At 69.6% G+C, this 115,343-nt stretch carries 102 protein-coding genes and 1 tRNA gene (1 of these 103 running past the window's edge); 83 read left to right on the forward strand and 20 right to left on the reverse strand.

What is annotated here, in order from left to right:
• Nucleotides 1–177: 177 nt before the first annotated feature.
• Together CLV54_RS03805 and CLV54_RS03810 are read right to left on the reverse strand one after the other, a co-directional pair.
• Entirely contained in the window at nucleotides 178–1,416 is a 1,239-nt protein-coding gene (locus CLV54_RS03805; protein ID WP_100343660.1) for a DUF349 domain-containing protein, read from the reverse strand.
• Between the two features lie 82 nt (nucleotides 1,417–1,498).
• Entirely contained in the window at nucleotides 1,499–2,275 is a 777-nt protein-coding gene (locus CLV54_RS03810) for a peptidylprolyl isomerase (RefSeq protein ID WP_100343661.1), read from the reverse strand.
• A gap of 176 nt (nucleotides 2,276–2,451) precedes the next feature.
• On the opposite strand from CLV54_RS03810, the gene CLV54_RS03815 reads away from it, so the two are divergent.
• The 7 genes from CLV54_RS03815 to CLV54_RS03845 all read left to right on the forward strand — a co-directional run bounded on the left by CLV54_RS03815 (nucleotide 2,452) and on the right by CLV54_RS03845 (nucleotide 12,221).
• A complete protein-coding gene (locus tag CLV54_RS03815) occupies nucleotides 2,452–3,930 on the forward strand; it encodes a replication-associated recombination protein A (protein WP_100343662.1) in 1,479 nt (492 codons plus the stop codon).
• 279 nt (nucleotides 3,931–4,209) lie between these two features.
• Nucleotides 4,210–4,839 (forward strand): 30S ribosomal protein S4, encoded by a 630-nt coding sequence (gene rpsD, locus CLV54_RS03820; RefSeq protein ID WP_100343663.1) that lies wholly within the window; start codon nucleotides 4,210–4,212, stop codon nucleotides 4,837–4,839.
• A gap of 359 nt (nucleotides 4,840–5,198) precedes the next feature.
• A complete protein-coding gene (locus CLV54_RS03825) occupies nucleotides 5,199–6,242 on the forward strand; it encodes an ATP-binding cassette domain-containing protein (RefSeq protein WP_100343664.1) in 1,044 nt (347 codons plus the stop codon).
• Nucleotides 6,239–7,102 (forward strand): ABC transporter permease, encoded by an 864-nt coding sequence (locus CLV54_RS03830; protein ID WP_100343665.1) that lies wholly within the window; start codon nucleotides 6,239–6,241, stop codon nucleotides 7,100–7,102. The genes CLV54_RS03825 and CLV54_RS03830 overlap by 4 nt, the downstream gene beginning before the upstream one ends.
• 101 nt (nucleotides 7,103–7,203) lie before the next feature.
• Nucleotides 7,204–10,683, forward strand: a complete 3,480-nt coding sequence (locus CLV54_RS03835; RefSeq protein WP_100344348.1) for a TM0106 family RecB-like putative nuclease — start codon at nucleotides 7,204–7,206, stop codon at nucleotides 10,681–10,683.
• A 237-nt stretch (nucleotides 10,684–10,920) separates the two neighbouring features.
• A complete protein-coding gene (locus CLV54_RS03840; protein WP_100343666.1) occupies nucleotides 10,921–11,688 on the forward strand; it encodes a DarT ssDNA thymidine ADP-ribosyltransferase family protein in 768 nt (255 codons plus the stop codon).
• Between the two features lie 50 nt (nucleotides 11,689–11,738).
• Nucleotides 11,739–12,221 carry a nitroreductase family deazaflavin-dependent oxidoreductase gene (locus CLV54_RS03845; protein WP_100343667.1) on the forward strand — a complete coding sequence of 161 codons (483 nt, stop codon included), beginning with the start codon at nucleotides 11,739–11,741 and terminating at the stop codon, nucleotides 12,219–12,221.
• Between the two features lie 49 nt (nucleotides 12,222–12,270).
• Here CLV54_RS03845 and CLV54_RS03850 read toward each other — a convergent pair whose 3' ends face one another.
• Complete coding sequence (locus CLV54_RS03850; RefSeq protein WP_100343668.1) at nucleotides 12,271–14,409, reverse strand: RecQ family ATP-dependent DNA helicase; 2,139 nt, start codon at nucleotides 14,407–14,409, stop codon at nucleotides 12,271–12,273.
• A 171-nt stretch (nucleotides 14,410–14,580) separates the two neighbouring features.
• On the opposite strand from CLV54_RS03850, the gene CLV54_RS03855 reads away from it, so the two are divergent.
• The 45 genes from CLV54_RS03855 to CLV54_RS04075 all read left to right on the forward strand — a co-directional run bounded on the left by CLV54_RS03855 (nucleotide 14,581) and on the right by CLV54_RS04075 (nucleotide 64,237).
• Complete coding sequence (locus CLV54_RS03855) at nucleotides 14,581–15,009, forward strand: DUF948 domain-containing protein (protein WP_100344349.1); 429 nt, start codon at nucleotides 14,581–14,583, stop codon at nucleotides 15,007–15,009.
• A gap of 68 nt (nucleotides 15,010–15,077) precedes the next feature.
• A complete protein-coding gene (locus CLV54_RS03860) occupies nucleotides 15,078–15,272 on the forward strand; it encodes a hypothetical protein (RefSeq protein WP_100343669.1) in 195 nt (64 codons plus the stop codon).
• Nucleotides 15,273–15,368: 96 nt separating this feature from the next.
• On the forward strand, nucleotides 15,369–18,026 hold the full coding sequence (gene alaS / locus CLV54_RS03865; protein ID WP_100343670.1) for an alanine--tRNA ligase: 2,658 nt from the start codon (nucleotides 15,369–15,371) through the stop codon (nucleotides 18,024–18,026).
• Between the two features lie 2 nt (nucleotides 18,027–18,028).
• Complete coding sequence (gene ruvX, locus CLV54_RS03870; RefSeq protein ID WP_100343671.1) at nucleotides 18,029–18,499, forward strand: Holliday junction resolvase RuvX; 471 nt, start codon at nucleotides 18,029–18,031, stop codon at nucleotides 18,497–18,499.
• Nucleotides 18,500–18,501: 2 nt separating this feature from the next.
• A complete protein-coding gene (mltG, locus tag CLV54_RS03875; RefSeq protein WP_245861325.1) occupies nucleotides 18,502–19,980 on the forward strand; it encodes an endolytic transglycosylase MltG in 1,479 nt (492 codons plus the stop codon).
• Nucleotides 19,973–20,860, forward strand: coding sequence for a shikimate dehydrogenase (locus tag CLV54_RS03880; RefSeq protein ID WP_100343672.1), 888 nt, complete (start codon nucleotides 19,973–19,975; stop codon nucleotides 20,858–20,860). Before mltG ends, CLV54_RS03880 begins: the two co-directional genes overlap by 8 nt.
• 48 nt (nucleotides 20,861–20,908) lie before the next feature.
• Nucleotides 20,909–22,099, forward strand: coding sequence for a chorismate synthase (gene aroC / locus CLV54_RS03885; RefSeq protein WP_100343673.1), 1,191 nt, complete (start codon nucleotides 20,909–20,911; stop codon nucleotides 22,097–22,099).
• Nucleotides 22,096–22,584, forward strand: a complete 489-nt coding sequence (locus CLV54_RS03890) for a shikimate kinase (protein WP_100344351.1) — start codon at nucleotides 22,096–22,098, stop codon at nucleotides 22,582–22,584. Before aroC ends, CLV54_RS03890 begins: the two co-directional genes overlap by 4 nt.
• Nucleotides 22,581–23,663: a 3-dehydroquinate synthase gene (gene aroB, locus CLV54_RS03895; RefSeq protein WP_100343674.1), complete on the forward strand. Its 1,083-nt coding sequence runs from the start codon at nucleotides 22,581–22,583 to the stop codon at nucleotides 23,661–23,663. Before CLV54_RS03890 ends, aroB begins: the two co-directional genes overlap by 4 nt.
• A gap of 31 nt (nucleotides 23,664–23,694) precedes the next feature.
• On the forward strand, nucleotides 23,695–24,132 hold the full coding sequence (locus tag CLV54_RS03900) for a type II 3-dehydroquinate dehydratase (RefSeq protein ID WP_100343675.1): 438 nt from the start codon (nucleotides 23,695–23,697) through the stop codon (nucleotides 24,130–24,132).
• 113 nt (nucleotides 24,133–24,245) lie between these two features.
• Nucleotides 24,246–24,812: an elongation factor P gene (gene efp / locus CLV54_RS03905; protein ID WP_100343676.1), complete on the forward strand. Its 567-nt coding sequence runs from the start codon at nucleotides 24,246–24,248 to the stop codon at nucleotides 24,810–24,812.
• A 6-nt stretch (nucleotides 24,813–24,818) separates the two neighbouring features.
• Nucleotides 24,819–25,235 carry a transcription antitermination factor NusB gene (gene nusB, locus CLV54_RS03910; RefSeq protein ID WP_100343677.1) on the forward strand — a complete coding sequence of 139 codons (417 nt, stop codon included), beginning with the start codon at nucleotides 24,819–24,821 and terminating at the stop codon, nucleotides 25,233–25,235.
• A gap of 168 nt (nucleotides 25,236–25,403) precedes the next feature.
• Complete coding sequence (gene pyrR, locus CLV54_RS03915; RefSeq protein WP_100343678.1) at nucleotides 25,404–25,967, forward strand: bifunctional pyr operon transcriptional regulator/uracil phosphoribosyltransferase PyrR; 564 nt, start codon at nucleotides 25,404–25,406, stop codon at nucleotides 25,965–25,967.
• Nucleotides 25,964–26,920 (forward strand): aspartate carbamoyltransferase catalytic subunit, encoded by a 957-nt coding sequence (locus tag CLV54_RS03920; protein WP_100343679.1) that lies wholly within the window; start codon nucleotides 25,964–25,966, stop codon nucleotides 26,918–26,920. Before pyrR ends, CLV54_RS03920 begins: the two co-directional genes overlap by 4 nt.
• Complete coding sequence (locus tag CLV54_RS03925) at nucleotides 26,917–28,263, forward strand: dihydroorotase (protein ID WP_100343680.1); 1,347 nt, start codon at nucleotides 26,917–26,919, stop codon at nucleotides 28,261–28,263. The genes CLV54_RS03920 and CLV54_RS03925 overlap by 4 nt, the downstream gene beginning before the upstream one ends.
• Nucleotides 28,256–28,786, forward strand: coding sequence for a PH-like domain-containing protein (locus tag CLV54_RS03930; RefSeq protein WP_100343681.1), 531 nt, complete (start codon nucleotides 28,256–28,258; stop codon nucleotides 28,784–28,786). The genes CLV54_RS03925 and CLV54_RS03930 overlap by 8 nt, the downstream gene beginning before the upstream one ends.
• Nucleotides 28,783–29,985 (forward strand): glutamine-hydrolyzing carbamoyl-phosphate synthase small subunit, encoded by a 1,203-nt coding sequence (carA, locus tag CLV54_RS03935; protein WP_245861326.1) that lies wholly within the window; start codon nucleotides 28,783–28,785, stop codon nucleotides 29,983–29,985. The genes CLV54_RS03930 and carA overlap by 4 nt, the downstream gene beginning before the upstream one ends.
• Nucleotides 29,985–33,275 (forward strand): carbamoyl-phosphate synthase large subunit, encoded by a 3,291-nt coding sequence (carB, locus tag CLV54_RS03940; RefSeq protein ID WP_100343682.1) that lies wholly within the window; start codon nucleotides 29,985–29,987, stop codon nucleotides 33,273–33,275. Before carA ends, carB begins: the two co-directional genes overlap by 1 nt.
• 23 nt (nucleotides 33,276–33,298) lie before the next feature.
• Nucleotides 33,299–34,156, forward strand: coding sequence for an orotidine-5'-phosphate decarboxylase (pyrF, locus tag CLV54_RS03945; protein ID WP_100344353.1), 858 nt, complete (start codon nucleotides 33,299–33,301; stop codon nucleotides 34,154–34,156).
• A complete protein-coding gene (gmk, locus tag CLV54_RS03950; RefSeq protein ID WP_100343683.1) occupies nucleotides 34,149–35,075 on the forward strand; it encodes a guanylate kinase in 927 nt (308 codons plus the stop codon). The genes pyrF and gmk overlap by 8 nt, the downstream gene beginning before the upstream one ends.
• Before the next feature lie 121 nt (nucleotides 35,076–35,196).
• Entirely contained in the window at nucleotides 35,197–35,454 is a 258-nt protein-coding gene (gene rpoZ, locus CLV54_RS03955; protein ID WP_100343684.1) for a DNA-directed RNA polymerase subunit omega, read from the forward strand.
• 21 nt (nucleotides 35,455–35,475) lie between these two features.
• On the forward strand, nucleotides 35,476–36,753 hold the full coding sequence (locus tag CLV54_RS03960; RefSeq protein ID WP_100343685.1) for a bifunctional phosphopantothenoylcysteine decarboxylase/phosphopantothenate synthase: 1,278 nt from the start codon (nucleotides 35,476–35,478) through the stop codon (nucleotides 36,751–36,753).
• Nucleotides 36,754–36,851: 98 nt separating this feature from the next.
• Entirely contained in the window at nucleotides 36,852–38,045 is a 1,194-nt protein-coding gene (metK, locus tag CLV54_RS03965) for a methionine adenosyltransferase (RefSeq protein WP_100343686.1), read from the forward strand.
• 5 nt (nucleotides 38,046–38,050) lie between these two features.
• Nucleotides 38,051–40,024, forward strand: a complete 1,974-nt coding sequence (locus tag CLV54_RS03970) for a primosomal protein N' family DNA-binding protein (protein ID WP_100343687.1) — start codon at nucleotides 38,051–38,053, stop codon at nucleotides 40,022–40,024.
• A gap of 43 nt (nucleotides 40,025–40,067) precedes the next feature.
• Nucleotides 40,068–40,988, forward strand: a complete 921-nt coding sequence (fmt, locus tag CLV54_RS03975; RefSeq protein ID WP_100343688.1) for a methionyl-tRNA formyltransferase — start codon at nucleotides 40,068–40,070, stop codon at nucleotides 40,986–40,988.
• Nucleotides 40,985–42,424 carry an RsmB/NOP family class I SAM-dependent RNA methyltransferase gene (locus CLV54_RS03980; protein WP_100344354.1) on the forward strand — a complete coding sequence of 480 codons (1,440 nt, stop codon included), beginning with the start codon at nucleotides 40,985–40,987 and terminating at the stop codon, nucleotides 42,422–42,424. The genes fmt and CLV54_RS03980 overlap by 4 nt, the downstream gene beginning before the upstream one ends.
• 35 nt (nucleotides 42,425–42,459) lie before the next feature.
• The gene (gene rpe, locus CLV54_RS03985; RefSeq protein ID WP_100343689.1) at nucleotides 42,460–43,128 is read left to right on the forward strand and encodes a ribulose-phosphate 3-epimerase; all 669 of its coding nucleotides are present in this window, start codon (nucleotides 42,460–42,462) and stop codon (nucleotides 43,126–43,128) included.
• A 15-nt stretch (nucleotides 43,129–43,143) separates the two neighbouring features.
• The gene (locus CLV54_RS03990) at nucleotides 43,144–43,407 is read left to right on the forward strand and encodes a phosphoribosyl-ATP diphosphatase (RefSeq protein ID WP_100343690.1); all 264 of its coding nucleotides are present in this window, start codon (nucleotides 43,144–43,146) and stop codon (nucleotides 43,405–43,407) included.
• 80 nt (nucleotides 43,408–43,487) lie between these two features.
• Nucleotides 43,488–44,327 carry an ATP phosphoribosyltransferase gene (hisG, locus tag CLV54_RS03995; protein WP_100343691.1) on the forward strand — a complete coding sequence of 280 codons (840 nt, stop codon included), beginning with the start codon at nucleotides 43,488–43,490 and terminating at the stop codon, nucleotides 44,325–44,327.
• A gap of 8 nt (nucleotides 44,328–44,335) precedes the next feature.
• Complete coding sequence (gene hisF, locus CLV54_RS04000) at nucleotides 44,336–45,100, forward strand: imidazole glycerol phosphate synthase subunit HisF (RefSeq protein WP_100343692.1); 765 nt, start codon at nucleotides 44,336–44,338, stop codon at nucleotides 45,098–45,100.
• Complete coding sequence (hisI, locus tag CLV54_RS04005) at nucleotides 45,097–45,456, forward strand: phosphoribosyl-AMP cyclohydrolase (RefSeq protein WP_100343693.1); 360 nt, start codon at nucleotides 45,097–45,099, stop codon at nucleotides 45,454–45,456. Before hisF ends, hisI begins: the two co-directional genes overlap by 4 nt.
• A gap of 28 nt (nucleotides 45,457–45,484) precedes the next feature.
• Nucleotides 45,485–47,029 carry an anthranilate synthase component I gene (locus CLV54_RS04010; RefSeq protein ID WP_100343694.1) on the forward strand — a complete coding sequence of 515 codons (1,545 nt, stop codon included), beginning with the start codon at nucleotides 45,485–45,487 and terminating at the stop codon, nucleotides 47,027–47,029.
• Between the two features lie 2 nt (nucleotides 47,030–47,031).
• Nucleotides 47,032–47,667: a Trp biosynthesis-associated membrane protein gene (locus tag CLV54_RS04015; protein ID WP_100343695.1), complete on the forward strand. Its 636-nt coding sequence runs from the start codon at nucleotides 47,032–47,034 to the stop codon at nucleotides 47,665–47,667.
• 143 nt (nucleotides 47,668–47,810) lie between these two features.
• Complete coding sequence (locus CLV54_RS04020) at nucleotides 47,811–48,041, forward strand: DUF6704 family protein (RefSeq protein WP_100343696.1); 231 nt, start codon at nucleotides 47,811–47,813, stop codon at nucleotides 48,039–48,041.
• A gap of 4 nt (nucleotides 48,042–48,045) precedes the next feature.
• Nucleotides 48,046–48,816 (forward strand): indole-3-glycerol phosphate synthase TrpC, encoded by a 771-nt coding sequence (gene trpC, locus CLV54_RS04025; protein ID WP_100343697.1) that lies wholly within the window; start codon nucleotides 48,046–48,048, stop codon nucleotides 48,814–48,816.
• The gene (gene trpB, locus CLV54_RS04030) at nucleotides 48,816–50,024 is read left to right on the forward strand and encodes a tryptophan synthase subunit beta (protein ID WP_100343698.1); all 1,209 of its coding nucleotides are present in this window, start codon (nucleotides 48,816–48,818) and stop codon (nucleotides 50,022–50,024) included. Before trpC ends, trpB begins: the two co-directional genes overlap by 1 nt.
• Complete coding sequence (gene trpA / locus CLV54_RS04035; protein ID WP_100343699.1) at nucleotides 50,021–50,821, forward strand: tryptophan synthase subunit alpha; 801 nt, start codon at nucleotides 50,021–50,023, stop codon at nucleotides 50,819–50,821. The genes trpB and trpA overlap by 4 nt, the downstream gene beginning before the upstream one ends.
• Before the next feature lie 73 nt (nucleotides 50,822–50,894).
• Nucleotides 50,895–51,905 carry a prolipoprotein diacylglyceryl transferase gene (gene lgt, locus CLV54_RS04040; protein WP_425430266.1) on the forward strand — a complete coding sequence of 337 codons (1,011 nt, stop codon included), beginning with the start codon at nucleotides 50,895–50,897 and terminating at the stop codon, nucleotides 51,903–51,905.
• A gap of 149 nt (nucleotides 51,906–52,054) precedes the next feature.
• On the forward strand, nucleotides 52,055–56,629 hold the full coding sequence (gene gltB / locus CLV54_RS04045; protein WP_100343700.1) for a glutamate synthase large subunit: 4,575 nt from the start codon (nucleotides 52,055–52,057) through the stop codon (nucleotides 56,627–56,629).
• Nucleotides 56,622–58,079, forward strand: a complete 1,458-nt coding sequence (locus tag CLV54_RS04050; protein ID WP_100343701.1) for a glutamate synthase subunit beta — start codon at nucleotides 56,622–56,624, stop codon at nucleotides 58,077–58,079. The genes gltB and CLV54_RS04050 overlap by 8 nt, the downstream gene beginning before the upstream one ends.
• A gap of 89 nt (nucleotides 58,080–58,168) precedes the next feature.
• On the forward strand, nucleotides 58,169–59,611 hold the full coding sequence (gene pyk / locus CLV54_RS04055) for a pyruvate kinase (protein ID WP_100343702.1): 1,443 nt from the start codon (nucleotides 58,169–58,171) through the stop codon (nucleotides 59,609–59,611).
• A 49-nt stretch (nucleotides 59,612–59,660) separates the two neighbouring features.
• Nucleotides 59,661–60,155: an FBP domain-containing protein gene (locus CLV54_RS04060; RefSeq protein ID WP_157802797.1), complete on the forward strand. Its 495-nt coding sequence runs from the start codon at nucleotides 59,661–59,663 to the stop codon at nucleotides 60,153–60,155.
• 203 nt (nucleotides 60,156–60,358) lie between these two features.
• Entirely contained in the window at nucleotides 60,359–61,186 is an 828-nt protein-coding gene (locus tag CLV54_RS04065) for a hypothetical protein (RefSeq protein ID WP_157802798.1), read from the forward strand.
• Nucleotides 61,176–62,054 (forward strand): substrate-binding periplasmic protein, encoded by an 879-nt coding sequence (locus CLV54_RS04070; RefSeq protein ID WP_100343705.1) that lies wholly within the window; start codon nucleotides 61,176–61,178, stop codon nucleotides 62,052–62,054. The genes CLV54_RS04065 and CLV54_RS04070 overlap by 11 nt, the downstream gene beginning before the upstream one ends.
• Complete coding sequence (locus CLV54_RS04075) at nucleotides 62,051–64,237, forward strand: YpsA SLOG family protein (RefSeq protein ID WP_170061951.1); 2,187 nt, start codon at nucleotides 62,051–62,053, stop codon at nucleotides 64,235–64,237. The genes CLV54_RS04070 and CLV54_RS04075 overlap by 4 nt, the downstream gene beginning before the upstream one ends.
• A 32-nt stretch (nucleotides 64,238–64,269) precedes the next feature.
• Here CLV54_RS04075 and CLV54_RS04080 read toward each other — a convergent pair.
• Nucleotides 64,270–64,355 (reverse strand) — tRNA-Leu (locus CLV54_RS04080).
• 38 nt (nucleotides 64,356–64,393) lie between these two features.
• Here CLV54_RS04080 and CLV54_RS04085 point away from each other — a divergent pair.
• A complete protein-coding gene (locus CLV54_RS04085; protein ID WP_100343707.1) occupies nucleotides 64,394–64,999 on the forward strand; it encodes an ANTAR domain-containing response regulator in 606 nt (201 codons plus the stop codon).
• Nucleotides 65,000–65,014: 15 nt separating this feature from the next.
• Here the strand turns inward: CLV54_RS04085 and CLV54_RS04090 are convergent, their stop codons facing one another.
• Nucleotides 65,015–65,371 carry a hotdog fold thioesterase gene (locus CLV54_RS04090; RefSeq protein ID WP_245861483.1) on the reverse strand — a complete coding sequence of 119 codons (357 nt, stop codon included), beginning with the start codon at nucleotides 65,369–65,371 and terminating at the stop codon, nucleotides 65,015–65,017.
• A gap of 174 nt (nucleotides 65,372–65,545) precedes the next feature.
• On the opposite strand from CLV54_RS04090, the gene polA reads away from it, so the two are divergent.
• The 7 genes from polA (at nucleotide 65,546) to CLV54_RS04125 (ending at nucleotide 74,735) form a co-directional block, all read left to right on the forward strand.
• Nucleotides 65,546–68,212 carry a DNA polymerase I gene (polA, locus tag CLV54_RS04095; protein ID WP_100343709.1) on the forward strand — a complete coding sequence of 889 codons (2,667 nt, stop codon included), beginning with the start codon at nucleotides 65,546–65,548 and terminating at the stop codon, nucleotides 68,210–68,212.
• A gap of 37 nt (nucleotides 68,213–68,249) precedes the next feature.
• On the forward strand, nucleotides 68,250–69,944 hold the full coding sequence (locus CLV54_RS04100; RefSeq protein WP_100343710.1) for a DUF885 domain-containing protein: 1,695 nt from the start codon (nucleotides 68,250–68,252) through the stop codon (nucleotides 69,942–69,944).
• A gap of 303 nt (nucleotides 69,945–70,247) precedes the next feature.
• Complete coding sequence (gene rpsA / locus CLV54_RS04105) at nucleotides 70,248–71,702, forward strand: 30S ribosomal protein S1 (RefSeq protein ID WP_100343711.1); 1,455 nt, start codon at nucleotides 70,248–70,250, stop codon at nucleotides 71,700–71,702.
• 111 nt (nucleotides 71,703–71,813) lie between these two features.
• A complete protein-coding gene (coaE, locus tag CLV54_RS04110; RefSeq protein ID WP_100343712.1) occupies nucleotides 71,814–72,428 on the forward strand; it encodes a dephospho-CoA kinase in 615 nt (204 codons plus the stop codon).
• 5 nt (nucleotides 72,429–72,433) lie between these two features.
• Nucleotides 72,434–73,210, forward strand: coding sequence for a LamB/YcsF family protein (locus CLV54_RS04115; RefSeq protein ID WP_100343713.1), 777 nt, complete (start codon nucleotides 72,434–72,436; stop codon nucleotides 73,208–73,210).
• Nucleotides 73,207–73,842 (forward strand): 5-oxoprolinase subunit B family protein, encoded by a 636-nt coding sequence (locus CLV54_RS04120; RefSeq protein ID WP_100343714.1) that lies wholly within the window; start codon nucleotides 73,207–73,209, stop codon nucleotides 73,840–73,842. The genes CLV54_RS04115 and CLV54_RS04120 overlap by 4 nt, the downstream gene beginning before the upstream one ends.
• Nucleotides 73,839–74,735, forward strand: a complete 897-nt coding sequence (locus tag CLV54_RS04125) for a 5-oxoprolinase subunit C family protein (protein WP_100343715.1) — start codon at nucleotides 73,839–73,841, stop codon at nucleotides 74,733–74,735. The genes CLV54_RS04120 and CLV54_RS04125 overlap by 4 nt, the downstream gene beginning before the upstream one ends.
• A 229-nt stretch (nucleotides 74,736–74,964) precedes the next feature.
• Here the strand turns inward: CLV54_RS04125 and CLV54_RS04130 are convergent, their stop codons facing one another.
• Nucleotides 74,965–75,990 carry a 6-phosphofructokinase gene (locus tag CLV54_RS04130; RefSeq protein ID WP_100343716.1) on the reverse strand — a complete coding sequence of 342 codons (1,026 nt, stop codon included), beginning with the start codon at nucleotides 75,988–75,990 and terminating at the stop codon, nucleotides 74,965–74,967.
• A 73-nt stretch (nucleotides 75,991–76,063) separates the two neighbouring features.
• Here CLV54_RS04130 and uvrB point away from each other — a divergent pair, with 73 nt between their 5' ends.
• The 11 genes from uvrB to CLV54_RS04185 all read left to right on the forward strand — a co-directional run bounded on the left by uvrB (nucleotide 76,064) and on the right by CLV54_RS04185 (nucleotide 89,724).
• Nucleotides 76,064–78,136, forward strand: coding sequence for an excinuclease ABC subunit UvrB (uvrB, locus tag CLV54_RS04135; protein WP_100343717.1), 2,073 nt, complete (start codon nucleotides 76,064–76,066; stop codon nucleotides 78,134–78,136).
• A 143-nt stretch (nucleotides 78,137–78,279) separates the two neighbouring features.
• Complete coding sequence (uvrA, locus tag CLV54_RS04140) at nucleotides 78,280–81,147, forward strand: excinuclease ABC subunit UvrA (RefSeq protein ID WP_100343718.1); 2,868 nt, start codon at nucleotides 78,280–78,282, stop codon at nucleotides 81,145–81,147.
• A 14-nt stretch (nucleotides 81,148–81,161) separates the two neighbouring features.
• Nucleotides 81,162–83,087, forward strand: a complete 1,926-nt coding sequence (gene uvrC, locus CLV54_RS04145; RefSeq protein WP_100343719.1) for an excinuclease ABC subunit UvrC — start codon at nucleotides 81,162–81,164, stop codon at nucleotides 83,085–83,087.
• Between the two features lie 72 nt (nucleotides 83,088–83,159).
• On the forward strand, nucleotides 83,160–84,035 hold the full coding sequence (gene rapZ / locus CLV54_RS04150; protein WP_100343720.1) for an RNase adapter RapZ: 876 nt from the start codon (nucleotides 83,160–83,162) through the stop codon (nucleotides 84,033–84,035).
• A gap of 57 nt (nucleotides 84,036–84,092) precedes the next feature.
• Complete coding sequence (gene whiA / locus CLV54_RS04155) at nucleotides 84,093–85,073, forward strand: DNA-binding protein WhiA (RefSeq protein WP_100343721.1); 981 nt, start codon at nucleotides 84,093–84,095, stop codon at nucleotides 85,071–85,073.
• Between the two features lie 149 nt (nucleotides 85,074–85,222).
• On the forward strand, nucleotides 85,223–85,849 hold the full coding sequence (locus tag CLV54_RS04160) for a superoxide dismutase (RefSeq protein ID WP_100343722.1): 627 nt from the start codon (nucleotides 85,223–85,225) through the stop codon (nucleotides 85,847–85,849).
• Nucleotides 85,850–85,938: 89 nt separating this feature from the next.
• The gene (gene gap / locus CLV54_RS04165) at nucleotides 85,939–86,946 is read left to right on the forward strand and encodes a type I glyceraldehyde-3-phosphate dehydrogenase (RefSeq protein ID WP_100343723.1); all 1,008 of its coding nucleotides are present in this window, start codon (nucleotides 85,939–85,941) and stop codon (nucleotides 86,944–86,946) included.
• A 15-nt stretch (nucleotides 86,947–86,961) separates the two neighbouring features.
• Nucleotides 86,962–88,176 (forward strand): phosphoglycerate kinase, encoded by a 1,215-nt coding sequence (locus CLV54_RS04170; RefSeq protein ID WP_100343724.1) that lies wholly within the window; start codon nucleotides 86,962–86,964, stop codon nucleotides 88,174–88,176.
• Nucleotides 88,167–88,955 (forward strand): triose-phosphate isomerase, encoded by a 789-nt coding sequence (gene tpiA, locus CLV54_RS04175; protein ID WP_100343725.1) that lies wholly within the window; start codon nucleotides 88,167–88,169, stop codon nucleotides 88,953–88,955. Before CLV54_RS04170 ends, tpiA begins: the two co-directional genes overlap by 10 nt.
• 69 nt (nucleotides 88,956–89,024) lie before the next feature.
• Nucleotides 89,025–89,276, forward strand: coding sequence for a preprotein translocase subunit SecG (gene secG / locus CLV54_RS04180; protein WP_100343726.1), 252 nt, complete (start codon nucleotides 89,025–89,027; stop codon nucleotides 89,274–89,276).
• A 79-nt stretch (nucleotides 89,277–89,355) separates the two neighbouring features.
• Nucleotides 89,356–89,724 (forward strand): RNA polymerase-binding protein RbpA, encoded by a 369-nt coding sequence (locus tag CLV54_RS04185; protein ID WP_100343727.1) that lies wholly within the window; start codon nucleotides 89,356–89,358, stop codon nucleotides 89,722–89,724.
• Between the two features lie 104 nt (nucleotides 89,725–89,828).
• Here CLV54_RS04185 and pgl read toward each other — a convergent pair whose 3' ends face one another.
• The 6 genes from pgl to tkt are packed head-to-tail and all read right to left on the reverse strand — an operon-like array spanning nucleotide 89,829 to nucleotide 97,969.
• Entirely contained in the window at nucleotides 89,829–90,599 is a 771-nt protein-coding gene (gene pgl, locus CLV54_RS04190; protein WP_100343728.1) for a 6-phosphogluconolactonase, read from the reverse strand.
• 14 nt (nucleotides 90,600–90,613) lie between these two features.
• Nucleotides 90,614–91,561 carry a glucose-6-phosphate dehydrogenase assembly protein OpcA gene (locus CLV54_RS04195; RefSeq protein WP_100343729.1) on the reverse strand — a complete coding sequence of 316 codons (948 nt, stop codon included), beginning with the start codon at nucleotides 91,559–91,561 and terminating at the stop codon, nucleotides 90,614–90,616.
• Nucleotides 91,558–93,099, reverse strand: coding sequence for a glucose-6-phosphate dehydrogenase (gene zwf, locus CLV54_RS04200; RefSeq protein ID WP_100343730.1), 1,542 nt, complete (start codon nucleotides 93,097–93,099; stop codon nucleotides 91,558–91,560). The genes CLV54_RS04195 and zwf overlap by 4 nt, the downstream gene beginning before the upstream one ends.
• 28 nt (nucleotides 93,100–93,127) lie before the next feature.
• Nucleotides 93,128–94,738 (reverse strand): hypothetical protein, encoded by a 1,611-nt coding sequence (locus CLV54_RS04205; RefSeq protein WP_100343731.1) that lies wholly within the window; start codon nucleotides 94,736–94,738, stop codon nucleotides 93,128–93,130.
• A complete protein-coding gene (gene tal, locus CLV54_RS04210; protein WP_100343732.1) occupies nucleotides 94,735–95,850 on the reverse strand; it encodes a transaldolase in 1,116 nt (371 codons plus the stop codon). Before tal ends, CLV54_RS04205 begins: the two co-directional genes overlap by 4 nt.
• Nucleotides 95,851–95,875: 25 nt before the next feature.
• The gene (gene tkt / locus CLV54_RS04215) at nucleotides 95,876–97,969 is read right to left on the reverse strand and encodes a transketolase (RefSeq protein ID WP_100343733.1); all 2,094 of its coding nucleotides are present in this window, start codon (nucleotides 97,967–97,969) and stop codon (nucleotides 95,876–95,878) included.
• Nucleotides 97,970–98,256: 287 nt separating this feature from the next.
• Here tkt and CLV54_RS04220 point away from each other — a divergent pair, with 287 nt between their 5' ends.
• The 8 genes from CLV54_RS04220 (at nucleotide 98,257) to CLV54_RS04255 (ending at nucleotide 106,461) form a co-directional block, all read left to right on the forward strand.
• Nucleotides 98,257–99,177 (forward strand): heme o synthase, encoded by a 921-nt coding sequence (locus tag CLV54_RS04220; protein WP_100343734.1) that lies wholly within the window; start codon nucleotides 98,257–98,259, stop codon nucleotides 99,175–99,177.
• Between the two features lie 40 nt (nucleotides 99,178–99,217).
• Complete coding sequence (locus tag CLV54_RS04225) at nucleotides 99,218–100,177, forward strand: COX15/CtaA family protein (RefSeq protein WP_211294445.1); 960 nt, start codon at nucleotides 99,218–99,220, stop codon at nucleotides 100,175–100,177.
• Between the two features lie 251 nt (nucleotides 100,178–100,428).
• Entirely contained in the window at nucleotides 100,429–101,847 is a 1,419-nt protein-coding gene (gene sufB, locus CLV54_RS04230; protein WP_100343736.1) for a Fe-S cluster assembly protein SufB, read from the forward strand.
• Between the two features lie 52 nt (nucleotides 101,848–101,899).
• On the forward strand, nucleotides 101,900–103,129 hold the full coding sequence (sufD, locus tag CLV54_RS04235; RefSeq protein WP_100343737.1) for a Fe-S cluster assembly protein SufD: 1,230 nt from the start codon (nucleotides 101,900–101,902) through the stop codon (nucleotides 103,127–103,129).
• Nucleotides 103,126–103,461: a non-heme iron oxygenase ferredoxin subunit gene (locus CLV54_RS04240; protein ID WP_425430258.1), complete on the forward strand. Its 336-nt coding sequence runs from the start codon at nucleotides 103,126–103,128 to the stop codon at nucleotides 103,459–103,461. Before sufD ends, CLV54_RS04240 begins: the two co-directional genes overlap by 4 nt.
• Nucleotides 103,462–103,528: 67 nt before the next feature.
• Nucleotides 103,529–104,293: a Fe-S cluster assembly ATPase SufC gene (gene sufC, locus CLV54_RS04245; protein ID WP_100343738.1), complete on the forward strand. Its 765-nt coding sequence runs from the start codon at nucleotides 103,529–103,531 to the stop codon at nucleotides 104,291–104,293.
• Nucleotides 104,294–104,297: 4 nt separating this feature from the next.
• Entirely contained in the window at nucleotides 104,298–104,627 is a 330-nt protein-coding gene (locus CLV54_RS04250) for a metal-sulfur cluster assembly factor (RefSeq protein ID WP_100343739.1), read from the forward strand.
• 235 nt (nucleotides 104,628–104,862) lie between these two features.
• Nucleotides 104,863–106,461: an ABC-F family ATP-binding cassette domain-containing protein gene (locus CLV54_RS04255; RefSeq protein WP_100343740.1), complete on the forward strand. Its 1,599-nt coding sequence runs from the start codon at nucleotides 104,863–104,865 to the stop codon at nucleotides 106,459–106,461.
• A gap of 30 nt (nucleotides 106,462–106,491) precedes the next feature.
• Here CLV54_RS04255 and CLV54_RS04260 read toward each other — a convergent pair whose 3' ends face one another.
• Genes CLV54_RS04260 through CLV54_RS04270 form a run of 3 tightly spaced genes read right to left on the reverse strand, consistent with a single transcriptional unit; the run spans nucleotide 106,492 to nucleotide 107,980 of the window.
• Nucleotides 106,492–107,337 carry an SURF1 family cytochrome oxidase biogenesis protein gene (locus tag CLV54_RS04260; protein WP_100343741.1) on the reverse strand — a complete coding sequence of 282 codons (846 nt, stop codon included), beginning with the start codon at nucleotides 107,335–107,337 and terminating at the stop codon, nucleotides 106,492–106,494.
• Nucleotides 107,334–107,600, reverse strand: a complete 267-nt coding sequence (locus CLV54_RS04265; RefSeq protein WP_100343742.1) for a hypothetical protein — start codon at nucleotides 107,598–107,600, stop codon at nucleotides 107,334–107,336. Before CLV54_RS04265 ends, CLV54_RS04260 begins: the two co-directional genes overlap by 4 nt.
• Nucleotides 107,597–107,980 (reverse strand): DUF3099 domain-containing protein, encoded by a 384-nt coding sequence (locus CLV54_RS04270; RefSeq protein WP_100343743.1) that lies wholly within the window; start codon nucleotides 107,978–107,980, stop codon nucleotides 107,597–107,599. Before CLV54_RS04270 ends, CLV54_RS04265 begins: the two co-directional genes overlap by 4 nt.
• A 132-nt stretch (nucleotides 107,981–108,112) precedes the next feature.
• On the opposite strand from CLV54_RS04270, the gene CLV54_RS04275 reads away from it, so the two are divergent.
• Entirely contained in the window at nucleotides 108,113–108,859 is a 747-nt protein-coding gene (locus tag CLV54_RS04275; protein ID WP_100343744.1) for a beta-ketoacyl-ACP reductase, read from the forward strand.
• Nucleotides 108,860–108,906: 47 nt separating this feature from the next.
• Here CLV54_RS04275 and CLV54_RS04280 read toward each other — a convergent pair whose 3' ends face one another.
• From CLV54_RS04280 to glgC, 3 genes are all read right to left on the reverse strand, one after another.
• Nucleotides 108,907–109,458, reverse strand: a complete 552-nt coding sequence (locus CLV54_RS04280) for an AAA family ATPase (protein ID WP_100343745.1) — start codon at nucleotides 109,456–109,458, stop codon at nucleotides 108,907–108,909.
• A gap of 112 nt (nucleotides 109,459–109,570) precedes the next feature.
• Nucleotides 109,571–110,236: a phosphoserine phosphatase SerB gene (gene serB / locus CLV54_RS04285; protein WP_100343746.1), complete on the reverse strand. Its 666-nt coding sequence runs from the start codon at nucleotides 110,234–110,236 to the stop codon at nucleotides 109,571–109,573.
• Nucleotides 110,233–111,474 (reverse strand): glucose-1-phosphate adenylyltransferase, encoded by a 1,242-nt coding sequence (gene glgC, locus CLV54_RS04290; protein WP_100343747.1) that lies wholly within the window; start codon nucleotides 111,472–111,474, stop codon nucleotides 110,233–110,235. The genes serB and glgC overlap by 4 nt, the downstream gene beginning before the upstream one ends.
• A 162-nt stretch (nucleotides 111,475–111,636) precedes the next feature.
• Between glgC and glgA the strand changes: the two genes are divergently transcribed.
• The 3 genes from glgA to CLV54_RS04305 all read left to right on the forward strand — a co-directional run bounded on the left by glgA (nucleotide 111,637) and on the right by CLV54_RS04305 (nucleotide 113,965).
• The gene (glgA, locus tag CLV54_RS04295) at nucleotides 111,637–112,821 is read left to right on the forward strand and encodes a glycogen synthase (RefSeq protein WP_100343748.1); all 1,185 of its coding nucleotides are present in this window, start codon (nucleotides 111,637–111,639) and stop codon (nucleotides 112,819–112,821) included.
• 9 nt (nucleotides 112,822–112,830) lie between these two features.
• Nucleotides 112,831–113,613 carry an ABC transporter ATP-binding protein gene (locus CLV54_RS04300; protein WP_100343749.1) on the forward strand — a complete coding sequence of 261 codons (783 nt, stop codon included), beginning with the start codon at nucleotides 112,831–112,833 and terminating at the stop codon, nucleotides 113,611–113,613.
• Nucleotides 113,614–113,713: 100 nt separating this feature from the next.
• Nucleotides 113,714–113,965 carry a type B 50S ribosomal protein L31 gene (locus CLV54_RS04305; protein ID WP_100343750.1) on the forward strand — a complete coding sequence of 84 codons (252 nt, stop codon included), beginning with the start codon at nucleotides 113,714–113,716 and terminating at the stop codon, nucleotides 113,963–113,965.
• 95 nt (nucleotides 113,966–114,060) lie between these two features.
• Here CLV54_RS04305 and CLV54_RS04310 read toward each other — a convergent pair whose 3' ends face one another.
• A complete protein-coding gene (locus CLV54_RS04310) occupies nucleotides 114,061–114,939 on the reverse strand; it encodes a 3'-5' exonuclease (protein WP_100343751.1) in 879 nt (292 codons plus the stop codon).
• Between the two features lie 102 nt (nucleotides 114,940–115,041).
• Nucleotides 115,042–115,343 carry the 3' end of a maltose alpha-D-glucosyltransferase gene (gene treS / locus CLV54_RS04315; protein ID WP_100343752.1) on the reverse strand. 1,408 nt of this gene lie beyond the right edge of the window, so 302 of the gene's 1,710 nt are visible here — the last part of the coding sequence; its start codon lies beyond the right edge, outside the window; the stop codon is at nucleotides 115,042–115,044.

The raw sequence follows: 115,343 nt of genomic DNA on the forward strand, positions 1-115,343 counted from the left end.
ACGTGAGCGACCGCTCGCCCCGACCCGATGCGTTGGACCATGATCAACCTGCCGGCCGGAGCCAGCCGGGCATTAGCGTGAGACACGAGAGACCTCCGTGGGATCGAGGGAACCTAGACAGCTCCAACTCGACCTCGGAGGTCTCTCCTACGTCAACAACGATCCGGGTCAGTACACCTAGCGGCCGAGTGCCTGCAACCAGATGCGACGGGCGTCCAGGGCCTCCTGGGCTGCCGCGATCTTCGCGGTGTCGCCGCTCGCCGTCGCCTCGGCCAACTCGGACTCGAGCTTCGCGATCGCGTCTTCGAGCTGACCCGCCAGACCCTCGGAGCGGGCCTTCTTCTCCGGGTTGTTGGTCTTCCAGTGGTCGTCTTCGAGCTTGCGGACGGCCGTCTCGACCTTGCGGAGGCGGTCTTCGATGACGCGCACCTGCTCGCGGGGGACCTTGCCGATCTCGTCCCAGCGACGCTGGATCGCCTGCAGCGCCGTGCGGGCCTTCGCGAAGTCGGTCTCGGCCAGAAGCGGCTCGGCCTCGTCGAGGAGCTCGAGCTTGAGCGTCAGGTTGCCCTGGAACTCCTCGTTCTCCTTGGCGTCGACCTCGCTCTTCGCGGCGTAGAGCTCGTCGCCCGCCGCCTTGAACCGGGCCCAGAGGGCGTCGTCCTGCTTCTTGCCGGCCCGGCCCGCACGTTTCCACTCATCGAGCAGATCGCGGTAGACGGGGATGCCGGCCATGCCCTGGGGGATGAGCGACTCGGCCTGGTCGATGAGGGCCTGCTTGCGCGTGCGCGCGTCACGGTGCACGCTGTCGAGCTCGGCGAAGAACGCCTTGCGGTTCTGCTCGATCGTCGTACGCGCGGCCCTGAAGCGCTTCCAGAGCTCGTTGGCATCGTTCTTCGGCAGGCGCGGACCGTCTTGCTGGTGGGCCTGCCAGCGCGCGTAGAGAGCATCCAGCGAGGCGGTGGTCTGCTTCCACTGCGTCTTCGCGGGGTCTTCGGCGGCGAGCGCCTCCGCTGCGACGACGATCTCGGTGCGCTCGGCGATCGCGGCGGCGATCGCGGCCTTCGCCTCGGCGCTCTGCTGCTCGGTGAGCTCCTCGACGGCGCCGCCCAGCTTCTCGAGCCGGGTGGAGAGCGACTCGAGGTCGCCCACGGCGTTCGCCGTGGCGACCGACTCGCGGAGGGTGGAGACGGCGCGCGCGATGTCGGATGCCGGAGCACCGCGCTTCGCCCGCTGCTCGAGCAGGGTCACCTGGCCCTCGAGATCGGTGAACTTGCGCTGGAAGTACGCGAGAGCCTCCTCGGGCGTGCCATCCGGGTACTGACCTACAGCGCGTTCACCCGTGGAAAGACGGACGAAGACGGTACCGGTGTCGTCGACACGACCCCAGGCCTGTTGTTCACTAGACAAGAGCCTCACCTTGCTGGAATTGGATGCTGCCAGCCCACGAGGGGCATTGCCGTCAAGCCTATTGCACTCCCTGCGGGGGAGTGTCGCCCCGTTATTGCAGGGTGAAGCTCGTGATCGTCGTCGCGACGGCGGGCGCGCCGTCCGAGCCGCCGCCAGTGATGCCCTTGTCGGTGATCTCGGACTTGAGCTGGTCGAGCCCGCTCGTTACGTGACCGATGACCGAATAGCCGCCCGCCGCGTCCGAGGGGATCGTCGTGTCCTCGTAGACGACGAAGAACTGGCTGCCCATGCTCTCGGCGTTGCCGCCCTGGCGGGCCATCGCGATGGTTCCCGCCGGGTAGAGGTCGTCGGCCGGGGCGTTCTCGATCGGGCCGTAGCTGTAGCCGGGCCCGCCGCTGCCGTCGCCTGCGGGGTCGCCGCACTGCAGCACGAAGAAGCCTCCGTTGGTGAGGCGGTGGCACGAGACGCCGTCGTAGAACCCGCTGTCGGCCAGGCTGATGGTCGACGAAACCGCCTGCGGGGCGAGCGCGCCGTCGAGCTCGACGCCGAGGGGCACGTCGTTGAGCGTGAGGGTGCCCGTCCAGCTGCGGTTCTCGGCGAGACCCGGGCTGGGCACGCCGTCCGCGGCTGCGGAGGCCGACGGCGACGGGCTCGCGGTGGGCTCCGGCGCGCCGGGGCCGCCGGTGAAGTAGACGACCTGTGCGCCGACGGCGATGACGAGCACCACGAGGAGGGCCGCTCCCGCGATCACGTTGTCGCGCACACGCCGCTTGATGCGGTGCTCGTGCACGCTCTGCCGGGCCTGATAGGCACGCAGCCGCTCTCGCGCTTGGCGTCCTTCACGGTCGTTCTGCTTGCTGGGTGCCACGGCATTCCTCTTACCTGGGCGCCGACGATGGCGCGAAGACAACGGGTCGGGATCGGGCGCCAGAGGGACGGGCGCCGAGAACCCCAGATGAACTTTACGCACCTCGTGGTGATGCGACCAAATGACGCGGGCCGACCGGCGCGGCGCGTGTCGGAGGCAGCAACTACCCTGGGGTGATGGCACAGGCTCAAACGGGGTTGCTGAGCGGGGCGACCCCGCTCGCGGTGCGGATGCGACCCACGAGCCTCGACGAGGTCGCCGGTCAGCGGCACCTGCTCACGCCCGGCTCTCCCCTCGTCAACCTCGCGAGCGACGTGACGGGGGAGCAGGGCTCGGTCTCCGTCATCCTCTGGGGCCCTCCCGGTACGGGCAAGACGACTCTCGCGCAGGCGATCGCGCACTCCTCCGGCCGGCGTTTCGTCGAGCTCTCGGCCGTGACGGCCGGCGTGCGCGACGTGCGCCGGGTCATGGAGGAGGCGATGACGACCCGCGACCTCTACGGGCAGTCGACGGTGCTCTTCCTCGACGAGATCCACCGTTTCACCAAGGCGCAGCAAGACGCCCTGCTGCCCGGCGTCGAGAACGGCTGGGTGATCCTCGTCGCGGCGACGACCGAGAACCCCTCGTTCTCGGTCGTGTCGCCCCTGCTCTCCCGTTCGCTGCTGCTCACGCTGCAGCCGCTGAGCGACGACGACCTCGGCGTCGTGGTCGACCGCGCCGTCGCCGACCCGCGCGGGCTGGGCGGGCGATTCGAGCTCGAGGCCGAGGCCCGTGCGACCCTCATCCGTCTCGCATCGGGCGACGCCCGACGGGCACTGACCGCGCTCGAGGCCGCCGCGGTGACCGCCGCGTCGATGAGCGCGGCAGCCGCGGAGACGGGTGAAGCGGAGACGGACGAAGCGGGCGACGAGGGTGCCGGTGACGAGAGCGCGGGCGACGAGAGCGCGGGCGACGAGGGCGCCGAGACGGGCGATGAGGATGCCGCCGAGCCGACCGCCCCGCCCGAGCCCGACAAGCCCGTCATCACGGCCGAGCACGTCGCCCTCGCCGTCGATCGTGCGCTCCTGCGCTACGACCGCAACGGCGACGAGCACTACGACGTCATCAGCGCCTTCATCAAGTCGGTGAGGGGCTCCGACGTCGACGCATCGCTGCACTATCTCGCACGGATGATCGAGGCCGGCGAAGACCCGCGGTTCATCGCCCGCCGCATCATCGTGCTCGCCTCGGAGGACATCGGCATGGCCGACCCGCAGGCGCTCCTCGTGGCCGTGGCCGCAGCAGACGCCGTGCAGTACATCGGCATGCCCGAGGGCCGCATCTCGCTCGCCCAGGCCGTTGTGCACCTCGCCACGGCGCCCAAGTCGAACGCCGCGTACATGGCCCTGGACGCCGCGATCGCCGACGTGCGCGCCGGCCGCATCGGCCGCATCCCCAAGCACCTCCGCGACGCCCACTATCCCGGTGCCAAACGCCTCGGCCACGGCAAGGGCTACCAGTACCCGCACGACGACGCGCTCGGGGTCCTGCGCCAGCAGTACGCGCCCGACGAGCTCGCGGGGGCCGTCTACTACCGGCCCACCGAGCACGGCAACGAGCGCGACGTCTCGGCGCGGCTCGCGAAGCTGCGCCGGATCGTGCGGGGAGTCGAGTGAGCCGGGATCGAGTGAGCCCGCGAGCAGGGTCGGGCGGGACGTCCTGTCGTCTGCTATGATTTCTGTTGCCTACAGCGGGTTTTGTCGTGCGGCTGCGTACGAAACTCTGCTGGATGGGGAACGCCTTGTAGCCGGGCATCCCGTGGCAACATCCCTCTTCATACTTTCGCAGTCCGTCTGCGCCTGTGCTCGTGCGCTGTTCTCAGCAGTTCAGTGCCCACCGGTACGCCCAGCGGCTGCGGTCCCGAAGACCGATGTCGTAATTATTGAAAGGAAACCGTGTCTACCAAGTCACGTACCCGTAGCAAGACCCGCCTCTCCCGGTCGCTGGGCATCGCCCTGACCCCGAAGGCAGCCAAGTACCTCGAGAAGCGTCCCTACGCTCCGGGCGAGCACGGGCGCACCAAGCGCAAGGCCGACTCGGACTACGCCGTTCGTCTGCGCGAGAAGCAGCGTCTGCGTGCCCAGTACGGCATCCGCGAGGCGCAGCTCAAGATCGCCTTCCAGGAGGCCCGTCGTGGCACCGGCCTGACCGGTGAGAACCTCGTCGAGCTGCTCGAGATGCGTCTCGACGCGCTCGTGCTGCGCGCGGGCTTCGCCCGTACGACGGCTCAGGCCCGCCAGATGGTCGTGCACCGCCACATCCTCGTCGACGGCCAGCTCGTGGACCGCCCCTCCTTCCGCGTGAAGCCGGGCCAGCTCATCCACGTGAAGCCGAAGAGCGAGGGCATGGAGCCCTTCCAGGTCGCAGCGGCCGGCGGTCACGTCGACGTGCTCCCGAAGGTCCCGGCCTACCTCGAGGTCGAGCTCGACAAGCTGCAGGCGCGCCTCGTGCGTCGCCCGAAGCGTGCCGAGGTGCCCGTCACCTGTGAAGTACAGCTCGTCGTCGAGTACTACGCCGCGCGCTAGTCTCACGCACCACCTCGAAGGAGGGGTCACGGCTTCGGCCGTGGCCCCTCCTTTCGTCTGCGCGAGTCGGCTGCGCGAGGCGACTGCCCGGGTCGTCTGCGAGGCGACTGCTCGGGCGATCGAGGGGCCGACGAGACCACTCGAGATCGAGGAAGGTGTGACCGGCGTGCCGAGGGGGCGGTGACGCCGATCACACCTCCACCCAAGAGACGCGCCGGGGCCGAGATCATGACGCGGGTCTTCGGCGATTCGAGGGAGCTGCGGGGGATTTCGGGGGAGGCGGACGTCGGCCTCGGTGTGTACAGTGTCCACATGATTGATTTCCCGTGACCGTCGACCACGCGAACCGGAGATGACCTGTGGACTTCATCGAAGCGATCGGCCTCGCCAAGAGCTACACGCCCAAGCGCGCCGAGCCCGTGCACGCCCTCGACGGGCTCGAGCTGCTCGTTCCGCAGGGCACCGTCACAGCCCTGCTCGGGCCGAACGGCGCGGGCAAGACCACAACCGTCAAAGTGCTGACGACCCTCATCCGGCCGGACGCCGGCACGGCCACGATCGACGGGATCGACGTGCTCGCGCACCCCGAGCGCATCCGCCCGATCATCGGGGTCTCGGGGCAGTACGCGGCCGTCGACGAGAACCTGACGGGCCTCGAGAACCTCGACATGGTCGGGCGGCTCTACCATCTCGGCGCGCGGCAGTCGCGGGCGCGGGCGAAGGAGCTCATCGAGCTCTTCGACCTGAGCGACGCGCAGAACCGGGTGGTCAGAGGCTTCTCCGGCGGCATGCGGCGGCGGATCGACCTCGCCGGCGCGCTCGTGACCCGCCCGAAGGTGCTGTTCCTCGATGAGCCGACCACGGGCCTCGACCCGCGCAGCCGCCTCGGCATGTGGGACATCATCACGAGCCTCGTGGGCGAGGGCACGACGGTGCTGCTCACCACCCAGTATCTGGAGGAGGCCGATCAGCTCGCCGACAGCATCTCGGTGATCGACGACGGGAAGGTCATCGCGAAGGGCACCTCCGACGAGCTCAAGGCCTCGATCGGCGGCCAGCGGGTCGAGATCAACCTCGTCTCGGCCGACGATCGCGGCGCGGCCGTCGAGATCCTGCGCCGCTTCGGCACCTCCGAGCCGAGCGTCTCGCCCGAGGGCCGAGAGCTGACCGTCAGCTCGGACGACGCGCCCGTGGCCCTCCAGCACATCCTCGCCGCCTTCGGCGAGCAGGGGGTGCGGCTGTACGACGCCGGCATGCGGCGCCCGACCCTCGACGACGTGTTCCTGCGGCTGACCGGGCACATGGCCTCCGATGAGGGGGAGGGCGAGGCATCCGGCCCCGAGGCCTCGGGTGAGAAGAGGGGCGGGAAGAAGAACGACGCGAGCGAGAGGAGGGCGTCATGAGCGCCACGACACGGGCGGCCCACCTCGACACGCCGGGCCCCGGCACTCCGCGCACGCCATCGCCCATCGCCGACTGGCTCAACGACGGCTGGATCACCACGCGCCGCAACCTCATCAAGATCAAGCGCGTTCCCGACATCCTCGTCTTCACGCTGCTGCAGCCGATCATGTTCGTGCTGCTGTTCACCTACGTCTACGAGGGCGTCATCGACATACCGGGCAGCAGCTACACCGAGTTCATCATGGCGGGCATCTTCGCGCAGACCGTCGTCTTCGGCTCGACCTACTCGGGCTCGGCCATGGCGCAGGATCTCAAAGACGGCATCATCGACAGGTTCCGCACGCTGCCGATGAGCCCCTCGGCCGTGCTCGTCGGCCGCACGAACGGCGACCTCTTCATCAACACGGTCTCGATGGCGGTCATGATGACGACCGGCTTCATCGTGGGCTGGCGCATCCGCTCGAGCTTTCTCGAGGCCGTCGCCGCGGTCGCCCTGCTGCTGCTCTTCGCGTACGGGCTCTCGTGGGTCATGGCCTTTCTCGGTATGAGCGTGCGCAGCCCCGAGATCATCAACAACGTCTCCTTCCTCGTGCTCTTCCCGCTCACCTTCATCTCGAACGCCTTCGTTCCGGCCGACACGCTGCCGCCGCCGTTGCGGGTCTTCGCCGAGCTCAACCCCGTGTCGGCACTCGTGCAGTCGGCCCGCATCCTGTTCGGCAACGTGCCGCCGGGCGCTCCCGAGCCGGATGTCTGGACGCAGCAGTACCCCATCCCGACCGTGCTCATCGGCGTGGCCGTGATGCTGCTCGTGTTCGTCCCGCTCGCGATCCGCAAGTACGCGCAGGTCAGCACCCGCTGACATCCCGCCCCACGAGGTCGGTCGTGGCCTGTACCGTCGAGGCAGACGGATGCCGCCCACGCGATCCGTCGTGACCAGGCCGACACCACCAGGGGGTGACGATGATTCTGCTCGGCACAGACACCGGCCCTGCTGTCGTCTACTCGGCGAGCGATCTGGTCGCGGCCTCGAGGTGCGAGTGGGCGGTCGTACGCAGGCTCGACGCACGGCTGGGCCGGATCGAGCAGCCGCCCACCGCCGAGGACGACATGCTCGCGCGAACGGGCGCGCTCGGCGACGCCCACGAGCGGCGGATGCTCGAGCGGCTACGCGAGACGTGCGACGTCGTCGAGATCGAGCGCCCGCAGCTCGACGAGATCACGACGGCGACGGAGGCGACCACGGCCGCCCTCGCCGAGGGAGCGGGCGTCGTCTTCCAGGGGGCCTTCTTCGACGGCCGCTTCCTCGGCTACGCCGACTTCCTCATCCGCGGCGGCGACGGCCGCTACGAGGTCTACGACACCAAGCTCGCACGCTCGGCCAAGATCACGGCGCTCCTGCAGCTCGCCGCCTACGCGGAGCAGCTGCAGGCGCTCGGCGTGCCCACCGGGGAGCAGGTGCACCTCGTGCTCGGCGACGGGCGCACGAGCACGCACCGCCTGCGCGACATCCTGCCGGTGTACCGCCGGCGCCGGGCGCGTCTCGAGCGGATCCTCGACGAACGGCTCGCCGACGACGCGGCGAGCGAATGGGGCGACCCCCGGTACACGGCGTGCGGGCGCTGCGAGGTGTGCGAGGAGCAGGTGCAGCTGCACCGCGACGTGCTGCTCGTCGCCGGTCTCAGCCTCGTGCAGAGGGCGAAGCTGCGGGCGGCCGGCATCATGACGATCGAGCAGCTGGCGGGCGCGGCGCCCCGCGCGCCATCCGACGCGGCATCATCCCTCACGCCCGTCGCGGTGCCCGGCATGGCGGCGGCGACGTTCGCGGCGCTGAGCGAGCAGGCCCGCTTGCAGATCGCGCCCGTCGACGCGCGGCATCCGCTGGCCTGGGCCGTCGTGAGCCCGCGTGCGCTCTCGGCGCTGCCGGCGCCCGACGAGGGGGACATCTTCTTCGATTTCGAGGGCGACCCGCTGTACCAGCAGGGCGAGTCCTGGGGCCTCGACTACCTGTTCGGGCTCGTCGACGCCCGCGGCCGGTTCCGCGCCTTCTGGGCCCACGACCTCGCCGAGGAGCGCCAGGCGCTCATCGACTTCCTCGCCTATCTGGCCGAGCGGCGCGCGCGGTTCCCGGCCATGCACGTCTACCACTACGCGAGCTACGAGCGCACCCATCTGCTCACCCTCGCCGCCCGGCACGGCGTGGGCGAGGAGGCGGTCGACGATCTGCTGCGCAACCACGTGCTCGTCGACCTCTACCCGATCGTGCGGCAGGGCCTGCGCATCGGCAGCCGCAGCTACTCGCTCAAGAAGCTCGAGCCCCTCTACATGGGCTCGCAGCTGCGCTCGGGGGTCGCCAACGCCGCCGACTCGATCACCGAGTACGTGCGGTCGCGTGAGCTGCTCGCCCAGGGCGACGCGGATGCCGCGGCATCCGTTCTCGCGCAGATCGCCGACTACAACGCCTACGACTGCCTCTCGACCCTGCGCCTGCGCGACTGGCTGTTCGAGCGCGCCGCCGAGAACGCCGTGAGCCTGGCCGGGGCCGACGAGCTGACCCTTCCGGTGCCGATCGCGGAGCCGGACCCCGTCTATCTGGCGCTGACCGCGCAGCTCGCGGCGGTGCCGCCGGGGGAGCGCACGGCCGATCAGACGGCCCTCGCGCTCGCCTCGGCGGCGATCGACTACCACCGGCGGGAGGGCAAGAGCTTCTGGTGGGATCACTTCGCCCGGCTGCGCGATCCCATCGAGGAGTGGGCCGACACCCGCGACGTCTTCGTGATCGACCGGGCCGAGGTGCTGCGCGACTGGGCCGTCGAGCCCGGCAAACGCACGGCCTCGCGGGTTCTCCGGGTCGAGGGCACGGCGGCGCCCGGCAGCTCGTTCGGGGCCGGCGCCTCGCCGTTCGTGCTCTACGACCCGCCGTTCCCGCCGATCGAGCAGAACAGCGAGCCGGGCGCACGACGCGCCCACGATCGCGCGACGCTCGTGCAGGACGACGACGGGAACTGGCTGCTCACCGAGCGTCTCAAGCGGGATGCCGCACCCTACGACCAGCATCCGGTCGCCGTCACCCCGGGCAAGCCGCCGCCCGCCGGATCCCAGATCGGCGCGATCGGCGAATGGGGCCGCCGGGTGCTCGACGCGCTGCCCGGGATGCTGCCGGACGCCGCCCTCGACATCCTGCGCCGCGAGCCTCCGCGGGGTGGGCTCGTCGCGGTGGGCTCGTCGGTCGGCGACGCCATCCGCGACTCGCTGCTGCGCATCGACCACTCCTATCTCGCTGTCCAGGGCCCGCCCGGCACGGGCAAGACGTACACGGGCTCACGCGTGATCGCGGAGCTCGTCAACGATCACGGCTGGAAGGTCGGGGTCGTCGCGCAGTCGCACGCGACCGTCGAGAACATGCTCGAGGCGATCGTCGACGCGGGGGTCGACGCGCGTTCGGTCGGCAAGAAGCCGAAAGACGGCGACACGCGCACGAGGCCGTGGCAGAGGCTCGACGGCGCGGGCACCGCGGGCTTCCTCGCCCGGCCCGGCGGGCGCGTCATCGGCGGCACGGCCTGGACCTTCAGCAACGCCGGCACGGTTCCCCGAGAATCGCTCGACCTGCTCGTCATCGACGAGGCCGGGCAGTTCTCGCTCGCCGCCACGATCGCGGCGGCCGTCTCGGCGAGACGGCTGCTGCTGCTCGGCGATCCGCAGCAGCTGCCGCAGGTGAGCCAGGGCACTCATCCCGAGCCCGTCGACGTCTCGGCGCTCGGCTGGCTCTCGCACGGTCACGACGTGCTGCCCGCGGAGCTCGGCTACTTCCTCGAGACGAGCTGGCGGATGCATCCCGCCGTCTGCGAGCCCGTCTCCCAGCTCTCGTACGAGGGCGCGCTGCGCTCGCACCCCTCCGACCGGCGTCTCGACGGCGTCGAGCCGGGGCTGCACACCGTGCCCGTCCCGCACGTCGCCAACTCGACGTCGTCGATCGACGAGGCGGATGCCGTCGTCGCGATCGTCGCGGAGGTGCTGGGCCGCGAGTGGTCGTCGAAGGGCTCGACCGCACCTCTCGGCACCGACGGCGTCATCGTCGTCGCCCCCTACAACGCGCAGGTCGAGCTCATCCGCTCGCGGCTGGCCGCGGCCGGCTACGGCGAGGTCGCGGTCGGAACGGTCGACAGGTTCCAGGGGCGGGAGGCGGCGATCGCGATCGTCTCGCTCGCCGCCTCGTCGGCCGCGGAGGTCCCTCGGGGCATCGAGTTCCTGCTGCTGGCCAATCGGCTCAACGTCGCGATCTCGCGGGCGCAGTGGGCGGCCTACCTCGTCTACTCGCCGTTCCTCACCGACTACCTGCCCACCTCGATCGGCGCGCTCGCGCAGTTGAGCGCCTTCCTCCGGCTCGTCGAGGGCGGCGAGGGCGGGGGCGCCGGCGGGGGCGAGGTCGGCCCGGGCGGGTGAGCAGCACAGAACAGCACAAGCACAGAGCAGGTCAGCACAGAGCAGGGCAGAAGCGGCAGAACAGATCTGTGGATCGTGCCCTGAGGCGCACGGCTGTCCACATCTACGCGTAACGTAGAGGGTGTGACCCTTTTCCGTAGCGGACGGGCGCGTACGGAAGGCTGTGCAGTGGGCGACGAATGTATTCACGGGTTCGAGAACGGGCTCTGCGACTCGTGTTACCCCAAACCGGCACCGGTGGTCGACGCCCTCGCGGCGGCGCCGCGGGCGAGCCGGGCCCGCTCGACGCGCGCCCCCTCGCTGCGCGCGGGAAGCTCGTCGCGATCGTCGACGTTGTCCAAGCCGGCGGTCGACGTCGGGGAGCAGCGCATCTACCACATGACCCACATCGACAACCTGCCCGGCATCCTCAGCAGCGGCAGCCTGTTCTCGCAGGCGGGTCAGGCCGAGGCGTCCCAGCCGGCCATCGACATCTCCTCGGCGCCCAACCGCGTCTCGCGCACCACGATCGTGGTCTCCGACGACGGCGACAGCGTCGCCTCGTACGTGCCGTTCTTCCTGAGCACCGACGCGACCGTCTGGCAGAACCTGCGCACACGCACGGCCGACCCGCGGCTGGCGAAGGCCGCGAGCGGTTACGCGGCCACCGAGTTCGTGGTGCTCGTCAGCACGATCAAGGCCGTGGCCGGGGGGATCGTGCACGACGAGTACTCCGGCCCGGCGATCGCGGTGACCGACGGCGACGCCACGGGGGCCCTCACCCGGTTCGCGACGGCCCCCTACGAGACGCGGCGTATGCTGCAGACCCTGCGCGACGAGGACGAGGCCACGCGCATCCTCGACGCCGAGTACCTCGTGCACGACGCCTTCCCCGTCGAGCTCGTGACCCTCATCGGCGTCGCGAACGTGAACGTGCGGCACACCGTGAAGACCATGCTGCAGGCCGCGGCCATGCCGACGAAGCTCGTCGTGCACCCGCCGTGGTTCCAGCCGGCCGAGGTCTGAGCGGCTGCTCGTGGCCGCCTCCGTGAGCTCGGGGTCGTGAGAGGCCTGCGATGAGCGTGCTCCGCGGCATCCGCAGTCTGGTCTCGGCCTTCTCGCGCACGCGGTTCTTCCGTCGTGTGGGGCCGGTCGTCATGCCGCCGCTCGAGCGCGGGATGGCCTGGCTCACCCGGGGCCGCGTGCAGATGAGCGGGCTCATCGTGCCGACCCTCGTTCTCACGACGATCGGCGCGAAGTCGGGGCTCGAGCGCGAGACGACGCTTATGTACTGCCCCGAGGGGCACGGCAGGATGCTCGTCACGGGCAGCAATTTCGCGCGCGAGGATCATCCCGCCTGGACGGGCAACCTCCTCGCCCACCCCCAGGCGACGGCGACCGTGCACGGACGCCCCGTGCCCGTGCGCGCGACGCTCATCGGCGACGAGGAGCGCGAGGAGGTGTGGCGCACGATCGAACGGCAGTGGCCGGGGTATCGCGGGTACGAGCGCTCCTCGGGGCGGACGCTGCGGATCTTCCGGCTCGAGCCGGTCGCGTAGGGCGTAGGGATCGGGGCATCCTCTTGACCCTCTGCGGTCGATCGACCGCTCAGGCGCGCAGGGCCAGCACGAAGGGCAGCACCTCGGAGGCTCCGCCGAGCCGCAGCGCCCGTGACACGACCGTGAGCGTCCACCGGCTGTCGGCGAGGTCGTCGACGAGCAGCACGGGATGGCCGGCGGGTGTGTCGAGCCCGTCGGCGGCGAACCGCTCCCACACGCTCGCGAGCCGGTAGGCGCTGTTGCCGCCCGGGTCACCGCTCGGGCCGCCGTTCGCGATCGGCACGGAGCCCAGGTAGGGCAGCCGCCCCGCCCCGGCCAGGCCCCGGGCCACCGACTCCACGAGCAGCGGATGCCGCTGCGACGGCACGCTGGCGACGGCGACGGGCCGCTCCTGCCAGCCCCACTCGGCGAGCACCCGCACGCACGCGGCGATGAGCGCAGGGCTCGCCGGGGCGTCGACGGCCCCGGGGGCGAAGAGCTCGCGGAGCGTGCCGCCCCAGCCGAGATCGGTGAGCCGGGCGAGCGCGCGCCCCGCCGACATCCTCTCGCCCGCGGCGATGTTGCCGCGCACGGGGACACCCAGCCTCTCCATGCCGCCGGGCCACTGGGCGCGGGGCTCGAGCTCGACGCCGACCCGCTCGAGCGAGGCGGTCGCGGCGACGGCCGCCTGCTCCTCGATGCCGTTCGGGTACCAGGGCCCGGCGCAGTTGTCGCATCGGCCGCACGGCACGGCCGTCTCGTCGTCGAGCGCCCGCTGCAGGAACTCCATACGGCAGCCGGTGCTGCCGGGGCCGAGCCGCTCGTAGTCGAGCATCGCCTGGGCCTCGGCGACCCGCGCTGCGGAGATCCTCGCGTAGCGCTCGGCGTCGTAGCTCCAGGGCTCGCCGGTCGACACCCAGCCGCCCTGCACCCTCCGCACGGCGCCGTCGACGTCGAGCACCTTGAGCAGCAGCTCGAGGGGGGTGCGCCGCAGGTCGACCCGGGCTTCGAGCGCGGGCGTGGAGAGCGGCTCGTCGCTCAGCTCGGCGATGACGGCCTTCGCCTTGCGCTCGTCGGGCATCGAGGCCGTCGCGAAGTACGACCAGATCGCCTCGTCTTCGTTGCCCGGCAGCAGCAGCACCTCGGCGTTGGCGGTCGCACGGCCCGCGCGACCGACCTGCTGGTAGTAGGCGACAGGGGAGGAGGGCGCCCCGAGGTGCAGCACGAAGCCGAGGTCGGGTTTGTCGAAGCCCATTCCGAGTGCGCTCGTGGCGACGAGCGCCTTGACCTCGTTGTTCTTGAGCCTGCCCTCGAGGGCCTCGCGCTCCGCCGTGTCGGTGCGGCCGGTGTAGGCGTGCACCGCGTGACCGGCCTCGCGCAGCAGCCGGGCGGTGTCCTCGGCGGCCGAGACGGTGAGCGCGTAGATGATGCCGCTGCCCGGGAGCGAGCTCAGATTGGTCAGGAGCCACGCCAGGCGCGATCCCGAGTCGGGCAGCCGGAGCACCCCGAGCCGCAGGGACGCCCGGGCGAGCGGGCCGCGGATGGTGACGACCGGCTCGGTCAGCTCGGTCACGGAACCGGCGCCCGGACCCGACGCGGGATGAGCGAGCTGCTCCGCGACATCCGCGACGACCCTGCTGTTGGCCGTCGCCGTCGTGGCGAGCACGGGGACTCCCGGCGGCAGGCTCGCCACGAGGTCGCGCAGCCGACGGTAGTCGGGGCGGAAGTCGTGCCCCCAATCCGAGATGCAGTGGGCCTCGTCGACGACGACGAGCCCCGCACGGCTCACGAGGGTGGGCAGCTGGTTCTCGCGGAACGCCGGGTTGTTGAGGCGCTCGGGGGAGACGAGCAGGATGTCGACCTCGTCGTCGCGCAGGCTCTCGAGGATCTGCGACCACTCGTGGGCGTTCGCCGAGTTGATCGCCACGGCCCGCACGCCGGCGCGGGCCGCCGCGGCGACCTGATCGCGCATGAGCGCGAGCAGCGGCGAGACGAGGATCGTCGGCCCCGCGCCCCGCCGCCTCAGCAGCAGGGTCGCGACGAAGTAGACCGCGGACTTGCCCCACCCGGTGCGCTGCACGACGAGGGCGCGGCGGTGCTCGTCGACGAGCGTCTCGATGGCCTCGTACTGGCCCTCGTGGAACTCGGCGTCGTCACTGCCGACGAGGCTGCGCAGGACGGCGAGGGCGGAGGTGCGGGTGTCGGTCATGCACCCAGCCTGTCAGGTGCCGGCGACACACGCGGCGGCCGAGCGGATGCTGTGGAGGATCCGTGCCCGTTGACGCCTGGGGAGGAGGCCGGGCTAGGCTTGTCGAGGCGCGAACGACGCGCGGTCCGCATCCGGCGGCCGACGCATGCCAACGAGGGAATGAAGGTGCCCATGTCGGGTGGAGATATCGCAGGGCTCATCGCCGCGGGCGTTTTCGCCGTCCTCGTGGCCATCATCGCGGTGCCGCTCCTGAAGCTCGGCCGGGTCTTCGACCAGACGACCGAGGCCATCAAGGAGACGAGCGAGAACGTCGTGCCGATCCTCGAGGAGAGCGCCACGACGCTCCGCGAGACCAACAAGCAGATCGCGCGCATCGACGCCATCACGAAGAACGTCGAGGAGGTCACGGGCAACGTCTCGGCCCTCGTCGCGCTCGTCGCCGCGACCGTCGGCGGCCCGCTCATCAAGCTCGCCGGGTTCAGCGCCGCGGCCAAGGCCGCCTTCTTCCCGGGATCCCGTCGCTCCCGCAGAGCGGGCGGCGGCGCGGGCGCCCCGGGAACGGGCGGCGGCCGCGCGAGCGGCAGCGGCCCGCGCGGCTGAAAGAGTTTCCCCTAAACTTGAGGGCAGGGTTCGCGCCGCTTCCCGGCACCCACATCCAGGAGTTGTCCATGAAGAACGTCATTTGGCTCGCCATCGGTATCGGCATCGGCTTCGTCGTCGCCCACAACGTCAACAAGACACCGCAGGGCGGCCGCTTCTTCGCCGATCTGGATGCCAAGGCGCGCGAGTTCGGCGCGGCCATCAGCGACGGCTATCGCGCCCGCGAGGCCGAGCTGCGCGACGCCATCGAGAACGCGGACTGAGCCTCCACACCCTTCGGCGGACCGCCGCCCGGCTCGCCCGGTCGTCTCCCTACGCCCGTCCTCCCCTGCCCACCTCCCTCCACACCATCGGACCTCATGCAGACTGCTGACATTCGCCAACGCTGGCTCGACTACTTCGGTTCACGCGGACACACGGTCGTGCCATCCGCCTCTCTCGTGAGCGAAGACCCGACCCTGCTCTTCACGGTCGCCGGCATGGTGCCGTTCATCCCGTATCTCACGGGTCTCGTGCCCGCGCCCTTCCCGCGCGCGACGAGCGTGCAGAAGTGCATCAGGACGCTCGATATCGACGAGGTCGGCAAGACGACCCGTCACGGCACCTTCTTCCAGATGAACGGCAACTTCTCCTTCGGCGACTACTTCAAGGAGCAGGCGATCGAGTTCGCCTGGGAGCTCCTGACGACGTCGGAGGCCGACGGCGGCCTCGGCTTCCAGGAGAAGGACCTCTGGGTCACCGTCTACAAAGACGACGACGAGGCCGTGAACTTCTGGAAGAAGACGGCCGGGCTGTCCGATGAGCGCATCCAGCGCCTGGGCATGGACTCCAACTACTGGTCGACGGGCGTTCCCGGGCCCGCGGGCCCGAGCTCCGAGATCTTCTTCGACCGCGGGCCGGCCTACGGGGTCGACGGCGGCCCCGAGGCCGACGAGAACCGGTACATCGAGATCTGGAACCTCGTCTTCATGCAGTACCTGCGCGGCGAGAGCACGGGGCCCAAGGAGTTCCCGATCCTCGGCGAGCTGCCCAAGAAGAACATCGACACGGGCATGGGGCTCGAGCGCGTCGCCTTTCTCAAGCAGGGCGTCGAGAACCTCTATGAGATCGACCAGGTGCGCCCGGTGCTCGACGCGGCCGCCGAGATCTCCGGCATCCGCTACGGAGCCGAGCACGACCACGACGTGCGCATGCGCGTGGTCGCCGACCACGTGCGCTCGGCGCTTATGCTCATGTCCGACGGCGTCACCCCGTCGAACGAGGGCCGCGGCTACATCCTGCGCCGCCTGCTGCGCCGCTCGGTGCGAGCCATGCGCCTGCTCGGGGTCGACACGGCCACGCTCCCGCTGCTGCTGCCCGCCTCCCGCGACGCCATGAAGGCCGCCTACCCCGAGGTCGAGGACGACTACGCGCGTATCGCGCAGACCGCCTACGCCGAGGAGGAGACCTTCCTGCGCACACTCGAGAGCGGCACGAGCATCCTCGATCTCGCGGTCACGAAGACGAAGGAGTCGGGCGCCGACAAGCTGCCCGGCAACACGGCCTTCCTGCTGCACGACACCTACGGCTTCCCGATCGACCTCACGCTCGAGATCGCCGACGAGGCGGGCCTCTCGGTCGACCGCGCGGCCTTCGACACGCTCATGGCCGACCAGCGCAGCCGGGCGAAGGCCGACGCGAAGGCGAAGAAGACCCACCTCGCAGACCTCTCGGTCTACAGCGAGTTCCGCGCCCAGGGCGAGACCGTCTTCACGGGCTACGAGCTGCTCGAGACCGAGTCGAGGGTGCTCGGCATCATCGTCGACGGCGCCTCGGTCTCGCGGGCGGGCGAGGGGCAGATCGCCGAGGTCATCCTCGCCGAGACCGCCCTCTACGCGGAGTCGGGCGGCCAAGAGGCGGATGCCGGCACCATCGTCGGTCCCGGCTACGAGCTCGAGGTGCTCGACGTGCAGAAGCCCGTCAAGGGCCTCATCAGCCACAAGGTCATGGTCACGAGCGGCGAGGTCGCCGTCGACGCCCCGGCCACGAGCCTCGTCGACCAGGATTGGCGCCGCGGGGCCCGTCAGGCGCACTCGGGAACGCACATCCTGCACGCGGCCCTGCGCCAGGTGCTCGGTCCCAATGCTCACCAGTCCGGTTCGTACAACAAGGCCGGCTACCTGCGTCTCGACTTCTCGTGGAACCAGGGGCTCTCGAAGGAGACCCGCAGCGAGATCGAGGAGATCTCCAACAACGCGATCCGCGACGACCTCGAGGTCGTCACCCGCGAGCTGCCGATCGCCGAGGCGAAGGCGCTCGGGGCGATGGCGCTGTTCGGCGAGAAGTACGGCGACACCGTGCGGATGGTCGACATCGGCGGCCCCTGGTCACGCGAGCTCTGCGCGGGCACCCACGTGACGCACAGCTCCGAGGTCGGCATCATCAACCTCGTGAGCGAGGCCTCGGTCGGCTCGACCAACCGCCGTGTGGAGTCGCTCGTTGGCCTCGAGGCCTTCAACGACCTCGCTGCCGAGCGGGCGATCGTCACCGAGCTGACCTCCTCGCTCAAGACGCCGCGCGAGAAGCTGCCCGAGCGCATCGCCGATCTCGTCGCCAACCTCAAGGCGGCCGAGAAGAAGATCGCGGCCTACGAGGCACGCGCTCTCAGCGACCGGATCCCGAGTCTCGTCGGGGCGGCGGAGCAGCGCGACGGCCTCACGATCGTGGCCGCGAGCGTCGACGGCCTGACCTCGCCCGACGAGCTGCGCACGCTCGTGATGGGCGTCCGCGAACGCTTCGGCACCGAGGCATCCGTCGTGGCCCTCGCCTCGGTCATCGCCGACAAGCCCGTCGTGATCGTCGCGACGAGCCCCGCGGCGCGGGAGCGCGGCATCAAGGCCGGCGCCCTCGCGAAGCTCGCGGCCGGCGTCCTCGGTGGCGGTGGCGGCGGCAAGGACGACCTCGCGCAGGGCGGCGGCTCGAACCCGGCGGCGGTGCCGGAGGCCCTGGCGGCGATCGCGGCATCAGCGAAGGGCTAGGCGTGCGTTCGGGCGTGCGGCTCGGAGTCGATGTGGGCAAGGCCCGCATCGGCGTGGCCCGCAGCGACCCGCACGGGATGCTCGCGACGCCCGTCGAGACCGTCGCGCGCGACGACGGCGGGAGCGCCGACGTCACGCGCATCGCGGGGATCGCGAGCGAGCTGGAGGCCGTCGAGGTCATCGTCGGCCTGCCGCTCGCGCTCTCGGGCAACGTCACGGCCTCGACGACCGACGCGCTGGAGTTCGCCCGGCGGCTCTCCGACGCCCTCGCCCTGCCGGTGCGGATGGTCGACGAGCGTCTGACGACCGTGAGCGCCCAGTCGGCGCTGCGCGCCTCCGGGCGGTCGTCGAAATCCTCCCGTCCGGTGATCGATCAAGTCGCTGCCGTTATAGTTTTGCAACAGGCCCTCGACATGGAGCGTTCGTCCGGTACCCCCGCCGGCCGACTCGTCGGCGAACACGAAGGACCATGAGCTTGTCGAATCCCCCCACTGGATCCGCCGACGACGGCGACCGCGACGGGCGTGACAACGCACCCCTCGACTGGGATCAGTTCCTGAGCGCGCAGGCCGTGCCGCCCCGTCCCGCTCAGCCGGCCGTGCCGTCGTCCGCCACCCCCGCATCCGCCGCCGTGCCTCCCGCCGTCCCGCCCGCATCGGAGACCGGCGTGCCCGCGACCCGTCGCGAGGCGCGCGAGCTGGCGCGAGCCGGCGAGTCGGCGCGAGCCGGCGAGTCGGCGACGGGACAGACCGCGACGGAGCAGTCGGCGACGGGCGCTCCCGCGCTCGGCGGGCCGCTGGCGGGCGGGCCGCACGAGGAGCCGCTGCCCTCGACGCACTCGGCGGGTCGCGCGTCCCGGCGGGCCGCCGTCACGAGCTATCCGCCGCGCGAGAAGCGCCCAGGCCGCGGCCGGGGCGCCTGGGGCTGCCTCATCGTCCTGGTCGTCTTCGTCGCGCTTATGGTCGCCGGGTTCTTCGCGATCCAGGGGCCGCTCGCGAGCCTCATGGGGCCCGGGGAGTCCAACGACTACGAGGGCTCGGGAACGGGCGAGGTCACGGTCATGATCCACGAGGGCGACATCGGCGAGACGATCGCCCAGACGCTCGTCGACGCGGGCGTCACCAAGTCGTTCGACGCCTTCTACGACCTGCTCATCGCCCAGACCGACGAGCCCGTCTTCGCCCCCGGCGCCTACCGGCTGGCCGAGAAGATGAGCGCCGCGGCCGCGCTCGACGCCCTGCTCGATCCGGCCAACCGGATGGAGGACACCGTCGTGATCCCCGAGGGCACGGCGGCGGCCGTCGCACTCCAGGACATCTCAGAGGGCACCGGCGTGCCACTCGCCGATCTGCAGGCGGCGGCCGCGGACTACGGCTCATACGGTCTCCCGCCCGAGGCGACGAGCGTCGAGGGCTTCCTGTTCCCCGCGACCTACACCTTCCCACCGGGAGTCACGGCCCACGACATCGTCAAGACCCTCGTCGACCGCATGTTCCAAGCCCTCGACAGCGCGGGCGTCGCCCCGGAGGACCGCTACCGCGTCGTCGTCTTCGCCTCGCTCGTGCAGCGCGAGGCGGGTCTGCGCGACGACTACTACAAGGTCGCCCGGGTCTTCCAGAACCGTCTCGATCAGGACATGCTCCTGCAGTCGGACGCGACGGTCGCCTACGGCACGGGCAACACCCACCTCGTGACGACCACGGATGCCGAGCGGGCCGACGCCAACAACCCCTACAACACCTACGTGCACCCCGGGCTGCCGGTGGGGCCCATCTCCAACCCGGGCGATCTCGCGATCGACGCCGTGCTGCATCCCGCCGACGGGCCCTGGCTGTACTTCGTGACCTGGAACCTCGACACGGGGGAGACGATCTTCTCGGCCACCCTCGAGGAGCACGAGGCCGCCGTCGAGAAGTGGCAGGCGTGGATGGCGGACCACCCCGAATATGGCTGAGCGCGGGAACGCGGTGCCGGCCCGCCGTCTCGCCGTCCTCGGCTCGCCCATCGCGCACTCGCGGTCTCCGCGCCTGCACGCGGCGGCCTACGAGGTGCTCGGCCTGCCCTGGAGCTATGAGGCGATCGAGGTCGACGAGGCGGGTCTCGGGCCCTTCCTCGACTCCCTGACCCCCGAGTGGCGCGGGCTGTCGCTCACGATGCCGCTCAAGCGCGAGGCCGTGCGCCTCGCCGGCCGCGTCGACCGGATCGCCGCCCTCACCGATGCAGCGAACACGATGCTGCTGGGTGCCTCGTCCGGCGAGCCGCGCTCCCGCGAGGTCTTCAACACGGATGTCGCGGGCATCGTCGGCGCGCTCGGCGACGTGGGGCTCGTCGAGGCGAGACACGTGGAGATCCTCGGGGGAGGCGCGACCGCGGCATCCGCCCTCACGGCCGCCGCCGAGCTCGGCGCCGAGCACGTGAGCATCTCGGCGCGGAACCCCGCCAAGCTCGGCCCCCTCGAAGACCTCGGCCGGCAACTCGGCCTCGCCGTCGCCGTCGGCGCGCTCGGCGAACGCGCTGAGACCGAGGCGGAGCTCGTCGTGAGCACCCTGCCCGGAGACGCGACGGATGCCGGACAGCTGCGTGCAGCGGACCCCGCCCGTTCGGTGCTGCTCGACGTCGCCTACGACCCCTGGCCGAGCGCGCGCGCGCAGCAGTGGGAGCGCCGGGGCGGTACGGTCGTATCCGGGCTCGGCATGCTCGTGCACCAGGCGCTCGTGCAGGTGCGGATCTTCGTGGAAGGGGATCCTCTGGTGCCCCTCGACAGGGAAGAGCCCGTGCTCGCCGCGCTGCGCGCGGCTGCAGGAATCGACGAACGCGGCGCACACCTCGCGTGACGATCGGCGTCGGCGGGAGGCCGCGACGCCTATGGGAGAATGACAACTATGCTTCGTTGGCTCACAGCCGGAGAGTCTCACGGCCCGGAACTCATCGCAATCCTCGAGGGACTCCCCGCCGGTGTCCCCGTGCTCCTCGACGGCCTCCGTGCCGACCTCGCCCGGCGCAAGCTCGGCTACGGCCGGGGCGCGCGGATGAAGTTCGAGCAAGACGAGCTGAACCTCTCGGGCGGAGTCGTGCACGGCGTCTCGATCGGCAGCCCCATCGCGGTGCGCGTCGGCAACACCGAGTGGCCCAAGTGGGTCGACGTCATGAGCCCCGAGCCCGTCGAGGCCGAGCGCCTCACGGGCGCCCGTGCGGCGGCGCTCACGCGCCCGCGCCCCGGCCACGCCGATCTCGTCGGAATGCAGAAGTACGGCTTCGGCGAGGCCCGCCCCGTGCTCGAGCGCGCGAGCGCCCGCGAGACCGCCGCCCGCGTCGCGCTCGGCGCGATCGCCCGCGCCTTCCTCGCCGAGCTCGACGTGCGGCTCGTCAGCCACACCCTCTCGATCGGCCCCGTGCGTGTTCCCGAGGGCAGCGCGCTGCCCGGGCCCGACGACGTGGAGGCGCTCGACGCCGATCCGCTGCGCTGCTTCGACCCCGCGACATCCGCTCTTATGGTGGCCGAGGTCGACGACGCGAAGAAAGACGGCGACACACTCGGCGGCGTCGTCGAGGTGCTCGCCTACGGCCTGCCGCCGGGGCTCGGCTCCTACGTGCATTGGGATCGCCGGCTCGACGCCCAGCTCTCCGCGGCGCTCATGGGCATCCAGGCCATCAAGGGCGTGGAGGTCGGCGACGGATTCCTCACGACCACGCGGAGGGGCTCGCAGGCGCACGACGAGCTCGTCGCGCGCGATGAGGTCATCACCCGCACGAGCGACAAGGCGGGCGGAACCGAGGGCGGCATGAGCACGGGGACCGTGCTGCGGGTGCGCGCGGGCATGAAACCCATCGCGACCGTTCCGCACGCCCTGCGCACCGTCGACATCGCGACCGGCGAGGCCGCGGCCGCTCACCACCAGCGCTCCGACGTCTGCGCCGTGCCCGCCTCGGGCGTCGTCGCCGAGGCCATGGTCGCCCTCGTGCTCGCGAACGCCATGGTCGAGAAGTTCGGCGGCGACTCGGTGATCGAGACGAGGCGCAACCGCGACGCCTACCTCGCGAGCATCCCCGAGTCGCTGCGCACCGAGTGGTGACCGTCGCGCTCATCGGGCCTCCCGCCGCGGGCAAGTCCCGGATCGGGCGGCGGCTCGCGAAGAGGCTGCGCCTGCCGTTCGTCGACACCGACACGGTCGTGGCCACGAGGCACGGCGACATCTCGCGGATCTTCGCCGAGCACGGCGAGCCCGTCTTCCGGCACTGGGAGCGCGAGGCCGTCGTCGAGGCGCTCGAGCAGGAGGCCGTGGTCTCGCTCGGGGGCGGCGCGGTGCTCGACGAGCGCACCCGCGACGACCTCGCATCCTGCCGCGTCGTGCTGCTCGAGGTGACCGCCGAGGCCGTCGCCCAGCGCATCCAAGACGACAAACGTCCTCTCGTGACCGACCTCGACTCGTGGCGCGCCCTTGTCGAGTCCCGGCGCGAGCTGTACGAGTCCCTGGCCGACTACCGCTGCGACACCTCGGAGCGGTCGATCGACATCATCGTGAGCGAGATCGCCACGTGGTTGAAGGAGAGCCGATGAACGAGCCCGTCACCGCCATCCCCGTGCCCGGTGCACGCCAGTACGACGTCACGATCGGCCGCGGCCAGGTCGCGGACGACCTCGCCCGCTATCTGCCGTCGGGCGCCGCCAAGATCCTGATCGTGCACCCTCCGACCCTCGGGGCGGCGGCGGCGAGCCTGCGCGAGAGCCTGCTCGGGCGCTACGAGGTGCTGCTCGCCGAGGTGCCGGACGCCGAGGCGGCCAAGCGCGTCGAGGTCGCCGCCTTCTGCTGGCAGATCATGGGCCAGGCCGACTTCACCCGCAGCGACGCCGTCGTGGGCTTCGGCGGCGGCGCGGTCACCGACCTCGCGGGCTTCGTCGCCGCGACCTGGCTGCGCGGCGTCGCCCTCGTGCAGGTGCCGACGACGCTGCTCGGCATGGTCGACGCGGCGGTGGGCGGCAAGACCGGCATCAACACGGCCGAGGGCAAGAACCTCGTCGGCTCGTTCTACGCGCCGCACGCCGTCGTCGCCGACCTCGAGCTGCTCGCCACCCTGCCGCGCAACGAGATCCTCGCGGGCTTCGGCGAGGTCGTGAAGTACGGCTTCATCGCCGAGCCGGAGATCCTCGACATCATCGAGGCGGATGTCGCGGTCGCGACCGACCCCGCGAGCGACGAGTTCCGGCGTCTCGTCGAGCTCTCGGTCGGTATCAAGGCGCGAGTGGTCGGAGAGGACTTCACCGAGGCGGGCCTGCGCGAGATCCTCAACTACGGCCACACCCTCGGCCATGCGATCGAGCACGCCGAGCGCTACCAGTGGCGGCACGGAGCCGCCGTCGCGGTCGGGATGGTCTACGCGGCCGAGCTCGGTCGCCTCACGGGCTCCCTCTCCGACGCGGTCGTCGACCGTCACCGCTCCATCCTCGAGTCGCTCACGCTGCCCACGAGCTACCCGCTGGGCCGCTGGCAGACCCTGCTCGCGACGATGCAGCGCGACAAGAAGGCGCGGGGGAGCATGCTGCGCTTCATCGTGCTCGACGACCTCGCGCGGCCGAGCGTACTCGCCGGCCCGGAGACCCCGCTGCTCTTCGCGGCCTACCAGGAGATCGCCTCCTAGGCGCACCCGGGCGTGCAATAGGCTTTCTCGAATGAGCACAGTGCTGGTTCTCAACGGTCCCAACCTCGGTCGTCTCGGCAGCCGCGAACCCGAGGTGTACGGCGACGGCAGCCTCGCCGACCTCGAGGTGCTGCTGCGTGCCTCGGCGCCCGAGGGCGTCGAGATCGACCTGCGTCAGACCGATGACGAGGCGGAGCTCGTGCACTGGCTGCACGAGGCCGTCGACACCGGCCGCCCCGTCATCCTCAACCCCGCGGCCTTCACGCACTACTCCTACGCGCTGCGGGATGCCGCGGCCCTCGTCACGAAGGCCGGGCTGCTGCTCATCGAGGTGCACATCAGCAATCCGCACAGCCGCGAGGAGTTCCGCCACACGAGCGTCATCAGCGGCGTCGCCACGGGGGTCGTCGCGGGCTTCGGCTTCGACTCCTACGGACTCGCCCTCGACTACGTGACCCGCGCCGACTGACGATCTTTGGCCGAAAGGCCGCCCGCCAACTACACTCGTCTTTCGGGCATTCGGCCCGCCTCGGGGGCCACCAGCCCCAAGCATCTTTCCAATTGAACGGATTTTCTTCAGTCATGGCTGATTCAACCAGCGACATCCGCAACGGCGTAGTCCTCAAGATCGACGGCCAGCTCTGGACCGTCATCGAGTTCCAGCACGTCAAGCCCGGAAAGGGCGGCGCCTTCGTCCGCACCAAGATCAAGAACGTCGTCTCGGGCAAGGTCGTCGACCGCACCTACAACGCGGGTGCCAAGATCGAGACGGCCAATGTCGACCGCCGCGACTACCAGTACCTGTACCGCGACGGCAACGACTACGTGTTCATGGACACGGCCGACTACGACCAGCTCACCGTGAGCGAGGTCGTCGTGGGAGACGCAGCGAACTTCCTGCTCGAGCAGCAGGCCGCGACGGTCGCGCTGTACGAGGGCGCTCCGCTCTACGTCGAGCTGCCGGCATCCGTGGTTCTCGAGATCACCTACACCGAGCCGGGCCTGCAGGGCGACCGCTCGACGGGCGGCACCAAGCCGGCCACGGTCGAGACGGGCTACCAGATCCAGGTTCCCCTCTTCCTCGAAACCGGAACCAAGGTCAAGGTCGACACGCGCACAGGTGACTACCTGGGCCGCGTGAACGACTAGTCCCGGATGGGCGCCAGAACCAAAGCCCGCCGCCGGGCCCTCGACATCCTCTACGGGGCCGATGTGCGCGGGATCCCGATCCTCGACGCGCTCTCGGCCGAGGCCGAGCGAGCCGCGAGCGAGCCGGAACGGCAGTCGTCGTGGCTGTATGCCCGCGAGATCGTCGACGGCGTCGTCGATCACCACGCCGAGATCGACGAGCTCATCGAGACCTATTCGCAGGGCTGGTCGATCTCGCGTATGCCGATCGTCGACCGCGCGGTCGTGCGGATCGGCATCTGGGAGGTGCTCTACAACGACGAGGTGCCCACGGCCGTCGCGATCGACGAGGCCGTCGAGTCGGCGAAGCTCCTGAGCACCGACGACTCCCCGGGTTTCGTCAACGGGCTGCTCGGCCGGATCGCGCAGACCAAGCGCGACTAGCCGCACTTTCACCGAGCGCGGGTTTGTTCGCGAGCGACGAGCTTCGGCGCACCGCGGTCGCGAGCAAACCCGCGCTCGGCGGGAAGACCCGCGTGTGGGGTAGGGTTGAACGAAGTTGTAGGCATCCTTTAACAGCCGTCCTGTGAGGCGGGGAAGGAGGTCGACTCAGTGGAGCGCATCGTGCTTCAACGGGCTGACATCACTCGGGCGTTGACTCGGATCTCTCACGAGATCCTCGAGTCCAACCGGGGCATCGCCGATCTCGTCATCCTCGGCATCCCGACCCGCGGGGTCGTTCTCGCGCAGCGCATCGCGGCGATCGTCGCCGGGATCGAGGGCTCGCAGGCCCAGGATCCGTCATCTCGCGCCGACGCGCTCGTCGGCTCGCTCGACGTGACGATGTACCGCGACGACCTGCGCCGCAATCCCACGCGCGCACCCGCGCCGACCCAGGTTCCCCGTTCGATCGACGGAGCCACGGTCGTGCTCGTCGACGACGTGCTCTTCTCGGGGCGCACCGTGCGAGCCGCCCTCGACGCCCTGAGCGACCTCGGCCGTCCCCGTGCCGTGCGCCTCGCCGCCCTCGTCGACCGCGGCCACCGTGAGCTGCCGATCCGCGCCGACTTCGTGGGCAAGAACATGCCGAGCTCTCTCTCGGAGCGCATCAACGTGCGCCTCGACGAGATCGACGGCGACGAGTACGTGAGCATCGAGGAGAGCCCCTCCGCATGAGACACCTGCTTTCGACAGCGCAGCTCGACCGCGACACGGCCATTGAACTGCTCGACATCGCCGAGACGATGGCGGATGTCGCGGACCGGGAGGTCAAGAAGCTGCCGACCCTGCGCGGCAAGACCGTCGTCAACCTCTTCTACGAGGACTCGACGCGCACCCGGATCTCGTTCGAGGCCGCCGCGAAGCGCCTCTCGGCCGACGTCATCAACTTCAGCGCGAAGGGCTCGAGCGTCTCGAAGGGCGAGAGCCTCAAAGACACCGCGCAGACCCTGCAGGCGATGGATGCCGACGCCGTCGTCATCCGTCACAGCGCCTCGGGCGCCCCGCAGGTGCTCGCCGACAGCAACTGGATCTCCGCGGGCATCGTCAACGCGGGCGACGGAACCCACGAACACCCCACCCAGGCCCTCCTCGACGCCTTCACGATGCGGCGCCGGCTGCACGGCTCGGCGAGCAGGGGCCGCGATCTCGACGGCGTGCAGGTCACGATCGTCGGCGACATCCTGCACTCGCGGGTCGCCCGCTCGAACCTGTGGCTGCTCACGACGCTCGGAGCCTCGGTGACCTTCGTCGGCCCCGCGACGCTCATGCCGGTCGGCGTCGATAGCTGGCCGGCGACGGTGAGCTACGACCTCGACGACACGCTCAGGAACAATCCGCCCGACGTGCTCATGATGCTGCGCATCCAGAGCGAGCGGATGAACGCGGCCTTCTTCCCCAACGAGCGCGAGTACTCGAGGCAGTGGGGTCTCGGCGACGAGCGTCTCGCCGCCCTCGGCCCGGATAGCATTGTCATGCACCCCGGGCCGATGAACAGGGGGCTCGAGATCTCCGCGGCCGCCGCGGACTCGCCCCAGTCGACCGTCCGCGAGCAGGTGGCCAACGGGGTTTCGGTGCGGATGGCTGTGCTCTACCTTCTGCTGTCCGGCGAACGAGAGGTGCGGTTGTGAGCTCTGAACGACTTCTGGTGCGAGCGGCGACCCTCGCCGACGGAACCCGGGCCGATCTGCTGGTCGAGGGCGGGCGCATCGCTGAGCGCGGAACGGGGCTCTCCGCCGGGGGAGCGACGGTCGTCGACGCCGACGGCCTTCTCGCCCTGCCGGGTCTCGTCGACCTGCACACCCACCTGCGCGAGCCGGGCTTCGAGCAGTCCGAGACAGTGCTCACGGGCAGCAGGGCTGCGGCCGCGGGCGGCTACACGGCCGTCTTCCCGATGGCGAACGTCATGCCCGTGGCCGACTCGGCCGGTGTCGTCGAACAGGTCATGACCCTCGGCGACGCCGCGGGCTTCGTGCGGGTGCAGCCGATCGGCGCGGTGACCCAGGGCCTCGAGGGCAAACGTCTGTCCGAGATCGGGGCCATGGCTGACTCCCGGGCACATGTGCGCGTCTTCTCCGACGACGGCAAGTGCGTGCACGACTCGCTGCTCATGCGGCGGGCCCTCGAATACGTGAAGACCTTCGGGGGCGTGATCGCGCAGCACGCGCAGGACCCCCGGCTCACCGAGAACGCCCAGATGAACGAGAGCGCCCTCTCGAGCGAGCTGGGACTCGCCGGCTGGCCGGCCGTGGCCGAGGAGTCGATCATCGCGCGCGATGTGCTGCTCGCCGAGCACGTCGGCTCCCGCCTGCACATCTGCCATCTCTCGACCGCGGGCTCCGTCGACGTCGTGCGCTGGGCGAAGGCCCGCGGCATCGCCGTGACGGCCGAGGTCACCCCGCACCACCTGCTGCTCACCGAGGAGCTCGTGCGCGGTTACGACGCCCGGTACAAGGTCAACCCGCCGCTGCGCCGCGAGGAGGACGTGCTCGCCGTGCGCGAGGGCCTCGCCGACGGCACGATCGACATCGTCGCCACCGACCACGCCCCGCATCCGCTCGAGGCGAAGGACTGCGAGTGGGATCACGCGGCCTTCGGCATGGTCGGCCTCGAATCGGCGCTCTCCGTCGTGCAGGAGGCCGTCGTCGAGACGGGCCTGCTGTCGTGGCAGGATGTCGCGCGCGTGATGTCGACCGCCCCCGCGACGATCGGCCGGCTGCACGGCTTCGGCCACGAGCTGCTCGCGGGCGCGCCCGCCGAGTTCACGCTCTACGACCCGAGCGCACGCAGCCGTTTCACGGTCGACCGGCTCGCCGGCAAGAGCGTCAACAGCCCGTACCTCGACGTGACCCTGCCGGGCGCCGTCGCCTGGACCGTGCACGACGGTTACGCGACCGTGCGCGACGGGATCGTCGCCGACAGCGAAGACGTGGCCCGCAGGGCCCGCGCAGCGAAGGAGTCCGCTCATGGATAGGGTCGTTCCCGGCATCGTCGTGGTGATCGTCCTGCTCGTCGTGCTGTTCGCGATGTGGTGGGGCTGGCGGCGACGTCGACGCGCGCGCCCCGGCATCGCGCCGCTCGGCGTGCCCGCGGAGCTCGGCGTCGAGCGCGAGGGCGCGACCGTGCTCTACGTGGCCACGACCCAGCTGCTCGAGCCTCTCGAGCGGGTCGCGGTCACGGGCCTGGCCTATCGCGCGAAGGCGCGCCTGGCCGTGCACGACGCCGGGGTCGTGATCGCGATCCCCGGGCAGGCCGACGTCTTCGTGCCCGTCTCGGCCGTCGTCGAGGTCGGAACCGCGACGTGGGCGATCGACCGGGTGGTCGAGCCCGGCGGCCTCCTGTTCCTGAGCTGGACGCTCGGGCCGGAGACGGTCGACAGCTACTTCCGTGTGCAGACCCCCGCCGACAAGCCGCGTCTCATCGCGGCCGTCGAGGGGATCGCACCGCATGCAACACAGTCCGCCGCGCGCGGAGAGAGCACTGAGGTCAACAAGTGAGTATCGAACACCCGAGCACTGAACAGAACGCAGCCACCCGGCCGGCCGTCCTCGTCCTGGAGGACGGTTCGCGCTATGTCGGCCGCGCCTACGGGGCGGAGGGGCGCACCCTCGGCGAGCTCGTCTTCGCGACGGGCATGACGGGCTACCAGGAGACCCTCACCGACCCGTCGTACGCGGGGCAGATCGTGCTCATGACGGCGCCCCACATCGGCAACACGGGCGCGAACGACGACGACATGGAGTCGTCGAGGATCTGGGTGGCCGGCTTCGTCGTGCGCGACCCGTCCCGCACCGTGTCGAACTTCCGCTCGCAGCGCAGCCTCGACGACGACCTCGTCTCGGGCGGCGTCGTGGGCATCAGCGGTGTCGACACGAGGGCGATCACCCGCCACATCCGCTCGGCCGGGTCGATGCGATCGGGCATCTTCTCGGGCGGGCTCTTCGACCTCTCGGACGAGGAGCAGCTCTACCAGGTGCGCAGCGCCCACGAGATGTCGGGCCTCAACCTCTCGGCCGTCGTCTCGACGGTGGAGCCCTACCTCGTGGAGGCCCGGGGCGAGAAGGTGGGCTCGGTGGCGGTTCTCGACCTCGGGGTCAAGACCTCGACCGTGAACTACCTCGCCGAGCGCGGCTTCGACGTGCACGTGCTGCCGCAGCAGGTCACGGCCGACCACGTGCTCTCGCTCGAGCCCTCCGCCCTCTTCTACTCGAACGGCCCCGGCGACCCGGAGGCCTCGCAGGCCCACGTCGAGCTGCTGCAGGAGGTGCTGCGCGCGGGCGTGCCGTACTTCGGCATCTGCTTCGGCAACCAGCTGCTCGGCCGGGCCCTCGGCTTCGGCACCTACAAGCTGCCCTTCGGTCACCGCGGCATCAACCAGCCCGTGCTCAACAAGGCGACGGGGCGGGTCGAGATCACCTCGCAGAACCACGGCTTCGCGGTCGACGCCCCCATCGAGGGCGAGCTCGACTCGCCGGCCGGCTTCGGCCGGGTCGAGGTGAGCCACTTCAGCCTCAACGACAACGTCGTGGAGGGTCTGCGCTGCCTCGACATCGACGCCTTCTCGGTGCAGTACCACCCGGAGGCGGCGGCCGGCCCGCACGACTCCAACTACCTCTTCGACCAGTTCCGCCAGATGATCGTCGACCGCACCGAGCGCTCGGCATCCGCCAGTACGACCACGGGAGACGCCCAGTAATGCCACGCAGAGAAGACATCAACAGCGTCCTCGTCATCGGCTCCGGCCCGATCGTCATCGGCCAGGCCGCCGAGTTCGACTACTCGGGCACCCAGGCCTGCCGGGTGCTGCGCGAGGAGGGCGTACGCGTCATCCTCGTCAACCCGAACCCGGCGACGATCATGACCGACCCCGACTTCGCCGACGCGACCTACATCGAGCCGATCACGACGGCGGTGCTCGAGACGATCATCGCCAAGGAGCGGCCGGATGCCGTGCTGCCGACGCTCGGCGGCCAGACGGCCTTGAACGCGGCGATCGCGCTCGACAAGGCCGGTGTGCTCGAGAAGTACGGCGTCGAGCTCATCGGCGCGAAGGTCGAGGCGATCGAGAAGGGCGAGGACCGCCAGATCTTCAAGCAGCTCGTGCTCGACGCGGGCGCCGACGTCGCTCGCTCGCACATCGCCCACACGGTCGACGAGGCGCTGGGCTTCGCCGACGACCTCGGCTACCCGCTCGTCATCCGCCCCTCGTACACGATGGGCGGGCTCGGCTCGGGCTTCGCGTACACCCCCGACGACCTCGTGCGCATGGTCGGCGACGGCCTGCACCAGAGCCCGACGACCGAGGTGCTGCTCGAGGAGTCGATCCTCGGCTGGAAGGAGTACGAGCTCGAGCTCATGCGCGATGCGGCCGACAACACGGTCGTCGTCTGCTCGATCGAGAACGTCGACCCGGTCGGCGTGCACACGGGCGACTCGATCACCGTCGCCCCCGCGCTGACCCTCACCGACCGCGAATACCAGAAGCTGCGCGACATCGGCATCGACATCATCCGCGCCGTCGGCGTCGACACGGGCGGCTGCAACATCCAGTTCGCCGTCGACCCGGCCGACGGGCGCATCATCGTCATCGAGATGAACCCCCGGGTGTCGCGCTCGAGCGCCCTCGCGAGCAAGGCGACGGGCTTCCCGATCGCGAAGATCGCGGCCAAGCTCGCGATCGGCTACCGCCTCGACGAGATCCCCAACGACATCACGAAGGTCACGCCCGCGAGCTTCGAGCCCACGCTCGACTACGTCGTCGTCAAGGTGCCGCGTTTCGCCTTCGAGAAGTTCCCGGCCGCAGACCCCACCCTCACGACGACCATGAAGTCGGTCGGCGAGGCCATGGCGATCGGCCGCAACTACACGACCGCCCTGCAGAAGGCCCTCCGCAGCCTCGAGAAGCGCGGCTCGAGCTTCCACTGGGGCCCCGAGGAGCGTTCGGTCGAGGAGCTGCTCGAGGTCGCGAGAACCCCCACAGACGGGCGCATCGTGACCGTGCAGCAGGCGCTGCGCAAGGGCGCGACGATCGAGCAGGTCTTCGAGGCGACGGGCATCGACCCGTGGTTCATCGACCAGGTGGTGCTCATCAACGAGGTCGCCGACACGATCGCGAACGCGGGCATGCTCGACACCCCCACGCTCGTGCTCGCGAAGGACCACGGCTTCTCCGACGCCCAGATCGGCGAGCTGCGCGGCTTCGGCGAGTCCGACGTGCGCGAGGTGCGCCACATCCTCGGCGTGCGCCCGGTCTACAAGACGGTCGACACCTGCGCGGGCGAGTTCCCCGCCTTCACGCCCTACCACTACTCGAGCTACGACACCGAGACGGAGATCGCCCCGAGCGACCGCCGGAAGGTCGTCATCCTGGGCTCGGGCCCCAACCGCATCGGCCAGGGGGTCGAGTTCGACTACTCCTGCGTGCACGCCTCCTTCGCCCTCTCCGACGCGGGTTACGAGACGATCATGATCAACTGCAACCCGGAGACGGTCTCGACCGACTACGACACCTCCGACCGCCTGTACTTCGAGCCGCTCACGCTCGAGGACGTGCTCGAGGTCATCCACGCGGAGAGCCAGTCGGGCGAGCTCGTCGGCGTCGTCGTGCAGCTCGGCGGCCAGACCGCCCTCGGCCTGGCCAAGGGACTCGAGGCGGCAGGCATCCCGATCCTGGGCACGAGCCCCGAGGCGATCGACCTCGCCGAGGAGCGCGGGCTGTTCTCCGGCATCCTGGATGCCGCGGGGCTCATCTCCCCGCGCAACGGAACCGCCACCGACTACGCGGGCGCCGTCGCCGTGGCCGAGGAGATCGGCTACCCCGTGCTCGTGCGCCCCAGCTACGTGCTCGGCGGCCGCGGCATGGAGATCGTCTACGACAGCCCCTCGCTCGCCGACTACTTCGTGCGCGTCGCCGATCAGGGCATCGTGGGGCCCTCGCATCCGCTGCTCGTCGACCGGTTCCTCGACGACGCGATCGAGATCGACGTCGACGCGCTCTACGACGGCACCGAGCTCTACATCGGCGGCGTCATGGAGCACATCGAGGAGGCCGGCATCCACTCGGGCGACTCGAGCTGCACCCTCCCGCCCGTGACGCTCGGCCGCGGCGAGATCGACCGGGTGCGCGAGGCGACGCTCGCGATCGCGCGGGGCATCGGCGTCAACGGCCTGCTCAACGTGCAGTTCGCGATCGGGGCCGGGGTGCTCTACGTGCTCGAGGCCAACCCGCGCGCCTCGCGCACCGTGCCCTTCGTCTCGAAGGCGCTCGGCATCCCGCTCGCGAAGGCCGCCTCGCTCATCATGGTGGGGAAGACCATCGCAGAGCTCAAGGAGTCCGGCCTGCTGCCGCAGATCGACGGCTCGCGGGTGCCCATGGACTCGCCGGTCTCGGTGAAGGAGGCCGTGCTGCCGTTCAAGCGGTTCCGTACGCGCGACGGGCACATCGTCGACTCCGTGCTCGGCCCGGAGATGCGCTCCACGGGCGAGGTCATGGGCATCGACAAGGACTTCCCCCGCGCCTTCGCGAAGAGCCAGGAGGCGGCCTACGGCGGCCTGCCGACCTCGGGCACGGTCTTCGTGTCGGTCGCCGACCGCGACAAGCGCGCGATCATCCTGCCGGTGCTGCGCCTGCAGCAGCTCGGCTTCGAGATCCTCGCGACCGACGGCACGGCCGAGGTGCTCAACCGCAACGGCATCACGACGCGCGTCGTGCGCAAGTACAGCGACACGAACGAGGAGGCCGGCCCGACGATCGTCGAGCTGATCTCGCGCGACGAGGTCGACGTCGTCATCAACACGCCGAGCGGCCGTTCCGCGCGCGCAGACGGCTACGAGATCCGGGCCGCCGCCGTCGCGGGCGACAAGCCGCTCTTCACGACGATCGCGCAGCTCGCGGCCGCGGTCGCCTCCTTCGAGGCGATCGGCTCGGGCTTCGAGGTCACCTCGCTGCAGGACTACGCCCTGGCTCGCGAGGCGAGGCTGAGGTGAGCAACGCGGCCCCGAGCCCGGCGATGAGCTTCGGCGACCGCCTGACGCAGGCCTTCGCGCGCTACGGCAGGCTCTGCGTGGGCATCGACCCGCACGCCTACCTGCTGCGCGAGTGGGGGCTGGAGGACTCGGCGGCGGGGCTGCGCGAGTTCGGGCTCAGGGTCGTCGACGCGGCGTCCGGGGTCGCGGGCATCGTCAAGCCGCAGGTCGCGTTCTTCGAGCGGCACGGCTCGGCGGGCTACGCGGCGCTCGAGGACGTCATCGCGGCGGCGCGCGCGGCGGGGCTGCTCGTGATCGCCGACGCCAAGCGCGGCGACATCGGCACGAGCGTCGAGGCCTATGGCCAGACCTGGCTCGAACCCGGCTCGCCCCTCGAGTCCGACGCCATGACGGTGAGCGCGTTCCAGGGCGTCGGATCGCTCGCGAAGCCCCTCGACCTGGCCCGATCCGCGGGAAAAGGCCTCTTCGTGCTCGCCGCGACCTCCAATCCGGAGGCCGCCGCGATCCAGAAGGCGACGGTGCGTGTGGACTCAACTCGCGAAAGCACGGTGGCTCGTGCCATCATCGATGAAGTGACGACGTGGAATCACACGGAGGCGCGATCGGCGATCGCATCCGTGGGTGTCGTGATCGGAGCAACGCTCGATCTCACGGAGTTCGGCATCGACACGGTGTCCGGCTCCACGGGGCCGGCGATGCCCGTTCTCGCACCGGGTTTCGGGCAACAGGGGGCTCGTGTCACACAAGCGCAGGAGATCTACGGAACCCTCACGAGGGCCGTTATCGTCAGCGAGTCCCGCAGTGTCTTGGGGGCCGGTCCTTCCGGTCTCGCCGAGGCGGTGGAACGTCGCACACAGGAAGTGAGAGAGGCCATTGGCTGAGGTCGCACGCACGCCCCCCGAAGTCGACCGGATCGCCGCGTCGCGAGCAGCTGTCGCAGCCCGGCGGGCCCGTGCCGCCGTCAAGGCGGATGTCGCGGCCGGAGTGAGATCGTCGCTCTCGGTGCTCGACACGGCGATCGCCGAGCCGGAGAGTGCGGAGGGGCGGCTGCGGGTGACGGAGTTCCTCACGAGTGTCCCCGCGATCGGCACGACGAAGATGCAGCGCGCCATGGTCGAGCTCGAGATCGCGAGCTCCAAGCGCCTCGGGGGACTGGGCAAGTACCAGCGGCAGCGCCTGCGCGAGTTCCTGTCGAGCCGTGAGGCCGTCAACCGGGGCCGGCGCTCGGGCCAGCTCATCGTGCTCGCCGGGCCCACGGCCGTCGGCAAGGGCACGGTGTCGAGCTACATCCGCGAGAACTACCCCAACGTGCTCCTCTCGGTCTCGGCGACGACGCGGCCGCCGCGACCCGGCGAGATCGACGGCGTGAGCTACTACTTCGTCGACGACGCCGAGTTCGACCGTCTCATCGCCGACGGCGAGCTGCTCGAGTGGGCGACGGTGCACAACGCCTACCGCTACGGCACGCCCCAGGCGCCCATCCAGGCGGCTCTGGATGCCGGCACGAGCGTTCTGCTCGAGATCGACATCCAGGGCGCCCGCTCCGTGCGAGCCTCCATGCCCGAGGCGAAGCTCATCTTCCTGCTGCCTCCCAGCTGGGACGAGCTCGTGCGCCGGCTCATCGGCCGGGGCACGGAGGACAGCGCCGAACAGCAGCGCAGACTCGAGACCGCGAAGGTCGAACTGGACGCCGTCGGGGAGTTCGATCACAGCGTCGTCAACGGCTCCGTGCCCGAGGCGGCGCGCGAGGTCGTAGAATTGATGGAATCTCGCCGCTCGGCGCCCGCACGCCAGGCCTGAGCGCGCCGCACGAACGCGGTTCGTGAACCGCAGCGCAGTACATGAACCGCACGAACAGAGTGCCGCGACGTCGTCGCCGGCACACCCTCAGCACGGAACACCAGCAAGGAGCAGTACCGCTATGGCCGACAAACTCACAGGAATCATCGATCCGCCCATCGACGAGCTGTTGTCGAAGGTCGACTCCAAGTATCAGTTGGTGATCTTCGCCTCCAAGCGCGCGCGCCAGATCAACGACTACTACGCCGACCTCCACGAGGGAAGCCTCTTCGACAACGTCGGCCCGCTCGTCGACTCCGCGATCGACGACAAGCCGCTCTCGGTGGCCATGCACGAGATCAACGAGAACAAGCTCGAACTCCGCCCGATCGCGGAATAGCACCCCGGTCCGGCTGCCGTTATGACCAGGCCGCTCACGATCGTCGTGGGTGTGACCGGTGGCATCGCCGCGTACAAGGCGGTGGGCGTCATCCGCGCACTCGTGCTCGCCGGTCACTCGGTGCACGTGGTGCCGACGGAGGGCGCCCTCCGTTTTGTGGGCAAGCCCACGCTCGAGGCGATCTCGCGCAACCCGGTGCACACCGAGCTGTACGAGGGCGTGGCCGAGGTGCGCCACGTCGCCATCGGGCAGTCGGCCGATCTCGTGGTGATCGCCCCGGCGACCGCGAACAGCATCGCGAAGCTCGCCGCGGGCCTCGCCGACGACCTGCTCGGCAACACCGTGCTCGCCACGAAGGCGCCTCTCGTGATCGCTCCGGCGATGCACACCGAGATGTGGCACAACCCGGCGACCGTCGCCAACGTCGAGACCCTGCGCTCGCGCGGCGTCACGATCGTGGGCCCGGCCTCCGGACAGCTGACGGGCACGGATGCCGGACCCGGCCGGATGGAGGAGCCCGAGGTCATCGTGGCGGCCGCCCTCGCCGTCGTCGAGCGCTCGCTCGGTGCCGTGGGGGAGCTCGGTGCCGTTCGGGATCCCGGTGCCGTCCAGGATCCCGGTGCCGTCCAGGACCCCGGTGCCGTCCAGGACCTCCGTGGCCGGCGGATCGTCGTGACCGCGGGGGGAACCCGTGAGCCGCTCGATCCCGTGCGCTTCCTCGGCAACCGCTCGAGCGGCAAGCAGGGCGTCGCCCTGGCCGAGCGCGCGAAGGCTCGCGGGGCCGAGGTGACGCTCATCGCGGCGCACCTCGACGTCGCCGCGCCCGAGGGCGTGCGGCTGGTCGAGGCGGGCACGACGGAGGAGCTGCGCACCGCGGCGCTGGCTGCGGCATCCGTTGCCGACGTCGTCATCATGGCCGCCGCGGTCGCCGACTTCCGCCCGGCAGAGGTGCAGCACGTGAAGATCAAGAAGGATCAGGTGGGGGAGCGGCTCACGCTCGAGCTCGTCGCGAACCCCGACATCCTCGTCGAGCTCGCCGCGACGACCCCGCCGGAGGTCACGGTCGTCGGCTTCGCCGCCGAGACCGCCGCGAGCCGTGAGGAGCTCCTCGAGCTCGGCCGCCGCAAGATCGGGCGCAAGGGCTGCGACTACCTGGTCCTCAACACCGTGGGCTGGAGCGAGGGTTTCGCACAGGACCGTAACACAGTCGTCGTGCTGGACAGGCTCGGAGATATAGTTGGTGAGGCTTCCGGGAGCAAGATGTCGGTGGCGGATGCCATCCTCGACGTCATCGCGTAATCCACGTCTCGGCGCAGGTCATCGGTGCCTGGGCATTCGGCGCGGAAGCATGCCCAGCCGTTAGACAGAGCCCTTTAGCACGATAGAGATCAGGTCACATGAGCGAGCTCAGACTGTTCACCTCGGAGTCCGTCACCGAAGGTCACCCCGACAAGATCTGCGACCAGATCTCCGACAGCATCCTCGACGCGCTCCTCGCCGTCGACCCGCACAGCCGGGTGGCCGTCGAGACCCTCGTGACGACGGGGCTCGTGCACGTCGCGGGCGAGGTCACGACCTCGGGCTACGTCGACATCCCCTCGATCGTGCGCCGCCGGATCTCCGAGATCGGCTACAACTCGTCCGACGTCTGGTTCGACGGCCGCTCCTGCGGCGTCTCCATCTCGATCGGGGGCCAGTCGCCCGACATCGCCGACGGCGTCGACAACGCCTACGAGGCCCGCGAGGAGGCGAGCATCGACCTGCTCGACCAGCAGGGGGCGGGCGACCAGGGCATCATGTTCGGCTACGCCACGACCGAGACGCCGCAGCTCATGCCGCTGCCGATCTGGCTCGCCCACCGGCTCTCCGAGCGCCTCGCCGCCGTGCGGCACGAGGGCGTGCTCTCCTATCTGCGCCCCGACGGCAAGACCCAGGTGACGATCGGCTACGAGGGCATCGTCCCGCGCTCGGTCGAGACGGTCGTGGTCTCCACCCAGCACGCGCCGAGCGTGAGCACCGAGCAGCTGCGCGCAGACATCGCCGAGCACGTCATCCGCCCCGTGCTCGACCTCATCGAGCTCGACACCTCGCGTGTGCGTCTGCTCGTCAACCCGTCCGGCCGCTTCGAGATCGGCGGCCCCCAGGGCGACGCCGGGCTCACGGGCCGCAAGATCATCGTCGACACCTACGGCGGCGCGAGCCGTCACGGCGGCGGGGCGTTCAGCGGGAAGGACCCGTCGAAGGTCGACCGCTCGGGCGCCTACGCGATGCGCTGGCTGGCCAAGAACGCCGTCGCGGCGGGCTTCGCCGAGCGCCTCGAGGTGCAGGTCGCCTACGCGATCGGCAAGGCCGCCCCCGTGGGCCTCTATGTGGAGACCTTCGGCACCGGCGTGCTGCCCGACGATCGGATCATCGCCGCGATCAACGAGGTCTTCGACCTGCGGCCCGCCGCGATCATCTCCTCGCTCGACCTGCTCCGGCCGATCTACGCGCAGACGGCCACCTACGGTCACTTCGGCCGTGAGCTGCCCGACTTCACCTGGGAACGGCTCGACCGCGTCGACGAACTGCGCAGCGCAGCGGGGCTCTAGGCACCATGTCGGCCGAGACGGTCGCGCGGGTGCTCATCGACTCACCCCTGCCCCAGCTCGATCGGCTCTTCGACTACGCGATCCCGGAGGAGCTGCGCGCCGAGGCGCTGCCGGGCGTCCGGGTGAAGGTGCCCTTCCGCAGCGCCGGCCGCTCGGCCGAGGGCTACCTCGTCGAGCTCGGCGAGCCGGGCGAGGAGTACAGCGGGCGGCTGAGCCCGCTCGAGAGTGTCGTCTCCATCGTGCCCGTGCTGAGCCCCGAGCTCTGGTCGCTCGCCCGGAAGGTCGCCGACCGCAGCGCCGGCAACGCGAGCGACGTGCTGCGCCTCGCGATACCGCCGCGTCAGGTGCGGGTCGAGAAGGCTTTCCTGCGCGACGGTTCGGCTGCGGCATCCGCCCCGCTGCCGCTGCCGCTCACCGAGCTCGACGGCTACGGCTCCGAGGTGCTTGAGGCGGTCGCCGGGGGCGCGCGCCTCGCGGTGGCCGCCGTGCCCCGGCCTGTGCGGCTCGACTCGGGCGAGAGCGTCGGGCACTGGGCGCTGACCCTCGCCCAGCTCGCCGCCGACACCCTCGCACGGCGTCGCTCCGCGATCCTCGCGGTGCCCGACTTCCGCGACCAGGACCAGCTCGAGGCCGCACTGCACACGCTCGTGCCGGAGGCGCGCATCCTGCGCAGCGACGCCCGGCAGGCCAACGCCGACCGCTATCGCTCCTTCCTGAGCGCTCTCGGCGATGAGCCCGTCGTGATCGTCGGCAACCGGTCGGCCGTCTACGCCCCCGCCCCCGCGCTCGGCCTCATCGCGCTGTGGGACGACGGCGACCCGCTCTTCTCCGAGCAGCTGAGCCCGTATGCGAACGCGCGGGATGCCGCCCTCATCCGCCAGGAGTCGAGCGGCGCCGCGCTCGTCCTGCTCGCGCACTCGGCGAGCATCGAGGCGCGCAGGCTCGTGCAGCTCGGCTGGCTCACCGTGTGCGCGCCCACGAAGGTCTGGACGCCGCACATCGTGCCGACGGCCCAGCAGGCCGGGGGGGACGCGCAGTTCGCGGCCGCGAGGATCCCGTCGACCGCGTGGACGCAGGCTCGCGAGGCGCTCGCACACGGGCCCGTCCTCGTGCAGGTCGCCCGCCCCGGCTACGCACCTGCGCTCGCGTGCGCGAGCTGCCGTCACTCCGCCCGCTGCGGGGTCTGCCAGGGGCCGCTCGGCCGGCGCTCGGCGAACGCCGTGCCGGCCTGCCAGTGGTGCGGAACCCTCGCCCCGTCCTGGCACTGCGGCAACTGCGGCGGAACCGAGCTGCGGACGGTCGGCGTCGGCGCCGGACGCACGGCCGAAGACCTCGGCCGAGCCTTCCCCGGCGCGAAGGTCGTCGTCGCCGACGGCGAGCGCCCGATCCTCACGATCGGCTCCGAGCCGGCCCTCATCGTGGCGACCCGCGGCGCCGAGCCGCGCGCCGAGGGCGGCTACCGCGCCGTGCTGCTGCTCGACGGCGAGAGGATGCTCGCACGCGAGAGCCTCGGCGTCGACCTCGACTGCCTCAGGCTGTGGTCGAACGCCGCCGCTCTGAGCGCGCCCGGCGCCCCCACGATGCTCGCCGCGGTCGCCGGCCCGATCGCGACGGCTCTCGCGACCTGGCGGCAAGACCAGTACACCGATCGTGAGCTCGCCGATCGCCGCACCCTGCGCTTCCCGCCCGCCGTGCGCGTGGCCTCGGTCACGGGCTTCCCCGACACGGTGGCCGCCGCGATCGACGCCCTGCCGCCGTCGGAGCACCTCGACGTGCTCGGCCCCGTGGGCGTCGACGACGGCCTCACCCGGGCGATCGTGCGCTTCGACTACGGGCTCGGCCCCGAGGTGGCCTCGTCGCTGCGGGCCTCGGTCGTGGCGGCGGCCACGAGCCGCCGCAAGCCCGCACCCGGGAAGCCCGCCTACCGCACGCCGAATACACTCAGAGTACGTTTCGACGATCCGGAGATCCTGGCATGACCCACCCCACCGACCAGCACGGCAGCGGCGAGCGGGGCACCCGGTGAGGCTCGTCTTCGCAGGAACCCCGGATGCCGCCGTGCCGAGCCTGCGCGCCCTGCACGCCTCGGCGCACGAGGTCCACGCCGTCGTCACCCGCCAGGACGCCCCGCTCGGCCGCAAGAAGGTGCTCACTCCATCGCCCGTCGCGCGCGCCGCTGACGAGCTCGGGCTGCCCGTGCTCAAGGCCAACCGGCTCGACGAGGAGGCGACCGAGCGGATCGGCGCCCTCTGGCCCGAGCTCGGGGTCATCGTCGCCTACGGCGGCCTCATCCGCGAGCCGCTGCTCTCGACGCCGACCCACGGCTGGATCAACCTGCACTTCTCCGTGCTGCCCCGCTGGCGGGGCGCGGCGCCCGTGCAGCGCGCGATCATGGCGGGCGATCCCGTGCTCGGCGCGAGCGTCTTCCAGCTCGTCGCGGGCCTCGACGAGGGCCCCGTCTTCGCGACGCTCGAACGCCCGGCGCTCCCTGCGGAGACGGCCGGTGACGCGCTCACCGATCTCGCCGGGCGCGGCGCCGCTCTGCTCGCGGACGTCGTCGACGCGATCGCCGCGGGGACCGCGCGCTCCACGCAGCAGCGCGGCGAGTCGAACTACGCCGCGAAGCTCGGCATCGACGACGCCCGCATCGACTGGACCCGCAGCGCCCAGGAGGTGTCGCAGCGGGTGCGCGGCGTGACCCCCGAGCCGGGCGCCTTCACGACGATCGACGAGGAGCGCTTCAAGATCCTCGCGATCGGCGGCGCGCACGACACCGTCACCCTCGCCCCGGGTGCGATCGAGAGCCGCGACGGCGCGGTGCTCGTGGGCACGGGCACCGTCGCACTCGAGCTCGCCCTGGTGCAGCCGGCCGGCAAGCGCCCGATGGAGGCCGCCGCGTGGTGGCGGGGGCACGCGGCATCCGAGACGGTCGTCGCCCGATGAGCGGCGTCACGCGCCCCGGAGGCGGAGGCCGTCACCGTCAGGGCCCTTCGAGCCGCCCGCGCCTCACCCCCGCGCAGCCCGCGCGCCGGGTCGCCTTCGAGGTGCTCGAGGCCGTGCGCGAGTCGGATGCCTACGCCAACCTCCTGCTGCCCACCAAGATCTCCCGCGCGGCGCTCGACTCCGCCGACGCGGCGCTCGCCACCGAGCTCACCTACGGCACCCTGCGCATGATGGGCTACTACGACCGGGTCATCTCGATCGCCGCCGGCCGGCCCGTCGACCAGATCGACCCGCCCATCCTCGACGTGCTGCGCCTCGGCGTGCACCAGATCCTCTCGACGCGCATCGCGCCGCACGCGGCCGTCAACGAGTCGGTCTCGCTCGCGCGCACGGTGGGCTCGCAGTCGGCGACGGGCTTCAGCAACGGTGTGCTGCGCACCATCAGCCGCAGCACTCCGGAGGAGTGGCGGCAGCGTGTGCTCGACGCCGCGAAGGGCTCGGACGACCGGCTCGCCGCGGAGTACTCGCACCCGGGCTGGGTCGTCCGCGCCCTGCGCGACTCCCTCCAGGCCGAAGGCAGGGGCGAGGAGCTCGAGGAGCTGCTGCTCGCCGACAACACGGCCCCGCGCGTCAACATGGTCGCGCTTCCGGGGCTCGCGACCGAGCACGACGTCGACGTCGCCGGATCGAGCCCCAACCGCTTCTCGCCCCTCGGCTTCGTGCTGCGCGGCGGCGACCCGCAACAGCTCCCGGCCGTGCACAGCGGCACCGTGCGGGTGCAGGACGAGGGCTCCCAGCTGGCCGCGCTCGCCCTCAGCCGCGCGCGCGGCATCCGGCCGGGGGAGAGCTGGCTCGACCTCTGCGCGGGCCCCGGGGGCAAGGCCGCCCTGCTCGCCGCCGAGGCCCGGCAGGGTGGGGCGACCCTCGTCGCCAACGAGCTCATCCCGGCCCGCGTCGACCTCGTGCGACGCGCTCTCGGCCGGCTCGAGAGCGAGGTCGAGGTGCACGAGGGCGACGGGATCGAGTTCGCCCACGACAACCCCGGCCGCTTCGACCGCATCCTGCTCGACGCGCCGTGCACGGGGCTCGGGGCGCTGCGGCGCCGGCCGGAGGCGCGCTGGCGCAAGACCCCGCGAGACGTCGCGGAGCTCACCGGCCTGCAGGCGCGACTGCTCGACGCGGCGCTCGGCGCGCTCGCGCCCGGCGGGATCGTCGCCTACGTGACCTGCTCGCCCCACCTCGCCGAGACGCGCCTGATCGTGGACGACGCCGTCGCGAAAGGCGACGGCCGGGTGCGAACGCTCGACACCGCGGCCGTTCTCGAGTCCCTGAGCGTCGAGCCCCTCGACCTCGCGGGCGCCGACGGCATGGTGCAGCTCTGGCCGCACCGGCACGGCACCGACGCCATGTTCATCGCGCTCCTGACCCGCGACTGAGCCGCGCGACCCGCCCCCGCGGCTACGCTGAGATCATGCCTACGCCGATCCGGATCAATCCGAGCATCCTCGCCGCGGACTTCGTCAACATGCAGAGCGAGCTCGGCCGGATCGCATCGGCCGATCTCGTGCACGTCGACGTCATGGACAACCACTTCGTGCCGAACCTCACCTTCGGCCCACAGATGGTGGAGCGCATCCAGGCGGTGTCGCCCATCCCGCTCGACGTGCATCTCATGATCGACGATCCGGAGCGCTGGGCACCCGGCTACGCCGAGCTCGGCGCCTTCTCGGTCACCTTCCACGCCGAGGCCTCGGCCGACCCGGTCGCGCTCGCCCGCCGGCTCCGCGGGATCGGCGCGCGCGCGGGTCTCGCCCTCAAACCGGGCACGGCGGTCGAGCCGTACCTCGAGCTGCTCGGCGAGTTCGACCAGGTGCTCGTGATGACGGTGGAGCCGGGCTTCGGCGGCCAGAGCTTTATGCCGAGCACGATGCCCAAGCTGCTCAGCCTGCGCGAGGAGGTTGCCCGCCGGGGCGTCGACGTCTGGCTGCAGGTCGACGGCGGCATCACCGCCGCGACGATCGGGATGGCGGCCGAGGCGGGGGCCGACACCTTCGTGGCCGGCTCGAGCGTCTTCTCGGGCGACGACCCGGCATCCAACATCGATGCACTGCGCCGAGCGGCACAGAGCCACTCGCACTGACGGTAGCCTTAGACGGTGAAAACCTTCGACGACCTCTTTGCTGAACTCAGCGAGAAGGCCCAGACCCGGCCCGAAGGCTCGGGAACCGTGCGCGAGCTCGACACGGGTGTGCACGGGATCGGGAAGAAGGTCGTCGAAGAGGCAGCCGAAGTCTGGATGGCCGCAGAGTACGAGTCGGATGAGCGCACCGCCGAGGAGATCTCCCAGCTGATCTACCACGTGCAGGTCCTCATGATCGCGCGCGGGCTCAGCCCGGCCGACGTGTACCGACATCTGTGATGGTGAACTGCTGTGATGCAGAACAGAACAACTGAGCATCCTCCCCGTCGATGTCCACCTCCAGCCTAGGAAGTACACACATGCTGCGCATCGCAGTGCCCAACAAGGGCTCCCTCTCAGAAACCGCGGCCCAGATGCTGCTCGAGGCCGGCTACTCCGGCCGGCGCGACCCCAAAGAGCTCCACCACTCCGATCCGCGCAACGACGTCGAGTTCTTCTACCTGCGCCCTCGCGACATCGCGACCTACGTGGGCTCGGGTGCGCTCGACGTCGGCATCACGGGCCGCGACCTCCTGCTCGACTCGGGCTCGTCCGCCGTCGAGACGGCGAGCCTGGGCTTCGGCCGCTCGACCTTCCGCTTCGCCGGGCCGGCCGGGGAGTTCTCCGAGCTCGCCGACATGGCGGGGCTGCGGGTGGCGACGAGCTACCCGGGCCTCGTGGGCGACTTCCTCGCCGAGGCCGGCGTGTCCGTCGCGCTCATCAAGCTCGACGGCGCGGTCGAGTCGGCCGTGCGCCTCGGCGTCGCCGACGTGATCGCCGATGTCGTCGAGACCGGCACCACGCTCAGGAACGCCGGGCTCGAGGTCTTCGGCCCCGTCATTCTGCAGTCGAACGCGGTTCTCGTGAGCTCGCCGGAGGAGAAGCCCGGCGTCGCGACCCTGCTGCGCCGCCTGCAGGGCGTGCTCGTGGCGCGCGAGTACGTGCTCATGGACTACGACTGCCCCGTCGCGATCCTCGACGAGGCCACGGCGCTCGTGCCCGGCTTCGAGTCGCCGACCGTCTCGCCTCTGCACGACCCCGAGTGGGTGGCCGTGCGGGTCATGGTGCCGCGCACCGAGACCAACCTCGTGATGGACAGGCTCTACGATCTCGGGGCGCGTGCGATCCTGGTCAGCTCGATCCACGCCGCCCGGCTCTAGGAGCGGCCATGTCTCTCGCTGTCAGAGTCATCCCGTGCCTCGACGTCGCCGACGGGCGGGTCGTCAAAGGGGTCAACTTCCAGAACCTGCGGGATGCCGGTGACCCGGTCGAGCTCGCACGCCGCTACTTCGAGCAGGGCGCCGACGAGCTCACCTTCCTCGACGTGACCGCGACGGTCGACGACCGCTCGACGACCTACGAGGTCGTGCAGGCGACCGCCGAGCAGGTCTTCATCCCGCTCACGGTCGGCGGGGGCGTGCGCAGCGCCGAGGACGTCGCTCGTCTGCTCGGCCACGGCGCCGACAAGATCGGCGTCAACAGCGCCGCGATCGCGCGCCCCGAGCTCCTCTCCGAGATCGCCGACCGCTTCGGCGCGCAGGTGCTCGTGCTCTCGCTCGACGTCACCCGCAACGCGTCCGCCGAGTCGGGCTTCGTCGTGACGACGCACGGCGGCCGGGTCGAGACCGACCTCGACGCCCTCGTCTGGGCGCGGCGCGCCATCGAGCTGGGTGCGGGCGAGCTGCTCGTCAACTCGATCGACGCCGACGGCACCAAGGAGGGCTTCGACCTCGAGCTCGTCGCCGCGATGCGGGCGATCAGCTCGGTTCCCGTCATCGCGTCGGGCGGAGCAGGAGCCCTGCGGGACTTCGCGCCGGCACTTCGGGCGGGCGCGGACGCCGTGCTCGCGGCATCCGTCTTCCACTCGGGTGAGCTCACGATCGGCCAGGTCAAGAACGAGCTGGCCGCAGAAGGGATTGTGGTGAGGGCATGAGCACGCAAGACGTCATCGACAGGGTCGCCTTCACGGCCGACGGGCTCGCGCCCGCGATCATCCAGCAGTGGGACTCGAAAGAGGTGCTCATGCTGGGCTGGATGGACGCGGAGGCGCTCCGTCGCACCCTCACCGAGGGCAGGGTCACCTTCTGGTCGCGCTCCCGGCAGGAGTACTGGCGCAAGGGCGACACCTCGGGCAACCCCCAGTACGTGCGCTCCGCCGCCCTCGACTGCGATGGCGATACCATTCTCGTGCAGGTCGACCAGATCGGCGTCGCCTGCCACACGGGCACCCGCACCTGCTTCGACGGCGATCCGGTCGACGTCGTCGTCGGCTCGCCCGACCTCGTTTGACGCCTCTTCCACGCCGGAGTAGTTCCTCATGACAAGCACGCTGCCACGCCACCCGAACGGCACGACCACACGCGATCAGTTCGAGAGCCTGCTCGAGGAGCACCGGGTGATCCCCGTCGTGCGCGAGCTCTTCGCCGACGGCGAGACGCCGGTTGGCATCTACCGCAAGCTCGCCGCGGGCCGTCCCGGCTCGTTCCTGCTCGAATCGGCGGAGCAGGGCGGCATCTGGTCGCGTTTCTCCTTCGTGGGGGTCTCCTCCTTCGGCGCCCTGAGCCAGAGCGGAGACGAAGCGGTCTGGCTCGACTACGGGCTGAGCGCCGAGCGCGCCCTCGGCGACGGCGTGCACGGAGCCCCGCTCGAAGCCCTCGCGGCGCTCTACGAGCGCTGGCAGACACCGCGGATCCCCGGCAACGCGCCGCTCACGGGCGGTCTCGTCGGATTCATCGGCTGGGAGGCGATCCGTCAGATCGAGCGGCTGCCGAACCGCCCGCCGGCCGACTACTCGGTGCCCGGGCAGACGCTCTGCTTCGTCGCGGAGCTCATCGTGCTCGACCACAAGATCGGCACGGTGCAGCTCGTCTCCAACGTGCTCAACGACGGCACCCAGAGCCCCGACGAGCTGTGGGCGGCTGCGCAGGCGAGCCTCGACACGATGCAGTCGGCGCTCGCGCAGCCGAGCGAGACCTGGCTCGGCGACGTCGACTTCGACGCCCCGTCGAGCGCCGCCTCGCGCACCCTCGAAGACGACTTCCTCGGCTCGGTCGTGACCGCCAAGCGCCACATCGTCGACGGCGACATCTTCCAGGTCGTCATCTCGCAGCGTTTCGACCAGCCGACCGACGCCGATCCGCTCGACGTCTACCGGGTGCTGCGCACGCTCAATCCGAGCCCCTACATGTACCTCCTGCACCTCGAGTCGCCCGAGGGCGAGCCGTTCTCGATCGTGGGCTCCTCGCCCGAGGCGCTCTTCAAGGTGCAGAACGACCGGGTGTTCACCCACCCGATCGCCGGCTCGAAACCGCGCGGGGCGACCCCGGAGGAGGACTCGGCCCTCGCGACCGAGCTCATCTCCGACGAGAAGGAGCGCGCCGAGCACCTCATGCTCGTCGACCTCGCGCGCAACGACCTGCTCAAGGTGTGCCGCGCGGGCAGCGTCGAGGTCAGCGAGTTCATGCGCATCGAGCGGTTCAGCCATATCATGCACATCGTCTCCTCGGTCGAGGGCGAGCTGCTCCCGGATGCCACGGCCATCGACGTCTTCCGTGCGACGTTCCCCGCCGGAACGCTCTCCGGCGCTCCGAAGCCGCGAGCGCTCGAGATCATCGACGACCTCGAGCCCGCCCAGCGCGGCGTCTACGGGGGAGTGGTCGGCTACTTCGGCTTCGCGGGCGACGCGGATCTCGCGATCGCCATCCGCACGGCGACGATCATCGACGGCGTCGCCCACGTGCAGGCGGGAGGCGGCCTCGTGGCCGACTCGAACCCGCGCTCCGAGTTCCAGGAGTCGCAGAACAAGGCCGCGGCGCCCCTGCGGGCGGTCGCGGTCGCCAACACTCTCAGACGGGTGCAGTGAGCATGACGACGTCACAGCAGGCGAAGCGCGGCTCGGCGCGCGTCAAGTACCTCATCCTGCTGCTCGTCGCCGTCTCGAGCGGCATCGGCCTGCTCGCCTGGTCGCAGCCCTGGTCGACCCTCACGCTACTCACGGGTGCGACGATCCCGGTCGACGGCTCGGTCGCGGCGCCGGCACTGAGCGCCCTGTCGCTCGCGGGGCTCGCCCTGGCCGCGGCGCTCGCGATCGCGGGGCCCGTCTTCCGCATCGTGCTCGGCATCCTCGACATCCTCCTCGGCGGCTGCGTGCTGCTCTCCGCCTCGCTCGCGCTGGCCGATCCGGTCGCCGCCGGAGCGTCGGCGGTCACCACCACGACGGGTGTGGCGGGCTCCGACTCCGTCTCGGCGCTCGTCGACTCGTGGTCGTCGACCGCGTGGGGCGCGGTGGCGGTGGCGGGCGGCATCCTGACCGTCGTCGGCGGCCTCGCGGTGTGCGTCACCTCGCGACGCTGGCCGGCGTCCTCCCGACGGTACCAGCCCGTCGTGCTCGTGCCCGCCGACGGCAGCGCGGCTCTCGCGACGGAGGAGACCGAGGCCGACCGCAACGTCGACGCCTGGGACGAGCTGAGCCGGGGAGACGACCCGACGCGCCCCGCATGAGTTCACCCGGGGCAGACGAATCTGTAGACTTGCCGCGAGGCGCTCGTCGCCTCGTGCACGACTTCCCGGCACGACCAACACCCGCACGACCAACGGCAGCGCAGACCCACACCGGCGCCGACCACGACCACGAGGACGAACACATGAGCATTGAGTCAGCAGATCCCGGCCACGGCAACTCGCCCGCCGCATGGACGGCTGTCATCATCATGCTCGTCGCCGTGACGATCGGCACCTTCGCCTTCTGGTTCGATCTCGCGTGGCTCGTCTGGGCCTCCGCAGCACTCCTGGTCGTCGGCCTCATCGTGGGCTGGGTGCTCTCCCGCGCCGGCTACGGAGTCAACGGCTCGAAGTACGCCGCCAAGGTCCACTAGAGCCGTGTTGGACGATCTCGTCGCCGGCGCCCTCGCCGACGCAGAAGACCGCCGTGCGCTCAGACCCCTCGACCTCGTCGAGGCGGCGGCGCACGCGGCGCCGCCCGCACTCGACGCCCTCGCGGCGCTCGCACCCGCGCCCCGGGTGAAGATCATCGCCGAGGTCAAGCGCGCGAGCCCCTCGCGCGGCGCCCTCGCCGAGATCGCCGACCCCGCCTCGCTCGCCGTCTCGTACGAGACCGGGGGAGCGAGCGCGGTGAGCGTGCTCACCGAGGGCCGCCGTTTCAAGGGCTCCCTCGACGACCTCGACGAGGTGCGCGCGGCGATCTCGATCCCCGTGCTGCGCAAAGACTTCATCGCGAACCCCTATCAGGTGTTCGAGGCGCGCGCAGCGGGAGCGGATCTCGTGCTGCTCATCGTCGCCGCCCTCGAGCAGAGCAGGCTGAGCGAGCTGCACGAGCTCGTGACGGGCCTGGGCATGACGGCCCTCGTCGAGACGCACAGCGCCGAGGAGGTCGAGCGGGCCCTCGACGTCGGAGCGGCGCTCGTCGGCGTCAACGCCCGCGACCTCTCGACCTTCGAGCTCGACCAGGATCTCTTCGGCCGTCTCGCCGACAGCATCCCCGCCGGTGTCGTGCGGGTCGCGGAGTCCGCGGTCAAGAACGCCGCGGATGTCGCGCACTACCGTTCCGCCGGGGCCGACGTCGTCCTCGTGGGCGAGGCCCTCGTCACGAGCGACCCCGTCCGAACCCTCTCCGAATTCTTGGCGGTCTGATGCCCCTGCGCGACGAAACCGGTCCCTATTTCGGCGAGTACGGCGGGCGCTTTGTGCCCGAATCGCTCATCGAGGCCCTCGACGAGCTCGCGGAGGCCTATGCGCAGGCGCGCGTCGACCCCGTGTTCGTGGCCGAGCTCGACGAGCTCAACCGCAACTACACGGGCCGCCCGTCGATCATCACCGAGGTGCCGCGCTTCGCGGAGCACGCGGGCGGCGCTCGCGTCATCCTCAAGCGCGAGGACCTCAACCACACGGGCTCCCACAAGATCAACAACGTGCTCGGTCAGGCCCTGCTCGCCCGCCGTCTCGGCAAGACCCGCCTCATCGCCGAGACCGGAGCGGGCCAGCACGGCGTCGCGACGGCGACCGCCGCGGCCCTCTTCGGCATGGAGTGCGTCGTCTACATGGGCGAGGTCGACACGGAGCGCCAGGCGCTCAACGTCGCACGGATGAGGCTCTTGGGGGCCGAGGTCATCCCGGTCACGAACGGCTCGCGCACCCTCAAAGACGCGATCAACGAGGCGCTGCGCGACTGGGTCGCGAACGTCGACACGACCCACTACCTGCTCGGCACGGTCGCAGGCCCGCACCCCTTCCCGGTCATGGTGCGCGATTTCCACAAGATCATCGGCGAGGAGGCCCGGGCCCAGGTGCTCGAGCTCACGGGCGCCCTCCCCGACGCCGTCGCGGCGTGCGTGGGCGGCGGCTCCAACGCGATGGGCATCTTCCACGCCTTCCTCGACGACCCGGATGTCGCGCTCTACGGCTTCGAGGCCGCGGGTCTCGGCGCCGACACCGAGCAGCACGCCGCCACCATCACGCGCGGGCGACCCGGCGTGCTGCACGGCGCACGGAGCTACATGCTGCAGGACGAGGACGGCCAGACGATCGAGTCGCACTCGATCTCGGCGGGCCTCGACTACCCCGGCGTGGGCCCCGAGCACGCCTGGCTGGCCGACATCGGCCGTGCGCGCTATCTGCCGATCACCGACGCCCAGGCCATGGAGGCGCTCCGCCTGCTCACGCGCACGGAGGGCATCATCCCGGCGATCGAGTCTGCGCACGCCCTCGCGGGCGCGATCGACCTCGGCAAGCGCCTGGGCCCGCAGAGCACGATCCTCGTGAGCCTGAGCGGTCGCGGCGACAAGGACATGGACACGGCGGCCCGCTACTTCGGCCTCTTCGACGAGGGAGCAGCCCAGTGACCGAGCACGTCTCTCCTGTCGCCACCCGGATCGCGCAGCGCGTCGCCGACGGCAGCGGGGCGCTCGTGGGCTACCTGCCCGTGGGCTTCCCCGACCTCGAGACGAGCATCGAGGCGGCTGTGGCGCTCGTCGAGAACGGCGTCGACGTGCTCGAGCTGGGTGTGCCGTACTCCGATCCGGTCATGGACGGCCCCGTCATCCAGGCCGCGACCCAGACCGCTCTCGCGGGCGGCTTCAAGCTGCGGCACGCCTTCGAGGCGGTCGAGGCGATCACGGCCCGCGTCGACGCCCCCGTCCTGCTCATGACCTACTGGAACCCCGTCGTGCAGTACGGCGTCGACCGCTTCGCGACCGATCTCGCCGCCGCCGGGGGAGCCGGGCTCATCACCCCCGACCTCGTCCCCGACGAGGCCGACGACTGGCTCGCCGCCTCCGAGACCCACGGGCTCGACCGGGTCTTCCTCGCGGCTCCCTCGTCGACGCAGACGCGGCTCTCACGTGCCGTCGAGCTCAGCAGGGGATTCGTCTACGCGGTCTCGACGATGGGCATCACGGGCGCGCGCGCCGACGTCGACGCCGCCGCTCGTGTGCTCGTCGGGCGCCTGCGAGAGGTGGGCGCCACGAGCGCCTGCGTGGGGATCGGCATCTCCACGGCCGAGCAGGTGCGCGAGGTCATCGGCTACGCGGACGGCGCGATCGTGGGCTCCGCCCTCGTGCGCGCGCTGTCCGAGGGCGGTGTCGATCGCGTCGCCGAGGTGGCCCGTTCACTGTCACGCGGCACGCTCAACGCCAACTAGGCTAAATTGGCCGGGGCGGTCCACGCCCACAGTCCACACTCGGCGGCGACGCTCCACAGCATGAAAGGTGAGCATCTCGGTGTTTGCGACCCAGAGTCTTCTCGAGGGCATCCTCGGGCAGAGCATCCCCAGTCCCGATCCTGCGTGGCAGTCGTTCTCCGTCTGGATCTTCTCGATCCACACGTACGCCCTGTGCATCCTCGCGGGCATCATCGTCGCCACGATCTGGACCTCGCGCCGTCTCACCAAGCGCGGGGCCGAGCCGGGCATCGTGCTCGACATCATCCTCTGGGCGGTTCCGCTCGGCATCGTGGGCGCGCGCTTCTACCACGTGCTCACCCACCCCGGCGACTACTTCTACCCGGGTGCCGACCTGCTCAAGGTGCTGTACATCTGGGAGGGCGGCAACGCGATCTTCGGCTCGCTCATCGGCGGCGCCGTCGGCGCGTACATCGGCTGCCGGCTCACGGGCCTGCGTTTCTGGTCGTTCGCCGACGCCCTGGCTCCCGGCCTCCTGCTCGCCCAGGCGCTCGGCCGCTTCGGAAACTACTTCAACCACGAGCTCTTCGGCGTTCCCACCAACCTGCCCTGGGGCCTCGAGATCGAGACCACCAACCCGGCGTTCCCGGTCGGGCTGCCCGAGGGCACGCTCTTCCACCCGACCTTCCTCTACGAGATGATCTGGAACGTCGTCGGCATCGTCGTCATCCTGGTGCTCGAGCGTCGCTTCAACCTGCGCTGGGGCCGCGCCTTCGGCGTCTACCTCATCTGGTACGGCCTCGGCCGCTCGTGGTTCGAGTCGATCCGCATCGACCCGAGCGAGATCTTCCTCGGCATCCGCACCAACGTCTGGGCGGCTTTCGCGGCGATCGTCATCGGCATCGTCGTCATCGCCGTGCAGTCGCGCCGCCACACGGGACTCGAGCTGAGCCCGTACCGGCCGGGCAAGGAATGGAACCCCTCCAAACCTCAGGTAGACTCTGACAGTACCGATTCAGACACTGAGGGCGATGGCGATGATGCCGCCCAGCTCGTCGAAACGGGTGCAGCCACTGCCACAAGCAATACCGGCTCACAGTCCTAAGGCACGGCGACCCCCGATCCTTCCCCTCGGTTGCGTCTGACGCACAGAGTTTCCTTGCACACAGGGGCTCGACAGCGTGAGACAGTGCCATCCAGACAACGGGCCGACGTCGTCCCATCTCGGTAACTAGTTCGTGAGGACGGTACGAAATGGCACTCCTGCCTCCGTATTCGCGCTTCAGCGCATTCCCCCAGAAGCAGGGTCTCTACGACCCCTCTGACGAGCGCGACGCCTGCGGCCTCGCCATGGTCGCGACCCTGCGCGGAACCGCGGGCCACGACATCATCGACAACGCCTTGGGCGCCCTGCGCAACCTCGAGCACCGCGGCGCGATCGGTTCGGACGCCGGCACCGGCGACGGCGCGGGCATCCTCACCCAGATCCCGCACGAGTTCCTCGACGGCGTGACCGACTTCGAGCTGCCCGAGTCGGGGCACTACGCCGTCGGCCTGACCTTCCTGCCGACCGACGAGGCCGAGCGGGCTGCGGCCGTCGAGCGGATCGCGCAGCTCGCCGCGAGCGAAGACCTGCGGGTCCTCGGCTGGCGCGAGGTCCCCGTGCGCCCCGAGGTGCTCGGCAAGCTCGCGCGCGACGCGATGCCGCATTTCGCCCAGCTCTTCGTCGAGAGCACCCACCACGACGACGAGGGCGGCACGCTCTCGGGCATCGCTCTCGACCGCGTCGTCTACCGCCTGCGCAAGCAGGCCGAGCACGAGCTCAACCTCTACTTCGTGTCGCTCTCCTCGCGCACCCTCGTCTACAAGGGCATGGTCACGACGCTCCAGCTGGAGCCGTTCTATCCCGACCTCTCCGACGAGCGCTTCGCGTCGATGCTCGCGATCGTGCACTCGCGCTACTCGACCAACACCTTCCCGTCGTGGCCTCTCGCGCAGCCGCTGCGCCTGATGGCGCACAACGGCGAGATCAACACGGTCGCCGGCAACCGCAACTGGATGCGGGCGCGTCAGTCGCAGCTGCACTCCGAGCTCATCGGCGACATCGAGCCCCTCCTGCCCATCGTCACCCCCGGCGCGAGCGACTCCGCGTCGTTCGACGAGGTGCTCGAGCTGCTCTCGCTCTCGGGCCGCTCGCTGCCGCACTCGATGATGATGATGGTCCCGACCGCCTGGGAGAACCAGACCGACCTCGACCCCGCCGTGCGCGACTTCTACGAGTACCACTCGATGCTCATGGAGCCGTGGGACGGCCCCGCCGCCCTGACCTTCACCGACGGCACGCTCGTCGGCGCGACGCTCGACCGCAACGGGCTGCGCCCGGGTCGCTACCTCATCACCGACGACGGGCTCGTCGTGCTCGGCAGCGAGACGGGCGTGCTCGACATCGACCCCGCGAAGGTCGTGCGCAAGGGCCGCCTGCAGCCGGGGCGGATGTTCCTCATCGACACGGCCGAGGGCCGCGTGATCGAAGACGAGGAGGTCAAGGCGCAGCTCGCCGAGCTCGAGCCCTGGGGCGAGTGGCTCGACGAGGGCCGCATCAACCTCAAAGACCTGCCCGAGCGCGAGCACATCGTGCACACCCCCGCCTCGGTCACCCGGCGTCAGCGCACCTTCGGCTACACCGAGGAGGAGGTGCGCATCCTCCTGCAGCCGATGGCCCAGAACGGCGCGGAGCCTCTCGGCGCCATGGGCTCCGACACCCCCATCGCGGTGCTCTCGCAGCGCCCGCGGCTGCTCTTCGACTACTTCACCCAGCAGTTCGCGCAGGTGACCAACCCGCCGCTCGACTCCATCCGCGAAGAGGTCATCACCTCGCTGCAGCTGGGCCTCGGCCCCGAGCGCAACCTGCTCGACGCGAGCGCGGAGCACGCGCGGCAGGTCGTGCTCGACTTCCCGGTGATCGACAACGACGAGCTCGCGAAGATCCAGCACATCGACCCGTCGCCCGGTAGCAGCATGACGACGACGGTCAAGGGCCTCTACCGGGTCGACGAGGGCCCCCAGGCCATGGAACGCCGGATCGCCGCGATGTGCGCCGAGGTCGACGAGGCCATCGAGCGCGGCGCGAGCTTCATCGTGCTCTCCGACCGCGACTCCAACAAAGACCTCGCGCCCATCCCGTCGCTGCTTATGCTCGCGGCCGTGCACCACCACCTCATCCGCACCCAGAACCGTATGAAGGTCGGCATCGTCGTCGAGGCCGGCGACGTGCGCGAGGTGCACCACGTCGCCCTGCTGATCGGCTACGGCGCGTCGGCGATCAACCCGTACCTCGCGATGGAGAGCTGCGAGAACCTCGTGCGCAGCGGCATGATCGCGGGGATCACGCCCGAGAAGGCCGTCAAGAACGTCATCAAGGCGCTCGGCAAGGGCGTTCTCAAGATCATGTCGAAGATGGGCATCTCCACCGTGTCGTCGTACGCGGCGGCTCAGGCCTTCGAGGCCGTCGGCCTCAGCCAGGAGTTCGTCGACGCGTACTTCACCGGAACGACGACGAAGCTCGGCGGAGTCGGCATCGGCGTCATCGCGGCCGAGAACGCCTCGCGTCACGAGGCCGCCTATCCCGAGGACGCCGCGTCCCTCGCGCACGAGCGCCTGGCGACGGGTGGCGAGTACCAGTGGAGACGCGACGGCTCGCCGCACCTCTTCAACCCCGACACGGTCTTCCGTCTGCAGCACGCGACCCGTTCGCGCCGCTACGACATCTTCCGCGAGTACACGAAGCTCGTCGACGACCAGGCCCAGGAGCTCATGACTCTGCGGGGCATGTTCCGCCTCGACTCGAAGCGCCCGCCCGTTCCGCTCGACGAGGTCGAGTCGATCGAGTCGATCATCAAGCGCTTCTCGACGGGCGCGATGAGCTACGGCTCGATCTCGAAGGAGGCCCACGAGACCCTCGCGATCGCGATGAACAGCATCGGCGGCAAGTCGAACACGGGCGAGGGCGGCGAAGACGCCGACAGGCTCCTCGACCCGCAGCGCCGCAGTGCCATCAAGCAGGTGGCGTCGGGCCGCTTCGGCGTCACGAGCATGTACCTCACGCACGCCGACGACATCCAGATCAAGCTCGCCCAGGGCGCCAAGCCGGGCGAGGGCGGTCAGCTCGCGCGCGCCAAGGTGTACCCCTGGGTCGCGCGCACCCGTCACGCCACGGCCGGGGTCGGCCTCATCTCGCCGCCTCCCCACCACGACATCTACTCGATCGAAGACCTCAAGCAGCTCATCTACGACCTCAAACGGGCCAACCCCTCGGCGCGTGTGCACGTCAAGCTCGTGAGCGAGTCGGGCATCGGCGCGGTCGCGGCGGGCGTGACGAAGGCGCTGGCCGACGTCGTGCTCGTCTCGGGCCACGACGGAGGCACGGGCGCGAGCCCGGTGAACTCGCTCAAGCACGCGGGCACCCCGTGGGAGCTCGGCCTGGCCGAGACCCAGCAGACGCTTATGCTCAACGGCATGCGCTCGCGGGTCGTCGTGCAGGTCGACGGCCAGCTGAAGACCGGGCGCGACGTCATCATCGGCGCGCTCCTGGGCGCGGAGGAGTTCGGTTTCGCGACGGCCCCGCTCGTCGTGTCGGGCTGCGTCATGATGCGCGTCTGCCACCTCGACACCTGCCCCGTGGGCGTCGCGACCCAGAACCCCGAGCTGCGCTCGCGTTTCACGGGCAAACCCGAGTTCGTCGTCAACTTCTTCGAGTTCATCGCCCAGGAGGTGCGCGAGTACCTCGCCGAGCTCGGCTTCCGCAGCATCGACGAGATCGTCGGCCGCAACGAGATCCTCGACGTCAACGGGGCCGTGCGGCACTGGAAGGCCTCCGGGATGGACCTCGCGCCCATCCTCGTCGGGCCGCGCTTCGCCGACGACGAGCCGCGTAAGAACGAGCGCACACAGGATCACGAGCTCGAGAAGCACTTCGACAACCAGCTCATCCACTTGAGCGCGGATGTCATCGAGCACGGCGGGACCGTCGAGATCGCGCTGCCCATCCGCAACACCGAGCGCGCCGTGGGAACCATGCTGGGCTACCACGTCACCACCCGCCACGGCGTCAACGGCCTGCCGGCCGGATCGATCGACGTGACCCTCACGGGCTCGGCGGGGCAGTCGTTCGGCGCGTTCATGCCGAGCGGCATCCGGCTGCGCCTCGAGGGCGACTCCAACGACTACGTGGGCAAGGGGCTCTCGGGCGGCGAGATCATCCTGCGACCCGCGCGCACGAGTACCTTCCCCGCCGAGGAGAACGTCATCGCCGGCAACGTCATCGGCTACGGCGCGACCCAGGGCAGCATGTTCATCCGGGGGATGGTCGGCGAGCGGTTCCTGGTGCGCAACTCCGGGGCCACGGCCGTCGTCGAAGGCGTGGGCGACCACGCGCTCGAATACATGACCGGCGGCCTCGCCGTCATCCTCGGCAGCACGGGTCGCAACCTGGGCGCGGGGATGTCGGGCGGCACCGCCTACGTGCACGGCCTGCGCGAAGAGAACGTCAACCGCGACTCGCTCGCGAGCGGCGAGCTCGAGCTGCTGCCGCTCGGCAGTGCCGACGAGGAGATCGTGCGCGATCTGCTCGAACGGCACGTCGCCGAGACCGATTCGACGCTCGCGGCTGCACTGCTCGCGAACGTCGAGGAGACCATGAAGAATTTTGTGAAAGTACTGCCGCGTGACTACGCCGCCGTGCTCGCGACCAGGCAGGACGCCGTCGACGAGGGTCTCGACCCCGACGGCGAGATCGTCTGGGGACGGATTTTGGAGGTGACAGGTGGCTGATCCCAAGGGCTTTCTGAAGGTGCAGGAGCGGGAGCTTCCCGCTCGGCGCCCCGTCTCGGTGCGGATCATGGACTGGAAAGAGGTCTATGAGCAGGGCGACCCCGCCCAGTTGCGCCGCCAGGCCGGACGCTGCATGGACTGCGGCATCCCGTTCTGTCATCAGGGCTGCCCCCTCGGCAACCTGATCCCCGAGTGGAACGACCTCACCTGGCGCGGCGAAGGCCGCCAGGCGATCGAGCGTCTGCACTCGACCAACAACTTCCCGGAGTTCACGGGCCGGCTCTGCCCGGCGCCCTGCGAGTCGTCGTGCGTGCTCGGCATCAACCAGCCCGCCGTCACGATCAAGCAGGTCGAGGTGTCGATCATCGACGAGGCGTTCGCGAACGGCTGGGTGCAGCCGCACCCGCCGGAGCGCCTCACCGGCAAGACCGTCGCCGTCGTCGGCTCGGGCCCCGCGGGCCTCGCTGCCGCCCAGCAGCTCACGCGCGCCGGCCACACGGTCGCCGTCTACGAGCGCGACGACCGCATCGGCGGCCTGCTGCGCTACGGCATCCCCGACTTCAAGATGGAGAAGAAGCACCTCGAGGCGCGCCTGAACCAGATGATGGCCGAGGGCACCCGCTTCCGCGCGGGCGTCGACATCGGCGTCGACATCACCTGGGACGACCTCCGCTCCCGGTACGACGCGGTCGTCGTCGCGACCGGTGCGATGGTGCCCCGCGACCTGCCCATCCCGGGCCGTGACCTGCCCGGCGTGCACTTCGCCATGGAGTACCTCGTGCAGCAGAACAAGGCCGGCGCGGGTGACACGGTCGTCGACCAGATCACCGCGGAGGGCAAGCACGTCGTTGTGCTCGGCGGCGGCGACACGGGCGCGGACTGCATCGGAACCGCGCACCGTCAGGGCGCGGCATCCGTCACGAACCTCGCGATCGGCACCCAGCCGCCCACCGAGCGCCCCGAGAACCAGCCGTGGCCGATGAGCCCGACCCTCTTCGAGGTGTCGAGCGCGCACGAGGAGGGCGGCGTGCGCCAGTACCTCGCCTCGACCGTCGAGTTCCTCTCCAACGAGGCGGGCGAGGTGCGCGCGATCCGCGTGGCCGAGACCGAGTACCTCGACGGGCGTCGCGTTCCCAAGGCCGGCACCGAGCGCGAGATCCCCGCCGACCTCGTGCTGCTCGCCATGGGCTTCACGGGGCCGGAGTCGCAGGAGCTCAGCGGCCAGCTCGAGCTGCCCTTCGACGGCCGCGGCAACGTCGAGCGCGACGAGGACTACCAGACCAGCCAGGCCGGCGTCTTCGTCGCGGGCGACGCGGGTCGCGGTCAGTCGCTCATCGTGTGGGCGATCGCCGAGGGGCGCGCGGCCGCGGCATCCGTCGACCGCTACCTCGAAGGCGAGACCGAGCTTCCCTCGCCGGTGAAGCCGACCGATCGCGCCATCTCGATCTAGTACCCTGCCTAAGGGCACGCTGCCTTCAGACATCACCCAGTGCCACTCGAGCGCCAGCCACCGGCGCAGAATCACGGAGTTGAACCACCATGAGACGAGCGAAAATCGTCGCGACCCTCGGCCCGGCGACGGCCAGTTACGAAGACATCCGTTCCATCATCGATGCCGGTGTCGACGTCGCGCGGATGAACCTGAGCCACGGCAGCTACGACGTGCACGAGGGCGTCTACGCGAACGTGCGGAAGGCGGCAGAGGACTCGGGCCGCGCCGTCGCCGTGCTCGTCGACCTGCAGGGCCCCAAGATCCGCCTCGGCAAGTTCGAGGACGGCCCCTACGACCTCGCCGTCGGCGACATCTTCAAGATCACGACCGACGACGTGCTGGGCACCAAGGAGCTGTCGAGCACGACCTTCACAGGCCTGCCCGCCGACGTCTCGCCGGGCGACTACCTGCTCATCGACGACGGCAAGGTGCGCGTTCGCGTCGTCAGCGTCGACGGCAACGTCGTGACGACCGAGGTCATCGTGGCCGGTCCCGTCTCGAACAACAAGGGCATCAACCTCCCCGGCGTCGCAGTCAACGTGCCGGCGCTCTCCGACAAGGACGAGGCCGATCTGCGCTGGGGCCTGCGCCTCGGAGCCGACTACATCGCGCTCTCCTTCGTGCGCGATGCGAGCGACATCGACCGCGTCAACGAGATCATGGCGGAGGAGGGCCGCAAGGTCCCCGTCATCGCCAAGATCGAGAAGCCGCAGGCCGTCGACGCGCTCGAGGGCATCGTCGACGCCTTCGACGGCATCATGGTCGCCCGTGGCGACCTCGGCGTCGAGCTCCCCCTCGAGGCGGTTCCGATCGTGCAGAAGCACGCCGTCGAGCTCGCCCGTCGTATGGCCAAGCCCGTCATCGTCGCGACGCAGATGCTCGAGTCGATGATCTCGAGCCCCGTGCCGACCCGCGCCGAGACCTCCGACGTCGCGAACGCGGTGCTCGACGGCGCCGACGCCGTGATGCTCAGCGGCGAGACGAGCGTCGGAGCCTACCCGACGATCACCGTGCAGACCATGGCTCGCATCGTCGATTCGACCGAGGAGCACGGCCTCGAGCGCATCCACGCGCTCGGCACCAAGCCGCGCACCCAGGGCGGTGCGATCACCCTCGCCGCCGCCGAGGTCGCCGACTTCGTCGACGCCAAGTACGTATGCGTCTTCACCGAGTCGGGGGACTCCGCACGACGGATGTCGCGGCTGCGCTTCCGCATCCCCATGAAGGCCTTCACGCCCGACCCCGCGATCCGCCGCCGGATGGCCCTCACCTGGGGCATCGAGTCGTTCCTCGTCGACCGCGTGACCCACACCGACCAGCTCTTCGTGCAGGTCGACGACGTGCTCCTCGGCGAGGGCCTCGCGGTCGTCGGCGACAAGGTCGTTGTGATCTCCGGCTCCCCTCCCGGAATCGCCGGCTCGACCAACGACCTGCGCGTGCACATCGTCGGCGACGCCCACCGTGGAGTCGCACCCGCGTACCAGTCGTAGTGCCGGCCGGCCTCGTGCTCGACGGCGCGCTCGGCGGAGGCACGGTGACGTGCGTCCGCTGAGCGAGGCCGAGGTGCGCTCGGCGATCGGCAACGCCTCGCTCAGCGAGCTGCAGAGGATGTCGTTGCCCGAGGAGTTCGACTTCCTCGACTGGGAGAGCCTCGACTTCCTCGGCTGGCGCGACCGCAAAGACCCGCTGAGGGCCTTCCTCGTGGTGGCCGGGCCGGGGGAGCCGAAGGGCGTGATCCTGCGTGCCGCGACATCCCGTATGTCGTCGCGGATCGCCGCCAGCTGCATGCTCTGCCGCTCCACCCAGCCCGCCGACCAGGTCACCCTCTTCTCGGCCCGCCGCGGCGGGGACGCCGGCCGACGGGGCGACAGCGTCGGCAGCTACATCTGCGACGATCTCGGCTGCTGCGCCCTCGTGCGCGTGGCGCCGTCACGGTCGGAGCTGCACCCCGAGCCCGCTCTCGTCGTCGCGGAGCGCATCGCCGGGCTCCGGCACCGCGCCATCCGCTTCGTCGACGGTGTCCTCGAGGTTTAGCGGCGGCATCCGCCTCTGCCGGTCGCGCCGATCCTTCTCGCGACGGGGCAGGTGATCCCACCCGGTTGGGGGGCGTCCGGCGGCCACGAGGGCCGTGGGGTTGTGGATACTGTCGTCTTGAGGGGACATCTCCCGGAGGTTCGGGCGGAGGCATCCGGCTCCGACCCGCGGTCGTGAGCATCGTCATCTATGTGAGGAAGCGGATGGATCGCAGGCGGCTGCTCGAGACGGTCGCCGCCGTCGCCGCGGAAGCCGGGTGCGTCGACGACGTCATCGCCCCCTTCGGCTTCGAGGTCGACTCGGGTTTCGACATCGGGCGTGCGAGCCCCCAGCGCGTCTACCTCTACGCCCGTCTGACGCAGGGCACGGATGCCGTCGCAGCCGATCATCGGATCGCGACGGCCATGCGGTCCCAGGCCGGCGGTCTCGCGCTCGCGCTGGGCACGCCCACCGCCTATCTCAGCTTCCGTGGACGGCGGAACGCCCTCTCGCTCACGAACGGCACCGGGCACTCGGTGTTCGTCTACTACGTCCCGTCGACGGCCGAGACGCTCATCGACCAGTACGCGCGGTATCTCGTGCTGCTGCCGGCGGCCATCGCCCGCGGGGAGCTGAACGAGGCGGTGCACTTCCCGACCCGATCGTCGTGCAGGCGTTTCGTCTATCAATCGGTGCGGATGTTCCCCTCCGTGCACGGGATCGCGCTTCCTTCGGGAGCCGATGCGAGGCTCCTCGACCTCGCGCGGGCGAACGGGGCGCACGATCACGGCCGGATGCGTGTGATGCAGGAGTCGACGCCGGAGGACGAGAAGGCCTTCCACGAGATCGTGCTGCCCCTGTGCGCCGAGCTCGCCCGCGATCTGCTCGACGACGCGGAGCCGGAGACGGTGTGGCACGACTTCCACTCCGGGCGGGCCGTGTCCCTGCGCGTCGACCCCGTGGCTCTCGCGTCGCGGGCCGCTCGAGTCGCCGAGGCGTACCGCTCTGCGGGCCTGGAGAGCGACACGGAGGAGCGCAGCCATGTCGCTTGAGGCCTGGGTCGGTCTGCTGGCCACGGTGGGCACCGCTCTCCTGTCGATCGCCGTCGCCGTGTGGCTGGAGTTCCGCAAACGTCGGACGTCGGGCGAGGGCACAGCCCCTTCGGCGCCGGCCGTGCTGCGTCTCGACCGCGTGCGCGCCGCAGGGGTCCTGCGCGCCGGCGTGGTCCATCATCCGCCGCTCTCGTGGGTCGACCACTCGGGAGGAGAGGCCGTGTTCGGCGGCTACTACATCGACCTGGCCCGCAGGGTCGGGCTTGAGCAGGGCCTCGAGGTGGAGTTCGTCGCGCTCGACTGGGGCGTGCTCCCGAACGCGCTCGACGACGGCGGGGTCGATCTCGTGCTCTCCATCTTCGAGACCCGTGCCCGGCTCGGCTACGCCGACTTCGTGGCCGCCTTCCACAAGATCGGGGTCAGCGGGGTCACGAGGGAGGGGCCGAACCCCATCCGCGAGGTGGCCCAGCTGAGCGAGCCGACGACGAGGGTCGGCGTCGTGGTCGGCGAGGTCGGCTGGGAGTTCGTCGTGCACGAGCTGCGCCTGCCGCGGCATCAGATCGTCCAGGTGGACTCCGGGACGCTCAAGACGGCCTTCTCGCCGTTGCTCAGCGGAGACGCCGACGTGGCCATCGTCGACGACGTGACCTGCGCGACCTGGGTTCGCGATCATCCCGGCTATCTCCACGTCTTCACCGAGAACTCGCTCTACCTGTGCAAGAACTCCATCATGGTGCCGAAGGGCGAGCCCCATTTCGCCCGGTGGGTGGACGACGTGTTCCAGCAGGCTCGACGGGATCCGGAGATCATGGCGCTCGAGGAGCAGACCCTGGAGCTGTCCGAGGGATGGGTGAAGAGGTTCCGATGACGCAGACACCGTTCGACCCCCTCGTCGTGCAGGGGATATGCCGCCCGATCGTCGACCGCACGCTCGTCGTCGACCGTGCGGACGCCGAGGCCGTGCTCGCCGAGGTCGGGGTGCCATCGGGGGTGACGTTCCCGGGCGATCGCGTCGTCCGCGCCGCGCGCGCCGGTGCGCGGACACGCGGCTACCGCAACGAGCTCTCGTCGCCGGGCGGGCCGGTGAGCAACGCGATCTACGCCCTCGCCCAGTCGCTCGGCGCCTACCCGCGTCGTCTGGTGCCGGAGTGGGCGGGCCCCGTCGACCCCCGCCAGCTCAACGTCATCGACGACCCGCTTCCTCAGCTCCGCGCTGCGGGCATCCGGATCCGGGCCGTCGAGTCCTCGGCGGCGGCGCTGCCGGAGTCGCTGTGCTTCGTCGACAGGGAGTCCGGGGAGACCATCGCGATCCTGGTCGGCGACCGCGAGGGGATGCCCGCCATCGACGATGCCGGGGTGCATCTCCAGCTCGTGCAGCTCGCGGATCTGCCCGCCGTCTCCTCCGGGTCGTCGGCCGTCGCGGTCATGACGGCGGATGCGCGTGAGCTCACCCCCGCGCTGCGCGCACGGCTCGAGGAGCTGCAGGCGTCCGGGCGGCTCCACTCCGTGTTCGGCTCTCTCGACGAGTTCCGCCGGCTGGGTGTGCTGGATGCCGACGGGCGAGCATCAGGGGTCTTCGTGGCTCCGGAGCTCGTGGCGACGGACGCGGGCAACCCGGTGAGGCTCTGGGCGCGGGATGCGGCCGACGCGATCCTGATGGACGTCGACCGCCTGGATGACTCGGACCGGGTGTTCCTCGGCGCGGGCGACGCCTACACCGGGGGATACCTCGGAGCCCGCCTCCAGGGCATGACGATCGCCGAGTCCCACGCCGCCGGTCAACGGGAGGCGCGTCTGACGAGCTACCACATGCGCGCCCGCGCGCCCATGCAGGTCAACATGAACGAGCTCTTCGGCGCGTTCATCGAGCGATCCTCGACGACGACGGACTGGCACCTCAGCGAGCGTGTGCGCCAGGCCCCCGGGCCGACCATCATCAGCTCCATGAACTCGGGCGTCGACACCCTCGCCTCGGAGGCGGCCGCGATGCTGGGGCTTCCCTTCTTCGGCATCATGCCGGAGGGCGGGCGGCGCGAGGACGACGGCCTGGATCTGGGCGGCCTGCACCTCATCGAGCTGGGGAGCCCGTCGTTCCGGTTCTGCACCTGGGCGAACGTCTACCTGGGCGACGGCACGGTGCTCCTCGACGTCTCGGGCGGCGAGGGCTCGGCCGAGACACGCCGGGCGAGCACGGCTCTCGGCAGGCCTCTGCTCGAGCTGAGCCTCGACGACTCCGCCGAGGTCGCCTTCCGCCGAGCGAGGGAGTGGGCGGCCTCCGCCGCCGTCCGCACCGTGCACATCGCGGGCAGCCGGCACACCCACCTGTCGCACGACCAGCTGCTCGTGATGAAGCAGCTGGTGCTGGCGGCCGCGCAGGGTGTGGCGAGCCTGTTCGAGGATCAGGACGAGACCCGTGCAGACGCCGGCGGCTTCCTCGAGCCCGTTCGCATCGGCATACCCGCGCTGCGGGAGGTCAGCGCCGCGATCCGGCGTCACCTGCTCGGCCTCGGCGGCACCGACGGCCTTCCCTTCGACTCCCTCGTCTGGGAGTTCGGCCGGGCGACCCTCATCCGTGCGCGCAGCCGTGATCTCGTGCGTGCCGTCGCTGCGGGGGAGCTCGATGCCGCTCTCGTGGGGGAGGACATGGTCCTCGACGAGGACGACGATCGCGTCGAGGTGGTCGCCCGCGCGGGCCTGCACTGGTCGAGCGTGGCGGTCGTGATCCCGCGGAGCCCCCGGCGGGAGTCGGGGGTCATCGGCGCCCAGTATCCGGGGATCGCGGGATGGCTCGATCCCTCTGCCAGTCGTGTGGTCGTGCCCGTGGTGGGAGCCGGCGAGGGCTGGGTCTCGGCCGGCCGGTTCGACGCGGTCGTCGACACCTGGCGCACGGGACGCACAGCCGAGGCGAACGGGCTGGCACTCGGTCGCGAGCTGCTCAGGGCGCCGCTGTGCGTCATCGTCCCGCGTGAGACGCCGTCCGCCGCGGCCTCGGGCGCCGCGCGTTCCCTGCTGCTCGGGATCTCGCGCATCGGCGCGTCGCCGCCGTCATGAGGCGATCTCCGCAGGACGGAACGACCGCCCTGTGGTGCCGGTGGTGGGACTCGAACCCACACGCCCTCTCGGACAAAGCATTTTGAGTGCTCCGCGTCTGCCATTCCGCCACACCGGCTCACAACAACCTTGGAAAGAATACCGTAGGCTTTTAGCGTGACCGACCAAGAAACCTCCAGTTCAGCACCCCGTCGGGTGGTTGTTGCCGAAGACGAATCACTCATTCGCCTCGACATCGTAGAGATCCTCCGCGACAACGGTTTCGAGGTGGTCGGTGAGGCCGGAGACGGCGAGACCGCCGTCGCCCTCGCGACCGAGCTGCGCCCCGACCTCGTGATCATGGACGTCAAGATGCCCCAGCTCGACGGCATCTCGGCGGCCGAGCGCCTGACCAAGGCCCACATCGCCCCGGTCGTGCTCCTCACGGCGTTCAGCCAGAAGGAGCTCGTCGAGCGTGCGAGCGAGGCCGGTGCGCTCGCGTACGTCGTGAAGCCGTTCACGCCCAACGACCTGCTGCCGGCGATCGAGATCGCCCTGTCGCGCTACGCGCAGATCATCACGCTCGAGGCCGAGGTCGCCGACATGGTCGAGCGCTTCGAGACCCGCAAGCTCGTCGACCGGGCCAAGGGGCTGCTCAACGAGAAGATGGGTCTGAGCGAGCCCGAGGCGTTCCGGTGGATCCAGAAGGCCTCGATGGATCGCCGTCTCACGATGCACGACGTCGCCCAGGCGATCATCGAGCAGCTCAGCGCCAAGAAGTAGCCGCGCGGGCCCGGGCTACGGGCGCGCGTCGAGCCGCTTGATGAGGTTCGTGATGCGGATCGTCGAGCACCGGCGCCCCTGATCGTCGGTGATCGCGATCTCGTGGGTCGTGAGCGTGCGCCCCAGGTGAATGGGGGTGCAGACGCCCGTGACGAGACCGGATGTCGCGGAGCGCGTGTGCGTCGCATTGATCTCGATGCCGACCGCGAGCCGCCCCGGGCCCGCGTGCAGGTTCGCGGCCATCGAGCCGAGCGACTCGCCCAGCACGACGTAGGCGCCCCCGTGCATGAGGCCGGCAGGCTGCGTGTTGCCCTCGACGGGCATGGTCGCGACGGCCCGCTCGATCGTGAACTCCAGGAACTCGATCCCCATCTTCTCGGCCAGGGCACCCGCACCCCTTTTCCGCACGTAGTCGAGAGGGTCCGGGTCGAGGCGGTCCGGATCTCGGGCCCCCTGCCCGGGGGTGTCCTGCGAGAGCTCGGTCATGGATTCCTTCACTCGGATCGGGCCTGATCGGCTGTCGGCGACGGCTTGTAGGCTGGGGCTGTGTCGGACTCAGAAAAGCCTACCCTTATGATCATCGACGGCCATTCGCTGGCCTTCCGGGCGTTCTACGCTCTTCCGGTCGAGAGCTTCCAGAACCGCGAGGGGCAGCACACCAACGCGATCCACGGCTTCCTCGCGATGCTCATCAACCTGCTCAAGAACGAGAGTCCCACCCACGTCGCCGTGGCCTTCGACATCTCACGGTTCTCGTTCAGAACCCGCGAATACCCGGAGTACAAGGGCACACGCGGCGAGACCCCGCCCGAGTTCGTCGGCCAGATCCCGCTGCTGCAGGAGGCCCTCGCGGCCATGAACATCACGACCATCTGGAAAGAGGACTACGAGGCCGACGACATCCTCGCGACCCTCGCCAAGCAGGGTGAGACCGAGGGATTCCGGGTGCTCGTCGTCTCGGGCGATCGCGACGCGATCCAGCTCATCACCGACGAGGTGACCCTGCTCTACCCCTCGGCGCTCGGCGTCTCGCAGCTCACGCGCTACGACGCCGAGAAGGTCTTCGAGAAGTACGGCGTGCAGCCGGCCCAGTACCCGGACGTCGCGGCTCTCGTCGGTGAGACGAGCGACAACCTCATCGGGGTCGACAAGGTCGGCCCGAAGACCGCCGCGAAGTGGCTGGCGCAGTACGGCAGCCTCGACGCGATCATCGAACACCGCGACGAGATCAAGGGCGTCGTCGGCGACAAGCTGCGGGAGCAGTACGAGAACGCGGTGCGCAACCGCCGTCTCAACCGGCTGCTCACCGATGTGGAGCTCCCGTGCGGTCCGGGCGATCTGGAGCGCAAGCCGATCGACGAGCTCGCCCTCCGCGACGTCTTCGCGAAGCTCGAGTTCAAGACCCTGCTCGACCGCGTGCTCAAGCTCGACGGCGAGACGCGCCCGGCGGTCGACGGCGAGGCCCCGGTGCAGGATGCCTCGACCACGGCTCCCCCCGTGCAGGCACTGCTCGACGAGGAGCTGCGCGCCTGGATCACCCGGGCGAGCGCGTCGAGCCCGCGCGGCCTGGCGCTCTCGGTCGACGTCGTCGACGGCATGGCCGTGGGCTTCGGCCTCGCGACATCCGCCGAGGCGATCGGGGTCTCCTGGATCCCCGAGCGTGCCGACTACGCCCCTTTCGAGGAGTGGCTCGCGAGCGACTCGCCCAAGATCATGAACGACGCGAAGCCGCAGCTCAAGGCGATCAAGCGTGCCGGCCTCATGTACTCGGGCGTCGTGAGCGACACGCTCATCGCCGGCTGGCTGCTGCGCCCCGGCCACCCCGACAAAGACCTCGCCGCCCTCGTGCTGCGCTACCTCGAGGAGTCCCTGCCCGAGCCCGACGCCAACCAGCTCGTGCCCGTCGACGAGCCGCTGAGCACGGCCGTCGAGGCGTGGTACGTGCACCGGCTCGACACGGTGATCGCCGGCATCCTCGACGAGTCGTCGGCCGGGGTGCTCACGAACATCGAGATGCCCACGCTCACGACCCTCGTCGAGATGGAGCTGCGCGGTGTGGCCGTCAACCACGAGCAGCTCGCCGAGCTCTCGGTGCAGCTCGGGGAGCGGGCGGCCGAGCTGGCCACCGGGGCCTACGCCGAGATCGGCCGCGAGGTGAACCTGGGCTCGCCCAAGCAGCTGCAGGAGGTGCTCTTCGAGCAGCTGCAGATGCCCAAGACCCGGGCCAACAAGACCGGCTTCTCGACGGATGCCGCGTCCCTCGCCGATCTGCAGGAGAACAACCCGCATCCGTTCCTCGACCTGCTGCTGCAGTACCGCGACGCGACGAAGCTGCGCCAGATGGTCGAGACGGTCGACAAGGCGATCGGCCCGGAGGGGCGGGTGCACACGAGCTACGGCCAGACCGGCACCAGCACGGGCCGCATCTCGTCGACCGACCCCAATCTGCAGAACATCCCCGTGCGCACCGAGGAGGGCCGTCGCATCCGCGCCGCCTTCGAGGTCGGCGAGGGCTACGAGACGCTGCTCACGGCCGACTACTCGCAGATCGAGATGCGCATCATGGCGCACCTCTCGGGCGACGAGGGCCTCATCGAGGCGTTCAACGGGGGAGAAGACCTGCACCGTTTCGTCGGCGCGCGGATCTTCCACGTCGAGCCGGCCGAGGTGACCCCGGCCATGCGCAACAAGGTCAAGGCCATGTCGTACGGCCTCGCCTACGGCCTGAGCGCCTTCGGGCTGTCGAAGCAGCTGCGCATCGACACCAAGGAGGCCCGTCAGCTGATGGCCGACTACTTCACGCGCTTCGGCGCCGTGCGCGACTACCTGCGTACGGTCGTCGAGCAGGCGCGCGTCGACGGCTACACCGAGACGATCTTCGGGCGGCGCCGTCCGTTTCCCGAGCTGCACAGCACCAACCGCGTGCTGCGCGACAACGCCGAGCGGCAGGCGCTCAACTCGCCCATCCAGGGTTCGGCAGCCGACATCATGAAGATCGCGATGTTCTCGATCGAACGCGAGCTCGAGCAGGCCGAGATGGCCTCGCGCATGCTCCTGCAGGTGCACGACGAGCTCGTCTTCGAGGTGGCCGAGGGGGAGTGGGACGCCCTGAGCGAGATTGTCTCGACGCGTATGGCGTCGGCCGCCGAGCTGAAGGTGCCGCTCGACGTGCAGATCGGCCGCGGGCCGAACTGGGACGCCGCTGCCCACTAGAGCACCCCGCCGAAATGGCCGTGTGTAGGCTCGACGCATGACGGACACGGACACCGGGGCCACCGCGCCCACGCGAACCCCCACGGCCATCGACGCGATCGCGGAGACCTGGGTCGACACGGTCGTGGAGCTCGATCCTCTCATCGGCACATACATCGGCCGTCCGGGCGGCGAGGGTCGTTTCGGCGACTACTCGCCCGCCGGTCGCGAGCGCTACCTCGATGAGGCGCGGGCGGTCATCCGGCAGCTGGATGCGAGCGAGGCGGTCGACGAGGTCGACAGGGTCACCGCCACGGATCTGCGCTCGACACTCTTGCTCGACCTCGAGAGCGCCGAGGCCGGCCTGCACCTGCGCGACCTCAACGTGATCGCGAGCCCCGCCCAGGAGATCCGGGACGTCTTCGACCTCATGCCCACGGCGACGGTCGAGGACTGGGAGGCGATCTCCTCGCGGATGCACGCGCTGCCGGCCGCGGTCGAGGGCTATCTCGAGACGCTGCGCCTGGGCATCCGCCGTGACATCACCCCGGCCCAGCGCCAGGTGCGCGAGGTCGTCGCCCAGGCCCGCAAGCTGGCGGCGGAGGACGGCTTCTTCGTGGGCCTCGCGGCGAACGCGGGGCTCGACGAGGGCTCCCTGCCCGCCTCGCTCGCACGGGATCTGTCCGCGGGGGCGGGGGAGGCCGTGCTCGCCTACGACCGCCTCGCCGACATGCTCGCCCACGAGCTCGACCCGGTCGCGACGCCGGAGGACGCGGTGGGGCGCGAGCTCTACGCTCTGCAGTCGCGCCGGTTCCTGGGGGCGACGATCGACCTCGATGAGACCTACGAGTGGGGCATCGAGGAGCTCGCCCGGATGACGGCGGAGCAGGAGGCCATCGCCCGCGAGATCCTGCCCGGGGCGAGCGTGCACGAGGCCATCGCCTTCCTCGACGGCGACGAGTCGCGCAAGCTGCACGGCACCGACGCCCTGCAGAAGTGGATGCAGGCCACGAGCGATCGCGCGATCGAGGAGCTCTCCCGGGAGCACTTCGACATCCCGCAGCAGATCCGCACCCTCGAATGCCTCATCGCACCCACGCAGGAGGGCGGCATCTACTACACGGGGCCAACGGACGACTTCTCCCGGCCGGGGCGCATGTGGTGGTCCGTTCCGCCGGGCGTCACCGAGTTCGACACCTGGCGCGAGCTGACGACGGTCTACCACGAGGGCGTTCCGGGCCACCACCTGCAGATCGGTCAGGCGGTCTACAACCGCGCGCTGCTCAACACCTGGCGCCGCCAGCTCGCCGGCACCTCGGGTCACGCCGAGGGCTGGGCGCTCTACGCCGAGCGGCTCATGCAGGAGCTCGGCTACCTCGACGACCCGGCCGACCGTCTGGGCATGCTCGACGGCCAGCGGATGCGGGCGGTGCGCGTCGTGCTCGACATCGGCGTGCACCTGGGCAAGCCGCGACTCGACGGCACGGGCGTCTGGAACGCCGACTACGCCCTCGATGTCATGCGCGAGAACGTCAACATGAACGACGGCTTCATCCGCTTCGAGGTGAACCGCTACCTGGGCTGGCCGGGTCAGGCCCCCTCGTACAAGGTGGGGCAGCGCATCTGGGAGCAGCTGCGCGACGAGTACCGCCGCCGGGAGGGCGCCGGTTTCGACATCAAGCGGTTCCACCGCACGGCCCTCGACCTCGGTGGCGTCGGCCTCGACACCCTCCGCTCCGCGCTGCTGGACTGACCCGACCCGCGCTGCCCCTTCACCGCTGCCCATCTCACCGCTGCCCACTCAAAACGACGGAGATACCCTTCGAATCTCTCGTTTTGCGCCGGAAACAGCTCCTTTTCGGCAGAAGTTCCGTCGTTTTGAGTTCGCCGAGTGGGACGTTCTGGCGGCAGGGGCGACCGCTTGCCAGGCCTCCGAGAATCCGGCTAGACTTGAACGTCACGTTTGTGACGTCCTATCCGCCTGCCGTTTGCGGAAATCGAAGAAGCACAACCTCGCAACCGGCCTGAACTATGTCCATACTGGAGCACTTACTACATGACAATCGCAACGACCGACAGGGCGCCCAAGCAGGTCGCGGTCAACGACATCGGATCTGCTGAAGACTTTCTCGCCGCGGTCGAAAAGACGCTCAAATTCTTCAACGACGGAGACCTCATCGAGGGTACCGTCGTCAAGATCGACCGTGACGAGGTCCTCCTCGACGTCGGTTACAAGACCGAGGGTGTGATCCCCTCCCGCGAACTTTCCATCAAGCACGATGTCGACCCGAGCGAAGTCGTTCAGGTCGGCGACAGTGTCGAAGCCCTCGTCCTCCAGAAGGAAGACAAAGAAGGCCGTCTCATCCTGTCGAAGAAGCGCGCTCAGTACGAGCGTGCGTGGGGTGACGTCGAGAAGATCAAGGATGCCGACGGCGTCGTGACCGGTTCGGTCATCGAGGTCGTCAAGGGCGGCCTCATCGTCGACATCGGACTCCGCGGCTTCCTCCCGGCCTCGCTCATCGAGCTCCGCCGGGTTCGCGACCTCACGCCGTACCTCGGCCAGGAGATCGAGGCGAAGATCCTCGAGCTCGACAAGAACCGCAACAACGTGGTCCTGTCGCGCCGCGCCCTGCTCGAGCAGACGCAGAGCGAGAGCCGCACGACCTTCCTCAACAACCTGAGCAAGGGCCAGGTCCGCAAGGGCGTCGTGTCGTCGATCGTCAACTTCGGTGCGTTCGTCGACCTGGGTGGCGTCGACGGCCTCGTGCACGTCTCCGAGCTCAGCTGGAAGCACATCGAGCACGCCAGCGAGGTCGTCGAGGTCGGTCAGGAAGTCACCGTCGAGATCCTCGAGGTCGACCTCGACCGCGAGCGCGTCTCGCTGTCGCTCAAGGCGACGCAGGAGGACCCGTGGCAGGTCTTCGCCCGTACCCACGCGATCGGTCAGGTCGCCCCGGGTAAGGTCACGAAGCTCGTTCCCTTCGGCGCGTTCGTTCGCGTCGCAGAGGGCATCGAGGGCCTCGTCCACATCTCCGAGCTCTCCGGCAAGCACGTCGAGCTCGCAGAGCAGGTCGTCTCGGTCGGCGACGAGGTGTTCGTCAAGGTCATCGACATCGACCTCGAGCGCCGCCGCATCTCGCTCTCGCTGAAGCAGGCGAACGAGGGCGTCGACCCCGAGGGCACCGAGTTCGACCCGGCGCTGTACGGCATGCTCACCGAGTATGACGAGGCGGGCAACTACAAGTACCCCGAGGGCTTCGACCCGGAGACCAACGAGTGGCGCGAGGGCTTCGAGGCCCAGCGCGAGAAGTGGGAGCAGGACTACGCTGCCGCCCAGGCTCGCTGGGAAGCGCACAAGAAGCAGGTCGCCGCTGCGGCCGAGTCCGAGGTCGCCGAGAGCAGCACGGCTTCGGCCGGCTCGTCGTTCTCGAGCGAGTCGACCGGCGCGGGAACCCTCGCCGACGACGAGTCGCTCGCGGCTCTGCGCGAGAAGCTCTCGAGCAACAGCTAGCACCAGCAGTTCACTGAACGGCCGGATCCCTCAGGGGGTCCGGCCGTTCTTCGTCGTGCGCCGACTCTTCGTCGAGCGCCGACGCCCGACGTCGGACCCTAGGATGGATCCGTGTACGAGATCGGGTTGACGGGGGGCATCGCCTCGGGCAAGTCCGTGGTGGCGCGCAGGCTCGCCGAGCGCGGGGCCGTGCTCATCGATTCAGACGTGCTGTCCCGCGAGGCGGTCGAACCGGGGATGCCGGCGCTCGCCCGGCTCCGCGACCGCTTCGGCGACGGGATCATCACCCCCGACGGCGCTCTCGATCGCGCGGCACTGGGCGCGATCGTCTTCAGCGACGAAGCGGCGCGTCACGACCTCAACGCGATCGTGCACCCCGAGGTGCGCCGCCTCAGCGCGCTGCGCGAACGGGAGGCGCGGGAGCGCGATCCGCACGCCGTGATCGTGCACGACATCCCGTTGCTCGTCGAGTCGCCGGCCCGCTTCCACTTCGACCTCGTCGTCGTCCTCGCCGCCGACGAGGCGACGCGAATCGAGCGGCTCGTGACGCAGCGGGGCATGTCCCCGAAGGATGCCGCGGCCCGCGTGGCCGCGCAGGCGAGCGAGCAGCAGCGGCTCGCGATCGCCGACGTCGTCATCGACACGACGGGCACACTCGAGCAGACCCTCGAACAGGCGGACGCGGTCTACGACCGGGCCGTCCTGGCGGCGGCCGGATCGGACTGAGCGCCGTGACGACCGCGCCGCGCTCCTCGATCGATCTCAACAGCGACCTCGGCGAGGGCTTCGGATCGTGGCGGATGGCCGACGACGCCGCGCTGCTCGACGTGGTGTCGAGCGCCAACATCGCCTGCGGTTTCCACGCCGGGGACCCCCTCATCATGCTCGACACCGTGGGGCTCGCGGCCGAGCGCGGCGTGTCCGTCGGCGCCCATGTCGGCTACCGCGACCTCGTCGGCTTCGGCCGCAGGGCGATCGACGTCTCCGAACGCGAGCTCACCGCCGACGTCGTCTACCAGCTCGGTGCGCTGCACGCGGCGGCGGCGGTCGCCGGCACGACGATGGATTTCGTGAAACCGCACGGTGCGCTCTACACCGTGATCGGAAGCGACGAGCTGCAGGCCCGCGCCGTCGTCGAGGCGATCGCGAGCTACGACCCCACCCTGGCCTTCGTCGCGCCGCCGGGCTCGCTCGCCCTCGAGCTCGCCGAGGATCGCGGCATCCGCGTCGTGCGCGAGGCCTTCGCCGATCGCGCCTACACCGCCCACGGCACCCTCGTGCCCCGTGGCGAGGAGGGCGCCGTGCTGCACGACCCCCAGACGATCGCCGCACGGGTCGTCGAGCTCGCGACGACCGGCCGGATCGCCGCGATCACGGGCGACGTGCTCGAGCTCGATGTCGAGACGGTGTGCCTGCACGGCGACACACCCGGCTCGGTCGCGATCGCTCGCGCGGTGCGTGCCGCACTCGACGCGGCGGGGATCGCCGTGAGGGCTCCTGTGCGATGATCGTGCTGCCCGCCGGAGGGCGCGCCCTGCTCGCTGAGTTCGACGATCTCGACGAGGCCCTCTCGGCCTACCGGGCTCTGCTCGCCGCTCCTCCGCGCGGTGCGATCGACATCGTCCCCGCGGCGCGCACCGTGCTCGTCTCCTTCGATCCCGGGGCCACCGACGAGTGGGCGGTGCGGCAGGCGCTCGTCGCCGCGCAGCAGCCGGCGAGCGTGTCGGCAGGCGATCCCGGCCCGCTCGTCGAGCTCCCCGTCATTTACGACGGCGCCGATCTCGCGGAGGTGGCCCGGCTCACCGGCCTGAGCGTCGACGGCGTCGTCGAGGCGCATGGCTCGGCCGTCTGGACGGTCGCGTTCTGCGGCTTCGCTCCGGGCTTCGCGTACCTCGCAGGCGGCGGCGACCGCCTCGCCGTTCCCCGTCGCGCGACGCCGCGCACGCACGTGCCGGCCGGGGCCGTCGGTCTCGCGGGCGGGTTCTCGGGTGTCTATCCGAGGGAGTCGCCGGGCGGCTGGCAGCTCATCGGCCGCACGGACGCGGTTCTGTGGGACGCGGGCAGGATGCCGCCCGCCCTGCTCTCTCCCGGGACGCGCGTGCGGTTCGTGCCCGAGCCTCCGGGCGGGGCAGCACCATGAGCGCCCCGGTCGGAGCCGCGGCGCTCGAGGTGCTGGCCACCGGCATCCTCGCCCTCGTGCAGGACGAGGGCCGCGCGGGCCTCGCCCACCTCGGGGTCCCGCCCTCGGGAGCGGCTGACCGATCCGCCTACCGGGCTGCGAATCGTCTCGTCGGCAATCGGGCCGGCGCCGCGACGGTCGAGGTCGTGCTCGGCGGGCTCGAGGTGCGCGCTCTCGGCGGGGTCACGATCGCCGTGACCGGCGCGCGGTGCCCGCTCAAGATCGTCCGGGCCGACGGCTCCGTGCGGGGCGCTGGGTCGTGGTGCCTCGAGCGGCTCGAGGCCGGCGACATCCTGCGCTGCGGGCGAGCGGATGCCGGGCTTCGCAGCTATCTCGCGGTGCGTGGCGGCGTCGACGTGCCCGCCGTTCTCGGCAGCCGTTCGAGGGATGTGCTCTCGGGGCTGGGCCCACGACCGCTGGGCGTCGGTCAGCTGCTCGCCGTCGGGGAGCTCGCGGGGGAGTGGCCGGCCGCGGCGAGCATCCCGGCGCCGCTCGTGGCCGCCGGACCGGTGGTGCTCGACGCGCGACGCGGGCCGCGCGACGGCTGGTTCACCGCCTCATCGCTCGACGCGCTCTCGGCCGAGGTGTGGACGGTGAGCTCGGAGCTCGACCGGGTCGGCGTGCGCTTGCGCGACGGGGCGCCCCTCGACCGGAGCATCGAGCGCGAGCTGCCGAGCGAGGGAGTCGTCACGGGTGCGATCCAGGTTCCCGCTGACGGCCTGCCGATCCTGTTCCTGCGCGATCACCCGGTGTCGGGCGGCTATCCCGTGGTCGCCGTGCTCGACGACCGCTCGATCGACCGCGCTGCGCAGCTCGTGCCGGGCGAGCGCGTGCGCCTCCGCCTGCACGCCTGACCGCCCCCACCCCGATCGCCCCCACCCCGGTCGCCCCCACCCCGGTCGCCCCCACCCCGATCGCCCCCGCGCCGGTCGCCCCCGCACCGATCGAACTCAAAACGACGGAGATTTCGCGAATTCCGGGCAGTTTCGGCGCCATCGGGCGGTTTTTGGGGGAAATCTCCGTCGTTTTGAGTGGGGAGAGAAAGAAAAGGAGGGAGAGGAGAAGAAGAGAGAGGGGAGGGGATCAGCCGAAGAGGACGGCGGCCTCGTCGTAGCGGTCCTGCGGAACGGTCTTGAGCTTGCCGAGGGCCTCGGAGAAGTCGACGTGCGCGATGTTCGTGCCGTGCAGCGCGACCATCCGACCCCAGCGCTCGTCGCGCACCGCATCGCTCACGGCCATGCCGAGGCGCGTCGCGAGCACCCGGTCGAAGGCCGTCGGCACGCCGCCGCGCTGGATGTGGCCGAGCGTCGTCGCACGCGTCTCGATACCCGTGCGCTCCTCGATGATGGGGGCGAGGCGTTCGCCGATGCCGCCCAGCCGCGGGCGCCCGAAGGCGTCGAGGCCGCGCTCGGAGTGCGGGTCGTCCATGGTGTCGGGCATAAAGCCTTCGGCGACGACGACGAGCGGGCCGCGTCCGCGGTCGAAGGCCTTCTGCACCCAGTCGCAGATCTGGTCGATGCTCGTCTTCTGCTCGGGGATGAGGATGACATGGGCGCCCGCGGCCATGCCCGAGTGCAGCGCGATCCAGCCCACGTGGCGGCCCATGACCTCGGCGACCATACAGCGGCTGTGCGCCTCGCCCGTTGTGCGGAGGCGGTCCATGGCGTCGGTCGCGATCTGCACGGCGGTGTCGAAGCCGAAGGTGTAGTCGGTGGCGTCGAGGTCGTTGTCGACCGTCTTGGGCACGCCGACGATCTTGAGGCCGGCATCCGTGAGCCTCTTCGCGGCGGCGAGCGTTCCCTCGCCGCCGATCGCGATGATCGAGTCGATGCCGCGTTCGGCCATGTTGCGCTTGATGGCCTCGACACCGCCCGAGCCCTCGAAGGGGTTCGTGCGCGAGGTGCCCAGGATGGTGCCGCCCTGCTTGGCGATGCCGCGCACGGTGCCGCGGTTGAGCTCGATGATGTCGGAGGTGACGACCCCCCGCCAGCCGTCGCGGAAGCCGACGAAATCCTGGCCGTTGATCTCCGTGCCGCGGAGCACGGCGCCCCGGATGACGGCATTGAGCCCGGGGCAGTCGCCGCCGCTGGTGAGGATACCGATAGTCATGGTGGTGGTGGTCTTTCTCTCGGCCGAAAGGTGCTCTCAATCTACTGTCTGTGGCCCTGCCTAAACTAAACGCATGCAACCCACGAGCGCAGTTCATCCTTTCGAGGTCGTGAGCGAGTACACGCCGAGCGGTGACCAACCCGCGGCCATCGCCGAGCTGAGTGCCCGCATCAACGCGGGCGAGACCGACGTCGTGCTGCTCGGCGCCACGGGAACGGGCAAGTCGGCGACGACGGCCTGGCTCATCGAGGCCGTGCAGCGCCCGACGCTCGTGCTCGCGCACAACAAGACGCTCGCGGCGCAGCTGGCCAACGAGTTCCGTGAGCTCATGCCCAACAACGCCGTGGAGTACTTCGTCTCGTACTACGACTACTACCAGCCCGAGGCCTATGTGCCCCAGACCGACACCTTCATCGAGAAGGACTCCTCGATCAACGCCGAGGTCGAGAGGCTGCGGCACTCGACGACCAACTCGCTGCTCAGCCGGCGCGACGTCATCGTCGTCTCGACCGTCTCCTGCATCTACGGCCTCGGTGCGCCCGAGCAGTACCTCAACGCCATGATGGCCTTGCAGGTCGGCCAGCGGGTCGACCGCGACTGGCTCATTCGCAAGTTCGTCTCGATGCAGTACCAGCGCAACGACGTCGACTTCTCCCGCGGCAACTTCCGGGTGCGCGGCGACACGATCGAGATCATCCCCGTCTACGAGGAGCTCGCGATCCGCATTGAGATGTTCGGCGACGAGATCGAGGCGCTCTACACGCTGCACCCGCTCACGGGCGACATCGTGCAGAAGCACGAGGCGATGAGCGTCTTCCCCGGCTCGCACTACGTCGCGAGCACGGATGTCATGCACCGGGCCATCGGCTCGATCCGCGACGAGCTCGACGTGCGCCTTCCCGAGCTCGAGCGAGAGGGCAAGCTCCTCGAGGCCCAGCGGCTGCGGATGCGCACGAGCTTCGACCTCGAGATGATGGAGCAGATCGGCTTCTGCTCGGGCATCGAGAACTACTCGCGGCACATCGACGGCCGCGCTCCCGGCGAGGCCCCGCACTGCCTGATCGACTACTTCCCCGACGACTTCCTCGTCGTCATCGACGAGTCGCATGCGACCGTGCCGCAGATCGGCGCGATGTACGAGGGCGACTCCTCGCGCAAGCGCACGCTCGTCGAGCACGGCTTCCGGCTTCCGAGCGCGCTCGACAACCGGCCGCTGCGCTGGAACGAGTTCAAGGAGCGGGTCGGCCAGACCGTCTACCTCTCGGCGACGCCGGGCAAGTACGAGATGGGCATCGCCGACGGCGTGGTCGAGCAGATCATCCGCCCGACGGGCCTCATCGACCCCGAGATCGTGGTCAAGCCGACGAAGGGCCAGATCGACGACCTGCTCGAGGAGATCCGCCTGCGCACCGAGCGCGACGAGCGCGTGCTCGTCACGACCCTCACGAAGAAGATGGCCGAGGAGCTCACCGACTTCCTCGCCGACGCCGGTGTGCGGGTGCGTTATCTGCACTCCGACGTCGACACGCTGCGCCGCGTCGAGCTGCTCACCGAGCTGCGGGCCGGGGTCTACGACGTGCTCGTGGGCATCAACCTCCTGCGCGAGGGCCTCGACCTTCCCGAGGTCTCGCTCGTCGCGATCCTGGATGCCGACAAAGAGGGCTTCCTGCGTTCGGCGACGTCGCTCATCCAGACGATCGGGCGCGCCGCCCGCAACGTCTCGGGCCAGGTGCACATGTACGCCGACGTGCTCACGAACTCGATGAACATCGCCATCGAGGAGACCAACCGCCGCCGTGAGAAGCAGGTGGCGTACAACCTGGCGAACGGCATCGACCCGACTCCGCTGCGCAAGCGCATCGCCGACATCACCGACGTGCTGGCCCGTGAGGGCGCCGACACGGCGGCGCTCCTGGCCGGGCGCGACGGCCGCAAGAAGTCGCCGACGCCCAACCTGCGTCGCCAGGGCAAGGCGGCGAGCGGGGCCAACGAGCTCGAGTCGCTCATCGCCGACCTCAACGACCAGATGCTCGCCGCGGCGGGGGAGCTCAAGTTCGAGCTCGCCGCCCGTCTGCGCGACGAGCTCGGCGACCTCAAACGCGAGCTGCGCACCATGGAGAAGGCCGGCCACATCGACGCCCGATAGCGGGCTCACAGCGCCGATCAGCAGCGGGACGGCGGGCGATCGTCGGGTGACCGGCGAGCGGAAACCCCCGTCGATCCCGCTGTTCGCTGTGGGCGCGTGCCCGCGCGACAGGAGTGTCGGTGGCGGTGCGTAAGATTCCAAGGGTGTCGATTTCGCGTGTGGATTCCCTGGGTAAATTGAGTGTTCGAGGAGCACGCGTGCACAACCTGCACGACGTGGATCTGGAGATCCCGCGAGACTCGCTCGTGGTGTTCACGGGCCTCTCGGGCTCGGGAAAATCGTCGCTCGCCTTCGACACGATCTTCGCCGAGGGCCAGCGGCGCTATGTCGAGTCGCTCTCCGCCTACGCGCGCCAGTTCCTCGGCCAGGTCGACCGCCCCGACGTCGACTTCATCGAGGGACTGAGCCCCGCCGTGTCGATCGACCAGAAGTCGACGAACCGCAACCCGCGCTCCACCGTCGGCACGATCACCGAGGTGTACGACTACATGCGCCTGCTGTGGGCGCGCATCGGCATCCCGCACTGTCCCGTCTGCGGCGAGGTCATCGCGCGCCAGACGGTGCAGCAGATCGCCGATCAGCTCATGGAGCTCGAGCAGGGCATGCGCTACCAGATCGTGAGCCCCGTCGTATCGCAGAAGAAGGGCGAGTTCGTCGACCTCTTCCGTGAGCTCGCGGCATCCGGCTACTCGCGCGCGCTCGTCGACGGCGAGACGGTGCAGCTCAGCGAGCCGCCGACGCTCAAGAAGCAGTACAAGCACGACATCTCCGTCGTCGTCGACCGGCTCGTCGCCGGTCCCGAGATCCTGAGTCGGCTCACCGACTCGCTCGAGACGGCGCTCGCCCTCACCGATGGTCTCGTGCAGATCAACTTCGTCGATGAGGAGGGTCCGGAGGCCTGGCGCAACTTCTCCGAGAAGCTGTCCTGCCCCAACAACCATCCGATCCAGCTCACCGAGATCGAGCCGCGCACCTTCTCGTTCAACGCGCCGTTCGGGGCCTGCCCCGAGTGCTCCGGCCTCGGCACGCGGATGTCGGTCGATCAAGACCTGCTGCTCGGCGACCAGGATCTGAGCATCGCCGAGGGCGTCATCCTGCCCTGGACGACCCAGGGCAAGGGGCTCTTCAACTACTACGAGAAGCTGCTCGACGGCCTCTCGCGCGACCTCGGCTTCTCGCTCGACACACCGTGGAAGAAGCTCCCCGAGAACGTACGCGAGGCCGTGATGAACGGCGACAACTTCGAGGTCAAGGTCAAGTGGAAGAACCGCTACGGCCGTGAGATGAGCTACACCTCGGGCTTCGAGGGCGTCGTCCCCTACATCGAGCGCCAGTACCTCCAGGCCGAGACCGACACGCAGCGCACCCGCTGGGCCGACTACCTGCGCGAGATCCCGTGCCCCGTCTGCGACGGCGACCGGCTCAAGCCCGAGGTGCTCGCGGTGCGGGTCAACGAGCACAGCATCGCCTCGGTCTGCAACCTGAGCCTGACCGACGCCCGTGCGTTTATGAACGAGCTCGTGCTGAGCGACCGCGAGGCCGCGATCGCCGCGCAGGTGCTGCGCGAGATCAAGGTGCGCCTCGACTTCCTCATCCAGGTCGGGCTCAACTACCTGAATCTCGCGCGCGCGGCGGCCTCGCTCTCGGGCGGCGAGGCTCAGCGCATCCGCCTCGCCACGCAGATCGGCTCCGGGCTCACGGGAGTGCTCTACGTGCTCGACGAGCCGAGCATCGGTCTGCACCAGCGCGACAACCGCCGGCTCATCCAGACGCTCGTCGCCCTGCGCGACCTGGGCAACACCCTCATCGTCGTCGAGCACGACGAAGACACCATCCGCACGGCAGACTGGATCGTCGACATCGGGCCGGGCGCGGGGATCAACGGCGGTAAGGTCGTGCACTCGGGCTCCTACGACGAGCTGCTCGCGAACACCCACTCGATCACCGGCGACTACCTCGCCGGCCGCAAGACGATCGAGACGCCGAAGAAGCGCCGGAAGATCGACAAGAAGCGCCAGATCACGGTCGTCGGGGCCCGGGCGAACAACCTGCAGGACGTCACCGTCGACTTCCCGCTCGGCACTCTCACCGCCGTGACAGGTGTGAGCGGCTCGGGCAAGTCCTCGCTCGTCAACGACATCCTCTACCGCGTGCTCGCCAACCGGCTCAACGGGGCGCGCAAGCTGCCCGGCAAGCACACCCGCGTCGCGGGCCTCGATCACCTCGACAAGGTCGTGCACGTCGACCAGAACCCGATCGGCCGCACGCCGCGCTCGAACCCGGCGACCTACACGGGCGTCTTCGACCGCATCCGCACGCTCTTCGCCGAGACCATGGAGGCGAAGGCGCGCGGCTACCTGCCCGGGCGCTTCAGCTTCAACGTCAAGGGCGGCCGCTGCGAGGCCTGCTCGGGCGACGGCACGATCAAGATCGAGATGAACTTCCTGCCCGACGTCTACGTGGCCTGCGAGGTCTGCGGGGGAGCGCGCTACAACCGCGACACCCTCACCGTGCACTACAAGGGCAAGAACATCGCCGAGGTGCTCGACATGTCGATCGCCGAGGGCGCGGAGTTCTTCGAGCCGATCTCGGCGATCCACCGCTACCTCAAGACACTCGTCGATGTGGGCCTCGGCTACGTCAAGCTCGGCCAGAGCGCCACGACCCTCTCCGGCGGCGAGGCCCAGCGCGTCAAGCTCGCGACCGAGCTCCAGCGCCGCTCGAACGGCCGCAGCGTCTACGTGCTCGACGAGCCGACGACGGGTCTGCACTTCGAAGACGTGCGCAAGCTCCTGCTCGTGCTCGGCAGCCTCGTCGAGAAGGGCAACACGGTCATCGTCATCGAGCACAACCTCGACGTCATCAAGTCGGCGGACTGGGTCATCGACCTGGGGCCGGAAGGCGGCTCGGGCGGCGGTACTATCCTGGCGACGGGAACACCCGAGCACGTGGCATCCGTGCCGGAGAGCCACACGGGGAGCTTCCTCAAGGAGATCCTTGCGGCGGGTTAGGGAAGGGCGAGGCCGTGGCTGAAGCGCTGAGCTACCGGCCCCGGGCGGGCGAGATCCCGACCGAGCCGGGCGTCTACCGTTTTCGCGACGGCCAGTCGCGAGTGCTCTACGTGGGCAAGGCGAAGAACCTGCGGGCCCGGCTGAGCAACTACTTCGCGCCCCTTCCGAGCCTGCACGAGCGCACGCGGCGTATGGTCACGACCGCGACGAGCGTGGAGTGGACGGTCGTCGCGAACGAGTTCGAGGCCCTGCAGCTCGAGTTCACCTGGATCAAGGAGTTCAACCCTCCCTTCAACGTGCAGTTCCGCGACGACAAGACCTACCCCTACCTCGCGGTGACACTCGGCGACGAGGTGCCGCGCGTGCTCGTCACCCGCAACCGCAAGATCACCGACGCACGGTACTTCGGGCCCTACACGAAGGTCTGGGCCATCCGCGAGACCCTCGACCTCATGCTCAAGGCCTTCCCGATGCGCAGCTGCTCCGACGGCGTCTACAAGCGCGCCCAGCAGACCGGCCGGCCCTGCCTGCTCGGCGACATCGGCCGCTGTGCCGCGCCCTGCGTCGGCCGGGTGAGCGTCGAGCAGCACCGCGGCATCGCCGACGACTTCGTGGCGTTCATGGCAGGCAACGACACGCGCTACATCGCCGAGCTCGAGATCGAGATGAGGGCGGCGGCCGAGAAGCAGGACTACGAGACGGCCGCGCGCCTGCGCGACAGCATGCAGGCGTTGCAGACCGTGCTCGAGAAGACGGCGATCGTGCTCTCCGACGCGGTCGACGCCGACGTCTTCGGCATCGCCGACGACGAGCTCGCGGCCGCCGTGCAGCAGTTCATCGTGCGCGGCGGGCGCATCCGCGGTGTGCGCAGCTGGGTGGTCGACAAAGAGCTCGATGTGAGCGAGGGCGATCTCGTCGAGACCGTGCTGCACAACGCCTATGAAGACGACGCGGCCCCGCCGCGCGAGGTTCTCGTGCCGGTGCTGCCCGACGACTCCGCCGAGCTCGAGCTCTGGCTCACGGCCCGGCGGCAGGATGTCGAGGGCAGCTCAAAGGGGCGGGTGACCCTCAAGACGGCGCAGCGCGGCGACAAGGCGGCCCTCGCCCAGACCGTGTCGAACAACGCGAAGAACGCGCTCATCCTCTACAAGACCCGGCGCAGCTCCGACTTCGTCGCGCGCTCCCAGGCGCTCACCGATCTGCAGGAGGCGCTCGGCATGCCCGAGGCGCCGTTGCGGATGGAGTGCTACGACGTCTCGCACCTGAGCGGAACCAACATCGTCGCCTCGATGGTCGTCTTCGAAGACGGGCTGCCGCGCAAAGACCAGTACCGCCGGTTCAGCATCCCCGAGTCCACCGACGACACCGACTCGATCTATCAGGTTCTGCGCCGTCGTCTCGCCTATCTGGCCCCGAGCGTCGGCGACGACCCGGAGCCGGTGGGGCAAGACGGGCAGGCCGCCTCCGAGCTCGACATCACTCAGACCGGCACTCCCAAGAAGTTCGCCTACCCGCCCAACCTGCTGCTCGTCGACGGCGGGCAGCCGCAGGTGGAGGCCGCGCAGCGCGCACTCGTCGACTCGGGGGTCACCGGCATCCAGCTCGCAGGCATCGCCAAACGTCTCGAAGAGATCTGGCTGCCCGATTCGGAGTACCCGGTGATCCTGCCGCGCAACAGCGAGGCGCTCTTCGTCGTGCAGCGCATCCGCGACGAGGCGCACCGTTTCGCGATCACCTATCAGCGGGCGAAGCGCAAGCGCGACATCGCCTCGGTGCTCTCCGAGATCCCGGGTGTCGGCGAGTCGCGGGTGAAGGAGCTGCTCAAGCACTTCGGCTCCGTCGCGAAACTGCGCACGGCCGAGCCCGCGCAGATCCAGGAGGTGCGGGGCGTGGGCCCGGCTCTCGCACAGACGATCCATGACCGCCTTCGTGCTCCCTGAGGCCCGGCCAGCACACGGAGTCGCTAGGCTAGAAGCTCCCACCAGCACCCGAATCAAAGGCGCGTACGATCGATGACAGCGGAGACTGAGCAGCAGGAGGTGCTGATCGTCACGGGGATGTCCGGCGCCGGACGGTCCACCGTCGCCAATGCGCTCGAGGATCTGGGCTGGTACGTGGTCGACAACCTCCCGCCGCAGATGCTCCGGCCTCTCGTCGAGCTCGTGGAGCGCGCGGGCACGACGCTGCCCAAGATCGCGGCCGTCGTCGACATCCGGGGCCGGTCGTTCTTCTCCGAGATGCAAGACATCGTGCAGGCGCTGCGCAGCGGCACGCACTTGCGCGTCATCTTCCTCGAGGCGACGGATGCCGCGCTGGTGCGCCGTTTCGAGGCCGTGCGCCGCCCCCATCCGCTGCAGGGCGACGGCACCCTGCTCGACGGCATCGCCGCGGAGCGCGCGCGGATGACCGACATCCGCGCCTCCAGCGACCTCATCATCGACACATCCGACCTCAACATCCATCAGCTCGCGACGACGATCCAGGAGCAGTTCTCCTCGGAGTCGCGCGCGGGCGTGCAGGTCACGGTGCTGAGCTTCGGCTTCAAGTACGGGCTGCCGACCGACGCCGACATGGTCGCCGACGCGCGGTTCCTGCCCAACCCGTTCTGGATCCCCGAGCTCCGCCCGCACACGGGCCTCGACGCCGATGTGAGCGAGTACGTTCTCGCCCAGGCGGGGGCCGTGGAGTTCGTCAGCGCCTACGCGACCGCGCTCGAGCCCGTGCTCGCGGGCTACCAGCGCGAGAACAAGCGGCACGCGACGATCGCGATCGGCTGCACCGGCGGCAAGCACCGCTCGGTGGCCCTCGCCCGTGAGCTCGCGGGGCTCCTGAGCGCGCTTCCCGGCGTCGTCGTGAGCGTCAAGCACCGCGACCTCGGGCGAGAGTAGCCCGGCGCACGCAGCACCACCAGCACCACCCACAGGTTTCACGAGATAGGACAGTCATTGGCACTAACCGCCGACGTCAAGGAAGAGCTAGCGCAGTTCGAGGTCAGCAAGACGACCGTTCGGGCGGCTGAGCTCACCACCATCCTCCGGTTCTCCGGCGGCCTTCACGTCATCTCCGGGCGGATCGCCGTGGAGTCCGAGCTGGACACCGCCCAACTGGCCAGGCGGGTGCGCCGCGACCTGGCCGAGATCTACGGGGTCGGCAGCGAGATCTCGGTGATCTCGGCCTCCGGTCTGCGCCGCACGAGCCACTATCTCGTGCGCGTGCTCGACGGCGGGGAGACCCTCGCCCGGCAGACGGGCCTGCTCGACGCTCGGCGCCGGCCGATCCGAGGCCTTCCCAACCGGCTCACGACCGGCTCCAAAGAGGAGCTGCAAGCCGTGTGGCGCGGAGCCTTCCTCGCGAGCGGCTCGCTCACCGACCCCGGCCGTTCCGCCGCCCTCGAGGTCACCTGCCCCGGCAACGAGTCGGCGATGGCCCTCGTCGGCGCGGCAGGGCGCCTCGGCGTCGCCGCGAAGGCGCGCGAGGTGCGCGGTGTGCACCGTGTCGTCATCCGCGACGGCGACGCGATCGGCGCGATGCTCGTGCACATGGGCGCCCACGCGACGGTCGTCGCCTGGGAGGAGCTCCGTCAGCGCCGCGAGGTGCGTGCGACCGCCAACCGCCTCGTCAACTTCGACGACGCCAACCTCCGGCGCTCGGCGCAGGCCGCGGTGGCGGCGTGCGCCCGGGTCGAGCGCGCCCTCGAGATCCTCGACGGCGACATCCCCGACCACCTGCGCTACGCGGGGGAGCTGCGTCTCGCCCACCGCGACTCGAGCCTCGACGAGCTGGGTCATCACGCAGACCCGCCCATGACGAAGGACGCGATCGCCGGCCGCATCCGCCGCCTGCTGGCGATGGCCGACAAGCGCGCCGTCGACCTCGGCATCCCGGGCACGGACGCCAACCTGCCGGCCGACCTGGACGACGTCTGAGCTGGGCGAGGTCTGAGCGGCATCCAGCGATGAGCTGAGTGGTTGCGGGAAGTATTTCCGGAGCTGATGGTTGTCCTAACTAGACTGAGAAAGTCACTCACCGAGGAGCCCGCCGACGCGCGCTCCCGATCTGAACGAGGAGATATTCCATGGCTGACTACACACTTCCTGAGCTGTCCTACGACTACTCGGCACTCGAGCCGAGCATCAGCGGGCAGATCATGGAACTCCACCACAGCAAGCACCACCAGGCGTACGTGACGGGCGCGAACACCGCTCTCGCGCAGCTGGCGGAGGCGCGCGACAAGGGCGATCTGACGTACGTCAACAAGCTGGAGAAAGACCTGGCGTTCAACCTCGGTGGCCACGTGAACCACTCGATCTTCTGGACGAACCTCTCGCCGGACGGCGGCGACAAGCCCACGGGCGAGCTCGAGTCGGCGATCGCCGACAACTTCGGATCCTTCGACAAGTTCCAGGCCCACTTCACCGCCGCCGCGCTCGGCGTGCAGGGCTCCGGATGGGCGGCGCTCGTCTGGGACTCGATCGGCCAGAAGCTCATCATCCAGCAGTTCTTCGACCAGCAGAGCAACTTCGCGGCGGGCACGGTTCCCGTGCTTCTCCTCGACGTCTGGGAGCACGCCTACTACCTCGACTACAAGAACGTGCGCGCCGACTACGTCAAGGCGTTCTGGAACATCGCGAATTGGGCGAATGTGCAGGAGCGCTTCACGACAGCGCGTGAGAAGACCTCCGGCCTGCTGATACTGTCGTAGCGTTACGGGTGCCTGCACCCGCGTCGACAGCGACGACTCCACACACCACCCAACCGCGCCTTCGGGCGCCCCAGTAACAGGAGCTCTCCGTGTCCGTAAAGATCGGCATCAATGGATTCGGCCGTATCGGCCGTAACTACTTCCGCGCAGCTTTGGCGAAGGGCAGCGACCTCGAGATCGTCGCCGTCAACGACCTGACCGACAACAAGGCTCTCGCCCACCTGCTGAAGTACGACTCCATCACCGGTCGCCTGGACGCGAAGGTCGAGCTCGACGGCGACAACATCGTCGTGAACGGCAAGCCCATCAAGGTGCTCGCAGAGCGCGACCCCGCCAACCTGCCCTGGGGCGACCTGGGCGTGGACATCGTCATCGAGTCGACCGGTCGGTTCACCGACTCCGCGTCGGCCCGCAAGCACATCGAAGCCGGCGCCAAGAAGGTCATCGTCTCGGCGCCGGCCAGCGGTGCGGATGTCGCGACCCTCGTGCTCGGCGTCAACGAGGGCACGTACGACCCCGCCACGCACGACATCATCTCCAACGCCTCCTGCACGACGAACTGCCTCGCGCCGCTCGCGAAGGTGTTCCTCGACAACTTCGGCATCGAGCGCGGCCTGATGACCACGGTCCACGCCTACACGGCCGACCAGAATCTGCAGGACGGCCCGCACGGCGACCTGCGCCGCGCCCGTGCCGCCGCGATCAACATCATCCCGACGTCGACGGGTGCCGCCAAGGCGCTCGGCCTCGTCATCCCCGAGCTCGTCGGCAAGCTCGACGGCTACGCGCTGCGGGTTCCGGTCCCCACCGGCTCGATCACCGACCTCACTGTCGAGTCGAGCACCCCGGTCACCGTCGAGCAGGTCAACGCCGCGTACAAGGCCGCTGCCGAGGGCCCCCTCAAGGGCATCCTCAGCTACACGGAAGACCCGATCGTCTCGAGCGACATCGTCTCCGACCCGCACTCCTCGATCTTCGACGCCGGCCTCACGAAGGTCATCGGCTCGCAGGTCAAGGTAGCGTCGTGGTACGACAACGAGTGGGGCTACTCCAACCGCCTCGTCGACATCACCGAGTACGTGGCCGAGCGCCTCTAACCCGGACGAAGAACCGTGTCGCTTCGCACTCTCGAGTCCCTCGGCTCGCTTGCGGGCAAGAACGTCATCGTCCGATGTGATCTCAACGTGCCGTTGAAAGACGGCTCGATCACCGACGACGGTCGCGTCCGCGCCTCGCTGCCGACCCTCAACACGCTCATCAACGAGGGCGCGCGCGTCGTCATCGTGTCGCACCTCGGCCGGCCCGATGGCACACCCGACGCCAAGTACAGCCTCGCCCCGGTCGCCCAGCGGCTGAGCGAGCTGCTCGGCAAGCCCGTGACCTTCGCCCACGACACGGTCGGCGGCGCCGCGCGCGACGCCGTCGAGGGGCTGGAGGACGGCGACGTCGCCCTTCTCGAGAACCTGCGTTTCAACGCGGGGGAGACGAGCAAAGACGAGGCGGAGCGCACCGAGTTCGCGGCGAAGCTCGCCGCGTTCGGCGATGCCTTCGTCTCGGACGGCTTCGGCGTCGTGCACCGCAAGCAGGCGAGCGTCTATGAGCTGGCGAAGGCGCTCCCGAGCGCGGCCGGCGCCCTCATCACGACCGAGCTCGACGTGCTCGACCGTCTGACGGAGAGCCCGGAGCGTCCCTACACGGTCGTGCTCGGCGGGTCGAAGGTCTCCGACAAGCTCGGCGTCATCGGCCACCTGCTGCCTCGGGTGAACTCGCTGCTCATCGGCGGCGGAATGGTCTTCACCTTCCTCGCGGCCCTCGGCTACAAGGTCGGCTCGAGCCTGCTCGAGACCGATCAGATCGAGACCGTCAAGGGCTACCTCGGCCAGGCCGAGGAGCTCGGGGTCTCGATCGTGCTGCCGAGCGACATCGTCGTGGCGGCGGCGTTCGGAGCCGACGCCGAGCATCTCGTGCGCCCGGCGACCGAGATCGAGGAGACGCCGTTCGGCGCATCCGGTCTCGGCCTCGACATCGGGCCCGAGTCATCCGCTCGTTTCGCCGAGATCATCGCCGCCTCGCGCACGGTGTTCTGGAACGGCCCCATGGGCGTCTTCGAGCTCGCCCCCTTCGCGGCCGGCACGAAGGCGATCGCCCAGGCGCTCACCGAGGTCGACGGCCTGAGCGTCGTCGGCGGGGGAGACTCCGCGGCGGCCGTTCGGGCCCTGCACTTCACCGACGATCAGTTCGGTCACATCTCGACGGGAGGCGGTGCGAGCCTCGAATTCCTCGAGGGCAAGCGTCTCCCCGGACTGGAGGTCCTCGGATGGCAGTAAAACGCACGGCGCTCATCGCCGGCAACTGGAAGATGAACCTGGATCACCTCCAGTCGATCGCCTTCGTGCAGAAGCTCGCCTGGAGCCTGGGCGATGCCAAGCACGACTTCACGACGGTGGATGTCGCGGTGTTCCCGCCGTTCACCGATCTGCGCTCCGTGCAGACGCTCATCTCGGCCGACAAGCTCTTGCTCACTTTCGGGGCCCAAGACCTCTCAGAGCACGACTCAGGGGCCTACACGGGTGAGATCTCGGGTGCCTTCCTCTCGCAGCTCGAGTGCCGGTACGTCATCATCGGGCACTCCGAGCGCCGCACCCTGCACGGCGAGACCGACGAGGTCGTCGCCGCGAAGGTGGCCGCGGCCCTGCGTCACGGTCTGACGCCCGTCATCTGCGTCGGCGAGACCGCCGACGACCTCGAGACGCACGGACCGAGCGCCGTGCCCGTGGCCCAGCTGCGTGCTGCGCTCGAGACCGTGACGTCGGCTGCCGACATCGTCGTGGCCTACGAGCCGGTCTGGGCGATCGGCTCCGGCCAGGCGGCCACCCCGCAGCAGGCCGAGCAGGTCGCGGCCGCACTGCGCGCCGTGCTCACCGAGACGCTCGGCGACGACGTCGCGGCGAAGACCCGCATCCTCTACGGAGGATCGGTCAAGTCGGGCAACATCGCCGGTTTTATGCGCGAGCCGAACATCGACGGCGCTCTCGTCGGCGGCGCGAGCCTCGACGTCGCCGAGTTCTCGAGCATTGCGCGTTTCGAGAAGCACGTCGGCTTGTAACCGCCCGGTATACTTGTCGATGGTCTGAAAAGGATGCACCGGCATCCCGCATTCTTCGAAAGGTGACTCGTGGAGATTCTCCAGGTCGTACTCCAGGTCTTGCTCGGTATCACGAGCCTGCTCCTGACTCTCCTGATCCTGCTGCACAAAGGTCGCGGCGGCGGTCTCTCCGACATGTTCGGCGGGGGAGTGACCTCCAACCTCGGCGCCTCGGGCGTCGCAGAGAGGAACCTCAACCGCATCACGGTCATCCTGGGCCTGCTCTGGATCACGTGCATCGTGGTTCTCGGACTCATCACGAAGTTCGACACCGGCGCGTAGTCGGAGCGCACGCTCAGCACGTCACGTAACACCCAGAACGTCCTCGCAGACGTCACACGCAGCAACGAGAGGGTTGGCAATGGCAGCAGGAGGCAGCGCCATCAGGGGCTCCCGAGTAGGGGCCGGGCCCATGGGCGAACAAGACCGCGGGTACCACGCGGATCGCATCAAGATCTCGTACTGGGACGCGCTCGGCAACGAGACCGTCCGCTACTTCGCGGCGAACCTGCCCGAGGAGGAGATCCCCGAGATCATCGACTGCCCGTCGTCGGGGCTTCCGGCCGGGCGCGACAAGGAGAATCCTCCCGAGGTCGCCAAGCTCGAGCCGTACAAGACGCACCTCGCCTACGTGAAGGAGCGTCGCACCGAGGAAGAGGCGGCGACACTCCTCGAGGAGGCGCTGCAGCAGCTGCGCGCCCGTCGTGGCACGTTGAGCGCACAGAACTGAGCAGGTCTTATATCAACGCAGCCTTATATCAACGCAGAAGGCCCCGCCGGACAACCGGCGGGGCCTTCTGCGTTGTACAGGTTCTTGTACGAGCGGGCTGCGTTCTAGTAGCTCGGCGCGATGAGCGACTCGGGAACCTCCGCGGCCGCCTCCTGGTCGACGAAGAACACCGTGCGCTTGCGGCCCTTGGCTCCGGCCGCGGGGACGTCGGTGTAGCTTGCACCGGCCAGAGCGAGTCCGAGCGCCGAGGCCTTGTCGGCGCCGGCCAGCACGAGCCAGATGCGCTCCGAGGAGTTGATCGCCGGTCGGGTGAGGCTGAGGCGCTCGGGCGGAGGCTTGGGCGAGTTGCGCACCGGGATCGTCGTCGTCTCCGTCACCCGGATGCCCGGCTGGTCGGGGAAGAGCGAGGCGATGTGCCCGTCCGGGCCGACGCCCAGGAAGGTGATGTCGAAGCGGGGGAGCGAGGCCCCGTCTTCTGCGTGCTCGGCGAGCTCCTCGGCATAGGCGAGGGCCGCCGTGTCGAGGTCGAGGCCGGAGTCGGAGGTCGCGAAGGGATGCACGTTCTCGCCGGGCACGGCGATGTGATCGAGCAGGGCGTCAGCCGCCTGCCTGTCGTTGCGCTCGGCGTCGCCCTCGGGCAGCCATCGGTCGTCGCCCCACCAGAAGTGCACCCGAGACCAGTCCACCGTGTCGCGAGCGGACGAGGAGTTGATCGCGGCGAGAACCGCGATCCCCACGCTGCCGCCGGTCAACACGATGTGAGCCTCTGCGCTCTCCTCGAGGATGTCGACCGTCTTGGTGAGGAATCGCGCCGCCACCGATCCGGAGAGCGCATTCTTGTCGGAGTGCACAAGCACCCTGCGTTCGTTCGTCACGCTCGCGTGCCGTCCTATCTGTCGCTTGCCGTGAGCTGATCCAGCCCGCGGGTGATGACCTCACCGTAGAGGTCGTCCGGGTCCAGTCTACGTAGCTCCTCCGCGAGGCAGTCGCGCAGGTTGCGGCGCGGCAGCGACAGATCGTGGGTCGGCTGGTTCGGCTGCTCGAGCGTCGCGACGTTCGGGATGGGCCGTTCGAGCTTGATGAGGCCCGAGGCGCGCTTGAGCTGAACACCGTGGATGCCGCTCGATCCCGTCGAGTGGTTCGTCAGGTCGTACTGAACCGGAACTTCCAGCTGAAGCTGCAGCCAGGCGGCGAGCAGCGTCGTCGACGGCGAGTCGACTGCTCCCGACACCTCGACGGCCTCGACCGTCTCGTAGGGCGGCTGGTCGAGCACGGCGGCGAGCTGGGCCCGCCACAGGGTCAGCCGGGTCCAGGCGAAGTCGGTGTCGCCGGGGGCGTAGGTGGCGGCGAGGTGCCGCAAGGCCTCCTGGGGATTCGGCTGGGCCGAGGCATCCGTGATCCTGCGCTGGGCGATACGGCCGAGCGGGGAGGTCGCGGGCACCGCGGGGGCCACACCCGGCCACCAGGCGACGACGGGCGCGTCGGAGAGGAGCAGGCCCGTGACGAGCCCCTCCTCGTCGCTCGCCGCGTCGCCGTAGGCCTTGAGCACGATGACCTCGCTCGCGCCGGCGTCGCCGCCGACCCGGATCTGGGCGTCGACTCTCGCCTCCTCGGTCGCGGCCTCGCCGTTCGGGCGGGTGGAGACCACGATCACGCGCATGGGGTGCTCGCGCGAGGCCTCGTTGGCGGCCTCGATGGCCTCCTCCTCGGCGCCGAGCGATGTCGAGATGACGAGAGTCAGAACACGTCCGAGGGCGACAGCGCCGCCCTCCTCGCGGATCTTGACGAGGGCTTTGGAGATCTTGCTGACAGTGGTGTCGGGCAGATCGACGATCATGGACGCCTCCAGGTTCTACCGTCGCGGGCGAGCAGGGCATCAGCCGAGCTCGGCCCCCAGGTTCCCGGGCGGTACTGCTCGGGCTGCCCCTGGGTCGTCCAGAAGGCTTCGATGGGATCGAGGATCTTCCACGAGAGCTCGACCTCTTCGTGGCGGGGGAACAGGGGCGGGTCGCCGAGCAGCACGTCGAGGATGAGCCGCTCGTAGGCCTCGGGGCTCGCCTCGGTGAAGGCGTGGCCGTAGCCGAAGTCCATGGTCACATCGCGCACCTGCATGCTCGTTCCGGGCACCTTGGAGCCGAAGCGGATGGTGACGCCCTCGTCGGGCTGGACGCGGATGACGAGAGCGTTCTGACCGAGTGTCGACGTCTGGCTCTCGGCGAAGAGGTACTGCGGCGCACGCTTGAACACCACGGCGATCTCGGTGACCCGTCGGCCGAGCCGTTTGCCGGCGCGCAGGTAGAACGGCACGCCCGCCCACCGACGGGTGCCGATGTCGAGGCGCATGGCCGCGTACGTCTCCGTCGTGGACTGCGGGTTCATGCCGTCTTCGTCGAGGAAGCCGACGACGCGTTCGCCGCCCTGCCATCCACCCGAGTACTGGCCGCGTGCGGTGGCAGCACCCAGGTCTTTCGGAAGACGCACGGCGGCGAGCACCTTCTCCTTCTCGGCACGCAGGTCTGCCGCGTTGAAGGAGATGGGCTCCTCCATGGCGGTCAGGGCCAGCAGCTGCAGGAGGTGGTTCTGGATGACGTCGCGCGCGGCGCCGATGCCGTCGTAGTAGCCCGCGCGGCCTCCGACACCGATGTCCTCGGCCATCGTGATCTGCACGTGGTCGACGTAGTTGGCGTTCCAGATGGGCTCGTAGAGCTGGTTGGCGAAGCGCAGCGCGAGGATGTTCTGCACCGTCTCCTTGCCCAGGTAGTGATCGATGCGGAACACGGAGTCGGGAGGGAAGACCGACTCGACGACGTTGTTGAGCTCACGCGCCGTCGTGAGGTCGCTGCCGAAGGGCTTCTCGATGACGACCCTGCGCCAGTGGCCCTCCTTCTGCTCGGCGAGCCCGGAGCGGCGCAGCTGCTCGGTGACGAGCGGGAACGCCTTCGGCGGGATCGAGAGGTAGAAGGCGTGGTTGCCCATGGTGCCGCGGTCGCGGTCGAGCTCGTCGATCGTGTCCTTGAGGCGTTCGAACGCCGCGTCGTCGTCGAACTCGCCCTGCACGAAGCGGATGCCCTGTGCGAGCTGCTGCCAGACCTCGTCGCGGAACTCGGTGCGCGCGTACTGCTTGACCGCGTCGTAGACGACCTTCTCGAAGTCCTGGTCCTCCCAGTCCCGTCGGGCGAAACCGACGAGGGCGAAGCCCGGGGGCAGGAGCCCCCGGTTCGCCAGATCGTAGACCGCGGGCATGAGCTTCTTGCGGGACAGATCGCCGGTCACCCCGAAGATCACGAGGCTGCTGGGCCCTGCGATCCGGTTGAGGCGACGGTCCGTGGGCAACCTCAGCGGGTTGAACTCCGAGGTGATTTCCACCGGTGGCATACGACTCCTTGGTTCTCGAGACGGCCGGTCAGTTGAGGGCCGTGAACAGCGCCACGAGGTCGGCCTCGGGGTCGGTGAGCGTCAGCGTGAGCACGGGGCGGCCGTGCTCGGCGAGAACGCTCGCGTCTCCGGCGGCCTGGGCCTGGATGAGCTGCCCGAAGGTGAACGGCCGGCCCGGGATCTCGAGGTCGTCGGGCGCGGTCTCGGTGATCTGCAGGAAGACGCCGTCGGCGGGGCCGCCCTTGTGGTACTGGCCGGTCGAGTGCAGGAAGCGCGGGCCCCAGCCGAAGGTGACGGGACGCCCGGCCTTGGCGGCGAGCAGATCGCGCACCCCCGAGAGCTGCGGCAGCGCGAGACGGTTCACGTAGGCCTGGATGGCCACGTAGCCGTCTTCGCCGAGCTGGCCGAGCAGCGCGTGCACGGCGCCGTCGAGAGTCGTGGCGCCGGCGAGGAAGTCGCCCTGCTCACGGACCTCGACGCCCTCGGCGGTGAACGCCGCGGGCGTGGGCTCCGGGCGGTTGTCGAGCAGCGCACGGGTCGCGACCTTGGCCGACTCGACGTCGGGCTGGTCGAAGGGGTTGATGCCGAGCAGGCGCCCGGCGACGACGACGGCGTACTCCCAGACGAGGATCTGCTGACCGAGCGTTCCGCTGATCAGGATCTCGCCGTGATGACGGTCGTGGGAGAAGAGGTGGTGGGCCTCGGCGTTCTCGACGAGGCGCACGATCTGAAGGTCGGGCAGCTCCTCGGAGAGCTCGGGTGCGAGCGTGTCGAGCACGACGGGCAGGATGCCGGTGCCCTGCTTGCCCGTCGACTCGGCGATGAGCTGCTCGGCCCAGTCGGCGAAGCCCACGATGTGGGTTCCGTCGGAGACGATCCCGAGCTTGTCGCGCCGCGGGGCGGTCGCCGCGATGGCGGCGCCGAGGATGAGCCCCGGGTTGACCGGGTTGTCGATCGCGAGCTCGAGGGTGATCGCCTCGGCCTCGTCGAGCAGCTCTCCGATGTTGGCGCCGGCCAGGCCCGAGGGCACGAGGCCGAAGGCGGTGAGCGCCGAGTAGCGGCCGCCGACGTTGGGATCGGCGTTGAACACACGGTAGCCCGCTTCGCGAGCGGAGACGTCGAGGGGCGAGCCCGGGTCGGTGACGACGACGATCCGCTCGCGCGGGTCGATGCCGGCATCCGTGAAGGCCTTCTCGTAGGTGCGTCGCTGGCTGTCGGTCTCGGCGGTGGAGCCCGACTTCGACGAGACCACGAGCACGCTCGTCTCGAGGCGGTCGCCCAATGCGGAGAGCACCTGGCCGGGCGCGGTCGAGTCGAGCACCGTGAGCTCGACGCCCGCGGTCTGCGTGATGACCTCGGGGGCGAGCGACGAGCCGCCCATGCCCGCGAGCACGAAGTGGTTCACGCCCGTCGCGAGGAGCTCGGCGCGCAGCGCCTCGACCTCGGCGACGAGCGGACGGGAGATGGAGACGGCCTGCACCCAGCCGAGGCGCTTGGAGGCCTCGGACTCGGCGTCGGGGCCCCACAGGGTGGGGTTGCCGTCGGTGATGCCCGAGGCGACGAGCTCGGAGACGAGCTCGGGGACGACGCGCTTGACGGCCTCCTCCGGAGCGCCCGTCACAGTGATCTTGAAGCTCATTTCGCACCCTTCAGAGCGGTGTCGACGGTGCCGAGGAGCTCGTTCCAGGAGACGATGAACTTCTCCACGCCCTCGTTCTCGAGCAGGAGCGTCACGTCGTCGTAGGAGACGCCCTGTGCGGCGACGGCGTCGAGCACGGCGTTCGCGTCGTCGTAGGCACCCGTGATGGTGTCGCCCGTGATCACACCGTGGTCGAAGGTCGCCTCGAGGGTCTTCTCCGGCATGGTGTTGACGATCTCGGGGGCCACGAGCTCGGTGACGTAGAGGGTGTCGGGCAGGCTCGGGTCTTTGACGCCCGTCGACGCCCAGAGCGGGCGCTGCTTGTTGGCGCCGTCGGCCAGGAGCAGCTTCGCTCGCTCGCTCTCGAACGACTCGGTGAACACCTGGTAGGCGAGGCGCGCGTTGGCGACGCCGGCCTTGCCCTTGAGCGCGAGGGCCTCGTCGGTTCCGACGGCCTCGAGGCGCTTGTCGATCTCGGTGTCGACGCGCGACACGAAGAAGGAGGCGACCGAGTGGATCGTCGAGAGGTCGAGGCCGGCGGCCTTGGCCTTCTCGAGACCGGTCAGGTAGGCGTTGATGACGCCGCGGTAACGCTCGAGGCTGAAGATGAGCGTGACGTTGACGCTGATCCCCGCGCCGATGGTCTCGGCGATCGCCTCGAGGCCCTCGACCGTCGCCGGGATCTTGATGAGGACGTTCTCTTTCGCGACCTTGTCGTGCAGCTGCTTGGCCTGGGCGATCGTTCCCGCGGCATCGTGGGCGAGACCGGGCTCGACCTCGATCGACACGCGGCCGTCGAAGCCGTTCGAGGCGTCGTAGACCGGGCGGAAGATGTCGCTCGCGTTCGCGACATCCTGCGTCGTGATCTCGAAGACGGCCTCGTTCGCGTCTTTGCCCGCGGCGGCGAGCTCGCGCACCTGCGCGTCGTAGGCCTCGCCCTTGGCGAGTGCGGCGGCGAAGATCGAGGGGTTCGTCGTCACGCCGACCACGTCGCGGTCGTCGATGAGCTTCTGCAGGCCGCCCGACTCGATGCGCGAGCGGGAGAGGTCGTCGAGCCAGATGCTCACGCCGGCGGCGGAGAGCTGGGCGGTGGGGCTTGTTGTCTCGGTCATTTCTCTTCTATCTCCTTTGCCGGGCCTACAGAGAGGCCAGCGAATCCTTGGCTGCGGCGACTGCTGCTTCGGTGGTGATCCCGAACTCGCGGAACAGGGTCTTGTAGTCGGCCGATGCGCCGAAGTGCTCGATCGACACGCTGCGGCCGTGGTCGCCCACGTAGCTCCTCCAGGTCAACGCCAAGCCGGCCTCGATCGATACCCGCGCCTTGATCGCTGTGGGCAGAACCGACTCCCGGTACTCCTCGCTCTGCTCGGCGAACCACTCGAGGCTCGGCGCCGAGACGACGCGTGCGTTGACGCCCTCGCCCTTGAGCACCTCGCGGGCCTCCACGGCGATCTGCAGCTCGGAGCCCGTGGCGATGAGGATCACGTCGGGGGTTCCGCTCGGAGCCTCGGCGAGCACGTACGCGCCCTTCGAGACGTTCTTCGCCGAGGCGAAGACCTCGCCGGATGCCTCGCCCTCACCGCGCTCGAACACCGGGATGTTCTGGCGGGTCAGGGCGATGCCTGCCGGGCCCTCGCGGCGTTCGAGCATCGTCTTCCAGGCCCAGCCGACCTCGTTCGCGTCGCCGGGGCGCACGACGGCGAGCCCGGGGATCGCGCGCAGGGTGCTGAGCTGCTCGATCGGCTGGTGCGTCGGGCCGTCTTCGCCGAGCGCGACGGAGTCGTGCGTCCAGACGAAGATCGACGGCACCTTCATGAGCGCGGCGAGACGCACCGCCGGGCGCATGTAGTCGCTGAAGATGAGGAAGGTGCCGCCGAAGGGGCGGGTCTTGCCGTGCAGCACGATGCCGTTGAGGATCGCGGCCATCGCGTGCTCGCGGATGCCGAAGTGCAGCACACGGCCGTAGGGGTTGCCCGACCACTCGTGCGTCGAGTGCTCGGTGGGCACGAACGACGCCGCGCCCTCGATCGTCGTGTTGTTCGACTCGGCGAGATCGGCCGATCCGCCCCAGAGCTCGGGGATGACGGGGCCGAGGGCCGCGAGCACCTTGCCGGAGGCCGCGCGGGTCGAGACGTCTGTGCCGGCCTCGAAGACGGGGAGGGCCTCGTCGACGCCTTCGGGGAGCGCGCCGGACTCGATGCGGTCGAAGAGCGCCTTGCGCTCGGGGTTGGCCGCGGCCCAGGCGTCGAAGGCGACGTTCCACTCCGCGTGCTCCGCCTGACCGCGCTCGACGGCCTTGCGGGTGTGCTCGATGACCTCGTCTGCGACCTGGAAGGTCTGCGCGGGGTCGAAGCCGAGCACCTCTTTGACGGCGGCGAGCTCGTCGGCGCCGAGGGCCGATCCGTGGATCTTGCCCGTGTTCTGCTTCTTCGGGCTCGGCCAGCCGATGATCGTCTTGAGGATGATGAGCGAGGGCTTGTCGGTCACGGCCTTGGCGGCCTCGATCGCGGCGTAGAGCTCCTCGACGTCTTCCGTGTAGACACCCGTCTTCTTCCAGTCGACGACCTGCACGTGCCAGTGGTAGGCCTCGTAGCGGGCGCGCACGTCTTCGGTGAAGGCGATGTTGGTGTCGTCTTCGATCGAGATCTGGTTGCTGTCGTAGAAGGCGATGAGGTTGCCGAGCTGCTGGTGGCCGGCGAGCGACGAGGCCTCGCTCGTGACGCCCTCCTCCATGTCGCCGTCGCCGGCGATCACGTAGACGAAGTGGTCGAAGGGGCTCGTCCCGGCATCGGCGTCGGGATCGAAGAGACCGCGCTCGAAGCGGGAGGCGTAGGCGAATCCGACGGCCGAGGCCAGACCCTGGCCGAGCGGTCCTGTCGTGATCTCGACGCCCTTGGTGTGGCCGTACTCGGGGTGGCCCGGTGTGAGCGAGCCCCAGGTGCGCAGCGCCTTGAGGTCGTCGAGCTCGAGGCCGTAGCCGCCGAAGTAGAGCTGCACGTACTGCGTGAGCGAGCTGTGGCCGACGGAGAGGATGAAGCGGTCGCGACCGATCCAGTCCATGTCCGAGGGGTCGCGGCGCATGACCTTCTGGAAGAGCAGGTAGGCGGCGGGGGCGAGGCTCATCGCCGTGCCCGGGTGCCCGTTTCCGACCTTTTCGACGGCATCTGCCGCGAGGACGCGAGCCGTGTCTACTGCTTTGCTGTCAATGGGATCCCATTGGAGAGCTGCCACTGGAAATTGACCCTTCTGATCACACGGAGGCAGATTCGTAACAACCGATATCGCCCCCTATCGAGGTGTAGCGCGCCGTGGTCGTCATCGGCTCCGTCAAGACGCACAAGAACCCCGGGCGGGGAATTCGGCTTGTATGCCTCGACAGCTGGCGGGCACCACAATTATAGGTACCGCACAGCGGACGCCGCTCTTGTGCTGACATGAAATGTGGGCAAACGCGGCCGGGGATGGCGCGGTTTCCGATGTTCTAGAATCAAGGGACATCCCCGGTCGTTAGAGGAGTAATGGACGTAGCCGTAGACAGCCGTGTCGAGACCGACAAGATCGGCCTGGCGCGAAAGATCAAGGCGTACATCGCCCTCACGAAGCCGCGGGTCATGGAGCTGCTGCTCGTGACCACGATCCCCGTCATGATCCTCGCGCAGGGCGGCATCCCCGACGTCTGGCTCGTGATCGCGACGGTCGTCGGCGGCGCGATGAGCGCGGGCTCGGCCGCGGCGTTCAACTGCTACATCGACCGCGACATCGACCGCGTCATGAAGCGCACGCAGAGCCGGCCGCTCGTGACGGGCGAGCTGAGCGACCGCGAGGCCCTCGTCTTCGCGTGGACCCTCGGCGTCGTCTCGACCGTCTGGCTGCTGGTGACCACCAACTGGCTCGCTGCGACGCTCTCGCTCGGCGCGATCCTCTTCTACGTCTTCGTCTACACGCTCTGGCTCAAGCGCCGCACATCGCAGAACATCATCTGGGGCGGCATCGCGGGCTGCTTCCCGGTGCTCATCGGCTGGGCGGCGGTCACGGAGTCGCTGAGCTGGGCTCCCGTCATCCTCTTCGGCGTCGTCTTCCTCTGGACCCCGCCGCACTACTGGCCGCTCTCGATGAAGTACCGCGAGGACTACCGCTCGGTCGGCGTGCCGATGCTCGCGGTCGTGCGCGGCCGTGCCGTCGTGGGGCTCCAGGTCATCCTCTACGCGTGGGCGACGGTCGCGTGCTCGCTCCTGCTCGTCCCGGTCGTGCCCATGGGCCTGCTCTACACGGTCGTCGCGGTGGGCAGCGGCGGCTGGTTCATCTACGAGACGCACCGCCTCTACAACCGGGCGATCCGCCACGAGAAGGTCTCGCCCATGCGCGTCTTCCACGGCTCGATCAGCTATCTGACCCTGCTGTTCCTCGCGATCGCGATCGATCCGCTCCTTCCGTTCTGATCATCCCGTTCTCCCGAGAGAACACCCCCGAGAGGACATCGTGCGCACCCCGTTCGCCTACCTGGCCGACCGCTACACCCTGAGCCCGCGCACCCTGCGCTGGGCCACGAGCGCGGCGCTCGTCGCGAGCATCCTCATCGTGCTCGGCGGCGGGATCGTGCGCGTGACCGGCTCGGGCCTCGGCTGCCCGACCTGGCCGGCCTGCGACACGAGCTCGCTGACCCCCACGCCCGAGCTCGGCATCCACGGCGTCATCGAGTTCACCAACCGGGCGCTCACCGGCCTGCTCTGCATCGCCGTCGGCTGGGCGATCATCGCGGCCCGCCTGCAGAAGCCGCAGAACCGCAGCCTCACCCGCCTCGCCTGGTCGCAGTTCTGGCTCGTCGTCGCGAACGCGCTCATCGGCGGCGTCACGGTGCTGCTCGAGCTCAACCCCTACGTGGTCGCCTTCCACTTCGTCGCGGCGATCGCCCTGCTCACGACCTCCGCGCTGACCTGGCACCGCGCCCATCGCGGTCAGTCGCCGGATGCCGCGCTCCCGCGTTCCGCGCGGGCGCTCAGCGTCGCGCTCGTCGCCGTGACCCTCGTGCTCATCCTCGTGGGCACGCTCGTGACGGGCTCGGGACCGCACTCGGGCGACTCCGCCGACGTGCCGAGGATGGCCTTCGACTGGGCGGGCGTCACGGTCGTGCACGGGGTGCTCGGCACCGCCACGCTCGTGCTCGCCGTCATCCTGCTGGTGGTCCTGCGGCGCACGCCGGGAGCCGAGCTCGCCCGCCAGCGCACCGTGACCTTCGTCGTCGTCGTGATCCTGCAGGCCGGGATCGGGCTCGTGCAGTCGCTCATCGGGCTGCCCGAGGTGCTCGTGGCGCTGCACCTGCTCGGCGCGGCGCTCGTCTGGGTCGGCGTTCTGCGAGTGCTCCTCGACGTGAACCCCCAGCTCTTCGCCGAGGCCGACGGTCGCGGGGCGAAAACCGCCCAGCCGAATTTAGTGGGCTAATTCTCTGCTTGGGCGGGTGATTCACCTGTAGAATTCATAGTTGGTTCAAGGTGCGCGTACGCAACGCGTACAGCCGCTCTTATCGATGAGACGGCCGGGGCAACGAGGCCCGTGTCCTTGAGCATCGCAGGTACATGCAACAGCCACCCGCACAAATCCGCCGCCCCAGGGTCCACGAGAGTGGTGCCCGGCGAGGGAATGACTCGGCAACGCGACACGTTGCCGGTTAAGGGTAGGAAAACGAGGTAGATATGTCAGACATCCTGATTGACCGCCCCGAACTCGAAAGCCTTGGGCAGTACGAGTTCGGCTGGGCAGACTCCGACGCGGCGGGAGCGACCGCGAAACGCGGATTGTCGCCCCAGGTCGTTGCCGACATCTCGAAACTCAAGAACGAACCCGAATGGATGCTGCAGCGGCGCCTCAAGGCCCTGCAGATCTTCGATCGCAAGCCCATGCCGACATGGGGCGCCGACCTCTCCGAGATCGACTTCGACAACATCAAGTACTTCGTTCGCTCTACGGAGAAGCAGGCCCAGACCTGGGAAGACCTGCCCGACGACATCAAGAACACCTACGAGAAGCTCGGCATCCCCGAGGCGGAGCGCCAGCGCCTCGTCTCCGGCGTGGCCGCGCAGTACGAGTCCGAGGTGGTCTATCACAAGATCAACGAGGAGCTCGAGGCGCAGGGCGTCATCTTCCTCGACACCGACACGGCGCTGCGCGAGTACCCCGAGGTCTTCGAGGAGTACTTCGGCAGCGTCATCCCCTCCGGCGACAACAAGTTCGCGGCCCTCAACACCTCGGTGTGGTCGGGCGGCTCCTTCGTCTACGTGCCGAAGGGCGTGCACGTCGAGATCCCGCTGCAGGCCTACTTCCGCATCAACACCGAGAACATGGGCCAGTTCGAGCGCACGCTCATCATCGCCGACGAGGGCAGCTACGTGCACTACATCGAGGGCTGCACGGCCCCGATCTACAAGTCGGACTCGCTGCACTCCGCGGTCGTCGAGATCGTCGTGAAGAAGAACGCCCGCGTTCGCTACACGACCATCCAGAACTGGTCGAACAACGTGTACAACCTCGTGACCAAGCGGGCGACCGCGGCCGAGGGCGCGACGATGGAGTGGATCGACGGCAACATCGGCTCCAAGGTCACCATGAAGTACCCGTCGATCTTCCTCATGGGAGAGCACGCCAAGGGCGAGACGCTCTCGGTCGCCTTCGCCGGCCCCGGCCAGCACCAGGACGCCGGGGCGAAGATGATCCACATGGCCCCGTACACGCAGTCGTCGATCGTCTCGAAGTCGATCGCACGCGGCGGTGGCCGAGCCGGCTACCGCGGCGAGGTGAGAGTGGATGCCGCGGCACACCACTCCGCGAACACCGTGCGCTGCGACGCCCTCCTGGTCGACACGATCTCGCGCTCCGACACCTACCCGGCGATCGACATCCGCGTCGACGACGTGCAGCTCGGCCACGAGGCGACCGTCTCGCGGGTGAGCGAGGAGCAGCTCTTCTACCTCATGTCCCGCGGTCTGCCCGAGGACGAGGCCATGGCCATGATCGTGCGCGGCTTCATCGAGCCGATCGCCCGTGAGCTCCCCATGGAGTACGCACTCGAGCTCAACAAGCTCATCGAGATGGGCATGGAAGGCTCCGTCGGATGACTTCCCCCCTCACCTCGAAAGCCTCCGCCCGTCGAAAGGAAATGTCGGCTCGATGACGACAGCTGTCTCACCTGCCATGCCCACGAGCGAGCAGCACGGGCTGAAAGCACACAGCGACGGCGCCTGGAGCGCCGTGCCCGTGCAGACCCGTTCCGAGCGCTTCGCCTCCGTCGAGGTGTCCGACTTCCCGGCCGTCACCGGCCGGGAGGCGGTCTGGAAGTACACCCCCGTCGCGAAGCTCGCCGACCTCATCTCCGGTGAGCTCGACGGCTCCGCCTACGAGTACACCGCCACGGAGCACCCCGATCTCACGGTCGCGTGGGTCGCCCGCGACGACGCCCGCATCGGCGGCGCCGGGGTTCCCGAGGAGCGTGCGTCCGCGAACGCGTGGACGTCGTTCGACTCGGCCCTCGCGATCACGATCCGCGGCGAGGAGCAGAAGGAGCTCACGGTCAGCCGTTCGAGCCTCGGCTCCGGCGCACGCGCCGCGCACACGGTCGTCACGGCCGAGCCCTTCTCGAACGCCGTGCTCATCCTCGAGAGCTCGGGCGGCGCCCGGCTCAGCGAGAACCTCGAGATCATCGTGGGCGAGGGCGCGCAGCTCACCGTCGTCTCGGTGCAGCAATGGGACGACGACGCCGTGCACCTCGCGAGCCACTTCGCCCGGATCGCCCGCGACGCCAAGCTCAAACACGTCGTCGTCACTCTCGGTGGCGGTATCGTGCGGGTCAACCCCTCGACGCATCTCGCCGAGCAGGGGGCGGACGTCGAGGCCCTCGGCCTCTACTTCGCCGATGCCGGCCAGCACTTCGAGCAGCAGGTCTACGTCGACCACGACGCCCCCAACACCCGCAGCCGCGTGACCTACAAGGGCGCGCTGCAGGGCGAGGGCGCGCGCACGGTCTGGATCGGCGACGTGCTCATCCGCCAGAGCGCGCCGGGAACCGACAGCTACGAGCAGAACCGCAACCTCGTGCTGAGCGAGGGCACGCGCGCCGACTCGGTGCCGAACCTCGAGATCGAGACGGGCGACATCCTGGGCGCCGGCCACGCAAGCGCGACCGGTCGTTTCGACGACGAGCAGCTCTTCTACCTGCAGTCGCGCGGCATCCGCGAAGACGAGGCCCGCCGCCTCGTCGTGCGCGGCTTCCTCGTCGAGGTCGTGCAGCAGATCCCCTCCGAGCAGTTGCGCGAGCGCCTGCTCGAGGCGCTCGAGGCGGAGCTCGCGCAGGCGCCTCTGCTCGCGGCATCCCAGCGTGCTCAGCCGGAAGCCGCGGTGTGAGCGACGTGACGACCCGAGTTGCCGCACTGTCGGAGCTTCCCGTGAACCAGGCCGTGCGCGTCGTCATCGACGACGTGCCGATCGCCGTCGTGAGGGATGCCTCGGACACGGTTCACGCGATCGGCGACGTCTGCACCCACGGTGACATCTCGCTCTCCGAGGGTTTCGTCGAAGACGACACCCTCGAGTGCTGGGCTCACGGCTCGCGCTTCCAGCTGACGACGGGCAAGCCGCTGAGCCTGCCCGCCTACGAACCCGTTCCCGTCTACAAGGTGGACGTGGTCGACGGCGACGTGTTCATCGACCCCACCGTGCTGATCGAACAGCAGTGACCATCGCGGTCTGACGCCGCACACGACACACGCGGCATCCACGCCACGATAGAAAGAGATAAGAATCATGTCCGTTCTTGAGATCAAGGACCTTCAGGTCAGCGTCGAGACCGAGCAGGGCACCAAGCAGATCCTGCGCGGCGTCGACCTCAGCATCGCCACGGACGAGATCCACGCCATCATGGGCCCCAACGGCTCCGGCAAGTCGACTCTCGCCTACACGATCGCCGGCCACCCGAAGTATCACGTCGACGGCGGATCGATCCTGCTCGACGGCCGCGAGGTGCTCGAGATGACGGTCGACGAGCGGGCTCGCGCGGGGCTCTTCCTCGCCATGCAGTACCCGGTCGAGATCCCCGGCGTGACCAACACGAACTTCCTGCGCACGGCGAAGACGGCCATCGACGGCGAGGCTCCTGCTATCCGCAGCTGGGTCAAAGAGGTGCGCGAGTCGATGACGAACCTCAAGATGGACAGCTCTTTCGCCGAGCGCAACGTCAACGAGGGCTTCTCGGGCGGCGAGAAGAAGCGCAACGAGATCCTCCAGCTCGAGCTGCTCAAGCCGGCGTTCGCCGTTCTCGACGAGACCGACTCGGGCCTCGATGTCGACGCGCTCAAGATCGTCTCCGAGGGTGTCAACCGCGCGAAGGCCAACACGAAGCTCGGCGTGCTGCTCATCACCCACTACACGCGCATCCTGCGGTACATCAAACCGGACTTCGTGCACGTCTTCGTCAACGGCCGTGTGGCCGAGGAGGGCGGCCCCGAGCTCGCCGAACGCCTCGAAGACGAGGGTTACGATCGCTATTTGGCCGGCACGGTCGTAAAATAACAAGATGGTAACAACCCTGAGCCCCCAGAAATTCGATGAGGTCGAGGAAGCCCTCAAAGATGTCATGGATCCCGAGCTGGGTGTCAACGTCGTCGACCTGGGCCTGATCTACGATCTCGCCTGGGATGACGACAACAGCGCCCTCATCATCCACATGACTCTCACATCCGCGGGATGCCCGCTGACCGACGTGCTCGAAGAGCAGACCGCGGAGGCCCTCGACGGCGTCGTGGACGCGTTCCGCATCAACTGGGTGTGGATGCCGCCGTGGGGTCCCGAGCGGATCACGGATGACGGGCGCGACATGATGCGCGCGCTCGGCTTCGCGATCTGATCGTCTCCCGGAGGCCCTGAGCACCTTCGAGAACATCGTCCGGCACCGACCCCGCATCGTTTCGATGGCCGTTCGGTGGTGTGCGGTGGCCGTCGTGCGGTCGGAGTTTCGCGCGGGGCAAATATACTGTTGAGTCTGCCCCCACTTTATTGCGCCCCTTGGCGCGCCTGCAGAACCATCACAACCTGCAGAACCGTCGAACCCCGTCGAACCCCATCAGAAATGGACCATGCCTGTGCTGAGTGTGCACGATCTCGAGATCCGTGTAGGCGCGCGCGTGCTCATGGAAGGCGTGAGCTTCCGCGTCGCGGCCGGTGACAAGGTCGGGCTCGTCGGGCGCAACGGCGCCGGCAAGACGACGCTCACGAAGGTTCTCGCGGGGGAGTCGCAGCCCAACACGGGAACCGTCGACCGTTCCGGCGAGATCGGCTATCTGCCCCAGGATCCCCGTTCCGGCAACCCGGAGGATCTCGCCCGCACGCGCATCCTCGACGCCCGCGGTCTCGGCCAGCTCGTGCTCGGCATGCAGAAGGCGACCGTCGACATGGGCAGCAGCGACGAGGCGGTGAGCGCGGCGGGCATGAAGAAGTACGGTTCGCTGACCGATCGCTTCCTCGCCCTCGGCGGGTATGCGGCCGAGGCCGAGGCCGCGTCGATCGCGAGCAACCTCAACCTGCCCGACCGCATCCTCGACCAGCCGCTCAAGACCCTGTCGGGTGGCCAGCGCCGTCGTATCGAGCTCGCGCGCATCCTCTTCTCTGACGCCCAGACCCTCATCCTCGACGAGCCCACGAACCACCTCGACGCCGACTCCGTCGTCTGGTTGCGCGAGTTCCTCAAGGGCTATTCGGGAGGCTTCATCGTCATCAGCCACGATGTCGAGCTCGTGGGGGAGACCGTGAACCGGGTCTTCTACCTCGACGCCAACCGCCAGGTCATCGACATGTACAACATGGGCTGGAAGCACTACCTGCGTCAGCGCGCCGCCGACGAGGAGCGCCGCAAGAAGGAGCGTGTCAACGTCGAGAAGAAGGCCTCCGTGCTGCAGACGCAGGCCGCCAGGTTCGGTGCGAAGGCTAGCAAGGCCGCCGCCGCCCACCAGATGGTGCGTCGTGCCGAGAAGATGCTCTCGGGGCTCGACGAGGTCAGGACCGTCGACCGGGTGGCGAAGCTGCGCTTCCCGACTCCCGCGCCGTGCGGCCGCACTCCGCTCATGGCCTCCGATCTCAGCCGCAGCTACGGTTCGCTCGAGATCTTCACGGCCGTCGACCTCGCGATCGATCGCGGCTCCAAGGTCGTCGTGCTCGGGCTCAACGGTGCGGGCAAGACGACCCTCCTGCGGATCCTCGCGGGCATCGACACCCCGGACACCGGCGCCGTCGAGCCCGGCCACGGCCTGCGGATCGGGTACTACGCGCAGGAGCACGAGACGATCGACGTCAAGCGCAGCGTGCTCGAGAACATGGTGTCCTCCTCGCCGAACCTCACCGAGACCGAGGCCCGTCGCGTGCTCGGCTCGTTCCTCTTCACGGGCGACGACTCGCACAAGCCGGCCGGCGTGCTCTCCGGCGGCGAGAAGACGCGTCTGGCCCTCGCGATGATCGTCGTCTCCGGCGCGAACGTGCTGCTGCTCGACGAGCCCACGAACAACCTCGACCCGGCCAGCCGTGACGAGATCCTCGACGCTCTCGCGCACTACGAGGGCGCCGTTGTGCTCGTGAGCCACGACGAGGGGGCCGTCGAGGCGCTCAACCCCGAGCGCGTGCTCATCCTGCCCGACGGCGTCGAGGACCACTGGAACAAGGACTACCTCGAGCTCATCTCGCTCGCCTGATCGGGCCCGTCGAACTCCCGGCCGTCCGGGTCACCGGCTGCCGAGGATCTCGTCCTCGATCTCGCTGTCGCTGCGCTTGCGTGCGGAGCGGCGCCGCTCGCGTTCGGCCGCCCGCTCGCGTTCCTCGGGGTCGTCGGCGTTGACGGTGCGGTACTCCTGGCGCACCGCGTAGCCGAGGCCGACGAAGGCCATGAGTCCGAAGACGAACCACTGGAAGGCGTAGGAGAGGTGCGGCCCCTCGTCGGGCTGGGGCTTCGTCACGGCCGCGGGAGGCTGGTCCCGGGCCGCGGGGCTCTCCGAGGCGAGAAGACCGTAGGCGCCCGTGTAGGTGTCGGCGCCGACGCGCGCGGCGATGTCGTCGAGCTGGATGGTCGCGATCTGCCCCTCACCGGCCGTGCGGCTCGGGATACTCGGCTCGCCCGCTTTCAGGCGGGCGACCACGGTGACCTCCCCGCTCGGCGGCGCAGGCACCTCGTCTGGCGCGTCCTGGGCGGAGCCGATGGGCAGCCAGCCCCGGTCCACGACGAAGACCGTGCCGTCGTCGAGCTTGAGGGGCGTGAGCACCTCGAAACCCGGATTGCCGTTGAGCGGACGGTTGCGCACGAGCAGCTGCTGGTCGACGAGATAGCTTCCGTGCATCTCGACGGGAAGCCACTTCTGGTCGTCGTCGTCGTACCCGGCGAGATCGGGCAGCGCCTCCGCGACCGGCACCGGATCGGAGTCGTAGTTGTCGGCGACGAGCGCGATCTCGGCGAGAGCCTCGTTGCGGCGGGCGAGCTGCCATACCCCCAGGCCTGCGCAGACGCAGGCGAACAGGATCGTCAGTGCGAGGTACCCCGCCCACCGGCGGGTGAAGGCGAAAGCCCAGCCGTTCATCGTGCGCTCTCGTCTCGGTGCGGGATGGGAACCTGCGGGGTGGGGACAGCTGCCGCATCCAGCGCCGACACGGTCAGCGGGAAGTCTCGCGCGCTCAGGAAGTCCTCGAGAAAGCCCCGGTGCTCGTCGCACGCGAGCCACGTCTTCGTGCGGCCCTCCTCGTGGATGCGGGGGTTGCGCCATTCGATGCGCCATAACGCCGCCTCGCGGCATCCCGCCCGTGAGCACGTGAACTGCTCGAGCGTTCCTCCCAGCTCGATCATGCGGCGCCCCTGCCCGCGCCGTGATCGCCCGTGTTGTGAGGGCCCGTGTTGTGAGGGCCGGTGTCATGAGGGCCCGCAGTGCGAGGGCCGGCGCCGGCGCCGTTGTTCGTCGTGCCGTCCTGCCGGGGCAGTCGCACCATCGCGCCCGGACGCTCGACCGTCGCCGGCTGCACCTTCGCGCCCACATTGGCGATGACGACGGCGAAATAGGGCAGGAAGATCGCGCCTGCCGCCACGACGACGAGCCACCAGCCGCGTACGACCAGCAGGAGCAGCACGCAGACGACACGGATGCTCATCGCGACGGTGTATTTGATCATCCGTGCGCGACGTTCCGCGTCGGGCGACTGCGGAAGGGAGGTGATCGACGGCTGCTTCATGATTGCTCCCCCTAAGCCTACGTCTCGCGCTGCCGGATGAACGCCGGATGAGCGGGGCGGGACGGCTCGGCCTAAGCTGGTGAGGTTGTCGCGCGCCGGAAAGAGGGGCCGCGAACAGGGAGGATTCAGGGCATGACCACAGGCACGAGCGCAGTCGCGGGCACCAGCGCGAGCACACCCAGGACGGTCGTCGTCACGGGAGGGAACCGGGGGATCGGCCACTCGATCGCCGAGGAGTTCGTCGCGGCGGGCCACCGGGTGGCCGTGACCGCGCGTTCGGGCGAGGGCCCCGCGGGCTCCCTCACGGTGCGTGCCGACGTCACCGACAGCGCGAGCATCGATGCGGCGTTCACCCAGATCGAGAGCGAGCTCGGCCCCATCGAGGTCGTGGTGGCCAACGCCGGCATCACGCGCGACATGCTGCTCATGCGGATGGGCGACGACGACTTCGACGCGGTCGTCGACACCAATCTCGGGGGAGCCTTCCGCGTCGTCAAGCGCGCCTCCAAGGGCATGCTCAAACAGCGTTTCGGCCGGATCCTGCTCATCTCGAGCGTCGTGGGGCTCTACGGCTCGGCCGGGCAGGCGAACTACGCGGCATCCAAGAGCGGGCTCGTCGGCTTCGCCCGCTCGATCACGCGCGAGCTCGGCGGGCGTGGGATCACGGCCAACGTCGTCGCCCCTGGCTTCATCGAGACAGACATGACGGCCGAGCTGCCCGAGACCCAGCAGGCCGAGTACAAGAAGGCGATCCCCGCCGGCCGTTTCGCCCAGCCCTCCGAGGTCGCGAAGGTCGTTCTCTGGCTCGCGGGCGACGACGCCGGCTACATCTCGGGCGCGGTCATCCCCGTCGACGGCGGAATGGGCATGGGGCACTAGGCCGTGGGCGCTCCGCTCGCTGCGGGGCGGGCCTGCCCGCGGCGGCCCTAGCCGCCCAGCTCGCTCACGAGCGACTCGAGGACGGACAGCCGCTCGTCTCGGCTGCCGACGAGCTCCACGACCCTCAGGTGCGTGCCGACGAGATCGGGGTCTTCGATGAGATCCATCAGGACGTCGTTCATCGCACTCCTCAGCTCCGGATGCTCGTCGTCGTCGACCTCGATCGGATCCGCGGCGGTGAGCGGGAGCACAACGAGCAGGTCGACATGGCCGAGCGCCTCGGCGGTGATGATCATCGAGCGCTCGAGGAGCTCGGGCGAGCTGGAGGATCCCGCCCACTCGTCGAGGGCCAGCAGGTAGGCGAGGAAGTCGAGCGGACCGCGCTCGGCGATGACGTCGGATGCGACGTCGTCGGAAGCGAGCCGATCCGCCGCGACACGGAGCTGTGTCGCGAACATCGCCGCACTCGGGCGGTCCCACGCCTCATCGATGAGCTCGAACGGATCGGGCAGCACGGTGAAGCCGGGATGGCGAAGGGCGAAGTCGGAGATCAGCGTGCTCTTCCCGCTCGCGTGGCTCCCGGAGACGACTATCCGCATGTCGCAACACTAGCGGTGCATCGCGGCCGGACCGCATCACGCGCTCGACCCGCGCCGAGAGCGTCGTGCGGCCGGGAGCGCCGGCCCGGCGCGGCTGAGGGGAGGCCCGTTCCTAGCCGCGCAGGCCGAGGAGCGGCAGGAGCGTCGTCATGTCGATCGTGTCGACGACGACGTTCGCCTCGTCGCGCACCGGCGCCTTGCCGTTGAACGACACCGCGAGACCGGCGATCGCCATCATCGTGAGATCGTTGGCGCCGTCTCCGACCGCGATCGTCTGGCGGAGAGGGATGCGCATGTCGGCCGCCCACTCGCGCAGGGTCTGCGCCTTCGCCTGCGCGTCGATGACCGGGCCGACGAGACCGCCCGTGAGCCGGTCGTCGGCGAGCTCGAGGCGGTTGGCGCGCCAGTGGTCGAGCCCCAGCTGCTCGCCGAGCGGGTCGAGGATCTCGTGGAAGCCGCCGGAGACCACCCCGACGCGCCCACCCGCAGCGTGCACGGCCTCGATCATCTCCGGCACGCCGGGCGTGACGACGACGCGCCGCCCGGCCTGTTCGAAGGCCTCCGAGCCGAGTCCCGCGAGGGTCGCGGTGCGCGCCCGCAGGCTCTCCTCGAAGTCGAGACGGCCGTTCATGGCCTCCTCGGTGATCCGAGCCACCTCGTCGAGACTGCCCGCCGCCTCGGCGAGCAGCTCGATCACCTCGTTCTGGATGAGCGTCGAGTCGGCGTCGAGCACGACGAGGAAGCGGGGGGAGCCGGATGAACCATCGAGCGCGCTCATGGAACGACGTGCACTCCCTTGCCGACGACGGTGATGCCGGATTCGGTGACCGTGAAGCCGCGTGCCCTGTCGCGGGCGGGGTCGACGCCGATGCCCGCGCCGGAGCCGACGACGACGTCCTTGTCGAGGATGGCGCGGCGCACGATCGCGTCGGGCTCGACCCGCACGCGGTCGAAGAGCACCGAGTTGACGACCTGGGCTCCCGACTCGAGCAGCGACCAGGGGCCGAGGACACTGCGTTCGACGTGCGCGCCCGAGATGAGGCATCCGAGGGACACGATCGAGTCGATCACGGTTCCCAGGTTGCCGCGGGCGTCGCGCACGAACTTCGCCGGCGGCGAGTTGAGCTGCTGGCTGAAGATCGGCCACTCGCGGTTGTAGAGGTTGAACACCGGGAGCGTGGAGATGAGGTCTTGATGGGCGTCGAAGAAGGAGTCGATCGTTCCCACGTCGCGCCAGTAGTAGCGGTCGCGGTCGGTCGCCCCGGGCATGTCGTTGCGCTGCAGGTCGTAGACGCCCGCCTCGCCGCGCCCCACGAAGTAGGGCACGATGTCGCCGCCCATGTCGTGGTTCGAGTCGGTGCGCTCACCGTCGCGCTCGACGGCCTCGATGAGGGCGTCGGCGTCGAAGACGTAGTTGCCCATCGAGGCGAGCACCTCGTGCGGCGCGTCGGGCAGTCCCTGCGGCTCGAGCGGCTTCTCGAGGAAGGCCGCGATGCGTGTGGGGTCGTTCTCGTCGACCTCGATGACCCCGAACTGGTCGGCGAGCGAGATCGGCTGGCGGATGGCGGCGACCGTCGCCTTGGCCCCCGAGGCGATGTGTGCCTCGATCATCTGGCTGAAGTCCATGCGGTAGACGTGATCGGCGCCGACCACGACGACGATGTCGGGCTTCTCGTCGCGCAGCAGGTTGAGGCTCTGCAGGATCGCGTCGGCCGATCCGCTGAACCAGCGCTTGCCGAGCCGCTGCTGCGCCGGCACCGAGGCCACGTACGAGTTCAGCAGCCCCGAGAGGCGCCAGGTCTGCGACACGTGCCTGTCGAGGCTGTGCGACTTGTACTGCGTGAGCACGACGATCTGGGTGAGCCCGGAGTTGATGAGGTTCGAGAGCGCGAAATCGATGAGGCGATACTGGCCCGCGAACGGGACCGCGGGCTTCGCCCGGTCGACCGTGAGCGGCATGAGCCGCTTGCCCTCCCCACCGGCGAGGACGATGCCGAAGATCTTTGATGCCACCATGCGTCCAGCCTAGATCGCCGGGCGGTGATGACCTACCGCCGACGCGATGCTTGACGTGGCGGCGGCCCTGTGCGTGAGCGCTGCGCAAGCGCCCGGCAGCCGGCCCGACCCCGTCGGCCATCCGGCTCGACGCTGCGCTCGGCGCTGTACTAGCTTTGCAGCATGCGCGTAGACCTGCTGACCAAGGAGTATCCGCCCGAGATCTACGGGGGAGCGGGGGTTCACGCCGCCGAGCTCGTGAAGGCCCTGCGTGTCGACACCGAGGTCGTCGTGCGCTGCTTCGGCGCCCCCCGCGACGAGCCGGGCACCCATGCCTACCGGGTGCCGGCCGAGCTGCAGGGCGCCAACGGCAGCCTCGAGACGCTCGGGGTCGACCTGCAGATCGCCCAGGATGCCGCGGGCGCCGACATCGTGCACTCGCACACCTGGTACGCGAACGGCGCGGGCCATCTGGCCAAGCTCCTGCACGGCATCCCGCATGTCGTCACCGCCCACAGCCTCGAGCCCCTGCGTCCGTGGAAGGCCGAGCAGCTCGGCGGCGGCTACCGCGTCTCGAGCTGGATCGAGAAGACGGCCTTCGAGAGCGCGGATGCCGTGATCGCGGTGAGCGACGGCATGCGTCGCGACATCCTGCGCTCCTATCCGGCGCTCGACCCGCAGCGGGTGCAGGTCGTCTACAACGGCATCGACCTCGAACGGTGGATGCCGCGACCCGACGACGAGCTCGTGCGATCGTTCGGCATCGACCCCGACCGCCCCTCCGTCGTCTTCGTGGGCAGGATCACCCGTCAGAAGGGCCTGCCCTACCTGCTGCGCGCCGCCGCCGCGCTTCCGGAGGACGTGCAGCTCGTGCTGTGCGCGGGAGCCCCGGACACCCCGGAGATCCTCGCAGAGGTCAGGGAGCTCGTCGGGCAGCTGCAGAGCGAGCGCGCGGGCGTCGTCTGGATCGAGCGGCTGCTTCCGCAGCCGGAGCTCTCGAGCATCCTGACCGCCGCGACGGTCTTCGTCTGCCCGTCGGTCTACGAGCCCCTCGGGATCGTCAACCTCGAGGCCATGGCCTGCGGTGCGCCCGTCGTGGGCACGGCGACGGGAGGCATCCCCGAGGTCGTCGACGACGGCGTCACGGGTCGTCTGGTGCCGATCGAGCAGTTGCAGGACGGCACGGGGACCCCGGTCGATCCCGACCGTTTCGTCGCCGATCTCGCGGCGACCCTCACCGAGGTCGTGAGCGACCCGGAGACGGCCGCGCGGATGGGCGCCGCCGGTCGCGCGCGGGCCGAACGGGAGTTCGGCTGGGACCGAATCGCCGCCCGCACGAAGGACGTCTACGCCTCTCTGCTTCGGTAGGCTTGAGGCATGCCCACTGTTCTTCAGCTGTCCGACGTGTCCTTCGTGCGGGACGGAAACACCATCCTCGATTCGGTCACCTGGAAGGTCGACAGCGACGAGCGGTGGGTGATCCTGGGGCCGAACGGCGCGGGGAAGACGACCCTCCTGCAGATCGCCGCGGCGCTCGTGCACCCGAGCTCGGGCAAGGCCGAGGTGCTCGGCGACCGGCTCGGCACGGTCGACCTCTTCGAGCTGCGGCCGCGCATCGGCTTCGCCTCGAGCGCGATGGCCAAGCGCATCCCCGCGCACGAGAAGGTCATCGACGTCGTCATGACGGCCGCGTACTCGGTCACCGGCCGTTGGAACGAGAGCTACGAAGACATCGACCTGCGCCGCGCCCAGCGGGTGCTCGCCGAGTGGCGGCTCGACCACCTGGCCGAGCGCACTTTCGGTCACCTGAGCGACGGCGAGCAGAAGCGCGTGCAGATCGCCCGCGCGGTCATGACCGACCCCGAGCTGCTGCTGCTCGACGAGCCGGCGGCGAGTCTCGACCTCGGCGCCCGCGAGGAGCTGCTGCAGCTTCTCGGCGGCTACGCGAGCGCTCCCGACTCGCCCGGCATCGTCATGGTGACCCACCACGTCGAGGAGATCCCGCTCGGCTTCGACAGCGCGCTGCTCATCGCCGACGGCGGGATCGTCGCCGCGGGCCCGATCGCCGAGGTCGTGACGTCGCAGAACCTGAGCACGACGTTCGGGCTGCCGATCGAGCTGAGCGAGTCGAACGGCCGGTACGCGGCGCGAGCCGTCTGAGCTGCGCGGGCGCCCACCTGATCTGCTAAGATAGGTAGCTGGCCCGCGGGCCTGAGAACTTCACTACACGTATTTACCGACAGCACCTGAGGAACATCTGATGAAGACTGGCATCCACCCCGAGTACGCCCCCGTGGTCTTTCGCGACCTCGCTTCGGGCGCCACGTTCCTGACCCGTTCGACGGTGGGCAGCTCGAAGACCATCGAGTGGGAAGACGGCAACACCTACCCCGTCATCGACGTCGAGATCTCCTCCGAGTCGCACCCGTTCTACACGGGCAAGCAGCGCATTCTCGACTCGGCCGGCCGCGTCGAGAAGTTCAACTCGCGCTACAAGAACTTCGGCAAGTAGAAGTCGGGCGGGCTCGTCCCGCCGGCAGAAAAGGCAGTCGGTTCGCCGACTGCCTTTTCTGCGTTAACCTCCCGCTTACGCGTCAACCCCGTACGTCACGCGAACGGCCGCTCCGGCCATGACCCGGATGCCGTGAAGCTCGGGTCTTTCGTGCGGCGCATGTAGTCCTGGAAGCTCTCGGCCTGCTCGTGGAACCACTCCACCTGGCGGTCGTGGAGCTCGGCGGCGGTGAGTGCGAAGATCTCGGCGTTGACGCGGGCGATGGCCTGAGCGACCCGCCCGGCGGCGATCGCGTCGGCTCCCGCGTCGTGGGCATCGGTGAGGGGCACGCCGTAGAACTCGGCCGCGGCCTCGAGCGTGCGCTTGCCCTTGCGGTAGCGGTCGACGGCCTTGTCGATGACGAGGGGATCGATGATGGGCAGCGGGGCCTCGAGCGGAGGCACGCCGTAGCGGCGGGCCTCGCGGTTGAGCAGCGTGAAGTCGTAGGGGGCGTTGTAGGCGACGACGGCGATGCCGCGCAGGAAGATCGAGGCGATCGTCTCCACGATCTCGGAGACGCCCGTGCCCGCGGGCATCCCGGCGAGCCGCGCGTGCTCGGTCGTGATGCCGTGCACGTTCGTCGCCTGCTCGGGGATGTCGATGCCGGGGTCGAGCAGCCAGTCGCGCCTCTCGACGACCGCCCCGGTCTCGTCGATGAGGCCGACGTGCGCCGTCACGATCCGGCTCGTCTCGACGTCGATGCCTGTGGTCTCGAGATCGAAGACCCCGAGCAACCCGGACCAGTGCGCGGCGCTCTGTGCGCTCGAGCTCTGTGCATTCGAGCTCTGCGCGCTTGAACTCGGTGCGTTCGAGCTCCGTTCGTCCCGTCCCGGGTCGTCCAGCTCCAGACCGCTGAGCTGCACGCTCGCGGTCTCGAAGCCGGCGGCCCCTTCCCTCTGGAGGTCGGTCGTCTCGTAGCCCTTGCCGTCGTTCATCCTGTCACTCTACGGCGGACCACCGTCATCCTCGGGCACGACGGGCGGGGCTGTGCAGGGAGCGTGCCGCAGCGTCCGCCGTCGCAGCCGTTCAGCACCCGTCTAGCGGTCGGCACGGCCCACGTGCAGCCAGTAGAAGTTCTGGGTGCCGAGGGTCAGGGTGAGCACGCCGTCGTCGCTGAAGCTCGGGAAGACGCTGCCGCCGAACAGGTCGTAGAGGCGCGCGCCGCCGAAGTCCTCGTCGTCGATCGTGACCGCGACGGGGTTGTGCGCGAAGCTGAAGACGCACAGCACGTCTTCGGGCTGGTCGCCGAACTGCGAGCCCGATCCCTCGTAGCTGCGCACGAAGGCGAGCACCGACTCGTGGTTGGTGCGCAGCACGCGGATCGAGCCGAGGCCGAAGG

The sequence above is a fragment of the Compostimonas suwonensis genome (assembly GCF_002797855.1).
GTDB lineage: Bacteria > Actinomycetota > Actinomycetes > Actinomycetales > Microbacteriaceae > Compostimonas > Compostimonas suwonensis.

What these genes read in the sequence shown, in the direction of transcription:
- CLV54_RS03815 (WP_100343662.1), top strand. Translation starts at nt 2,452, where the DNA reads ATGGCACAGGCTCAAACGGGGTTGCTGAGCGGGGCGACCCCGCTCGCG.
- CLV54_RS03830 (WP_100343665.1), top strand. Translation starts at nt 6,239, where the DNA reads ATGAGCGCCACGACACGGGCGGCCCACCTCGACACGCCGGGCCCCGGC.
- CLV54_RS03835 (WP_100344348.1), top strand. Translation starts at nt 7,204, where the DNA reads ATGATTCTGCTCGGCACAGACACCGGCCCTGCTGTCGTCTACTCGGCG.
- CLV54_RS03845 (WP_100343667.1), top strand. Translation starts at nt 11,739, where the DNA reads ATGAGCGTGCTCCGCGGCATCCGCAGTCTGGTCTCGGCCTTCTCGCGC.
- CLV54_RS03850 (WP_100343668.1), bottom strand. Translation starts at nt 14,409, where the DNA reads ATGACCGACACCCGCACCTCCGCCCTCGCCGTCCTGCGCAGCCTCGTC.
- CLV54_RS03855 (WP_100344349.1), top strand. Translation starts at nt 14,581, where the DNA reads ATGTCGGGTGGAGATATCGCAGGGCTCATCGCCGCGGGCGTTTTCGCC.
- CLV54_RS03860 (WP_100343669.1), top strand. Translation starts at nt 15,078, where the DNA reads ATGAAGAACGTCATTTGGCTCGCCATCGGTATCGGCATCGGCTTCGTC.
- alaS (WP_100343670.1), top strand. Translation starts at nt 15,369, where the DNA reads ATGCAGACTGCTGACATTCGCCAACGCTGGCTCGACTACTTCGGTTCA.
- CLV54_RS03880 (WP_100343672.1), top strand. Translation starts at nt 19,973, where the DNA reads ATGGCTGAGCGCGGGAACGCGGTGCCGGCCCGCCGTCTCGCCGTCCTC.
- aroC (WP_100343673.1), top strand. Translation starts at nt 20,909, where the DNA reads ATGCTTCGTTGGCTCACAGCCGGAGAGTCTCACGGCCCGGAACTCATC.
- aroB (WP_100343674.1), top strand. Translation starts at nt 22,581, where the DNA reads ATGAACGAGCCCGTCACCGCCATCCCCGTGCCCGGTGCACGCCAGTAC.
- CLV54_RS03900 (WP_100343675.1), top strand. Translation starts at nt 23,695, where the DNA reads ATGAGCACAGTGCTGGTTCTCAACGGTCCCAACCTCGGTCGTCTCGGC.
- efp (WP_100343676.1), top strand. Translation starts at nt 24,246, where the DNA reads ATGGCTGATTCAACCAGCGACATCCGCAACGGCGTAGTCCTCAAGATC.
- nusB (WP_100343677.1), top strand. Translation starts at nt 24,819, where the DNA reads ATGGGCGCCAGAACCAAAGCCCGCCGCCGGGCCCTCGACATCCTCTAC.
- CLV54_RS03920 (WP_100343679.1), top strand. Translation starts at nt 25,964, where the DNA reads ATGAGACACCTGCTTTCGACAGCGCAGCTCGACCGCGACACGGCCATT.
- CLV54_RS03930 (WP_100343681.1), top strand. Translation starts at nt 28,256, where the DNA reads ATGGATAGGGTCGTTCCCGGCATCGTCGTGGTGATCGTCCTGCTCGTC.
- carB (WP_100343682.1), top strand. Translation starts at nt 29,985, where the DNA reads ATGCCACGCAGAGAAGACATCAACAGCGTCCTCGTCATCGGCTCCGGC.
- pyrF (WP_100344353.1), top strand. Translation starts at nt 33,299, where the DNA reads ATGAGCTTCGGCGACCGCCTGACGCAGGCCTTCGCGCGCTACGGCAGG.
- rpoZ (WP_100343684.1), top strand. Translation starts at nt 35,197, where the DNA reads ATGGCCGACAAACTCACAGGAATCATCGATCCGCCCATCGACGAGCTG.
- CLV54_RS03960 (WP_100343685.1), top strand. Translation starts at nt 35,476, where the DNA reads ATGACCAGGCCGCTCACGATCGTCGTGGGTGTGACCGGTGGCATCGCC.
- metK (WP_100343686.1), top strand. Translation starts at nt 36,852, where the DNA reads ATGAGCGAGCTCAGACTGTTCACCTCGGAGTCCGTCACCGAAGGTCAC.
- CLV54_RS03970 (WP_100343687.1), top strand. Translation starts at nt 38,051, where the DNA reads ATGTCGGCCGAGACGGTCGCGCGGGTGCTCATCGACTCACCCCTGCCC.
- CLV54_RS03980 (WP_100344354.1), top strand. Translation starts at nt 40,985, where the DNA reads ATGAGCGGCGTCACGCGCCCCGGAGGCGGAGGCCGTCACCGTCAGGGC.
- rpe (WP_100343689.1), top strand. Translation starts at nt 42,460, where the DNA reads ATGCCTACGCCGATCCGGATCAATCCGAGCATCCTCGCCGCGGACTTC.
- hisG (WP_100343691.1), top strand. Translation starts at nt 43,488, where the DNA reads ATGCTGCGCATCGCAGTGCCCAACAAGGGCTCCCTCTCAGAAACCGCG.
- hisF (WP_100343692.1), top strand. Translation starts at nt 44,336, where the DNA reads ATGTCTCTCGCTGTCAGAGTCATCCCGTGCCTCGACGTCGCCGACGGG.
- hisI (WP_100343693.1), top strand. Translation starts at nt 45,097, where the DNA reads ATGAGCACGCAAGACGTCATCGACAGGGTCGCCTTCACGGCCGACGGG.
- CLV54_RS04010 (WP_100343694.1), top strand. Translation starts at nt 45,485, where the DNA reads ATGACAAGCACGCTGCCACGCCACCCGAACGGCACGACCACACGCGAT.
- CLV54_RS04015 (WP_100343695.1), top strand. Translation starts at nt 47,032, where the DNA reads ATGACGACGTCACAGCAGGCGAAGCGCGGCTCGGCGCGCGTCAAGTAC.
- CLV54_RS04020 (WP_100343696.1), top strand. Translation starts at nt 47,811, where the DNA reads ATGAGCATTGAGTCAGCAGATCCCGGCCACGGCAACTCGCCCGCCGCA.
- trpB (WP_100343698.1), top strand. Translation starts at nt 48,816, where the DNA reads ATGCCCCTGCGCGACGAAACCGGTCCCTATTTCGGCGAGTACGGCGGG.
- gltB (WP_100343700.1), top strand. Translation starts at nt 52,055, where the DNA reads ATGGCACTCCTGCCTCCGTATTCGCGCTTCAGCGCATTCCCCCAGAAG.
- pyk (WP_100343702.1), top strand. Translation starts at nt 58,169, where the DNA reads ATGAGACGAGCGAAAATCGTCGCGACCCTCGGCCCGGCGACGGCCAGT.
- CLV54_RS04065 (WP_157802798.1), top strand. Translation starts at nt 60,359, where the DNA reads ATGGATCGCAGGCGGCTGCTCGAGACGGTCGCCGCCGTCGCCGCGGAA.
- CLV54_RS04070 (WP_100343705.1), top strand. Translation starts at nt 61,176, where the DNA reads ATGTCGCTTGAGGCCTGGGTCGGTCTGCTGGCCACGGTGGGCACCGCT.
- CLV54_RS04075 (WP_170061951.1), top strand. Translation starts at nt 62,051, where the DNA reads ATGACGCAGACACCGTTCGACCCCCTCGTCGTGCAGGGGATATGCCGC.
- CLV54_RS04090 (WP_245861483.1), bottom strand. Translation starts at nt 65,371, where the DNA reads ATGGGGATCGAGTTCCTGGAGTTCACGATCGAGCGGGCCGTCGCGACC.
- CLV54_RS04100 (WP_100343710.1), top strand. Translation starts at nt 68,250, where the DNA reads ATGACGGACACGGACACCGGGGCCACCGCGCCCACGCGAACCCCCACG.
- rpsA (WP_100343711.1), top strand. Translation starts at nt 70,248, where the DNA reads ATGACAATCGCAACGACCGACAGGGCGCCCAAGCAGGTCGCGGTCAAC.
- CLV54_RS04120 (WP_100343714.1), top strand. Translation starts at nt 73,207, where the DNA reads ATGATCGTGCTGCCCGCCGGAGGGCGCGCCCTGCTCGCTGAGTTCGAC.
- CLV54_RS04125 (WP_100343715.1), top strand. Translation starts at nt 73,839, where the DNA reads ATGAGCGCCCCGGTCGGAGCCGCGGCGCTCGAGGTGCTGGCCACCGGC.
- CLV54_RS04130 (WP_100343716.1), bottom strand. Translation starts at nt 75,990, where the DNA reads ATGACTATCGGTATCCTCACCAGCGGCGGCGACTGCCCCGGGCTCAAT.
- uvrB (WP_100343717.1), top strand. Translation starts at nt 76,064, where the DNA reads ATGCAACCCACGAGCGCAGTTCATCCTTTCGAGGTCGTGAGCGAGTAC.
- rapZ (WP_100343720.1), top strand. Translation starts at nt 83,160, where the DNA reads ATGACAGCGGAGACTGAGCAGCAGGAGGTGCTGATCGTCACGGGGATG.
- CLV54_RS04160 (WP_100343722.1), top strand. Translation starts at nt 85,223, where the DNA reads ATGGCTGACTACACACTTCCTGAGCTGTCCTACGACTACTCGGCACTC.
- tpiA (WP_100343725.1), top strand. Translation starts at nt 88,167, where the DNA reads ATGGCAGTAAAACGCACGGCGCTCATCGCCGGCAACTGGAAGATGAAC.
- CLV54_RS04185 (WP_100343727.1), top strand. Translation starts at nt 89,356, where the DNA reads ATGGCAGCAGGAGGCAGCGCCATCAGGGGCTCCCGAGTAGGGGCCGGG.
- CLV54_RS04195 (WP_100343729.1), bottom strand. Translation starts at nt 91,561, where the DNA reads ATGATCGTCGATCTGCCCGACACCACTGTCAGCAAGATCTCCAAAGCC.
- zwf (WP_100343730.1), bottom strand. Translation starts at nt 93,099, where the DNA reads ATGCCACCGGTGGAAATCACCTCGGAGTTCAACCCGCTGAGGTTGCCC.
- CLV54_RS04205 (WP_100343731.1), bottom strand. Translation starts at nt 94,738, where the DNA reads ATGAGCTTCAAGATCACTGTGACGGGCGCTCCGGAGGAGGCCGTCAAG.
- tal (WP_100343732.1), bottom strand. Translation starts at nt 95,850, where the DNA reads ATGACCGAGACAACAAGCCCCACCGCCCAGCTCTCCGCCGCCGGCGTG.
- CLV54_RS04220 (WP_100343734.1), top strand. Translation starts at nt 98,257, where the DNA reads ATGGACGTAGCCGTAGACAGCCGTGTCGAGACCGACAAGATCGGCCTG.
- sufB (WP_100343736.1), top strand. Translation starts at nt 100,429, where the DNA reads ATGTCAGACATCCTGATTGACCGCCCCGAACTCGAAAGCCTTGGGCAG.
- sufD (WP_100343737.1), top strand. Translation starts at nt 101,900, where the DNA reads ATGACGACAGCTGTCTCACCTGCCATGCCCACGAGCGAGCAGCACGGG.
- sufC (WP_100343738.1), top strand. Translation starts at nt 103,529, where the DNA reads ATGTCCGTTCTTGAGATCAAGGACCTTCAGGTCAGCGTCGAGACCGAG.
- CLV54_RS04250 (WP_100343739.1), top strand. Translation starts at nt 104,298, where the DNA reads ATGGTAACAACCCTGAGCCCCCAGAAATTCGATGAGGTCGAGGAAGCC.
- CLV54_RS04260 (WP_100343741.1), bottom strand. Translation starts at nt 107,337, where the DNA reads ATGAACGGCTGGGCTTTCGCCTTCACCCGCCGGTGGGCGGGGTACCTC.
- CLV54_RS04265 (WP_100343742.1), bottom strand. Translation starts at nt 107,600, where the DNA reads ATGATCGAGCTGGGAGGAACGCTCGAGCAGTTCACGTGCTCACGGGCG.
- CLV54_RS04270 (WP_100343743.1), bottom strand. Translation starts at nt 107,980, where the DNA reads ATGAAGCAGCCGTCGATCACCTCCCTTCCGCAGTCGCCCGACGCGGAA.
- CLV54_RS04275 (WP_100343744.1), top strand. Translation starts at nt 108,113, where the DNA reads ATGACCACAGGCACGAGCGCAGTCGCGGGCACCAGCGCGAGCACACCC.
- CLV54_RS04280 (WP_100343745.1), bottom strand. Translation starts at nt 109,458, where the DNA reads ATGCGGATAGTCGTCTCCGGGAGCCACGCGAGCGGGAAGAGCACGCTG.
- serB (WP_100343746.1), bottom strand. Translation starts at nt 110,236, where the DNA reads ATGAGCGCGCTCGATGGTTCATCCGGCTCCCCCCGCTTCCTCGTCGTG.
- glgC (WP_100343747.1), bottom strand. Translation starts at nt 111,474, where the DNA reads ATGGTGGCATCAAAGATCTTCGGCATCGTCCTCGCCGGTGGGGAGGGC.
- glgA (WP_100343748.1), top strand. Translation starts at nt 111,637, where the DNA reads ATGCGCGTAGACCTGCTGACCAAGGAGTATCCGCCCGAGATCTACGGG.
- CLV54_RS04300 (WP_100343749.1), top strand. Translation starts at nt 112,831, where the DNA reads ATGCCCACTGTTCTTCAGCTGTCCGACGTGTCCTTCGTGCGGGACGGA.
- CLV54_RS04305 (WP_100343750.1), top strand. Translation starts at nt 113,714, where the DNA reads ATGAAGACTGGCATCCACCCCGAGTACGCCCCCGTGGTCTTTCGCGAC.
- CLV54_RS04310 (WP_100343751.1), bottom strand. Translation starts at nt 114,939, where the DNA reads ATGAACGACGGCAAGGGCTACGAGACGACCGACCTCCAGAGGGAAGGG.